Origin of the sequence: Butyricicoccus sp. AM32-19, from assembly GCF_003480365.1 — a bacterium.
Lineage (GTDB): Bacteria > Bacillota > Clostridia > Oscillospirales > Butyricicoccaceae > Agathobaculum > Agathobaculum butyriciproducens.
In genome coordinates this window covers 197,302-312,644 of sequence record NZ_QUIX01000002.1, presented here as the reverse complement: position 1 = coordinate 312,644, position 115,343 = coordinate 197,302, and the positions used below count along the sequence as shown (strand labels likewise).

Annotated in this window: 103 protein-coding genes, 3 tRNA genes, 1 other RNA gene and 1 pseudogene (1 of these 108 running past the window's edge); 71 read left to right on the top strand and 37 right to left on the bottom strand. The window is 55.2% G+C overall.

Translation table 11 applies throughout. The features are described from left to right. The 6 genes from dapF to DW806_RS03425 form a co-directional block, all read right to left on the bottom strand. Positions 1 to 702: the 5' portion of a diaminopimelate epimerase gene (gene dapF, locus DW806_RS03450; RefSeq protein ID WP_318261265.1), read on the bottom strand. Its footprint begins 144 nt before the window's first position; only the first 702 of its 846 coding nucleotides appear in the window; its start codon is at positions 700 to 702; its stop codon lies off the left edge, out of view. Between the two features lie 175 nt (positions 703 to 877). Then, complete coding sequence (locus tag DW806_RS03445) at positions 878 to 1,450, bottom strand: ANTAR domain-containing response regulator (RefSeq protein ID WP_118729102.1); 573 nt, start codon at positions 1,448 to 1,450, stop codon at positions 878 to 880. A gap of 37 nt (positions 1,451 to 1,487) precedes the next feature. Next, positions 1,488 to 2,807, bottom strand: a complete 1,320-nt coding sequence (locus DW806_RS03440; RefSeq protein ID WP_118729101.1) for a glutamine synthetase family protein — start codon at positions 2,805 to 2,807, stop codon at positions 1,488 to 1,490. Between the two features lie 433 nt (positions 2,808 to 3,240). Continuing rightward, complete coding sequence (locus DW806_RS03435) at positions 3,241 to 3,969, bottom strand: glutamate synthase (protein WP_118729100.1); 729 nt, start codon at positions 3,967 to 3,969, stop codon at positions 3,241 to 3,243. 19 nt (positions 3,970 to 3,988) lie between these two features. Continuing rightward, positions 3,989 to 5,494: a glutamate synthase-related protein gene (locus DW806_RS03430; RefSeq protein ID WP_110436144.1), complete on the bottom strand. Its 1,506-nt coding sequence runs from the start codon at positions 5,492 to 5,494 to the stop codon at positions 3,989 to 3,991. Then, complete coding sequence (locus DW806_RS03425) at positions 5,494 to 6,591, bottom strand: class II glutamine amidotransferase (RefSeq protein ID WP_110436145.1); 1,098 nt, start codon at positions 6,589 to 6,591, stop codon at positions 5,494 to 5,496. The genes DW806_RS03430 and DW806_RS03425 overlap by 1 nt, the downstream gene beginning before the upstream one ends. 475 nt (positions 6,592 to 7,066) lie before the next feature. On the opposite strand from DW806_RS03425, the gene DW806_RS03415 reads away from it, so the two are divergent. Both DW806_RS03415 and DW806_RS15870 read left to right on the top strand, forming a co-directional pair. Then, entirely contained in the window at positions 7,067 to 9,145 is a 2,079-nt protein-coding gene (locus DW806_RS03415; RefSeq protein WP_118729151.1) for a glutamine synthetase III family protein, read from the top strand. A 124-nt stretch (positions 9,146 to 9,269) separates the two neighbouring features. Beyond that, entirely contained in the window at positions 9,270 to 11,006 is a 1,737-nt protein-coding gene (locus tag DW806_RS15870; protein WP_442861139.1) for an ammonium transporter, read from the top strand. A 54-nt stretch (positions 11,007 to 11,060) separates the two neighbouring features. On the opposite strand, the gene DW806_RS03405 is transcribed toward DW806_RS15870, so the two are convergent. Further along, positions 11,061 to 12,029 (bottom strand): RluA family pseudouridine synthase, encoded by a 969-nt coding sequence (locus DW806_RS03405; RefSeq protein WP_118284962.1) that lies wholly within the window; start codon positions 12,027 to 12,029, stop codon positions 11,061 to 11,063. Between the two features lie 175 nt (positions 12,030 to 12,204). On the opposite strand from DW806_RS03405, the gene DW806_RS03400 reads away from it, so the two are divergent. From DW806_RS03400 to DW806_RS03375, 6 genes are all read left to right on the top strand, one after another. Beyond that, positions 12,205 to 12,714 carry a YceD family protein gene (locus tag DW806_RS03400; RefSeq protein WP_117751772.1) on the top strand — a complete coding sequence of 170 codons (510 nt, stop codon included), beginning with the start codon at positions 12,205 to 12,207 and terminating at the stop codon, positions 12,712 to 12,714. Positions 12,715 to 12,759: 45 nt separating this feature from the next. Continuing rightward, a complete protein-coding gene (gene rpmF / locus DW806_RS03395) occupies positions 12,760 to 12,945 on the top strand; it encodes a 50S ribosomal protein L32 (RefSeq protein WP_110436149.1) in 186 nt (61 codons plus the stop codon). A gap of 317 nt (positions 12,946 to 13,262) precedes the next feature. Continuing rightward, positions 13,263 to 14,591: a ribosome biogenesis GTPase Der gene (gene der / locus DW806_RS03390; protein ID WP_118284961.1), complete on the top strand. Its 1,329-nt coding sequence runs from the start codon at positions 13,263 to 13,265 to the stop codon at positions 14,589 to 14,591. 12 nt (positions 14,592 to 14,603) lie between these two features. After that, entirely contained in the window at positions 14,604 to 15,239 is a 636-nt protein-coding gene (gene plsY, locus DW806_RS03385) for a glycerol-3-phosphate 1-O-acyltransferase PlsY (protein ID WP_118729099.1), read from the top strand. Position 15,240: 1 nt separating this feature from the next. Further along, the gene (locus tag DW806_RS03380) at positions 15,241 to 16,254 is read left to right on the top strand and encodes an NAD(P)H-dependent glycerol-3-phosphate dehydrogenase (protein ID WP_118284960.1); all 1,014 of its coding nucleotides are present in this window, start codon (positions 15,241 to 15,243) and stop codon (positions 16,252 to 16,254) included. A 170-nt stretch (positions 16,255 to 16,424) separates the two neighbouring features. Continuing rightward, a tRNA-Gly gene (locus tag DW806_RS03375) sits at positions 16,425 to 16,500 on the top strand. 166 nt (positions 16,501 to 16,666) lie between these two features. On the opposite strand, the gene DW806_RS03370 is transcribed toward DW806_RS03375, so the two are convergent. The 4 genes from DW806_RS03370 to infC form a co-directional block, all read right to left on the bottom strand. After that, positions 16,667 to 17,926: a copper amine oxidase N-terminal domain-containing protein gene (locus DW806_RS03370; RefSeq protein ID WP_118729098.1), complete on the bottom strand. Its 1,260-nt coding sequence runs from the start codon at positions 17,924 to 17,926 to the stop codon at positions 16,667 to 16,669. A 124-nt stretch (positions 17,927 to 18,050) separates the two neighbouring features. Beyond that, a complete protein-coding gene (gene rplT / locus DW806_RS03365) occupies positions 18,051 to 18,404 on the bottom strand; it encodes a 50S ribosomal protein L20 (protein WP_110436155.1) in 354 nt (117 codons plus the stop codon). 38 nt (positions 18,405 to 18,442) lie between these two features. Beyond that, positions 18,443 to 18,646 carry a 50S ribosomal protein L35 gene (gene rpmI / locus DW806_RS03360; RefSeq protein WP_054327617.1) on the bottom strand — a complete coding sequence of 68 codons (204 nt, stop codon included), beginning with the start codon at positions 18,644 to 18,646 and terminating at the stop codon, positions 18,443 to 18,445. Positions 18,647 to 18,692: 46 nt separating this feature from the next. Then, positions 18,693 to 19,202 carry a translation initiation factor IF-3 gene (gene infC / locus DW806_RS03355; protein ID WP_118360706.1) on the bottom strand — a complete coding sequence of 170 codons (510 nt, stop codon included), beginning with the start codon at positions 19,200 to 19,202 and terminating at the stop codon, positions 18,693 to 18,695. A 395-nt stretch (positions 19,203 to 19,597) separates the two neighbouring features. Between infC and DW806_RS03350 the strand changes: the two genes are divergently transcribed. Continuing rightward, on the top strand, positions 19,598 to 19,870 hold the full coding sequence (locus DW806_RS03350) for a DUF1292 domain-containing protein (RefSeq protein ID WP_117492244.1): 273 nt from the start codon (positions 19,598 to 19,600) through the stop codon (positions 19,868 to 19,870). A gap of 74 nt (positions 19,871 to 19,944) precedes the next feature. Next, positions 19,945 to 20,139, top strand: a non-coding RNA gene (gene ssrS, locus DW806_RS03345) — 6S RNA. Between the two features lie 162 nt (positions 20,140 to 20,301). On the opposite strand, the gene DW806_RS15365 is transcribed toward ssrS, so the two are convergent. Next, positions 20,302 to 20,469 (bottom strand): hypothetical protein, encoded by a 168-nt coding sequence (locus DW806_RS15365; protein ID WP_188886020.1) that lies wholly within the window; start codon positions 20,467 to 20,469, stop codon positions 20,302 to 20,304. Between the two features lie 2 nt (positions 20,470 to 20,471). Next, positions 20,472 to 20,852, bottom strand: a complete 381-nt coding sequence (locus DW806_RS03340; protein WP_118646454.1) for a YkvA family protein — start codon at positions 20,850 to 20,852, stop codon at positions 20,472 to 20,474. A 113-nt stretch (positions 20,853 to 20,965) separates the two neighbouring features. On the opposite strand from DW806_RS03340, the gene DW806_RS03335 reads away from it, so the two are divergent. Further along, on the top strand, positions 20,966 to 21,199 hold the full coding sequence (locus DW806_RS03335; RefSeq protein WP_118284956.1) for a helix-turn-helix domain-containing protein: 234 nt from the start codon (positions 20,966 to 20,968) through the stop codon (positions 21,197 to 21,199). A 411-nt stretch (positions 21,200 to 21,610) separates the two neighbouring features. Here DW806_RS03335 and DW806_RS03330 read toward each other — a convergent pair whose 3' ends face one another. Continuing rightward, entirely contained in the window at positions 21,611 to 22,843 is a 1,233-nt protein-coding gene (locus tag DW806_RS03330) for an S-layer homology domain-containing protein (protein ID WP_118729097.1), read from the bottom strand. 131 nt (positions 22,844 to 22,974) lie between these two features. Next, positions 22,975 to 24,498 carry a YifB family Mg chelatase-like AAA ATPase gene (locus DW806_RS03325; protein ID WP_118729096.1) on the bottom strand — a complete coding sequence of 508 codons (1,524 nt, stop codon included), beginning with the start codon at positions 24,496 to 24,498 and terminating at the stop codon, positions 22,975 to 22,977. 318 nt (positions 24,499 to 24,816) lie between these two features. On the opposite strand from DW806_RS03325, the gene nifJ reads away from it, so the two are divergent. From nifJ to yfcE, 16 genes are all read left to right on the top strand, one after another. Further along, positions 24,817 to 28,377 carry a pyruvate:ferredoxin (flavodoxin) oxidoreductase gene (gene nifJ / locus DW806_RS03320; protein WP_118729095.1) on the top strand — a complete coding sequence of 1,187 codons (3,561 nt, stop codon included), beginning with the start codon at positions 24,817 to 24,819 and terminating at the stop codon, positions 28,375 to 28,377. Between the two features lie 398 nt (positions 28,378 to 28,775). Continuing rightward, positions 28,776 to 29,609: a hypothetical protein gene (locus tag DW806_RS03315; RefSeq protein WP_118360710.1), complete on the top strand. Its 834-nt coding sequence runs from the start codon at positions 28,776 to 28,778 to the stop codon at positions 29,607 to 29,609. 12 nt (positions 29,610 to 29,621) lie between these two features. After that, entirely contained in the window at positions 29,622 to 30,458 is an 837-nt protein-coding gene (locus tag DW806_RS03310) for a hypothetical protein (protein WP_118729094.1), read from the top strand. A gap of 119 nt (positions 30,459 to 30,577) precedes the next feature. Beyond that, a complete protein-coding gene (locus tag DW806_RS03305) occupies positions 30,578 to 32,200 on the top strand; it encodes an S-layer homology domain-containing protein (protein WP_118729093.1) in 1,623 nt (540 codons plus the stop codon). A 117-nt stretch (positions 32,201 to 32,317) separates the two neighbouring features. Then, positions 32,318 to 33,355 carry a M42 family metallopeptidase gene (locus tag DW806_RS03300; protein WP_118729092.1) on the top strand — a complete coding sequence of 346 codons (1,038 nt, stop codon included), beginning with the start codon at positions 32,318 to 32,320 and terminating at the stop codon, positions 33,353 to 33,355. Then, positions 33,352 to 34,374 (top strand): M42 family metallopeptidase, encoded by a 1,023-nt coding sequence (locus DW806_RS03295; protein ID WP_118729091.1) that lies wholly within the window; start codon positions 33,352 to 33,354, stop codon positions 34,372 to 34,374. Before DW806_RS03300 ends, DW806_RS03295 begins: the two co-directional genes overlap by 4 nt. Beyond that, positions 34,371 to 35,375 (top strand): M42 family metallopeptidase, encoded by a 1,005-nt coding sequence (locus DW806_RS03290; protein ID WP_118729090.1) that lies wholly within the window; start codon positions 34,371 to 34,373, stop codon positions 35,373 to 35,375. Before DW806_RS03295 ends, DW806_RS03290 begins: the two co-directional genes overlap by 4 nt. Before the next feature lie 282 nt (positions 35,376 to 35,657). Then, a complete protein-coding gene (locus tag DW806_RS03285) occupies positions 35,658 to 36,482 on the top strand; it encodes a sigma-E processing peptidase SpoIIGA (protein ID WP_118729089.1) in 825 nt (274 codons plus the stop codon). A 14-nt stretch (positions 36,483 to 36,496) separates the two neighbouring features. Further along, positions 36,497 to 37,201, top strand: coding sequence for an RNA polymerase sporulation sigma factor SigE (sigE, locus tag DW806_RS03280; protein ID WP_118729088.1), 705 nt, complete (start codon positions 36,497 to 36,499; stop codon positions 37,199 to 37,201). 453 nt (positions 37,202 to 37,654) lie between these two features. Then, positions 37,655 to 38,146, top strand: a complete 492-nt coding sequence (locus DW806_RS03275; RefSeq protein WP_118729087.1) for a GNAT family N-acetyltransferase — start codon at positions 37,655 to 37,657, stop codon at positions 38,144 to 38,146. A gap of 18 nt (positions 38,147 to 38,164) precedes the next feature. Beyond that, positions 38,165 to 39,451, top strand: a complete 1,287-nt coding sequence (locus DW806_RS03270; protein ID WP_118729086.1) for an amidohydrolase — start codon at positions 38,165 to 38,167, stop codon at positions 39,449 to 39,451. 12 nt (positions 39,452 to 39,463) lie between these two features. Then, on the top strand, positions 39,464 to 40,282 hold the full coding sequence (locus tag DW806_RS03265; protein ID WP_118729085.1) for a purine-nucleoside phosphorylase: 819 nt from the start codon (positions 39,464 to 39,466) through the stop codon (positions 40,280 to 40,282). Between the two features lie 87 nt (positions 40,283 to 40,369). Next, positions 40,370 to 40,446 (top strand) — tRNA-Pro (locus DW806_RS03260). A 26-nt stretch (positions 40,447 to 40,472) separates the two neighbouring features. Continuing rightward, a tRNA-Pro gene (locus DW806_RS03255) sits at positions 40,473 to 40,549 on the top strand. Positions 40,550 to 40,644: 95 nt separating this feature from the next. After that, positions 40,645 to 41,754: a tRNA 2-thiouridine(34) synthase MnmA gene (gene mnmA / locus DW806_RS03250; RefSeq protein ID WP_243022618.1), complete on the top strand. Its 1,110-nt coding sequence runs from the start codon at positions 40,645 to 40,647 to the stop codon at positions 41,752 to 41,754. Between the two features lie 8 nt (positions 41,755 to 41,762). After that, entirely contained in the window at positions 41,763 to 42,308 is a 546-nt protein-coding gene (gene yfcE, locus DW806_RS03245; protein WP_118729084.1) for a phosphodiesterase, read from the top strand. Between the two features lie 101 nt (positions 42,309 to 42,409). Here the strand turns inward: yfcE and DW806_RS03240 are convergent, their stop codons facing one another. Beyond that, positions 42,410 to 43,477, bottom strand: a complete 1,068-nt coding sequence (locus DW806_RS03240; protein WP_118729083.1) for a branched-chain amino acid aminotransferase — start codon at positions 43,475 to 43,477, stop codon at positions 42,410 to 42,412. A 146-nt stretch (positions 43,478 to 43,623) separates the two neighbouring features. On the opposite strand from DW806_RS03240, the gene DW806_RS03235 reads away from it, so the two are divergent. The 17 genes and pseudogenes from DW806_RS03235 (at position 43,624) to ptsP (ending at position 58,213) form a co-directional block, all read left to right on the top strand. Further along, the gene (locus DW806_RS03235) at positions 43,624 to 44,820 is read left to right on the top strand and encodes a polysaccharide deacetylase family protein (RefSeq protein WP_118729082.1); all 1,197 of its coding nucleotides are present in this window, start codon (positions 43,624 to 43,626) and stop codon (positions 44,818 to 44,820) included. A 12-nt stretch (positions 44,821 to 44,832) separates the two neighbouring features. Further along, positions 44,833 to 45,249 (top strand): hypothetical protein, encoded by a 417-nt coding sequence (locus tag DW806_RS03230; RefSeq protein ID WP_118729081.1) that lies wholly within the window; start codon positions 44,833 to 44,835, stop codon positions 45,247 to 45,249. After that, positions 45,237 to 45,914 (top strand): annotated as a pseudogene (locus DW806_RS03225) (DNA/RNA non-specific endonuclease); the annotation flags it as partial. The gene DW806_RS03230 and the pseudogene DW806_RS03225, both read left to right, overlap by 13 nt. 437 nt (positions 45,915 to 46,351) lie before the next feature. Beyond that, the gene (locus DW806_RS03220) at positions 46,352 to 47,296 is read left to right on the top strand and encodes a sugar ABC transporter substrate-binding protein (RefSeq protein WP_243022617.1); all 945 of its coding nucleotides are present in this window, start codon (positions 46,352 to 46,354) and stop codon (positions 47,294 to 47,296) included. 10 nt (positions 47,297 to 47,306) lie between these two features. Further along, positions 47,307 to 48,599, top strand: a complete 1,293-nt coding sequence (locus DW806_RS15610; RefSeq protein WP_243022616.1) for a sensor histidine kinase — start codon at positions 47,307 to 47,309, stop codon at positions 48,597 to 48,599. Continuing rightward, the gene (locus DW806_RS03210) at positions 48,592 to 49,269 is read left to right on the top strand and encodes a response regulator transcription factor (protein WP_118729078.1); all 678 of its coding nucleotides are present in this window, start codon (positions 48,592 to 48,594) and stop codon (positions 49,267 to 49,269) included. The genes DW806_RS15610 and DW806_RS03210 overlap by 8 nt, the downstream gene beginning before the upstream one ends. Continuing rightward, entirely contained in the window at positions 49,266 to 50,570 is a 1,305-nt protein-coding gene (locus tag DW806_RS03205; RefSeq protein ID WP_118729077.1) for an extracellular solute-binding protein, read from the top strand. Before DW806_RS03210 ends, DW806_RS03205 begins: the two co-directional genes overlap by 4 nt. A 206-nt stretch (positions 50,571 to 50,776) precedes the next feature. Next, the gene (locus DW806_RS03200) at positions 50,777 to 51,202 is read left to right on the top strand and encodes a PTS sugar transporter subunit IIA (RefSeq protein ID WP_118729076.1); all 426 of its coding nucleotides are present in this window, start codon (positions 50,777 to 50,779) and stop codon (positions 51,200 to 51,202) included. A gap of 38 nt (positions 51,203 to 51,240) precedes the next feature. Further along, positions 51,241 to 51,735 (top strand): PTS system mannose/fructose/N-acetylgalactosamine-transporter subunit IIB, encoded by a 495-nt coding sequence (locus DW806_RS03195; protein WP_117489526.1) that lies wholly within the window; start codon positions 51,241 to 51,243, stop codon positions 51,733 to 51,735. A 40-nt stretch (positions 51,736 to 51,775) separates the two neighbouring features. Beyond that, complete coding sequence (locus tag DW806_RS03190) at positions 51,776 to 52,630, top strand: PTS mannose/fructose/sorbose/N-acetylgalactosamine transporter subunit IIC (RefSeq protein WP_117489527.1); 855 nt, start codon at positions 51,776 to 51,778, stop codon at positions 52,628 to 52,630. Positions 52,631 to 52,632: 2 nt separating this feature from the next. Then, positions 52,633 to 53,454: a PTS system mannose/fructose/sorbose family transporter subunit IID gene (locus DW806_RS03185; protein WP_117489529.1), complete on the top strand. Its 822-nt coding sequence runs from the start codon at positions 52,633 to 52,635 to the stop codon at positions 53,452 to 53,454. 92 nt (positions 53,455 to 53,546) lie between these two features. Further along, complete coding sequence (locus DW806_RS03180; protein ID WP_117751252.1) at positions 53,547 to 53,819, top strand: hypothetical protein; 273 nt, start codon at positions 53,547 to 53,549, stop codon at positions 53,817 to 53,819. 13 nt (positions 53,820 to 53,832) lie between these two features. Then, a complete protein-coding gene (locus tag DW806_RS03175; protein WP_158578272.1) occupies positions 53,833 to 55,452 on the top strand; it encodes a Cof-type HAD-IIB family hydrolase in 1,620 nt (539 codons plus the stop codon). 19 nt (positions 55,453 to 55,471) lie between these two features. Beyond that, positions 55,472 to 55,639: a helix-turn-helix domain-containing protein gene (locus tag DW806_RS03170; RefSeq protein WP_118729074.1), complete on the top strand. Its 168-nt coding sequence runs from the start codon at positions 55,472 to 55,474 to the stop codon at positions 55,637 to 55,639. A gap of 20 nt (positions 55,640 to 55,659) precedes the next feature. Further along, the gene (locus tag DW806_RS03165; protein WP_118729073.1) at positions 55,660 to 56,307 is read left to right on the top strand and encodes a hypothetical protein; all 648 of its coding nucleotides are present in this window, start codon (positions 55,660 to 55,662) and stop codon (positions 56,305 to 56,307) included. Continuing rightward, positions 56,294 to 56,551, top strand: a complete 258-nt coding sequence (locus DW806_RS03160; protein WP_118729072.1) for an HPr family phosphocarrier protein — start codon at positions 56,294 to 56,296, stop codon at positions 56,549 to 56,551. The genes DW806_RS03165 and DW806_RS03160 overlap by 14 nt, the downstream gene beginning before the upstream one ends. A gap of 12 nt (positions 56,552 to 56,563) precedes the next feature. Then, positions 56,564 to 58,213 (top strand): phosphoenolpyruvate--protein phosphotransferase, encoded by a 1,650-nt coding sequence (gene ptsP, locus DW806_RS03155; protein WP_118729071.1) that lies wholly within the window; start codon positions 56,564 to 56,566, stop codon positions 58,211 to 58,213. 54 nt (positions 58,214 to 58,267) lie between these two features. On the opposite strand, the gene DW806_RS03150 is transcribed toward ptsP, so the two are convergent. The 6 genes from DW806_RS03150 to DW806_RS03125 all read right to left on the bottom strand — a co-directional run bounded on the left by DW806_RS03150 (position 58,268) and on the right by DW806_RS03125 (position 65,953). Further along, positions 58,268 to 59,965 (bottom strand): recombinase family protein, encoded by a 1,698-nt coding sequence (locus DW806_RS03150; protein ID WP_118729070.1) that lies wholly within the window; start codon positions 59,963 to 59,965, stop codon positions 58,268 to 58,270. A gap of 12 nt (positions 59,966 to 59,977) precedes the next feature. Beyond that, a complete protein-coding gene (locus DW806_RS15095; protein ID WP_158578271.1) occupies positions 59,978 to 60,127 on the bottom strand; it encodes a hypothetical protein in 150 nt (49 codons plus the stop codon). A gap of 99 nt (positions 60,128 to 60,226) precedes the next feature. Beyond that, positions 60,227 to 61,423 (bottom strand): RecQ family ATP-dependent DNA helicase, encoded by a 1,197-nt coding sequence (locus tag DW806_RS03145; RefSeq protein WP_118729069.1) that lies wholly within the window; start codon positions 61,421 to 61,423, stop codon positions 60,227 to 60,229. After that, positions 61,416 to 63,020: a hypothetical protein gene (locus DW806_RS03140; RefSeq protein ID WP_118729068.1), complete on the bottom strand. Its 1,605-nt coding sequence runs from the start codon at positions 63,018 to 63,020 to the stop codon at positions 61,416 to 61,418. Before DW806_RS03140 ends, DW806_RS03145 begins: the two co-directional genes overlap by 8 nt. A 318-nt stretch (positions 63,021 to 63,338) precedes the next feature. Beyond that, positions 63,339 to 64,961 carry a hypothetical protein gene (locus DW806_RS03135; protein WP_147358068.1) on the bottom strand — a complete coding sequence of 541 codons (1,623 nt, stop codon included), beginning with the start codon at positions 64,959 to 64,961 and terminating at the stop codon, positions 63,339 to 63,341. Positions 64,962 to 65,758: 797 nt separating this feature from the next. Further along, positions 65,759 to 65,953 (bottom strand): hypothetical protein, encoded by a 195-nt coding sequence (locus tag DW806_RS03125; RefSeq protein ID WP_118729065.1) that lies wholly within the window; start codon positions 65,951 to 65,953, stop codon positions 65,759 to 65,761. A gap of 250 nt (positions 65,954 to 66,203) precedes the next feature. Between DW806_RS03125 and DW806_RS03120 the strand changes: the two genes are divergently transcribed. From DW806_RS03120 to DW806_RS03105, 4 genes are all read left to right on the top strand, one after another. Continuing rightward, the gene (locus tag DW806_RS03120) at positions 66,204 to 67,256 is read left to right on the top strand and encodes a hypothetical protein (protein WP_118729064.1); all 1,053 of its coding nucleotides are present in this window, start codon (positions 66,204 to 66,206) and stop codon (positions 67,254 to 67,256) included. A gap of 194 nt (positions 67,257 to 67,450) precedes the next feature. Continuing rightward, a complete protein-coding gene (locus tag DW806_RS03115) occupies positions 67,451 to 67,660 on the top strand; it encodes an S-layer homology domain-containing protein (RefSeq protein WP_158578270.1) in 210 nt (69 codons plus the stop codon). Positions 67,661 to 67,671: 11 nt separating this feature from the next. Further along, complete coding sequence (locus DW806_RS03110; RefSeq protein ID WP_118729062.1) at positions 67,672 to 68,490, top strand: S-layer homology domain-containing protein; 819 nt, start codon at positions 67,672 to 67,674, stop codon at positions 68,488 to 68,490. A 72-nt stretch (positions 68,491 to 68,562) separates the two neighbouring features. Continuing rightward, positions 68,563 to 71,337, top strand: a complete 2,775-nt coding sequence (locus DW806_RS03105) for an MBL fold metallo-hydrolase (RefSeq protein ID WP_118729061.1) — start codon at positions 68,563 to 68,565, stop codon at positions 71,335 to 71,337. A gap of 106 nt (positions 71,338 to 71,443) precedes the next feature. On the opposite strand, the gene DW806_RS03100 is transcribed toward DW806_RS03105, so the two are convergent. The 4 genes from DW806_RS03100 to DW806_RS03085 all read right to left on the bottom strand — a co-directional run bounded on the left by DW806_RS03100 (position 71,444) and on the right by DW806_RS03085 (position 76,446). Further along, positions 71,444 to 73,075: a solute:sodium symporter family transporter gene (locus DW806_RS03100; RefSeq protein ID WP_117751237.1), complete on the bottom strand. Its 1,632-nt coding sequence runs from the start codon at positions 73,073 to 73,075 to the stop codon at positions 71,444 to 71,446. A gap of 115 nt (positions 73,076 to 73,190) precedes the next feature. Next, entirely contained in the window at positions 73,191 to 74,204 is a 1,014-nt protein-coding gene (locus tag DW806_RS03095) for a sugar ABC transporter substrate-binding protein (RefSeq protein ID WP_118729060.1), read from the bottom strand. Positions 74,205 to 74,300: 96 nt separating this feature from the next. Beyond that, on the bottom strand, positions 74,301 to 75,479 hold the full coding sequence (locus DW806_RS03090; protein WP_118729059.1) for a Gfo/Idh/MocA family protein: 1,179 nt from the start codon (positions 75,477 to 75,479) through the stop codon (positions 74,301 to 74,303). Positions 75,480 to 75,513: 34 nt separating this feature from the next. Then, a complete protein-coding gene (locus DW806_RS03085) occupies positions 75,514 to 76,446 on the bottom strand; it encodes a sugar phosphate isomerase/epimerase family protein (RefSeq protein WP_118729058.1) in 933 nt (310 codons plus the stop codon). Positions 76,447 to 76,670: 224 nt separating this feature from the next. Between DW806_RS03085 and DW806_RS03080 the strand changes: the two genes are divergently transcribed. Next, positions 76,671 to 77,525, top strand: a complete 855-nt coding sequence (locus DW806_RS03080; protein ID WP_118729057.1) for a helix-turn-helix domain-containing protein — start codon at positions 76,671 to 76,673, stop codon at positions 77,523 to 77,525. A gap of 203 nt (positions 77,526 to 77,728) precedes the next feature. On the opposite strand, the gene DW806_RS03075 is transcribed toward DW806_RS03080, so the two are convergent. The 4 genes from DW806_RS03075 to DW806_RS03060 are packed head-to-tail and all read right to left on the bottom strand — an operon-like array spanning position 77,729 to position 81,000. Beyond that, on the bottom strand, positions 77,729 to 78,421 hold the full coding sequence (locus DW806_RS03075) for a class II aldolase/adducin family protein (RefSeq protein WP_110436230.1): 693 nt from the start codon (positions 78,419 to 78,421) through the stop codon (positions 77,729 to 77,731). 12 nt (positions 78,422 to 78,433) lie between these two features. Continuing rightward, positions 78,434 to 79,093: an HAD family hydrolase gene (locus tag DW806_RS03070; protein WP_118729056.1), complete on the bottom strand. Its 660-nt coding sequence runs from the start codon at positions 79,091 to 79,093 to the stop codon at positions 78,434 to 78,436. Then, positions 79,094 to 80,080, bottom strand: coding sequence for a transketolase family protein (locus DW806_RS03065; RefSeq protein WP_118479004.1), 987 nt, complete (start codon positions 80,078 to 80,080; stop codon positions 79,094 to 79,096). A gap of 17 nt (positions 80,081 to 80,097) precedes the next feature. Beyond that, positions 80,098 to 81,000: a 1-deoxy-D-xylulose-5-phosphate synthase N-terminal domain-containing protein gene (locus tag DW806_RS03060; RefSeq protein ID WP_118284910.1), complete on the bottom strand. Its 903-nt coding sequence runs from the start codon at positions 80,998 to 81,000 to the stop codon at positions 80,098 to 80,100. Between the two features lie 308 nt (positions 81,001 to 81,308). Here DW806_RS03060 and DW806_RS03055 point away from each other — a divergent pair, with 308 nt between their 5' ends. Beyond that, positions 81,309 to 82,355, top strand: coding sequence for a zinc-binding dehydrogenase (locus tag DW806_RS03055; RefSeq protein ID WP_118729055.1), 1,047 nt, complete (start codon positions 81,309 to 81,311; stop codon positions 82,353 to 82,355). Between the two features lie 106 nt (positions 82,356 to 82,461). Here DW806_RS03055 and DW806_RS03050 read toward each other — a convergent pair whose 3' ends face one another. Then, positions 82,462 to 83,427: a sugar-binding transcriptional regulator gene (locus tag DW806_RS03050; RefSeq protein WP_118479010.1), complete on the bottom strand. Its 966-nt coding sequence runs from the start codon at positions 83,425 to 83,427 to the stop codon at positions 82,462 to 82,464. Positions 83,428 to 83,607: 180 nt separating this feature from the next. On the opposite strand from DW806_RS03050, the gene DW806_RS03045 reads away from it, so the two are divergent. The 7 genes from DW806_RS03045 to DW806_RS03015 all read left to right on the top strand — a co-directional run bounded on the left by DW806_RS03045 (position 83,608) and on the right by DW806_RS03015 (position 88,458). Continuing rightward, positions 83,608 to 83,868, top strand: coding sequence for an HPr family phosphocarrier protein (locus DW806_RS03045; RefSeq protein ID WP_118729054.1), 261 nt, complete (start codon positions 83,608 to 83,610; stop codon positions 83,866 to 83,868). A gap of 20 nt (positions 83,869 to 83,888) precedes the next feature. Next, positions 83,889 to 84,347: a PTS sugar transporter subunit IIA gene (locus DW806_RS03040; protein WP_118479014.1), complete on the top strand. Its 459-nt coding sequence runs from the start codon at positions 83,889 to 83,891 to the stop codon at positions 84,345 to 84,347. 57 nt (positions 84,348 to 84,404) lie between these two features. After that, on the top strand, positions 84,405 to 84,704 hold the full coding sequence (locus tag DW806_RS03035; RefSeq protein WP_199667385.1) for a PTS sugar transporter subunit IIB: 300 nt from the start codon (positions 84,405 to 84,407) through the stop codon (positions 84,702 to 84,704). 79 nt (positions 84,705 to 84,783) lie between these two features. Further along, positions 84,784 to 86,196: a PTS galactitol transporter subunit IIC gene (locus DW806_RS03030; protein ID WP_118729053.1), complete on the top strand. Its 1,413-nt coding sequence runs from the start codon at positions 84,784 to 84,786 to the stop codon at positions 86,194 to 86,196. Positions 86,197 to 86,286: 90 nt separating this feature from the next. Then, on the top strand, positions 86,287 to 87,372 hold the full coding sequence (locus tag DW806_RS03025; protein ID WP_158578269.1) for a 2-hydroxyacid dehydrogenase: 1,086 nt from the start codon (positions 86,287 to 86,289) through the stop codon (positions 87,370 to 87,372). Between the two features lie 12 nt (positions 87,373 to 87,384). Then, entirely contained in the window at positions 87,385 to 88,029 is a 645-nt protein-coding gene (locus tag DW806_RS03020; protein WP_118360741.1) for an L-fuculose-phosphate aldolase, read from the top strand. A 21-nt stretch (positions 88,030 to 88,050) separates the two neighbouring features. After that, positions 88,051 to 88,458: a TRASH domain-containing protein gene (locus tag DW806_RS03015; protein WP_118729051.1), complete on the top strand. Its 408-nt coding sequence runs from the start codon at positions 88,051 to 88,053 to the stop codon at positions 88,456 to 88,458. A gap of 239 nt (positions 88,459 to 88,697) precedes the next feature. Here the strand turns inward: DW806_RS03015 and DW806_RS03010 are convergent, their stop codons facing one another. The 3 genes from DW806_RS03010 to iolG form a co-directional block, all read right to left on the bottom strand. Next, positions 88,698 to 89,531, bottom strand: a complete 834-nt coding sequence (locus DW806_RS03010) for a sugar phosphate isomerase/epimerase family protein (RefSeq protein WP_243022615.1) — start codon at positions 89,529 to 89,531, stop codon at positions 88,698 to 88,700. A gap of 13 nt (positions 89,532 to 89,544) precedes the next feature. After that, complete coding sequence (locus tag DW806_RS03005) at positions 89,545 to 90,930, bottom strand: MFS transporter (protein WP_118729050.1); 1,386 nt, start codon at positions 90,928 to 90,930, stop codon at positions 89,545 to 89,547. A gap of 108 nt (positions 90,931 to 91,038) precedes the next feature. Further along, positions 91,039 to 92,058 carry an inositol 2-dehydrogenase gene (gene iolG / locus DW806_RS03000; protein ID WP_118729049.1) on the bottom strand — a complete coding sequence of 340 codons (1,020 nt, stop codon included), beginning with the start codon at positions 92,056 to 92,058 and terminating at the stop codon, positions 91,039 to 91,041. A 317-nt stretch (positions 92,059 to 92,375) separates the two neighbouring features. On the opposite strand from iolG, the gene DW806_RS02995 reads away from it, so the two are divergent. From DW806_RS02995 to DW806_RS02955, 10 genes are all read left to right on the top strand, one after another. After that, positions 92,376 to 93,251, top strand: a complete 876-nt coding sequence (locus DW806_RS02995; protein ID WP_118729048.1) for an AraC family transcriptional regulator — start codon at positions 92,376 to 92,378, stop codon at positions 93,249 to 93,251. 863 nt (positions 93,252 to 94,114) lie between these two features. After that, positions 94,115 to 96,067, top strand: a complete 1,953-nt coding sequence (gene iolD / locus DW806_RS02990; RefSeq protein ID WP_118729047.1) for a 3D-(3,5/4)-trihydroxycyclohexane-1,2-dione acylhydrolase (decyclizing) — start codon at positions 94,115 to 94,117, stop codon at positions 96,065 to 96,067. Between the two features lie 93 nt (positions 96,068 to 96,160). Continuing rightward, positions 96,161 to 96,952, top strand: coding sequence for a 5-deoxy-glucuronate isomerase (locus DW806_RS02985; RefSeq protein ID WP_118729046.1), 792 nt, complete (start codon positions 96,161 to 96,163; stop codon positions 96,950 to 96,952). 14 nt (positions 96,953 to 96,966) lie between these two features. Beyond that, the gene (locus DW806_RS02980) at positions 96,967 to 98,088 is read left to right on the top strand and encodes a 4-hydroxybutyrate dehydrogenase (protein WP_118729045.1); all 1,122 of its coding nucleotides are present in this window, start codon (positions 96,967 to 96,969) and stop codon (positions 98,086 to 98,088) included. 18 nt (positions 98,089 to 98,106) lie between these two features. Further along, positions 98,107 to 99,414 (top strand): acetyl-CoA hydrolase/transferase family protein, encoded by a 1,308-nt coding sequence (locus tag DW806_RS02975; protein ID WP_118360749.1) that lies wholly within the window; start codon positions 98,107 to 98,109, stop codon positions 99,412 to 99,414. 294 nt (positions 99,415 to 99,708) lie between these two features. Next, positions 99,709 to 101,154 carry a 4-hydroxyphenylacetate 3-hydroxylase family protein gene (locus DW806_RS02970; RefSeq protein ID WP_118479034.1) on the top strand — a complete coding sequence of 482 codons (1,446 nt, stop codon included), beginning with the start codon at positions 99,709 to 99,711 and terminating at the stop codon, positions 101,152 to 101,154. A 191-nt stretch (positions 101,155 to 101,345) separates the two neighbouring features. Continuing rightward, positions 101,346 to 102,197, top strand: a complete 852-nt coding sequence (locus DW806_RS02965; protein ID WP_118479036.1) for a transketolase — start codon at positions 101,346 to 101,348, stop codon at positions 102,195 to 102,197. Between the two features lie 14 nt (positions 102,198 to 102,211). Continuing rightward, positions 102,212 to 102,547: a hypothetical protein gene (locus tag DW806_RS15605; protein ID WP_330425273.1), complete on the top strand. Its 336-nt coding sequence runs from the start codon at positions 102,212 to 102,214 to the stop codon at positions 102,545 to 102,547. Then, complete coding sequence (locus tag DW806_RS15600) at positions 102,493 to 103,182, top strand: transketolase family protein (protein ID WP_330425272.1); 690 nt, start codon at positions 102,493 to 102,495, stop codon at positions 103,180 to 103,182. Before DW806_RS15605 ends, DW806_RS15600 begins: the two co-directional genes overlap by 55 nt. Positions 103,183 to 103,478: 296 nt before the next feature. Further along, complete coding sequence (locus tag DW806_RS02955) at positions 103,479 to 106,616, top strand: S-layer homology domain-containing protein (protein ID WP_118729044.1); 3,138 nt, start codon at positions 103,479 to 103,481, stop codon at positions 106,614 to 106,616. A 501-nt stretch (positions 106,617 to 107,117) separates the two neighbouring features. On the opposite strand, the gene DW806_RS02950 is transcribed toward DW806_RS02955, so the two are convergent. From DW806_RS02950 to DW806_RS02940, 3 genes are all read right to left on the bottom strand, one after another. Further along, complete coding sequence (locus tag DW806_RS02950) at positions 107,118 to 107,804, bottom strand: PHP domain-containing protein (RefSeq protein WP_117751218.1); 687 nt, start codon at positions 107,802 to 107,804, stop codon at positions 107,118 to 107,120. Between the two features lie 140 nt (positions 107,805 to 107,944). After that, positions 107,945 to 108,967 carry a LacI family DNA-binding transcriptional regulator gene (locus tag DW806_RS02945; protein ID WP_118284898.1) on the bottom strand — a complete coding sequence of 341 codons (1,023 nt, stop codon included), beginning with the start codon at positions 108,965 to 108,967 and terminating at the stop codon, positions 107,945 to 107,947. A gap of 133 nt (positions 108,968 to 109,100) precedes the next feature. Then, a complete protein-coding gene (locus DW806_RS02940) occupies positions 109,101 to 109,979 on the bottom strand; it encodes a PfkB family carbohydrate kinase (RefSeq protein ID WP_192924436.1) in 879 nt (292 codons plus the stop codon). Positions 109,980 to 110,247: 268 nt separating this feature from the next. Between DW806_RS02940 and DW806_RS02935 the strand changes: the two genes are divergently transcribed. The 4 genes from DW806_RS02935 to DW806_RS02920 all read left to right on the top strand — a co-directional run bounded on the left by DW806_RS02935 (position 110,248) and on the right by DW806_RS02920 (position 115,320). Then, complete coding sequence (locus DW806_RS02935) at positions 110,248 to 111,021, top strand: HAD family hydrolase (protein WP_118284896.1); 774 nt, start codon at positions 110,248 to 110,250, stop codon at positions 111,019 to 111,021. 1 nt (position 111,022) lies between these two features. Continuing rightward, positions 111,023 to 112,855 carry an ABC transporter permease gene (locus tag DW806_RS02930; protein ID WP_118729043.1) on the top strand — a complete coding sequence of 611 codons (1,833 nt, stop codon included), beginning with the start codon at positions 111,023 to 111,025 and terminating at the stop codon, positions 112,853 to 112,855. 36 nt (positions 112,856 to 112,891) lie between these two features. Further along, on the top strand, positions 112,892 to 114,019 hold the full coding sequence (locus DW806_RS02925) for an ABC transporter ATP-binding protein (protein WP_110436250.1): 1,128 nt from the start codon (positions 112,892 to 112,894) through the stop codon (positions 114,017 to 114,019). A 65-nt stretch (positions 114,020 to 114,084) separates the two neighbouring features. Then, complete coding sequence (locus tag DW806_RS02920; RefSeq protein WP_118729042.1) at positions 114,085 to 115,320, top strand: ABC transporter substrate-binding protein; 1,236 nt, start codon at positions 114,085 to 114,087, stop codon at positions 115,318 to 115,320. Positions 115,321 to 115,343: the final 23 nt, after the last annotated feature.

Genomic DNA, 115,343 nt, shown 5'->3' with positions numbered 1-115,343 from the left:
TGCCACGCCGGTTGCACAGGAACCGGTGCCGCACGCCCATGTCTCACCGGAGCCGCGCTCCCAGACGCGCATTTTCAGGCTGCCGTCCGGCAGGACGTTGACAAACTCGGTGTTGACACGCTCCGGAAACAGCGGATGATGCTCGAACTTGGGTCCGATGCGCGTAAGGTCGAGGTCGTCCACATCCTCCTTCTGGAAAATAACGCAGTGCGGGTTGCCCATGGAAACGCAGGTCATGTGGTAGACCTTTTCATCCACAACGATGGGTGCGCTGATGACATTCTCGCCGTCCATATCAACGGGAATCTCCCGCGGAGCAAGAATGGCTGCACCCATGTCCACGCGGGCGGACTGCATTTTGCCGTCCTTGACGGTCAGCTCAAGCGTTTTTACGCCGGAAAGCGTGTCAATGGTGATGGTGGTGCGGCCATCGGTCATGCCGTTGTCGTACAGGTACTTGCCCACGCAGCGGATGCCGTTGCCGCACATTTTTCCCTCCGAGCCGTCGGCGTTGAAGATGCGCATCTGCGCATCCGCCTTGTCGGAAGGAGAAATAAGGATAATGCCGTCGCCGCCGATACCGAAGTGCGGTTCACTGAGCTTGATCGAAAGCGACTCGGGATCGGGCACAGTCTGGTCGAAGCAATTAAAATAGATATAATTGTTGCCGCAGCCGTGCATCTTGGTGAAAGCCAGCTTCACACGGATTCCCTCCTTAGAAAATAACAAAATGGCATATAGGCAGGGAAAGACAGAGCTTCTCTGCTCATACACCATTTAGTATATCATAATCTGTCGGGAATTTCTCTATAAAATCGAAAAAACCGAAAAAATTTTCGCGTGAGATATGAGATGTTTTTAAGCGGTATCGCACAAATCACGGCGTTTTTTCGCCGATGATGTCCTCGGCGATGTCTCGCTTGGAGCGGCGCTGGTTCATAGCCTGCTGCTCGATGTAGGAATGCGCCTCCGGCTCGGTCATGCCGCAGCACTCGATGAGCAGACACTTGGCGCGGTCTACCTGACGGATATCCTCAATGCGCTTTTGCAGACGGCGGTTTTCGCTCTGCAGGCCGGTCAGGCGGCTGCGCGCGGCGCGCGTCATGCGGAGCGCCTGCATGAACAGCACGCGCGAGAGCGGCTTGGGTACGACGAACACGCCGTCGTCCTCGACCTTTTCGGCAACACTGTCCGCAATCTCGGCCTTAGCGAGCAGGATCACGCCGGAAAGCGTATCATTTGCAGCCTGCTGTGCCATATCATGCCCGAATTCATCGGGCAGCGGCGTGTTAACGAGAATTAGATCAAACGAGCCGTCCACCAGCATGCGCCGGGCCTCCGCACCGGAGGAAGCAGGTGCAAGCTGAGCCTGTACGCCGCAGGACGTTAAAAACTGAGAAAGCATGGTGCGGGATTTTTCGGTTGCAGAAACGAGAAGAATGCGTTCCATGCGGTGTGCTCCTCCTTTCAAACGGTATTATGCGGGATTAGTAGCGTTCAAAATAGAGGGAGCGTTCGGCAGCCGTGCGGTCGTCGGCAAGTACGATGCGGTCGTGCTCGGCCTGCTTGGCGGCGAAAAAGGCTGTGCGTGCCTTTTCGGGAAGGTACTTGGTGATAAAGTCGCTGTCCTTGGCGATGCGGATCGCGTCGCACAGGGCGCCGGGCAGTGCTTCGTACCTGGCACGCACTTCATTGGAAGCGGTGAACAGGTTTTCGTCGCAGGCGGGCGGCAGGGGCAGTCCCTGCTCGATACCGTCAAGACCGGCGTGGATGAGCAGGGCAAATACGATGTACGGGTTAATGCAGCCGTCGAACGCACGCAGCTTCATGCGGTTGGCGGAGTGATCACCGGTCAGCGGCACGGTGATGAGTGGACAGCGGTTCTGGTGCGACCATGTGATGTACTTCGGCGCTTCAAACTCACCCAGACGCTGGAACGAGTTGGTGAGCGGATTACAGAAGATGGTCATCTCGGCGGCACGCTGCAGAATGCCCGCCACAAAGCTCTGGCCCTCGGCAGATTCTTCAAACGAGGGCTGGAACAGGTTCTTGCCGTTTTTGTTTATCGAAACAGACAGATGCAGTCCGCTGCCCGGCGCATGCGGGAGCGGCTTGGGCAGGAAGGACGCAAACAGGCCGCTTGAGGATGCCATGGACTTGACGACCCACTTGAAGGTGACGAAATTGTCGGCCGCTTCAAGGGCTTCGGCGTAGCGGAAGTCAACCTCGTTCTGACCGGGACCCTGCTCGTGGTGCGAGGACTCCGGCTGGATGTTCATCTCCTCAAGCGTCAGGCAGATCTGGCGGCGCACGTTTTCCGCCTTGTCGAGCGGCGCTACATCGAAATACTCGCCGTGATCGTGCGGAATGGTGGTTGGATGGCCGTTTTCATCCAGCTCGAACAGGTAAAACTCGCTTGCCGTGCCCATGGTCAGCGAGTAGCCTGCGCGGCGCGCACGGCGGTTGGCCTCACGCAGCAAATGACGGCCGTCGCCCTCGAACGGCGTGCCGTCCGGATAGCGAATGTCGCAGTAAAAGCGCACTACACGGCCCTGAGCCGGCCGCCACGGCAGAACGGAAAGCGTTGCCGGATCGGGGAACAGCAGCAGGTCGGAGGCATCCACGTTGAGGAAGCCGCGCAGTGCCGCCGCGTTGAAGTGAATGCCCTGCTCGAAGGCGCGTTCCAGCTCGGTCGGCATGATGGCGATGTTCTTCTGGTTGCCGAAAATATCGCAAAACGCAAGACGAATGAACTTTACGTCGTTCTCCTGAATAAATTGTACGACTTCGCTCATGGTGGTGTCCATAGGGCAAGCCTCCTTTTCATAATGTATCTTGAGGAATAAATTTTTTGCTAAAGAATGCGGAATGGGTGCCAAACCTTGGCTGGGGCACCAAAAGGATAGACACCAAGGTTTCTATCCTCTTGGGACTCCAGTTTCCTTTATTTCATAGTCTGGCGAAAATCAGAGAGCGGCGACCGCTCCGAAAAGGGGAACGGCAGAGGATTTTTTCTACCGCAGGGGAGCACAGTGTACTCCCCTGTCGAAACCCATACACAGTGTCAGATACCGTTCTGCTACACATACGGTTAAATCAACGCAGGTGCGACAGAACAGTGTCGCACAATTCGTTTGCGTGTTGTTACGGACGGCACCTGCGAGTTACACCTATCAGGTAACTCCCATCTCCTCATTTCCAACTCCTGCCTTGCAGGAGTTTTTCACTCTGAGAGCAAAATCAAGCCTCAAAGGTATAAAGCTGCTTATACCCAGCCTCCGGGTTCGGCGTGAGGACGAAATACTTCTGCGAAAGCAGATTCTCCGCGTCTGCATCGAACAGCTGCGCGTATTCCTTGATATACGGTGCAAATTCGGTCATATCGTCCGCGGAGACCTCGCTCACGAGGACCTGACGCGGCAGATCGGTCGGTGCTTTATCACATCTTAACACAATTTTGCCGCCGTGCATACCGGTTCCGCAGAAATTGTTGACCGGGTACGCGCCGTTCTGGCCGATGCCGAGCACAAGGATGAGACCGCCGGCGAGATACTCGCCGAGGAACGAACCCGCCTTGCCGCCGACTACCATAACAGGGAAGTGCTGCTGGTAGGCTTTCATGTGAATACCGGCGCGGTAGCCGCAGTCGCCCTTGATATAGATCTTGCCGCCGCGCATCGCGTAGCCGCAGGCGTCGCCGACGTTGCCGTGCACAACGATCTCACCGGCGTTCATGGTGTCGCCGACGGCCTCCTGCGCGTTGCCGAAGACCTCAATGGTGGAGCCGTTCAGATACTGGCCGAGACCGTTGCCTGCCGTGCCGTGCACGGTGATCTTGCGGTCGGTGGAGCCGCAGCCGATGTAGCGCTGGCCGATCACGTTCTCAACCGTGATCTCGCTGTCCTGCGCTGCGCGGATCTGCTCGTTTACTTGTTTATAATAGGTAAGTCCTGCCTGTACAGTTGTCATTTTCGCGCACCTCCTGTGCTTATTCGCCTGCGTGCTTGATGCCGAGGATGTTCAGCTCACGGTCGGTCAGGCCGATGCCGCGCAGCATAAGACGGTTGCCGCGCAGTGCCTCGATGGAGTTGATGCCCATGCCGCCCATCATTTCCTTGAGCTCGTGATCCCATGCAGTGAGCAGGTTGATGAGACGCTGGGAGCCGATATCCGGATTCAAGCGCTTGACCAGCTCCGGACGCTGGGTTGCAATGCCCCAGTTGCACTTGCCGGTCTGGCAGGTGCGGCACAGGTGGCAGCCCATTGCCAGCAGAGCCGCGGTGCCGATGTAGCATGCGTCCGCGCCGAGCGCGATGGCCTTGAGCAGATCGGCGGAGTTGCGGATGGAGCCGCCGACAACGACCGAAACCTCATCACGGATGCCCTCATCGCGCAGACGCTGATCGACAGCGGCGAGCGCCAGCTCGATCGGGATGCCGACGTTGTCGCGGATGCGGGTCGGAGCCGCACCGGTGCCGCCGCGGTAGCCGTCGATGCAGATGATGTCTGCACCCGAGCGGGCCACGCCGGAAGCGACTGCTGCTACATTATTTACGGCTGCAATCTTGACCATAACCGGCTTCTTATATTCGGTAGCCTCCTTCAGCGAGTAAACCAGCTGACGCAGGTCCTCGATGGAGTAGATATCATGATGCGGCGCCGGAGAGATCGCGTCCGTGCCCTCCGGGATCATACGGGTCTTGGAGATATCCGGGCCGACCTTGAGTCCGGGCAGATGGCCGCCGATACCCGGCTTTGCGCCCTGACCCATCTTGATTTCAATGGCAGCACCGGCTTCGAGGTAATCCTTATGTACGCCGAAACGGCCGGATGCAACCTGCACGATGGTGTGCGGGCCGTACTGGTAGAAGTCCTGATGCAGACCACCCTCACCGGTATTATAATAGGTGCCGAGCGCGCTTGCAGCGCGTGCGAGTGCGGCATGTGCGTTGTAGGAGATCGAGCCGTAGCTCATTGCGGAGAACATGATCGGCAGGTTGAGCTCCAGCTGCGGCGCCAGATTGGGAACCAGATTGCCGTTCTCGTCACGCTCAATCTTGCCCGGCTTTTTGCCGAGGAAGGTCTTGGTCTCCATCGGCTCGCGCAGCGGGTCGATGGACGGATTGGTAACCTGCGAAGCGTTGATGAGAATTTTATCCCAGTAGATGGGGTGCGGGTCCGGGTTGCCCATCGAGGACAGCAGCACGCCGCCCGAGCCTGCCTGACGGTAAACCTCGGAGATCGCCTTGCCGGTCCAGTTGGCGTTCTCGCGGAACGTGTGGTCGGTCTTTACGATTTTAAGGGCACGGGTCGGGCACAGCGCTACGCAGCGGTGGCAGGCTACGCACTTGGACTCGTCCGCCTGCATGCGGTTGTTGTCGGCGTCCCAAAAGTGTACTTCGTTCGCGCACTGACGCTCACAGGCGCGGCAGTTGATGCAGCGGTCGTTGTTGCGGACGACCTCATACTGCGGATATAAGAAATCGATAGCCATTACTGGTTCCCTCCGTTCTTCAGATTAACGATGACCGGCTCGCCGCCCTTGGGCGCCCACAGCTTATCTAGCTCAGGCTGGATGACGCGGATCGCGCATTCCTCGGAGGCGATGTATACGGTGTCGTCCTTTTCGCCGACAACCATGCTGCGCAGCTTGAGTCGGTCGTTGAGCGCCATCAGGCCGCCGGTGTAGCCGACCAGAATGGAGAACGGACCGGTAACCATCAGGGAAGCGAAGGCATTGCGTAGATAGGTGAGACGCTCGCGCTCCTTCGGCTCCTGCTTTTCAATGGTGGACCAGAACGGAGCCGCAATGACATTTGCAATCTCGCTGTACGTCAGGCCCAGCTTGCGGCCGAGGTAATCAATAATGTAGGTGATGACCTCGGTGTCGGTCAGCAGGTCGCAGGAGTAGCCGAACATCTCAATGAAGCGGCGGTTTGCATCATAAGAGGAAATCTCGCCGTTGTGAACGACCGTGGTGTCGAGCAGTGCAAACGGGTGCGCGCCGCCCCACCAGCCCGGTGTGTTGGTCGGATAACGGCCATGGCAGGTCCAGGAGTAGGCCTCGTAGTTTTCCAGCATATAGTACTCGCCAACGTCCTCGGGAAAGCCGTTTGCCTTGAAAACGCCCATGTTCTTGCCGGAGGAGAAGATGTAAGCGCCGTTCAGCGTGTGATTGATGCGGATGACAAAGCGGGAGGTGAACTCACGCTCCTCGAGCTGGCTGGCTGCCAGCTTGGTCGGCAGGGGCGTGACGAAGTAGCGCCAGATCATCGGGGCATCCGTGATGCGCGGATGACGTCGGGTCGGGATCTTGGACAGGTTTACAATGTCAAAGTGACGCTCGATCTCGCGCTCGCACTCTTCCTTGGCTGCCTGCGTATCATAGAATACATGGAACGCATAGTAATCGGCGTATTCAGGGTAGATGCCGTAGCCGGCGAAGCCGCCGCCCAGGCCGTTGGAACGATCGTGCATGGTGCGGATGGAGTCGATAATGCGGGTGCCGTTCTCACGGGTGCCGTCCTTGTGGAAGATACCGGAGATCGCGCAGCCTGCGGGGATGCGGACTTGCCCTTCTTTTTGTAACATGGTGCTTCCTCCTTATATATTGCGCTGAAATTACGGATTCAGAGAAGCAGGCTTCGGCGGGTGCTTTCAGATGGAAGGCGATATGTACCGGCTGCTTAACAAAATAAAAAGGTGCTCGCCGCAGCAGAGGATCAAAAGCCTTAAATCCTCAGCTATGGCGAACACCTTTGTTCGCTTAATATTCTATAGCAGAAAACCGGGAATCGTCAAGCGCAAAGAACATAAAAAAGTGAATTTTCGCATTTTGCACAGGAAGTGACGGTGCGGACAAGCGAAAATTAAGTATGTTGTAGCAAATCTTCCGAAAATGAAAAAAACACCATAATCTCCCTTGACAAAGCAAGGCAGGACGGCTATAATGCAAAGTGTAAACAGCAAAGGCGCTGTGGGCACACGACCCGCAGCGCCTGATTTGTTTTATTCAGTTTGTTTGCTATTAAAATTAACATATGTAAGGAGCGAACCATTCATGAGCATTACGAATGTTCCCGAGCTGTTCGGCAGCATGGTGTTTAACGACACTGTGATGAAAGAACGTCTTCCCAAGGACGTTTACAAGAAGCTGAAGAAGACCATGCGCGAGGGCACCGCGATCGACGCCGATGTTGCTGCTGTTGTTGCAACGGCAATGAAGGACTGGGCGATCAGCAAGGGTGCAACCCATTACACGCACTGGTTCCAGCCGATGACCGGCATCACCGCCGAAAAGCACGACTCGTTCATCACGCCGACCGATGACGGTCATGTGATGATGGAGTTCTCCGGCAAGGAGCTGATCAAGGGCGAACCGGACGCATCGTCCTTCCCGTCCGGCGGTCTGCGCGCAACCTTCGAGGCACGCGGCTACACCGCATGGGACCCGACCAGCTACGCATTTGTAAAGGATGGTTCCCTTTACATTCCGACCGCATTCTGCTCCTACACCGGTCAGATTCTCGATAAGAAAACGCCGCTGCTGCGCTCGATGGACGCCATCAGCACACAGGCGTGCCGCATCCTCAAGCTGTTCGGCAAGGATGTTAAGCGTGTAACCACCACCGTAGGCCCGGAGCAGGAATATTTCCTGATCGACCGCGAGGACTACGCAAAGCGCAAGGACCTGATCTTTACCGGCCGCACCCTGTTCGGTGCAATGCCGCCGAAGGGTCAGGAAATGGATGATCACTACTTCGGCGCACTCCGTCCGCGTGTAGCTGCTTTCATGCAGGAGCTCGACGAGGAGCTGTGGAAGCTGGGCATCCTCTCCAAGACCAAGCACAACGAGGTTGCACCGTGCCAGCACGAGATGGCGCCGGTGTTCTCTACCACCAACATCGCGACCGACCACAACCAGCTGACCATGGAGGTCATGCGTACCGTCGCGCAGAAGCATGGCTTCACCTGCCTGCTGCATGAGAAGCCGTTCGAGGGCGTAAACGGCTCCGGCAAGCACAACAACTGGTCCATTTCCACCGATCGGGGCGAGAACCTGCTCGAGCCGGGCAAGAACCCGAGCGAGAACACTCAGTTCATCCTGTTCCTGACCGCTGTTATCAAGGCTGTTGACGAGTATCAGGATCTGCTCCGCATCTCGGTTGCATCCGCAGGCAACGATCACCGTCTGGGCGCGAACGAGGCGCCTCCGGCTATCATCTCCATGTTCATCGGCGATGAGCTGCAGTCGATCCTTGATTCTATCGAGTCCGGTGCGGAGTACACCGACGTTTACAAGACCAAGATGGATCTGGGCGCTGCTGTTCTTCCGCCGATCCCGAAGGACACCACCGACCGCAACCGTACTTCTCCGTTTGCTTTCACCGGCAACAAGTTCGAGTTCCGTTCGCTGGGTTCGGCCGTCAACATCGCGTGTGCAAACGTTATGCTGAATACCGCAGTTGCCGAGGAGCTCCGCCAGTTCGCTGACGAGCTGGAGGGCGCTGAGGACTTCGAGGCTGCTGTATACGCACTCGTTAAACGCGAGATCAAGGCGCACAAGCGCATCATCTTCAACGGCAACGGCTACGACGAGTCCTGGGTTGCCGAGGCGGAGAAGCGCGGCCTGCTCAACTTCAAGAGCGCGGCAGATGCATTCCCGCACTACGTTGACCAGAAGAACCTCGACCTGTTCGCAAAGCACAACGTTTACACCGCCGAGGAGATCCATTCCCGTATGGAGACCCAGCTTGAGGAGTACAACAAGATCCTGCACATCGAGGCTATGACCATGAGCGATATGGTACGCGAGGAGATCACTCCGGCGTGCATCGCATTTGAGAACGAGCTGGCAGGCACCGTCAATGCCAAGAAGGCAGCAGGCGTTACCGGCGGCATGGAGGCAGGTCTGCTGGGCAAGATTTCCGAGCTGACCGAGGAGCTGTACACCAAGAGCGCAGCACTCGACGAGGCTGTTGCAGCCGTTCCGACCGATGATAGCCAGAAGGCAGCACATTACTACCACGATGTTGTCATCTCCGCAATGGATGCGGTTCGCGTACCGGCTGATAAGCTGGAGGGTCTGGTAGGCAAGAAGTTCTGGCCGTTCCCGACCTACTCCGACATTCTGTTCTACGTTTAATAGAGCAGACATCAATTACATTCGTTAGAAAATATATTTCTATACACAATGGCGTGTATTTCCACTGTTCCTTCGGGAATGGTGGAGATATACGCCATTTCTATTTCCAAGGGGGTTATTAAAAATGGATATCATGGAACTTGCTGCGTCGATGGACGTAGGCTGGACGCTTGTTGCGGCGGCACTGGTATTCTTTATGCAGGCGGGCTTCGCAATGGTTGAGACCGGCTTCACCAGAGCAAAGAATGCCGGCAACATCATTATGAAGAACCTGATGGACTTCTCGCTCGGCACGCCGATCTTCTGGATCCTTGGCTTCGGCATCATGTTCGGTGCGGCAAGCCCGTTCTTCGGCGGCTTTGATTTCTTCGCGGACGGCGTTGTCGGTGAGGGCTACGACTGGACGACCCTGATCTTCCAGACCGTATTCTGTGCAACTGCTGCGACCATTGTTTCCGGTTCGATGGCAGAGCGCACCAAATTCTCTGCATACTGCATTTACTCGATGATTATTTCTGCGGTTATCTATCCGGTTTCCGGTCACTGGATCTGGGGCGGCGGCTGGCTCGCGGAGCTTGGCTTCCACGACTTCGCAGGTTCCACGGCGGTACATATGGTTGGCGGCGTTGCCGCTCTGGTCGGTGCTGCAATCCTCGGTCCCCGTATCGGCAAGTACACCAAGGATGGCAAGGCTCGTGCAATCCCGGGTCACTCCCTGACGCTCGGCGCTCTCGGCTGCTTTATCCTGTGGTTCTGCTGGTTCGGCTTTAACGGCGGCTCTACCGTTGCACTGTCGGGCGGCGGTGCTGAGGTTGCATCCCGTGTATTTGTAACCACCAACATGGCGGCTGCTGTTGCAACCGTTACCGTTATGTGCATCACCTGGATCCGCTACAAGAAGCCTGATGTTTCCATGACGCTGAACGGCTCTCTGGCAGGTCTGGTAGCCATCACTGCAGGCTGCGATGTGGTTACTCCGTTCGGTTCGGTTATCATCGGTATCTGCGCAGGCTTTGCTGTTGTATTCGGTATCGAATTTGTCGATCAGAAGCTCAAGGTCGATGATCCGGTCGGCGCTGTCGGCGTTCACTGCATCAACGGTGCACTGGGCACGATTCTTACCGGCCTGTTCGCTTACTATAATGGCACCGAAGTTGAGCCTCTCGGCGTATTCTACGGCGGCGGCTTCCACTTCTTCGGCATTCAGGTTCTCGGTGTCGTTGCAGTCATTGCATGGGTTGCAATCACCATGACCATCGTATTCAATGTTATCAAGCACACCATCGGCCTGCGTGTAAGCGAGGCTGAGGAGATCATGGGTCTGGATAAGCCTGAGCATGGCCTGTCCTCCGCATACGCAGATTTTATGCCGGTCGTTCCTACTGTTCTGGGCACCAAGGCTGGCGAAACCGCTGCAAAGATCAAGGATACCATCCCGGTAGCAGTCGAAAAGGCTGTTCCGGTGACCAAGGTTACCACAGAGGGCACGGCTGCTGCCGGCGGCCACAAGCTGAGCAAGATCGTTATCATTGCAAAGCAGTCCAAGTTTGAGGTTCTGAAGGAAGCACTGGCATCCATCGGCGTATCCGGTATGACCGTGACCAACGTAGTCGGCTGCGGCGTACAGAAGGGCGCTCCCGAGTATTACCGCGGCGCTGAGGTTGACGTAACCCTGCTGCCCAAGATGAAGATGGAGGTTGTTGTATCCAAGGTTCCGGTTGAAACCGTTGTTGAGACGGTCAAGAAGGTTCTGTATACCGGTCATATCGGTGACGGCAAGATCTTCGTTTACGATGTGGAGAACGTCGTAAAGGTTCGTACCGGCGCAGAAGGCTTTGATGCCCTGCAGGACGATAACTAAATCGCATAAAGGAAAACGCTGAGCCACGGCTCAGCGTTTTCCATTTTCAATTACTCATGGCTTGAAGTTCGGAAAATACTTCTTCACAAACGGAATGTCCTTGACTGTGAAGGTTTTTCCGTTAAGGTACTGCAAGGCTCCCGCGTCCTGCGCGAATCGGAAGGTGAGGGAATAGGCATAGAGCGCCTGACCGGTTTCGCCGTAGGGACGGTTGAGTTCGTTCGTGCCGTATTTGCCGTCGCCGAGCAGCGGGCAGCCGATGGACGCCATATGTGCACGGATCTGGTGCGTACGGCCGGTCAGCAGTTCACACTCCACGAGCGACAGTCTGCCGTGCGACGTGAGCGTGCGGTAGCGCGTGCGTGCGGTTTTGGCACCCGGCACGCGGGTCCTGTGCAGCGTGACCTGCTTGCGCTTTTCATCACGACGGAGATAGTTCTCGATCAGCCCCTCGGGCGGCTTGGGTCTGCCGTGCACGATGCACAGATACCGCTTTTCCATCTCGCGGTCCTTGATCTTATCATTTAATATGCGCAGCGCTTCAGCGGTCTTTGCCGCGATGACAATGCCGCCGGTGTTGCGGTCGATGCGGTTGCAGAGGGCTGGTGCAAATGACGCGGCATCATCCGGATTCCACGCGCCGGACTGAAACAGGTACGCCTGAATGTGCGCGATGAGCGTATCTGTGTCGCCGTGCTCGTCTGCGTGAACGACCATGCCCGGCGCCTTATCCGCTAGCAGGATGTGCTCGTCCTCGTACACGACGCGCACGCGCGGCGTTTTGATGCGGCGGAAGGCTTCTTCCTCCTTGGGCGCGTCAAAGTATTCGTCGTTGAGGTAAAGCTGCACGGAATCGCCCTCGGCGAGCTTGTAGGCAGCTTCAGTGCGCTTGTTATTGACCTTGATGCGCTTTAATCGCAGGTATTTGTGCATCATGCCGCCGGATAAAAGCGGCACGGCTTTTTCTAAAAATTTATTCAGACGTTGTCCACTGTCGTTTTTTGTGATATAATATTCTCTCAAGGCAGGGTATCCTTTTCCGTTAATTTGCCCGTTTGGGTGAAACCAGTATACCGCATTTTCCGAAAAAAGAAAAGTGCGGGCGGACAGTTCGGAAAAATACCGTGTTTTGTAGATTTTTTGGTTGACAAAGACCGATTGTTTGTAGTATACTATCTTAGTACCATGTGAGGTTGACATGAAGATTGACTTAAAAAAGCTGAATGCGTCTGCACATGCGTCGATTCCGTTCGATGAAACGATCGACCTGACGGACGAAAAGCTCTATGGCGCGAAGCCGTTTCAAAGCCCTGTCCACATCAAAGGCGTGGTTTCCAATGAAAGCGGTGTTGTGAGACTGGCGGGTTCGATCGAAACGATCTACTCCACCGAATGCGCACGCTGCCTGAAACCGCTCGAGATTCCGCTCTCAGCCGAAGCTGATATGATGCTCTCGGATGACCCCGAGGCGGAGGAAGAGGACGATCTTTTTGTGCTGACCAGCGACAGCGTGGATCCTGCGGACGTATTGGTGCCGGCATTGATCCTGCAGGTACAGATGACCTATCTGTGCAAAGAGGACTGCAAAGGCCTCTGTCCGCACTGCGGCGCCGACCGCAATGTGACCGACTGCGATTGCGATAAAAAGCAGATCGATCCGCGATTTGCCGCGCTGCGCGCCCTGCTCGATTCCGACAAGGGCGAATGAGTTCGTATTGAAAAATAAGACGATAGAGTAGGAGGTGTATCCAACATGGCAGTACCTAAGGGTAAAATTTCTAAGGCACGCCGCGACAAGCGTCGTAACTCCCACTGGAAGCTCTCTCTGCCCGGCATGGCTAAGTGCCCGAAGTGCGGCGAGATGAAGCTGGCGCACAGAATGTGCAAGGCCTGCGGCTATTACAACGGTCGTGAGGTTAAGTCCGTTAAGGAAGCGTAAGCCTTAAAACAGAACAGGAAAAATGGAGAAGGCCGGATAGCTTTCTCCATTTTTTTTCAGGTTTCGATGAAAAGGCTCGCCTTTGCATCGAGAGGGACGTACCGAGCGCGGCTCGGATATGTCCCGGGCGCAAATCAGCGCGTCCTTGCGGCGCACTGATTTGTGTTCTTGCATAAAAAGTCACATACATGCTGCGGCTTTTTATGGATTTGCGAAGCAAATTCGATTGAATGCGCGCTGACGCGCGACTTTTAACGAATTTCTTGCTTGTAATTTGTTTGCAAATGTCTTAAACTGACCTTAAAGGAGGGGAATTTATGGCAAAGCCTATTGTTGCGATCGTCGGTCGTCCGAATGTCGGCAAGTCGCAGCTGTTCAACCGCTTGGCGGGCAAGCGGCTTTCCATCGTTGAGGATACGCCGGGCGTTACCCGCGACCGCCTGTACGCTGACAGCGACTGGCGCGGTCGTGATTTCACCGTCATCGACACCGGCGGCATTGAGCCGTCGAACGATAACGAGATTCTGCAGTTCATGCGCTTTCAGGCAGAGACTGCGATCTCGCATGCGGATGTCATTATCCTGATCACCGATCTGCGCACCGGCATTACTGCCGCCGATCAGGACGTTGCGTCCATGCTGCTGCGCTCGGGCAAGCCGCTCGTGCTGGCTGTCAACAAGTGCGACAAGCCGGGTGATCCTCCGGCGGAGTTTTATGAGTTCTACAACCTCGGTTTGGGCGAGCCGTACGGTATTTCTGCGCTGCATGGCTATGGTGTCGGTGAGCTGCTGGATGCGGCTTACGAATACTTCCCGCCGGCAGACGAGGAAGAGGAGGACGCGGACCGCATTCGTGTGGCCCTCATCGGCAAGCCGAACGTCGGCAAGTCCAGCCTGCTCAACCGCGTGCTCGGCGAGGAACGTGTTATCGTTTCCAATATCGCCGGTACGACCCGCGACAGCGTAGACGCCGATGTGGACAACGCCCACGGTAAGTTTACGTTCATCGACACCGCCGGTATCCGTAAGAAGAGCAAGGTGGACGAGAAGATCGAGAAATTCTCGGTTATGCGTTCGCTGCTGGCGGTAGAGCGCGCCGATGTATGCGTTATCATGATTGACGCGACCGAAGGCGTTACCGAGCAGGACACCAAGGTGGCCGGAGAGGCGCACAACGCCGGTAAGGCGTGCATCATCGTGGTAAACAAGTGGGATCTGGTTGAGAAGGACGGCTCCACCATGAAGGAGTACACGCTGCGTGTCCGTGAGGGTCTGGCATACATGCCGTACGCACCGGTGCTGTTCATTTCCGCGCAGACCGGTCAGCGCGTGGACAAGCTGTTCTCGCTCATCCATGAGGTATATGAGCAGAACCATATGCGCATTCCGACCGGCCGACTCAACGCCATTCTCGCAGAGGCAACCGCACGTGTGCAGCCGCCTACGGACAAGGGCCGCCGTCTGCGTATCTTCTATATGACGCAGGCCTCTACCTGCCCGCCGACATTCGTCTGCTTCTGCAATGACGCGCGTCTGTTCCATTTCTCCTATCAGCGTTATCTGGAAAACCAGATCCGTGAGGTGTTCGGTCTGACCGGTACGCCGGTACGCATGGTCATCCGCGAGCGCAGCGACAAGTCGCAGTAAGGAGAGGGCAACATGACACTTACGCATTTTGCGATCATTGCCGTGTGCGCGTATCTGCTCGGCTCGCTCAGCTTTGCGATCATTGTCAGCAAGGTGACGCTTGGCAAGGATATCCGCAACTACGGCAGCGGAAACGCCGGCCTGACGAACGCGTACCGCACGATGGGTGCGAAAAAGACGCTGTTCGTTCTGCTTGGTGACATTGCCAAGGGTGCCGCAGCGGTTTCGGTCGGCTGGGCGCTCGGCGGTCCGGTCGGCAAGCTGACAGCGGGTATTTTTGTTATCCTCGGCCACATGTTCCCGCTGTATTTCGGCTTTAAGGGCGGTAAGGGTGTGCTGGTCGGCGCGGTTATGCTCGCGTTTTTTGACTGGCGCGTGTTCGCCATTGCATTCGCGCTGTTCATTCTGTCGGTCGTGCTGACAAAGTGGATCTCGCTCGGTTCGATCCTCGGCGCGGTCAGCTTTCCGATCACGACATGGCTGTTCTATCGCGATCCGGTGCTGACGGCGATGGCGTTCGGCATGGCGGCGGCAGTCGTTTTCATGCATCGCTCGAATATCGGACGCATCCTGCACGGCACGGAAAATAAATTCTCTTTTAAGAGCAAAAAGACGATCGAAGCATCGCCTGACGGAGAGGAGAAGTAACATGAAGGTTTTTGTACTGGGTACCGGTGGCTGGGGCATCGCACTGGCGATGCTGCTGCACCAGAACGGACATGAAGTAACCTCGTGGACCTATCTGCAGGAGGAGTGTGACCTGCTGCACCGCGAGCGCTGCAACGAGAAGCTGCTGCCGGGTGTTGTCATTCCGGAGGGCATTGAGATTACGACTGACATGTCCGGCGCTGCCAAGGCGGATCTGGTCGTGCTGGCGGTGCCGTCCTTCGCGGTAGCGAGCACGGCGGAGCAGCTGGCGAAGATCGTGCCGCCGCATACGGTTATCGTCAACGTCGGCAAGGGTCTGGACTCCAAGCACGGCTACTGCCGGTTCTCCGAGACCATCTCGAACGCGATGAACGGCAGCAATCCGGTCGTTGCGCTGACCGGTCCGACGCACGCCGAGGAGGTTGCACGCGGCATTCCGACGGCTATCGTAGCCGCTTCGGAGAGTCGTGCGGCGGCTGAGCTGACGCAGGCGGCGTTCATGAACGATACCAATTTCCGCGTGTACACCTCGTCTGATATCATTGGCTGTGAGCTGGGCGGTGCGTTCAAGAACATTATCGCACTCGGCGCCGGTATTTCGGATGGTCTGGGTCTGGGCGACAACTCCAAGGCGGCGTTCATGACCCGTGGTCTGACCGAGATTGCGCGTCTGGGCGTCAAGCTGGGCGCCAAGCAGGAGACATTTGCGGGCCTGTCCGGTGTGGGCGATCTGATCGTAACCTGCTGCTCCATGCACTCGCGCAACCGCCGTGCCGGTATCCTGATCGGCAAGGGCGCGACTGCGCAGGAGGCGATGAAGGAGGTCGGTGCAACGGTCGAGGGCTATTACGCGACCGAGGCGGGCTATCACCTTGCACAGCAGCAGGGCGTGTCCATGCCGATCACCGAAGCGATGTATGCCGTGCTGTACGGCGGCATGCCTGCACAGGAGGCGATTCGGCATCTGCTCAATCGTCCGCGCCGCGGCGAGCACGAAGAGGTCTGGGTGCACTGAGAAGCTGAAAAGGAAAAGAGAAAGAGAAAACCGACGGTGTGTGCCGTCGGTTTTCTGTATTTCGGAAAAATTTGCGAAAAAAGAAAGAAAAGTGTTGACAGGGGACACATCACCTGATATAATAAATCTTGCTTTGAGGCGGTAAGCCAAAAGCGAGATGAAAGGAATATGCGGCTGTAGCTCATCTGGTAGAGCGCCACCTTGCCAAGGTGGAGGTAGCGAGTTCGAGCCTCGTCAGCCGCTCCAGTTAGTCCACTTGCGAAAGCAAGTGGATTTTTGTTTTTTGTTGGTTGCTAAAGAAGCCGGAGCGGGTGCTAACTCTTAGCTGGGAAACCAAAAGGATAGACACCAAGGTTTCTATCCTTTGATAATGAACAAATGAAAAATGATACCGTCGCGTAATTCCCCATTTTCAATTCTCAATTTGCAGAATCTCCTCCGCAAACTGTTCCCGAACACCTTCTTTATCTGAGAGAAAATCATTCCACCGGAACAACCCTGTATGCGGATTCTCCGACAGCTTCCCATAAACCGAATAGGGCAGCAGATGCACCTGATACCTTGCACTCCAGCGCGGATACCGCTGCATAAAGCGTTCTGCAAGCCGATACGCCTGACAGTTCTTATCCGCATCACTCGCGGGATTGAGCGCGCTGAGCTGCACGCCGCCGCCTTTACAATCGGTTTTACTGGGCGAGGGCGTAGAGTGCGCGATGACAATGCTGCCGTCTCGGCAGGGACCGATGCACAGCCACATATGACCGTCCATGCTGAAGATATCGCCGGGATGGAGCGAGGACGGCTCCTGCAGGCCGTTGCCGCAGTCCTGACGGGAAAGGGTACCCCAGGCTCTTTGGGCAAGCGTATGGGCAAACTCGGCGGCGGGCGTGACATAGCCGTCACAGTCGGAGACAGACGCACTCTCGGTATGTAGGGTATTGTACAGCGTCCAGCCGAGATAGCCCGAGCAATCCAGACCGGCATAGCCGTACTGGTTCCAGCCGCCGGTCGGGTAGTAGCTGTGCGCGGGATTGCTGTCACTGCGGTAGGTATAGCAGGCGTTCTGACAGTCGAAGAAGTCAATCCAGCTTTGCGGCAGGCCAATGTGCATGGCGGTATTGCCGGAGCCGGTATCCTGCCAGTTCCAGCCGCCGCCGTAGACGTACAGCGCGGTGCCGACGGGCATCAAGGCGGTTCGGAGCAGGTTCTGCATCGTGCGCCGACCGGGAATGCCGTGAACCGGCGGATGGTACATCCGCGGAGCAGGCCGGATATACGCAGCACCGCCGAACACCTGTGCATAACTTCCGACGATCCGGCCAGTGAGAAAGCACGGCAGAACGACAGCGCCGCCGGCTCGTGTGCGGATTTCAAACACAGCGCGGCAGGGAAGGTGCATGCCGTCTACTGTGATGGAATTGCCGCTGACGGCATGGATTACGCCTTGTGCGTCCGGACGGCTGAGAATGGCCTGTATTACCGTTCCCTGCCGGATGGTCAAATGATACGCATGACCTTCCTGCAGGCGATTTTGGATGGCGTATCGGCCTTTATCGCACACGGCATAGCAGCATACGCTGTCGGCCTGCCGAAACCGATGCGCAAACCGATCTTTATCCTCGGCACAGGCGCAGCCGTAGCCTTGTACCCCTAAGTAAATGGACGGACCCATTTCATCACACTCCTTACCATCACAGTATAGGGCAGAGGAACGCGGAATATGAAAACAGCGTCCCGAGCGGAACGCTGAATGCAAAAAACGAGCCTGCTTTCACAGACTCGTTTTTGTTATGCAATTAAAGTGCAGCCTTAGCCTTCTCAGCCAGTGCAGCGAATGCAGCCTGGTCGTTTACAGCCAGGTCAGCCAGCATCTTGCGGTTCAGGTCGATACCAGCCTTCTTCAGACCGTTCATGAAACGGCTGTAGTTGATATCGCAGGTCTTGCAAGCTGCAGAGATGCGGGTGATCCACAGACGACGGAAGTCACGCTTCTTGTGCTTACGGCCGATGTAAGCGTACTTCAGGCTCTTCATTACAGCCTGGTTGGCTACACGGTAGTGGGTAGACTTGGAACCCCAGTAACCCTTAGCACGCTTCAGGATCTTCTTTCTTCTTTTACGGGTCATCATTGCGCCCTTAACTCTTGCCATTGTGTTTGCCTCCTATATGAAAGATGTTGTTTTCTAACTTACTTGTACGGCAGCAGACGCTTCAGCTGTGCTACGTTGGTAGAATCTGCGAAGCCTTCCTTGCGGAGGTGGCGCTTCAGCTTAGTGGTCTTGCCATGGCCGTTGAGCAGGTGGCGCTTGCCAACGTGACCGCGCTTGAACTTACCGTTCTTGGTAACGGAAAATCTCTTTTTTGCACCGCTGTGCGTTTTGATCTTAGGCATAAGGTTTTGCTCCTCTCTGAATTTGCGCTATATCTGCGCGTTGGTTTTACTTGTCCTTTGCGGGCGCCAGAAACATCAGCATCTGGCGGCCTTCGAGCTTGGGCTGCTTTTCTACCGTGCTGCACTCCGAGCACAGCTCCGCGAAGCGATGGAGCAGATCCTGACCAAGCGACGCGTGCGTGACCTCACGGCCACGGAAGCGAACCGAAACCTTGACCTTGTTGCCGTCCTGCAGGAAGCGGCAAGCGTTCTTTACCTTGGTGTTCAGGTCGCCGATGTCGATATTAGGCGTCAGGCGAATCTCTTTGATCTCCACGACACGCTGATTCTTTCGCGCTTCCTTCTCGCGCTTTGCCTGCTCGAAGCGGAATTTACCGTAATCCATGATCTTGCAGACAGGCGGCTTAGCCTGCGGCGCGATTTTGACCAGATCCATGCCCTTTTCTACGGCGATATCCTGTGCCTGCTGAATAGGCAGAATGCCGAGCTGTTCGCCGTCGTCACCGATCAGACGAACTTCCTTGTCGCGGATCTCTTCATTGATTTGATGTTCCATGCTGCTGATTGGTAAGCACCTCCAAACGAAATCGGTTTAAGACAAAAAGAAAAAGGACTGATCATTCAGACCGTCCTCCAAATAAAATCGCAGAGCGCGCAAAGCGGCTTCTGTGCTTTATTGACCCGTTTGCTTCGCTGCGGGTGAGGACATGCCTTCTTCCTTGTTACCTCAACTACTATACCAGAATTAATTTGCAAAGTCAAGGCTTTATTTCATGTTTTTTAACTGGTATGATTATTACAGCAACAGACATACTATGATCGTGTAAAGCGTAGTGCTGAATGCACAACATAAGGCTTTACAAATACGTCATAATTTGTTATGCTTAATACAAGGGACAGGAAACACCTGATTGCTCCCCTTTACTATGAATTTAAGGAGGTGCCGGACCCATGAGCGAGGAATACGGCAATGATTTTGTAACCCTGATCGACGAGGACGGCAACGAGGTCGAGTTTGAGCATATCGACACCGTGGAATATAATGGCGTGACCTATCTGGCGTTTATCCCTGCAGAGATCTCCATCGAGGAGGATGCAGAGGTCGTTATCATGCAGATCGTTGAGGAGAACGGCGAAGAGCTGCTCGAGGCGGTCGAGGATGACGAGATCGCAGATGCAGTGTTCAACATCGTTATGGAACGCGCCGAGGCAGAGGAGGAGTAATTCTCCGGCCGATGGCATAAAATAAGAATAAACAGCGCAGCTTCGTTATCGGAAGCAAAGCATTTTATTTCGGTAAGATCCTGCCCTGTTCGACAGCAGTCCTTTTTTAACCCACATTTTTAGTACGGGACTTCGGAAAGTTTTGATACTGAGCAGCAGGCCTCCCGGGTATACACGGAAGTTGGAAGCGCAGAGGTATCAAACAGAGGACCCACCTGCATGAGTCGTGCAGGTTACTAATTGGACTGCATCGGCAGGGTGGGGTTTTATTTTACCTATTTAATGTAATTAAAATTGATATTTTGGGTGGAGAGTTGAGAATGAAGAGATTGTGTAAGGTAGAAGTTAGGAGTGAGGAGGTAGGAGTGGGTTAAGAGGAAACGGCCGTAAATTGCATAATAAAAACCACCACGGAAACGTGGTGGTTTTTATTATTTCTTATTCTTTTTGGCATTTGCAAAATCTTTGCGCAGATTTCCTATTTTCTTATCCGCTCTTGCATCTTTGCCGTTTGGATTACGAATCGCTCCGGACGGTAAACCATGCTTCTTTTCAAACGCTCCTACTGTGCAATCACTTCTTGTTTTTCTTGTTGCCATAATTACATTCCTTTCCACTCTCTATAGGCTTGCAAATCATTATCCACTGCCTTAATCGCAATTCCAATAACTGCCGCATCGTCCAACAACCCAATCCCCGGAATACAATCCGGAATCAAATCAACCGGACTGAAAAAATAAATCAATGCTGCAATAATGCCAATCACGCTTGCTAACGGAATTTCGGTATACTCTCCTTTAACATAATCGACAACGATCATGCACAACAGCGGAATATCTCCCAGCAACGAGCCTACAACTGGAATTGTATCCAGCTTTTTCAAGACTTTGCTGATGAATTCCAGTAGCTTATCTTCGTCGTGCAGCATTTCCTCTGCTTCAGATTTCTTACTCTCAAATGCAGCTTCAAAATCATACCACATACTTTTTCCTCCCGTCGTATATATTCCACCACCTTACATACACTATATCTCGAAACGAGATAAAAGTCAATATCATGTTTCGAGATAAGTTAAGGTAAATGCGAGGTGGTCATATGGAGCACAACCGCATAAAAGAATTGCGCGAAGACAGGGATATCAAACAGCGTGAAATTGCCGCATATCTAAAGGTAGCGCAGAACACATACAGCAATTATGAAAACGGTGTGCGTGAATTTCCGTTGGAGATTCTGATTCTACTTTCTCGTTTCTATCAGGTCAATCTGGAATATTTGCTTGGATTGACCGATATACCGACACCGTTACCGCCATCGAAACGACCAAAATAAAACACCCGAGGCATTAAAAATGCTTCGGGTGTTACGTTTTTGTCCGTGACGCGGGACTGGATGATTCCATTTTTATATGTTTCCTTTCAAAAACAGGTATAAAAAAACCACGCGGCTGCTGTTTCTCTGCAAGCCCTGCGTGGAACCGATCAAAAAGTGCGGTTACTTTTCGCTCTGCGTCTTATGGTCATCACCAAAGATCAGATCGTCGATGTCCGGACGGTCGGGCTTCTGCGGAATAGAAAGTCTTCTCATGATGTCATGCCTCCTTACTAATGTACTCTATATATTATTATAGCATGTTATTCTAAAAATGCAAATTAAATTCCTGTAAAGTTACACAAATTTCACAAAAGATAAGGGGCGGCTAACGATAAGCCGTCCCTTCTTTTGCCATTTCGTATGTAGTGCTTAGCGGCCGAAGTAGCTGAAGTGCATGTAGTCGCGCTTGGTGCGCCAGCCGTTGCCGCCCCAGGTAAAGCCGTACTTGGTGAAGGCATTGTAAACATCGCCGCCCTCGGGGATGGAGTACGGATCAATATACGGCGTCCAGTGGGTGCCGCAGGTCGGAGACAGGGAACCGTCCGAGTTGATGGTAGCTTCCATGTTCTCGTCCGGGTTGATATCAACTGCGGTGCCCTGCGAGTGCTCGCCGGTGCGCCACGAGTAGCAGCCTACATCATAGATCGGGAACTTCTCGGAGCCGTTGAAGATCTCCTCGAAGATTGCCTGATAGATGGAAGCCAGCGAAGCGTTTACCTGCAGATAAGCCTTGGAGGCCACCTTGGTGCCGTTGGACTGCAGATGCCATACCGGAACCACGATCTCTACCATGTGAGCCTCAGCCTCAGCTGCGGACTGGTACTTGCCGTTGCCTGCGCCGTAAACGTAGGTCATCTTCTCGGCCTCGGTCTTCGGCAGACCGGCGATAGTGGTTGCGGCAGAGGTGGAAGAACCGGCGGTGGTCGGCAGGTTAGTGGAGCCGTCAACCGCTGCAATCGGCGTCTTATCCGGCTTGAAGGCGGTGCAGAAGCGGTTTGCCATGATCAGCGCCTGCTCACGGGTGGTGGTGCCGGACGGAGCCAGAATGGTGGTGTCCGTGCTGGTATCGGTGATGCCGTTGATGACCGAATGATCGACCATGATAACGACCGGCTGCATTGCGTAATCGCTGATCATGCTTACATCGGGGTAATCCTCGATGCAGGCATCACCGGCGATCTCAGTGGCTTCGATATCGGCAGCGGCGAGGATGTTGTCGAGCATGGTGCACATTTCCTCGCGGCTGATCTTGGCATCCGGATCAAAGTTGCCGTTGGTGCGGCCTTTTACAATGCCGAGCAGGTAAGCTGCGGTGACATTGGGGTCTGAGCAGTCCTCGAACGGCTTTTTGCCCGAAACATAGACAGCCTTGCCGCTGACAGCCTTGTAGGCGTTCAGCGCAACGGCACAGAACTCTGCGCGGGTGATAGAGCCGGAAGCGGCACTGTTGGACAGGGACGAAGGTGCCAGACCGGCATTCTGCGCAGCGGCAACGCCTTCCTGCGCCCAGTTGGACACATCGGATAATGCTCCCGCGCTCGGCATGAGCATTGCGGCAGTCAGCGCAAGCATACCGGCACGGCGAGCGATAGGATGAGACATTGAATTTTCCTCCTGACTGGTTGTTGGTTTGCCGATAAAACAAACCAGTATGTCAATAAATGGTCGAATTTAGGTGAAATTACAGTAATTGTAAATTTATACACATAGTCCACAGACTTTTCCACAAGCTGTCAAGAACCCGCGGCTCTGTCGAGTGAACGGTACTGCAGAGCCTCGGCGAGATGCTCAGCCTCGATGACACTGCTGTCTGCCAGATCGGCGATCGTGCGGGCAACACGCAGTACGCGGTCATGCGCACGGGCGGTCAGCCCCAGTCGCTGAAATGCGGCCGCAAACATACGAGACGCATTCGCGCTCAGCGGGCAGTGCTCGGCAAGCTGCGGCGGCGGAATAGCGGCGTTGCACACGTCGGCGCCCTGTCGGGCATACTGCCGCTCGCGCGCGGCGAGCACGCGGGCACGAATGTCGGCGGAGTGTTCCTCGCTGGCCTGACCTCGTGCGGCAAGCGCGGCGTATTCAACCGGCTGCACAGCAACCTGCAGGTCGATTCGGTCGAGCAGCGGACCGGACAGACGGTGCAGATACTGCTGAACGGCAGCCTTGGTGCAGGTGCAGCGTTCCGTGCCGTACCAGCCGCATTTGCAGGGATTCATCGCGGCAATGAGCTGAAACCGTGCCGGATACGTCACCTGACCGGCGACACGCGAGATGGTAACTCTGCCGTCCTCAAGCGGCTGGCGCAGGGTTTCGAGCACATCGCGGCGGAATTCCGGAAATTCATCCAGAAACAGCACACCGCGGTGCGCGAGCGTGATCTCGCCGGGGACGGGCAGCCGCCCTGCGGCACCCGAACCGCCAGCCATCGCGTTGGCCGAGGAATTATGGTGCGGTGCACGGAACGGCCGTTCGGCACGCTCGACCGCCTCCTGTCCTCTGCCGATGGCGGACCAGACACGGATAACCTCCAGCCGTTCGCTGTCAGACAGCGGCGGCAGGATGGTGGAAAAGCGCTTTGCAGCCATGCTCTTGCCCGAACCGGGCGGTCCGGAAAGAAGCACGTTGTGTCCGCCTGCAGCCGCGATCTCGAGCGCGCGTTTGACCGCGTGCTGACCGAGCACATGCGCAAAATCCAGCGCATCGTCCTGCGGTTCGGGCCTGGGCGGAGGAGCACACGGCGTGAGCGGCTTTCTGCCGTTCAAATGTCCGAGCAGCTCATTTAATGTATGGATCGGAAACACCGTCACACCGGAAGCATAGGATGCTTCAGCGGCATTCATCGCGGGAACGAACACGGTTTTGAAACCGGCATCACGCGCGGCAAGCGCCATGGAAAGCGCACCGCAGACAGGCCGCAGCTCTCCGGTGAGGGAAAGCTCCCCGAAGAAGAGAGCGTTGTCGGGCGGTGCATCGATCTCGCCCGCTGCCGCCAGAATGGAAAGCAGAATGGGTAGATCATATGCTGTTCCTGCCTTTTTGGTGTCGGCAGGTGCGAGGTTGACGGTCAGTCGGGATACGGGCCAGTCAAAGGCACAGGCCTTTGCGGCGGCACGGACGCGCTCTCCGGCTTCGGATACCGCGCCGGTCGGCAGACCGACGACATCCAGCCGGGGAAGACCGCCGGAGAGGAAGCACTCGACGGTGACAATGTAGCCGTCAATGCCGCTCAGTCCTGCGGAGAATACGCGAGATACCATGCCGATCCCTCCGATACTTATGGCATAACCATATAACTATACATCTAATACTATACTATGTGTCATCAGATTACGCAATAAAAAACACGGAAAAAACACAGAAACTCCATGATAAAAAGTTTGCATGCGTTTTATAATACGGAACAGCTTATCAAAATTTGAAAAATAGTGCGGAAAATAGTACATTTACTGTTTACAACTTTGTGCGTGAGTGCTACAATGAAGGGGCAGGTAAGGCTTAGTTTAGGTTAAAATACACCAAAACGAGGGCTTTTAATTCCAATTGAGAATTATAATTTTTTATAGGAGGACATCAACATGGCAAGAAAGATGAAGTCCATGGACGGCAACACTGCGGCCGCGCACGTATCGTACGCGTTTACCGAAGTTGCGGGTATCTATCCGATCACCCCGTCCAGCCCCATGGCAGACAGCGTTGACCAGTGGGCTGCCGCAGGTCAGAAGAACATTTTCGGTACTACCGTTAAGGTAATCGAAATGCAGTCCGAGGCAGGTGCGGCGGGTACCGTACACGGCTCTCTGGCAGCAGGTGCGCTCACTACCACCTACACTGCTTCTCAGGGTCTTCTGCTGATGATCCCGAATATGTACAAGATCGCAGGCGAGCTGCTTCCGTGTGTATTCCACGTTTCCGCTCGTACCGTTGCATCTCATGCACTGAACATCTTCGGTGACCATTCCGACGTTATGGCTTGCCGCCAGACCGGTTTCGCTATGCTGGCTGAGACCAACCCGCAGGAGGTTATGGACCTTTCTGCAGTAGCACATCTGGCTACCATCAAGTCCCGCGTTCCGTTCATCAACTTCTTCGACGGCTTCCGTACCTCCCACGAGATCCAGAAGATCCAGGTTTGGGATTACGAGGATCTGAAGGAAATGTGCGACATGGATGCTGTTGAAGCATTCCGCAAGCGCGCACTGAACCCGGAGCACGCTATGATGCGCGGCTCTCACGAGAACGGCGACGTGTTCTTCCAGCACCGCGAGGCTGCCAACAAGTACTACGAAGCTGTTCCGGGCATCGTTGAGGAGTACATGGGCAAGGTAAATGCCAAGCTCGGCACCAACTACCAGCTGTTCAACTACTACGGCGCTGCTGACGCTGACCGCGTTATCATCGCTATGGGCTCCATCTGCGACGTTGCAGAGGAAGTTATCGATTACCTGAACGCACACGGCGAGAAGGTCGGCCTGGTTAAGGTTCGTCTGTACCGTCCGTTCCGTGCTGACAAGCTGATCGCAGCTATCCCGGAGACCGCTAAGAAGATCGCAGTCCTCGACCGCACCAAGGAGCCGGGCTCTCAGGGCGAGCCGCTTTACATGGACGTTGTTACCGCTCTGGCTGATGCAGGCATCACCGATAAGGTAGTAACCGGCGGCCGTTACGGTCTGGGTTCCAAGGATACGCCCCCGTCCTCCGTATTCGCTGTATACGAGGAGCTGGCTAAGGCAGAGCCGAAGAAGATGTTCACTCTGGGCATCAACGACGACGTTACCTACCTGTCCCTCGAGGAGAAGCCGGCACCGAACACCGCAGCAGAAGGCACGACCGAGTGCAAGTTCTGGGGTCTCGGCGGCGATGGTACCGTTGGTGCGAACAAGAACTCCATCAAGATCATCGGCGACCACACCGACAAGTTCGTACAGGCTTACTTCCAGTACGACTCCAAGAAGACCGGCGGCGTAACCGTTTCGCATCTGCGTTTTGGCGACAAGCCGATCCGTTCTCCTTACTACATCAACAAGGCTGACTTCGTAGCATGCCACAACCCGTCCTACATCACCAAGCACTTCCCGATCGTGCGTGACGTTAAGCCGGGCGGCGTATTCCTCATCAACTGCCAGTGGTCTCCGGAAGAGCTGAGCAAGCATCTGGCAGCTTCCGAGAAGCGCTACATTGCTAAGAACAACGTTCAGCTTTACACCATCAACGCGATCGACCTCGCTATCGAGATCGGCATGGGCAAGCGCACCAACACCATTCTGCAGTCTGCATTCTTCGCACTGGCTAAGGTAATGCCGAGCGAGCAGGCTATCCAGTTCATGAAGGACGCTGCTACCAAGTCCTATCTGAAGAAGGGCCAGGACATCGTTGATATGAACCACAAGGCTATCGACATTGGCGCTACCGCATACCAGAAGATCGACGTACCGGCTGACTGGGCTGACGCACAGGACGAGGCTGATACCCGCGATCTGCAGGGCCGTCCGGAAGTTGTCAAGATGGTCAAGGACGTTATGGAGCCGATCGGCCGCATGGACGGCGACTCCCTGCCGGTATCCGCATTCGCAGGCGAGCATGTTGACGGCTCCTTCGAGCACGGCGCAGCTGCTTACGAGAAGCGCGGCGTAGCAGTTACCGTTCCGCAGTGGAACGAGGCTACCTGTGTTCAGTGTAACCAGTGTGCTTACGTCTGCCCGCACGCTACCATTCGTCCGTTTGCACTGACCGAAGAAGAGGCTGCTGCTGCACCGGCTTCCACCAAGCTGGTTGACATCAAGGCAGGCAAGGGCAAGGGCGTTTACAAGTACACCATGGCTGTATCTCCGCTGGACTGCATGGGCTGCGGCGTATGTATCGGCGTCTGCCCGACCAAGTCCCTCAAGATGGTACCGCAGGCAGAGGAAGCTGCTCAGCAGGATGCATTCGATTACTGCGTAGCAAAGGTTTCCGAGAAGGCCGACATGATCTCCACGAACTCCGTAAAGGATTCGCAGTTCAAGAAGCCGCTGCTTGAGTTCTCCGGTTCCTGCGCAGGCTGTGCAGAGACCTCTTACGCCCGCCTGATCACTCAGGTTTGCGGCGACCGTATGTACATCTCCAACGCTACTGGCTGTTCGTCCATTTGGGGCGGCCCGGCTGCTACCTCCCCGTACACCGTTGATGCAAACGGCCACGGTCCGGCATGGGCTAACTCCCTGTTCGAGGATAACGCAGAGCACGGCCTTGGCATGTACTACGGCCAGGAAGCTCTCCGTGAGCGCCTGATCTCCAAGCTCGAGGTTATGGCTGGCTCTGAGAACGCTACCGACGACTTCAAGAACGCTGTCAACACCTTCATGGATACCAAGGACAACGGCGCTGCTAACGCTGAGCCGGCAAAGGCACTGGTTGCAGAGCTCGAAAAGGGCGCAGCAGCAGGCTGCCCGGACTGCAAGGATGTTCTGGCTCACAAGGAATACCTCGCTAAGAAGTCCGTTTGGATCTTCGGCGGCGACGGCTGGGCATATGATATCGGCTTCGGCGGTCTGGATCACGTTCTGGCATCCGGCAAGGACGTAAACGTTATGGTATTCGATACCGAGGTTTACTCCAACACCGGCGGACAGGCTTCCAAGGCTACCAACATCGGCGCTGTTGCACAGTTCGCAGCTTCCGGTAAGACCACCAAGAAGAAGAGCCTTGCTGAGATCGCTATGAGCTACGGCTACGTTTACGTTGCACAGGTAGCTATGGGCGCTAACCCGGCTCAGACCCTGAAGGCCATCGCTGAGGCTGAGGCTTATCCGGGCCCGTCGCTGGTAATCGGCTATGCTCCGTGTGAGATGCACTCCATCAAGGGCGGCATGACCAACTGCCAGGCTGAGATGAAGAAGGCTGTTGACTGCGGTTACTGGAACCTGTTCCGCTTCAACCCGCAGCTGGCTGACGAGGGCAAGAACCCGTTCATTCTGGAGTCCAAGGAGCCTAAGACCGAGGATTACCGCAAGTTCATGATGAACGAGGCTCGTTACTCCGCACTGACCCGTGCATTCCCGGATCGTGCAGAGGGCCTGTTCGAGCGTTCCGAGGTAGAGTCTACCAAGCGTTACGCTCACCTGAAGCGCCTGCAGGATCTGTACGCTCCCGAGGCGTAAGATCGCGCAAAGCGCTTGCTGAAATAGCATAATAAATCCCGCAGAGGTTTTCTCTGCGGGATTTTTTTGCGTTTATTTCATAACATACGCGAATTATATCCGATGTTAGACTTTACCATAGGGTGCGGCAAGGTGAATTGCCCGTCAGGGCAAGAGAAGGTGCCCTGGGGTGCGACCTTTCGGCTCACCGCCTGTAAATTCATCTGCACACGCGCAATCGTAGGGGAGTACAGTGCGCTCTCGCATCACCGACAACCAGACGCGGACAAACGATTTTGCCGCTGCATGATACATTTCTGTTTCAAAATACAAAGAGATATATCCTTCCGGAAAAATTTATGCTATACTGAAACCAGATAAGACAGGCAGGACAATTAGATAGAGAAAGGCGGATGTTTATGAACAGAGATCTGCTCAAACGTGTGGGAATGTTGACGGCGGCAACTGCCGCCTGTACAGCCGGTGTTTTCGGGGCGCTGGCGGTGAATGGCTTACGCTACATGAGGCCAACGGCAGATAACTGGTGGCTGCTGCCGTGGGTCGCACCGGCGGAACGCATCGAGCAGTGCGTTATGGACTTCGGTGAGGGCGACCCGACCTACACTGTCACCGGATACGATGCACAGAACCGCGAGATTTGGTCGCGCACGACATTCGGCAAGCTGGCATCGGTCGGCAGCAGCCGTGATGTGTACATCGGCAATATATCGGCGCGGTATTTCTTCGGTCAGGGCGGAAAAGCGGACTCGGTTTGCCAGTATGATGAACAGGGACGGCTTATCCGTATGGAAACCGACTATGGCGGCATATCGACGTATTACTACCACGGCGATGCGACTGAAACGTATCTGGAGGAAACGCACAACGCGCAGGGCGCGTTGACCGGCCGCAAGATCACCGAAACCGACCCGCAAACAGGCAGTACCGTCACCAATATGGACATATACGAAGACGATGGTACCTATCTTGCCTCGCAGTACTGCATACTGGATTCGCATGGCAACATCGTAAAGCAAGTGCATGTCAGCGCGGGCGGACAGATGAGAACCTGTGACTATCAGTGGACGTATGACGATGCCGCGCGCACGGCCACCTGTGTGGACGAGGCGGAGGGCACGACCGAGAAATACTGGTATGACGAACAGGGACGCTGGATAAAAAATGCATATAGCTTTTCGGAGGATGGTTTTTCGCGTGAGATTACAACAACATACACCGATGTAACCCGCTGAGGAGGTGTTTGGGTGAAGCTGAACATTCTTAAACGAGCCGGAATGCTGGCGGCGAGCACTGCGGTCTGCTGCGGTGCTGTTTTCGGCGGCTTATCGCTGAACGGACTGCGGTATGTCCGTCCGACAGCGGAAAACTGGACACTTCTGGCGTATATGCAGCCTGCTGCTCGGATTGAACAGCAAAAGATAACGCGCGTGATACCGGATGAGAAGGAATGGTCCTATCTCAAGATCACCGGCTACGATGCGCAGAACCGCGAGATCTGGTCGCTGAATTGCAAGCGTCCGTTCGGTGTGAGTTCCAGTGAACGCAAGGTTTACAACGGCAGCAAAATGACATGGTATTCCACAACCTGCGGTGTGAAAACGGTTTCTTACACAGAGTATGACGAGCAGGGTCGTATCGTTCGCACGGAGGATGAGGACGGAATAGAGACTTACACCTATCGCGGAGACGAGAAAGAACCGTATCTGAAGCGGAGTTACGACACGGCAGGCAACATGCAGTCACAGACAGTGTCGGAATACAATCCCAAAACCGGAGAAACGACCAGAACCCGTACGGTTTTTGAGGGTGTGCTGACCGGTACATGGATCACGGTGAAGGATGCACGCGGCTCCACGCTGCACATGGAAAATGATGTGCATGATCCGAATTACGAAATGATGCAGGACAACGAGTGGACGTATGACGACGCTGAGCGCACCGCAGTCTGCGTCAGCAGGGACGGCGTAACCGAGAAAATATGGTATGACGAGCAGCAGCGTGTCCTGCGGGATGAATACTACACGCCGGACGGTATTCTGCAGACCTGCACCGTCAATGATTTTTTTGACATTACCAGATAAATATGGGAACCTTTTGCAGATACTAACGTCATATACAATATAGCGATCAGAAAACAGCGCGCGATACCGGGAACAAAGAAAATACATCACTGACCGCTGAATTAAAAGGAGGATTTTCTATGAAACGAACGATTGCAGCGATTTTATCTGCGGCTATGCTGGTAACGGCAGCTGCGGCAGCGGAAGCGCCGAGCAGTTGGGCCAAGTCGGCGGTGGATACCGCGCGGAACGCGGGCATTGTGCCGGAGCAGGTTGATCAGGCGTACACGCAGAGCATCACCCGTGCGGATTTCTGCGCGCTGGCGGCAGCGGTTTATCGTACTTGGGAAAAGAGCGGCAACGTAAAATCCGTCGATAAAGCCACGGTTTCCTTCTCGGATACCAAGGACGAGGACGTGCTGCTCTGTGCGTCTTTGGGCGTGGTAAACGGCGTTGGCAATGGCAAATTTGCACCGCAGCAGCAGCTGACCCGTCAGCAGGCGGCAAGCATGCTGCACCGTCTGGGCAATCTGCGCAAGAATGCCAAGGACAATGTAAAGGACCGTATGCCGCACGTTTTTGCGGACGGTGCGGATATTCAGTCGTGGGCACGGAATGATGTGTACTGGGTCTACAATCAGGGCGTAATGAACGGCGTCAGCGGCAATCGTTTTGCACCGAATAACAGCTATACACGCGAGCAGTCCATCGCGACCATGCTGCGGCTGTATGATACCAAGTATGCCGAGGTGCCGAGCAAGACCGCGGCTAAGTATACTGTTGTTGTTGACAGTGATGACGGTTTTAATGTACAGATGCACCTTGAGGATGCCAAGGGTAACAAGCTATTAACCAATTACAAGAAATACAATGGTGAATTCACCGCTATTACGGTATTTGGCGAGTGGGTCTATCTATATCGAGAGGACAGTCGGGAATACACTGTATACAATATGAAAACCGGTGAAACTCTGGAAAATTATGCACTTGCTACGGTGGACGGTGAGCAGGCAGGCTGGGCGATTCCGATGAATATTGACAGTATAACGTACGGCAAGGATTATATGATTTTCACGGACGGTACCAAGGCTAACCAAACGTATGACCACCTGACCGTCTTCAAGGACGGCAAAGCAGTTGTTCGCGTGGACAGCAAGACCATTCGTGCTATTGATACTGCGGGCAAAACTGTGTGGAGTATGAATTTTGCGCTCGATCACAAGAAAATGTATATTTCGGATAACATAGGTGATCGCTTCGTTGCAACAATGGATGATAATACCTCGTACACGATTATCGCAGGCGGCAAGCGCATTGCATCCAGCTCTCATGCGCTGGATGTAAGTCAGTACAGCGATACCTACATCGCCGCAGAATCGACCGGTTATTACGCACTCTACAACTTCAAGGGCAAAAAGCTGACAAAGACCTATCAGAATGCGTTCAATGAGGTCGGTCAGAATATTTACAGCCGCTGGATCAGCAATACCGAATACGAGTACATCCGCTGTGATGCGGACGGCACGAACAAGGTTCTGTTCCGCGTAAAGTGCCCGAACGGCCGTCCGGGCACACTGCCGACCGACGGTGCAGGCGTGTATGCGCTCCGCACGGATGAGCACACTATTACCTGCTTTGACCGCTTCGGCACGACGCTCGGCACCATCAAGAACGATGGTGCAATGACGCAGGAAATCACCTTTGAAAACGGCTGTGTCCGCGTAATGGATAAGCTGTACCTCCCGACCGGTGAAGAAATCTGATAAACACGAAAAAGGCACCGACTCGGTGCCTTTTTCATTTGCTGTACCTTGTAACCGAGCAATGAAACGGTTATAATAGAACCTGTACGATAAACGACGAAAAAAGGAGGAATTTCCTTGCAGTTAGAACAAACGCTGCGAACGCTGTGTGCACTGCCGGCGGTCAGCGGCTTTGAGATGCAGGCGGCACACACCGTCGCGGAGCTGTTCCGCCCGTACTGCGACACCGTGGATGTGGATAAGAACGGCAATGTGATCGGCAGCTTGTCCTGCGGTAAAGAGGGCGCGAAAACCGTCCTTCTGGACGCGCATCTTGACCAGATCGGCTTTCTTGTCACCGAGGTACTGGACGGCGGCTTTCTGCGGTTTGCGCCGGTCGGCGGCGTGGACCCGCGCATGCTGCTCGGCGGCGAGGTGACCATTCTCGCGGACGAGCCGCTGTACGGCGTGGTATCCTGCATGCCGCCGCACCTGCTCAAAGCAGGTGAGCAGAACAAGGCCGTACCCATCGACCAGATGGCGATTGACACCGGTCTGCTCGATGCCAAAAGCCGCATTCGCGTGGGTACGCCCATCGTGTTCGCGCAGCAGCCGATTAAGCTGGCGGGCGGTCAGCTTTGCAGCAAGTGCCTTGACGACCGAGCGGGCGTTGCCGCCATCCTGCTGGCGATGGAGAAGCTGCACGCGGCAAAGGATAAGCTGAAGTGCAATGTCGCGGTGCTCATCAGCACGCAGGAGGAGGTCACCGAGCTGGGTGCGCAGACCGGCGCGTTTACGGTTCAGCCGGAGTACGCCATCGCGGTGGACGTGACCCACGGCAGAACGCCGGACGGTCCGTCGGACGGTGTGTTCGACCTCGGCAGCGGCGTGGCAGTCGGCATGGGACCGAACCTGCACCGCGGCTTTACCAAGGCGCTCATCAAGACCGCCAAGGCGAACGACATCGACTATATGCTTGAAATTATGGAGGGCAACACCGGCACGAATGCGTGGACGATGCAGATCGTCGGCCGCGGCATCGCAATGGGTCTGCTGTCCATTCCGGAAAAATACATGCATACGCCGGTCGAGGTTGTGAAGCTGTCTGACGTGCAGGCGGTTGCTGACCTGATGGCGGAATTTCTGCGCGAATTTGACGGGGAGGTGGGCGCATGATCGAACTGATGAAGCAGCTGTGCGCACTGCCGGGGCCGTCCGGCTGTGAGGATGCGGTGCGCGAGTTTGTGCTCGAGAAGGTAAAGCCGTTCGCGGACGAGATCAAGACCGATGCCATCGGCAACATTATGGTGTTCCGAAAGGGCAAAAAGGCGCTCGAGCGTCCGGTCGTTGTGTGCGCACACATGGACGAGGTCGGCGTTATCATCAAGCAGATTACGGACGACGGCATGCTGAAGTTCGGCTTTGTCGGCGGCGTGGACCCGCGCGTGGTCATCGGCCGACCGGTTCGCTTCGGTGATGTGCAGGGCGTGATCGGCATCAAGGCGGTTCATCTGACAACTGCCGCAGAGCGCCGCACTATGCCCAAGACTAAGGATCTGTATATCGACATCGGTGCAGCGAGCAAAGCTGCCGCTGAGGACAAGGTTTCGCTTGGCGATTATGGCGTGTTTGACTCGGCGGTTGTCGAGTTCGGCGACGGTCTTATCAAGGCTAAGGCGATCGACGACCGTGTCGGCTGTGCCGCGCTCCTCAAGCTCATCGAGGATGAGCCGCCGATCGACACCTGGTTCTGCTTTACTGTGCAGGAGGAAGTCGGTCTGCGCGGTGCGGCAAGCATGGCGTATGCGCTCGACCCGGGATTCGCAATGGTGCTCGAGGGCACGACAGCCGCTGATCTCGCAGAGGTGGAAGGCGGCAAAGCTGTTTGCCGTGTACGCGGCGGTGTGGTTCTGCCGTTCATGGATGGCGCGACTATCTATGACGCGGAATTGTTCGAATTATTGCGCAATGCCTGCGACAAGCGTGGCATCCGCTGGCAGACGAAAACGCGCGTAGCCGGCGGCACGGACGCAGGCCGCATCCACAAGAGCCGTGCAGGCGTGCGCGTGTGCGCGGCTGCGGCTCCGGTACGCTATATTCACTCGCCGTCCTCGGTGGCGGCAGTAGCCGACTGCGAAGCGGTGCTTTCCGCCGCACGCGCATTTCTGGAAGAACTCGGAGGGGACGACGAATGAGCAAGATTTTTGATTTATGGAACACGGTCGCGGGTGCATTCGGCCCTTCCGGCCGTGAGGATGCGGTCCGCGAAACCATCGCGGAGATTGCAGGCGCGTATATCGACGATGTGACGACGGATGCGCTCGGCAATCTTATCTGCCGTAAAAAGGGTGCAAAGAATGGAAAAAAACTGCTGTTTGCCGCGCATATGGACTCCATCGGCGTGGTTGCCACCTATATTGAGGACAAGGGTTTCATCCGTTTTTCGCAGATCGGCGGCCTGTATGTCGGTGACCTGCTGAATATTCAGGTGAAGTTTGCCAACGGCACGCGCGGCGTGATCTCGTACGAGGAAAAGACACCGCTCAAGGATTTGACGCTGGATAATCTGTTTATCGACATCGGTGCAAAAAACGCCGAGGAAGCGCGCAAACTGGTGCAGATCGGCGATTTTGCCGTGTACGAAGCACCGCGGTTCGAGCAGAACGGCGTGCTGTGCGGTCCGTATCTGGACAACCGTATCGGCTGTGTGACGCTCCTGCTGATGATGGAGCAGCTGGCGGACAAGGAAATCGAGAACGACCTGTACTTCGTGTTTACGGCACAGGAGGAGGTTGGCCTGCGCGGCGCAGGCGCGGCAGCGTTCGCAGTTGAGCCGGATGCGGCTATCGCGGTGGACGTGACCGATACCGGCGACCTGCCGGAGATGAAGTCCGCGATGGCGGTCGAGCTGGGCAAGGGACCGGCAGTCAAGGTGATGGACCGCTCGGTTATCTGCACACCGGCGGTTGTGGATGCGCTCGAGCAGGCGGCGAAGGACTGCGGTGTATCCGCGCAGCGCGAAATCCTGCTGTGCGGCGGCACGGATACCTCGGTGCTGCAGAAGGCGCGCGCGGGCGTGCAGGCAGGCGCGGTCTCTATCCCGACTCGCTATATCCATTCTCCGAGCGAGCTGTGTGCGGTTTCCGACGTCGAGGACGCAGCAAAGCTGCTGGCACAGTATGCACTCCGAAAATAACCGATAGAGTTACTGGGAATGTTGTAAAAAACGACAGGTGACAAGCTGCCGATTTTGCAGTATGATAAAGACACAGCAAGGGGGCTGATACCGATAAAAGGTGCAGGACTCTTGCTGTTTTTTTATACCCTTTCTCATTTCGACCACATCTTACTTACATACTACTCTTTGCCTGAAGCTGTTCTACCTTATGGTAGAGCGGCTTCGGGCATTTTACGCTCTTTATTCGGCAAAACGTGCACGTTGTCCGTGCTATACTGAATCTTGTTCGGGAGGTGAGGTATGGTCGTCTATCTGGATGTGCTGTTTGCCGTCAACGCGCTGATGGATGGCGCAACGCTGCTTGCGGCGGCTCGCTTAGGCGGCGTGCAGGTGCGGAAAATGCGGCTGATTTTCTCAGCAGTACTCGGCGGCGGCTATGCCGTGCTGGGTGCGGTCTGGCCGGTGCTGACACTCGCGCCGCTGCGCCTTCTTGCAGGACTGGGCCTGTGCATGGTCGCTTTCGGCAGAGAGCGGCACCTTGCGCGGCTGTGTGCACTGTACGGCGTGGTCGCGGCCTCGTTCGCCGGACTGGCGGCGGCACTGAGTGCCGCAAGCGGCAGGAGGCTGCTGCTCTCGTGCGGGTACTACTTTGCGGTGCCGATACAGGTGCTCGTGCTGGCGGCAGCTGTCGGCTACGCGGCAAGCGGGATACTCCTGTGCGGAGATGCGAAGCACGGCGCGCTGCACCGCGAAACGGAAACGCTGACCATCCGGTTCGGCAATCGGCAGACCGTCGTGCGTGTGCTGCACGACACGGGCAACGACCTAATCGAACCGGTTTCCGGAAAGCCGGTCGTGGTGATCGAGCGCAAGGCCGCCGAGTGCCTGCTGGACACGCAACTGCCGTTCGGCAGTGTGTCCGCGCAGCTGACGGCTCTGCCGGAAAATCTGGCTGCACGCTGCGGTCTGCTGCCGTTTCACGCGGTCGGCACGGATGGCGGTCTGCTGCTGTATTTCCGGCCGGACAGCGTGCTGAGGGCAGACGGCACAGCACTTGACTGTGTGTGTGCAGTCAGTGCGGTCTCCATCGGTCAGGGCGCGTACGAGGGACTTATCGGGGTGTGAAAGGGAGAGCAAAAATGAAAATTCTGCAGTGGTTAAAGACGATTTTACGGCGGTTTCGAGCGCAAGGTGTACATTATATCGGCGGCAGCGATGTTCTGCCGCCGCCGTTGTCTCCGGAGGAGGAGGCCGCCGCCGTGGAGGCGAACAGCGGGGGCGATGTTGCGGCGCGCAACCGTCTTATCGAGCACAATCTGCGGCTGGTGGTGTTCCTGGCGCGCAAGTTTGAGTCGAGCGGTGTGGGAACAGAAGATTTAATTTCTATTGGAACAATCGGACTCATCAAGGCGGTGAGCACCTATCGGAGCGACAAAAACGTCAAGCTGGCGACGTATGCGTCGCGGTGTATCGAGAACGAGATCCTCATGCACCTGCGCAAGATCGCCGGACGGCGGAGCGAGGTTTCCATCGACGAGCCGCTGTCCTCGGACTGGGACGGCAACGAGCTGCTGCTGAGTGATATTCTCGGCACCGAGCCGGACAGCGTCATGCGGCCGCTCGAGGATGATGTGGACAAAATGCTGCTGCATCGGGCACTGGGCCATCTGCCGCCGAGAGAGCGGCAGATCATCTCGCTGCGGTTTGGCATCGGCACGCCGAAGGCGCTGACGCAGAAGGAGGTTGCGGATTTGCTGGGTATCTCGCAAAGCTACATTTCAAGGCTGGAAAAGCGGATTATCGCGCGAATGCGAAAAGATATTTTGAAGTATTCGGCGTTTTAAGAAAGAGTGAGGAGAACGCAATGGGTTATCATTCTGTGGGCGGCCAATGGCCGCCCCTGCGTTTTAGCAAGGAGCAGATGGTTTAGATACGGTGCGCCGAGGTCGCACCCCAGGGCACCTTCTCTTGCCCTGACGGGCAATTCACCTTGTGTCGCGCCTGCGGAAAGAACCCGTATGTGTAGCAGTAAGGTATCTGTGAACTGCGAATAGGTTGCGAAAGACACGCAAGAGTAACCCGACTGCCGTTCTCCTTTTCGGAGCGGTCGCCGGTCTCTGGTCTGCGTCAGGCTAACGAGCAAAGGAAGCGGGATTCAAAAGGGTGGAAACCTTGGTGTCCATCCTTTTGCCCACCGCCGTGGGTACGGCGCGTTCCTCCGGTTTGCAGCCGATGCAACAGTTTTCTTTTCTCCTGCACTATGCTATAATAAGAGAAAACCCAAGGGATGAGATACCATGCAGATCGAAATTCGGCAGTACGAGCAGCGTGATGCTGCACAGGCAGCAGAAATTTGGAACGAGGTCGTTGAGGACGGTAAAGCCTTTCCGCAGATGGAAAAGCTGGACGAGGTGACCGGTCATGCCTTTTTCACTGAGCAGACCTATACCGGCGTAGCGTACGACGCGGCAACCGGCGAGCTGGTCGGTCTGTATATTCTGCACCCGAACAATGTGGGCCGCTGCGGTCATATCTGCAACGCCAGCTACGCCGTCAAAAAGACCGTGCGCGGACAGCATATCGGTGAAAAACTGGTAAAGCACTGCATTGCACAGGGGAAAACGTGCGGATTCCGCGTGCTGCAGTTCAACGCAGTCGTCAAGAGCAACAAGGGCGCACTTGCGCTGTACAAAAAGCTGGGATTCACACAGCTTGGTGTGATTCCGGGCGGATTTTTGAACAAGGACGGCGAATACGAGGATATTATCCCGCATTACCATGTTCTGTAAAGAGAAAAGGAGAATACCATGCTTTTTTGCAACATTGATCTGTTGGATGAGAATTTTGCGCTCAAACGCGGGCAGTACGTCGGCGTGAAGGACGGCAAGATCGCCTATATCGGTGACACCGAGCCGCAGGAGGACTACGGCGAACGCTACGATGGCAGACACCGTCTGCTGATGAGCGGCTTCTACAATGTCCACAGCCACGCGCCGATGACGCTGCTGCGCGGCTACGCGGAAAATCTGCCGCTGCAGCGCTGGCTGGGTGAGAAGGTATTTCCGTTTGAGGACAAGATCGACGACGAGGCGGCGTACTACGGCACGCAGCTTTCCATCGCGGAAATGCTGGCGAGCGGTACGGTTTCATTCTCGGATATGTATTTCTTCTTTGACGGCATGATGCCCGCGATACGCGAGAGCGGCATCAAGTGCAACCTCAGCCGCGGTCTGACCGTATTTGACGACAGCGACTACGAGAGCCTTGCCGCCTACAAGGACAATCTGCGCCTGCTGAACGAGTGGAACGGCGAGCTGGACGGCCGTCTGATCGGTGATCTGTGTATCCACGGCGAGTATACCTCGACACCCAAGGTGGTCGAGGCGGTAGCCGCTCACGCGAAGGACGCGGGTGCGCGTATCCACATCCACCTGTCCGAGACGCAGACCGAGCACGAGGAGTGCAAGCAGCGTCATGGCCTGACGCCGGCAGCGTACATGGAGGCGCACGGCATTTTCGATTCCCCGACCACGGCGGCGCACTGTGTCTGGCTGGAGGACAAGGATTTCGATATTCTCAAGAAGCACAATGTTTCAGTCGCCTGCTGTCCGGCGAGTAATCTCAAGCTGGCATCCGGCTACGCGAACATTCCGAAAATGCTGGAGAAGGGCATCAATATCGCGCTCGGCACGGACGGCGCAGCCTCCAACAACAACTTGAATATTCTGCAGGATATTTACCTGTTCGGTGTGGTTTACAAGGGTTTCTATCACGATTCTACGCTGCTGACGCCTGCACAGGTGCTGCACACGGCAACGCGCGCCGGTGCGCTTTCGCAGGGACGCACGGACTGCGGCAAGCTGGCGGTTGGATATAAGGCTGACCTGTGCGTCATCGACACCGATACGCCGCAGTTTACGCCGATGACCGATGCTGCCTGCAACGTGGTCTATGCGGCTCAGGGTGCGGACGTTCGCCTGACCATGGTGGACGGCGAGGTGCTGTACCGCGATGGTGAATTCAAGACCATCGACATTGAAAAGGTAAAGGCGGAAACGCAGAAGCGCACGGACGCTATCCTGCACCGGCTGTAAGGAGGGAGACCTATGCTGACAAAAGCAAATGTAGCGGAATCTGCAGCATATCTTAAAGAAAAGCTGCCGTTTGTGCCCGAAATCGCACTGGTGCTCGGCTCGGGCATCGGCCCGCTGGCTGATGAGGTGGAGAACCCGACGTATGTGCCGTACGGCGAGATTCCGCACTTCAAGGTATCCACCGCGCCTGACCACGCAGGACGCATGGTATGCGGCACGCTGGCCGGACGCCGTGTTATCTGCATGCAGGGCCGTCTGCACGGCTACGAGGGCTACGCGCCGGACGAGGTGGCGTATCCGGTTTATGTGATGAAGGCGCTGGGCGTGAAGGCGCTTGTCGTGACGAATGCGTCCGGCGGCATCAATACCGGCTATCATGCGGGTGATTTTATGCTGATCACTGACCACATCAACATGACAGGCAAAAGTCCGCTGACCGGCAAAAATGATCCCGAACTCGGTACTCGTTTTCCGGATATGACGTTCGCCTACAGCCATGAGCTCGGTGAAAAAGCCCTGCAGGCCGCTGCGGACTGCGGTCTTAAGCTGCATCAGGGTGTATACTGCGGCGTAAACGGCCCGCAGTTTGAGACACCGGCGGAGATCCGCATGTTCCGCACGCTCGGTGCGGATGCGGTCGGCATGTCCACCGTGTTCGAGGTCATTGCAGCCGCGCACTGCGGTCTGCCGCTCGTCGGTATTGCCATGATCACCAATATGGCGGCGGGCGTGCTTATGCAGCCGCTCTCGGGCGCTGAGGTCAACGAGACTGCCGAGCGCCGCGGCGCAGAGCTGCGCCGTCTGGTGGCAAAGCTGCTCGAGAAAATTTAAGGAAAATTTCAAAAAAAGTGTTGACAGAAAGCGATTTCTGCGATATACTAATAAAGCTGTCACGGAAAAGCGTTGGCAGCTTGATTTCGAGGTGTGGCTCAGCTTGGTAGAGCGCTTCGTTCGGGACGAAGAGGCCGCAGGTTCAAATCCTGTCACCTCGACCACTTTTTTAAATCAAATAACAACATTTCGAGGTGTGGCTCAGCTTGGTAGAGCGCTTCGTTCGGGACGAAGAGGCCGCAGGTTCAAATCCTGTCACCTCGACCACAAAAACTCTGAAAACCACATGGTTTTCGGAGTTTTTTGCTATCTGATGAAAATTATACTTACCACTTAATATATCGAAAGAGAGGACGGCATTGATGCAGAACGCAGAACAGAAGACCGCACTCATAGCGATGAGCGGCGGCGTAGACAGCTCGATCGCGGCTTACCTGATGCGGCAGGCGGACTTCCGCTGCATGGGCACGACCATGCGGCTGTACCGCAACGAGGATCTCGGTGCATGTAATTTCCGCACCTGCTGTTCGGAAAAGGATATCGAGGACGCAAGTGAGGTTGCATTTCAGCTGGATATTCCGTATGAGGTACTGGATTTTACACTGGATTTTCAGGAGAAGATCATCGGCAAGTTTGTCCGCACCTATGAGGCAGGCGGCACGCCCAATCCCTGCATTGACTGCAACCGCTTTATGAAGTTCGACAAGCTGCTGGATTTTGCCGAGCAGCACGGCCTGTATTACGTTGTCACCGGTCACTACGCCCGCATTGAGCAGGACGAACAGACCGGACGCTGGCTGCTCAAAAAGGGCGTGGACGCGGGCAAGGACCAGAGCTATGTGCTGTACACAATGACGCAGCGGCAGCTGGCGCACACCAAATTTCCTCTGGGCGACCGCAATAAGCCGGAGATCCGCGAGCTGGCGGAGCAGCTCAGCTTCTGCAACGCACGCAAGCACGACAGCCAGGATATTTGCTTTGTGCCGGACGGCGATTACGTCAAGTTCATGGAGCAGTACACGGGCAAGCACTATCCGGCAGGCGATTTCCTCGATTTGGACGGCAAGCCGGTGGGAAAGCACAAGGGTGCTGTCCGCTATACCGTCGGTCAGAGACGCGGCCTCGGTCTTGCGATGGGTGAGCCGGTGTACGTCTGCGGCAAGGATATGGAGAAGAACACGGTTTCGGTCGGACCGAAGGCGGCGCTGTTCTCGGACACTGTGATCGTAGATGACATGAACTGGATTTCGATTCCGGAACTGACCGAGCCAATCCACATCAAGGCGAAGATTCGCTACCGCCATCCGGAGCAGCCGGTGACGGTTTCGCCAATGGGGGACGGCCGCGTCAAGCTGGTGTTTGATGAGCCGCAGAGAGCCGCAGCAATTGGTCAGGCGGCGGTGCTGTACGACGGCGATGTAGTTGTAGGCGGCGGCACCATCGTGGATGTGCCAAAGCAGGCGGGCAGGTGAGGCGCGGCATGAAATTTCTCATTGCATCCGATATTCACGGCTCGGCATACTACTGTGAACAGCTGCTGCAGGCATTCGAGCGCGAGCAGGCTGCGCGTCTGCTGCTACTCGGCGATATTCTTTACCACGGTCCGAGAAACGATCTGCCGCGCGATTACGCGCCAAAGAAGGTGATTGCCATGCTGAACGGCATGGCGGATACAATCCTATGTGTGCGCGGCAACTGCGACACCGAGGTGGACCAGATGGTGCTCGCGTTCCCAATCCTCGCGGACTATGCCGTCCTGTCGGCAGGGGAGCGGCTGGTGTATGTCACGCACGGACATCAATTCAACACGAAAACACCGCCTCCGCTGTGTCAGGGCGATGTGCTGCTGCACGGACATACGCATATTCCGGCATGGGAGCCGTTTGGCAGGGAAAACCTGTATCTGAACCCGGGTTCAGTGTCCATCCCGAAAAATGATACCGCACATGGCTATATGACACTCGAAAACGGCGTTTTTACGTGGAAAACGCTGAGCGGCGAACCATATCACACGCTTGCATTGTAAAAAAAGAGGCTGACAGTTCACAGCTGTCAGCCTCTTTTTTTATTGAATGTCGGTTTGCTTGCAAACCGCGTCCGCTAAAAGGCTTTGCCTTTTAATCGAAATTAGTCTACCTTCACGGTCCAGCCCAGCTCATCCGGCAGCTTGCCCCACTGGATGCCGGTCAGGGTGTTGTACAGCTTGTGGGTAACTTCGCCGATCTCACCGTTGTTGATGTGAGCAACATCGCCCTCGTAACGCAGCTCGCCAACCGGAGAGATAACTGCAGCGGTACCGGTGCCAAATACCTCTTCCAGCTTGCCGTCGTGGGAAGCCTTCATAACGTCAGCGATCGGCAGGCGCTCCTCGGATACCGGAATGCCCCAGTGCTTGAGCAGCTCGATGCAGCTCATACGGGTAACGCCCGGCAGAACGGTGCCAACAGTCGGAGCGGTGTAAACGGTGCCGTCGATCTTGAAGAAGCAGTTCATGGAGCCGACTTCCTCAACGTACTTGTGCTCAACGCCGTCCAGCCACAGGGTCTGCTCGTAGCCCAGCTCGTGTGCCTTTACCTGAGAGATCAGGGATGCAGCGTAGTTGCCGCCGCACTTGGTGAAGCCGGTGCCGCCCGGGCAGGCACGGGTGTACTCATCCTCGACGAAGATCTTAACCGGATTGATGCCGGTGGAGTAGTATGCGCCGACCGGAGAGCATACGATGATGAACTTGTGAGTGCGGGAGGTACGAACGCCCAGATGCGGCTCGGTAGCGATTACAAACGGACGGATGTACAGGCTGGTGCCCTCAGCGTGCGGAACCCAGTCCTGATCGAAGGAAACAATGGCCTTGACAGCCTGAACAAAATCCTCTACCGGCAGGCTCGGCAGGCACATACGATGGTTGGTGTTGATCATGCGCTGTGCATTCTTGTCCGGGCGGAACAGCTGAATGGAGCCGTCCGGGGTGCGGTAAGCCTTCAGACCCTCAAAGGACTCCATTGCGTAATGGAAAACCATCGCTGCCGGATCAAGCTCAAGCGGCTGATACGGTACGATGCGGGCATCGTGCCAGCCCTGTTCCTCATCGTGGTCAATGATCAGCATGTGATCGGTATAATGAACACCAAAGCCGAGGCTGCTTTCGTCCGGCTTTGCCTTAGGGGTAGTGGTGCGCTGTGTTGTGATCTGCAGCATGGTTGATTCACTCTTTCTTTATAAGAATTTGTACTCTTTTATTATAGCACTCGATTCTCACAACGCAAGGTGTTTTTCGGCAGAAAGGGTGACAAACCCGCTGTGCTTTGGTATAATATGTTCGTACGAATTGCTGAAAGGAGTGAGTGCGTATCAAAAAAATCATCAGCTGTGTGCTGTGTGCCGCGCTGCTGCTGACGTTTCTGCCTGCACCGGCGCATGCGGTGACGCTGACAGCGGTAAACGACTCCATCCTGCCGCTCGACGAGAGCACCATGCCCGCGCGTCTCGGCGGCGAAACCTATGTGCCGTACAGTGTGTTTACCACGCTCGGTGTGTCTGCCTCGGAGAATGACGGCGTGCTCGATCTTTCCGCAAACGACGAAACGCTCAGCTTTTCGACTGCGGAAGGCTATGTGTACGATCAGAATCTGAACAGTTATTCCACACCCGCGTATGAGATGAACGGAACGGTTTATGTACCGGTCAAGCTGTGTTGTGCGAAGTTTGGCTTTACCTATTCTTCACTGACCCTGCAGGGGGAAAATGTGCTGCGTGTCGCGGACGGCTCGGCACAGAGCGATTCGGCGTTTATTGCGGCGCATACCAAGGTGATTGAGAACACGATCGACAACTACAAGGGCAGCACTTCCGGGTCGGACCGCAGCAATAACACGAATACCAATCCCGCACCGGCAAAGCCGGTGGACAACGATACCATCGAAATACCGAAGGTAGAGGAAAAGCCGGCGAAGAAGCCGGTCCGCGTGTATCTTGCCTATTACGGCGCGCCGAACGAAAACACGGCGGCTGTTCTGGACAATCTGCATGACGCAGGCAGGCAGGCGGCGTTCTTCCTGCCGACGGATACCTCCGAATGGGATGATGATCTGGTTCGCCGAATCGCAGCGGAAGGACATACGGTAGCCTTTCTGCTGCAGGCGGACAGCAAAACCACAGGAGCAGACATGCTGGCCGACCTTGCCGCTGCGAACGAGCGCCTGACACTGCTGACCGGTGTTGCAGCCCGCATAGCCGCCAACCAGAGCGGCAGCGACGCACTCACCGAAGCACAGCGCAGCGTGCTCATCGGCGCAGGCTACCGCCTGTGGGATGCCGGTCTGGACAGCGGCGATGCCGAGAAAAATGCGGCGGAAGCGTATACGCAGACCGTACAGTATTTCGCCTCCACGTCCGGCGTGGTAGTCGTGCGGCTGCATCACAGCAAGGCAACCCCGAGACTGACCGAAGCACTGTGCTCGTATATCGGACGGCAGGGTATTTCGGCGGGACGCATTACATACAGCGTTACGCCGGTCAACAGTGCATCCGATACCCGATGAAGGGAGGACTCTATGAAGCTGATCTTATGTGTGGATGATAAAGGCGGCCTGGCCTTTAACCATCGCCGCCAGAGCCGCGATCGTGTGCTGAATGAGCACATTCTTATGCACTGCGGTATGCACAGGCTGTGGATAAGTCCGTACACCGCAAAGCTGTTCGGAGCGGATACGGCAGTACGGCTTTGCATCGCTGAGGATTGCCTCGAGCGGGCGGCAGAGGACGATTACTGCTTCGCTGAGGTGCACGATCCTGCACCCTACTTAAACAGGGTGCAGCAGGTGATAGTATATCACTGGAATCGTGTCTATCCCGCCGACCGGTATTTCACCCTGCCGGAAACCGGATGGACGAAGCAAAGCGAGACCGAATTTGCCGGTTCCTCGCATGAGAAAATAACAGAGGAAGTATTTGTTAAATGCGAAAATTGACCCGCGCGTTTGCGCCGATTGTATTCGTGCTCAGCCTGCTGCTTTCCGGCTGTGCACTGCCCATGCCGTCGAGCAGTATGGTTTCGATGGACGATCTGCCCGCCTACTCGGATTCTGCTTATGTCGAGATCGACGGCAACCAGCCATTCTTCACCGACGCAGACAAACAGGAGACCGGATCGTTTGAGGAATATTCGGATTTGGATTATCTCGGACGGTGCGGCACGGCATACGCCAATGTCGGACAGGATCTGATGCCCGCAGATGGAGAAAAACGCGGTTCGATCGGTCAGGTCAAGCCAACCGGATGGCATACCGTCAAGTATGACTGTGTGGACGGCAAATACCTGTATAACCGCTGTCACCTGATCGGCTGGCAGCTTACCGCCGAGAATGCCAACAAGCAGAATCTGATCACCGGCACGCGATACCTCAATATTGAGGGGATGCTGCCGTTTGAGAATATGGTCGCTGACTATGTGAAGGAAACCGGCAACCATGTGCTCTATCGGGTCACGCCGGTGTTTGAGGGCAGCAATCTTGTTGCCTCGGGCGTGCAGATGGAGGCGTGGTCGGTCGAGGACGACGGCGAAGGCATTTGCTTCAACGTGTACTGCTATAACGTCCAGCCGGGCGTGGAAATTGATTATGCCACCGGCGAAAGTCAGGCAGCGTAAAGAAAAACAGCAAGTTCAGTCGGACTTGCTGTTTTTTCTTTCATTGAGAATGGAGAATTGAAAATTGAGAATTTCGGTAACGCGCAAAGCGCGTTTATTCAATAACCGGCCTTCGGGCGGTTTCCTTCATTCTCCATCCGCAATTTGTTAAATTTGCTTGCGGATATGCTCCAGTGCGCCCTTCTCCAATCGGGATACCTGCGCCTGTGAGATGTGTATCTCGTCAAACGAAAGGATGTGATTTTCAGGATGATTTCTGCGCTTATCGTACGGTAAAAGTGCGGATTTGTCAAGATGGACAGGGACAATCAAGTGATTGACCAATAGAGAAGAAAAGCCGCAAGAAACCCATCACATCCGTCTTTTTCACCGGAAAAATTTATGCTATAATGGTATCAACTACTAAGGGGAAAGGCGGGATACCGTTGCGCACAAGACCAATCCTTGCGGCAGCGGCGCTGCTGCTGGCGGCCGGACTTGCCGCCGTGACGTATCAGGCCGTATCGCAGACGGACGAGCCGCTCCGCATTGGCACGACGTACATGACGATGAACAACCCGTTTTACAGCGTCATTGACGAGGAACTGCGGTTGGTGATCGAAAGCCGCGGCGATATTCTGCTGACGCGTGATCCGGCGCTCGATCAGGAGCGGCAGAACGAGGAGATACGCGATCTGCTGCACGAAAATATCGACCTGCTGGTGCTCAATCCGGTGGACTACCGCGAGATCGAGCCAGCACTGCGGGAGGCACAGAAGGCGGGCGTACCGGTCGTGGTTATCGACTCGCAGGTCGGCAACCCGGATTTGGTAGCGTGCACGATTGCGTCCGACAACTACGGTGCGGGTGTGCTCTGCGCGGAGCACCTGATGAACACGCGTGATTCCGCGAAGGTCGTGCTGCTTGAGCACGCATCTACCAAGTCCGGCCGAGACCGTATCCAGGGCTTTTGCGATACGCTGGCATCCGACGCCAACTATCAAATCATCGGTCGCGCGGACAGCGCCGGTCAGCTTGAAGTCGCCATGCCGGAGATGGACAAGCTGCTTGAACAGGGCATTGTGCCGGACGCCGTGATGTCACTTAACGACCCGAGCGCACTCGGCGCGATGGCGGCTCTGCAGGAGCATGGCATGCTGCAGGATACGGCGGTTTACGGCGTGGATGGTGCTCCCGAAGCGAAAAGCATGATCAGCGAGGGTGCTATGACGGCGACAGCGGCCCAGTCCCCCATTCGGCTGGGGCAGATTACCGCGCAGACGGTCTACGCCATCTTAAACGGTGAGGACTACGAAAAGGAAATCACGGTTCCGGTAGCACTGGTGACCAGGGACAACGTAAACAGCTACGACATGGACGGCTGGCAGTAGGGGGGACGGTATGGCACAGAGTTTGCAGTTTTTTCGCCGGATTATGCTGCTGCTGAATATCACCGTGTGCGTATTCCTCGCATGGGTGTTCGGCATGACGCCGGTGCTGGCGGCGCGGCAGTCGGACGGTGTGGCGTTCACGCAGAATTTAAGCGCGCTGCCGGCCAAGCCGTGGACGCTGACCGTAGCGATTCTCAGCATGGCGGCGCTCATTGTGGTTGGTGTACTGCGCAGACGCAGCTATCATTTCGTCGGCTGGACCGAGCCGTTATTCGCGCTGTGCGTGATTTTTGCGCTGCATCTGGACTACAACGGCCTGCTGCTGTATGTGGTTGTGGATTTGATCGACGGCCTGCACGGCAGAACGCGCCGCCGGTTTCTCGGCGTCATGACGGCGCTGTTCCTGCTGACCGGTTTGGGTGCCTTGCAGGGAGCGCTGCACACGGTTCCGTTTTCGGAATATCTGCTGTATTTTGATATGCACACGCGGCAGCTTTTGCAGAGCACGGTGGATTTGCTGGGCGCACTGCACCTTATCCTGTTCGTGGTGTACATGGTGGTGCTCATCGGGCAGAGGACCGAGGAAAATTCGGCAATACGCCGTCTCAACGGCGAACTGGAACAGGCGAACGATCGGCTTTCGGTTATGAACGAGCAGCTCAAGGCCTACGCCGCCGAGAGCGAACGCATGGCGGAAACGCGCGAGCGCAACCGCCTTGCGCGGGAGATTCACGACACGCTCGGCCACGCACTGACCGGCATTACCGCCGGTGCAGACGCATGTCTGCAAATGCTTGAAATCTCGCCGGAGATGGCGAAAAAGCAGATGGAACGCATCGCGTCCACCGCGCGCGAGGGCATGAACGAGGTTCGGCGTTCGGTGCGGGCACTGCGGCCGGATGCGCTCGAGCGCATGCAATTAACAGACGCGATAGCGAAGCTGTGCAGCGAAATGCAGACGACCTCGCAGGCGGAGATCACGCTCGATTTGCAGGCCGAGGATCTGCGGCTGTCGCCGGACGAGGAGGACGCGGTGTACCGCATCGTGCAGGAGAGCATCACGAATGCTATCCGGCACGGACACGCAACCGCGGTGCGTGTCCGCATTGTAGCGGAGGAGCGCCGGCTCGGCATTACGGTAACGGACAACGGCTGCGGCTGCACGAAAATTGAGCCGGGATTTGGTCTGCGGCACATGCGCGAGCGGCTTAAGCTGTTAAATGGCACATTAAAGGTAAAGAGCGAAAAAGGATTTGAACTGCACGCGGAAATTCCGCTGCGATGGGGTGATGTATATGATTAAAGTGCTGCTGGCAGACGATCAGGAGCTGATTCGGGAAAGTCTGGGCTTTGTTCTGGGAGCGCAGGGCGATATTACGGTAGTCGGCATGGCGAAGAACGGCCGCGAGGCTATCGAACTGGTGCGGAGCGAAAAGCCGGATGTCGTGCTGATGGACATCCGCATGCCCGAGGTGGACGGCGTGGAGTGCACGCGCCTTATCAAGTCGGCATACCCGAATATCAAGGTCATCGTGCTGACGACGTTCGACGATGACGAGTATGTGTTCAACGCGCTGCGGTTCGGCGCGTCTGGCTATCTGCTCAAGGGCGTATCTGTCGCGGATTTGACCAATGCGGTGCGCGAGGTCGTGCGCGGCGGCTCCATTATCGCGCCGGACGTGGCAAGCAAAGCCTTGCAGATGTTCGCGCGGATGGCCAAGGGCAACCTCACCATCGGTGTGGACGAAAAGCAGACTGAGGATTTGCAGGATAACGAATGGCGCATCATCCGTGAGGTCGGTGCCGGACTGTCTAACAAGGAAATCGCGGCCGCGCTCTGCCTGTCCGAAGGCACGGTGCGCAACTATCTGAGCAGCATTCTCAGCAAGCTGGATCTGCGCGACCGCACGCAGCTTGCCATCTGGGCGGTGCAGACCGGCGTAGCAGGCCGTCCGTTTGGAGGTCCGCAATGAAGGGGCTGACGAAGCGTCTGACAGCGATCATCGTGCTGACAGCGGTGTGCCTGACGATGGTCGCTTACAGCCGCACACGTCCAGTCGAACTGCGACTCGGCTTTATGGCGGGCAGCTACTGGGATGCGCCAAACGGCAACTGCTACGCTGTCATCGACGCGGCGATCGAGCGGTTCGAGCGGGAGCACCCGAATGTACACGTCACCTACACAAGCGGCATCCTCAAACGGGATTACTCGGAATGGCTTATCGACCAGTACCTGCTCGGCAGTGAGCCGGATGTGTTCCTCGTGCTGCCGGAGGATTTCGGTGAGCTGTGCGAACTCGGTGCACTCGCGCCGCTGGACGGCTATCTTGCGCAGGACGAGGCGGTGTCCGACACGGATTTTTATCCGGCGGCGCTGCAGAGCGGCGCGGAGAACGGCGTGCAGTACGCGCTGCCGTATGAGTGCGTACCGACGCTGATGTGTGTCAACAAGACGCTGCTCGAAAGCGAAGGCATTGCTGTGCCGTCCGGTGACTGGACGTGGGAGAATTTTTACAACATCTGCGCCAAGGTTACGCGCGACACGGACGGTGACGGCGAAACCGATCAGTTTGGCTGCTACGGCTACACCTGGCAGGATGCGCTGACCGCGAACGGTGCATCGCTGTTCACCGAGGACGGCAGCAGCTGCTTGATTTCCGAACCGAAGGCGGTGCAGGCGGTGGCGTTTGCACAACGGCTCGGCAAGCTCACGGCAGAGACCACGCCTTCTGCGCGGGACTTCGATGAGGGAAAAGTAGCGTTCCGACCGTTCCTGTTCTCGGATTACCGGACCTATCAGCCGTATCCGTGGCGCATCAAGCGGTACTCGGATTTCTTGTGGGACTGCATTCCCATGCCGCATGGTCCGGCAGGCGGCAACAGCTCGGAGCTGAGCACCGTGCTCGCAGGTATCAGCAGCCGCTCGGCGCATACAACGCTTGCGTGGCAGTTTCTGCGCGAGCTGACCGCCAATGCGGATAATCAGTCTATGCTGTTTACGGATTCGCACAGCGTGTCCGCGCTGCGGAGCGTGACCGACTCGGACGAAACCCGCCGGATTCTCCGGCAGGACACGCCCGGCGAAAGCCAGTCCGGCGTGGAAATGCTGTCGGATGTCATGGAGCAGGCGGTTGCCGCGCCGCGCTTCCGCAATTACGATCAGGCACTGCTGTTCACCGAAGGATTGGTGCAGAATGCGATGGAGGACGAGCATAATCTGTCACTCCAGCTTCAAAGAGTCCAGCATCAGGTGCAGGAATATTTACAGGAATAAGCAGCGAAAAACGCAGGCGTTCAGCGCTCTGTTTGTGTGATATGCACAGACAGGGCGCTTTTTCTTTGCGTATTTTGATAATCGGCATGACATTTGTCATAGAAAAACAGGACGATTATCACAAGCGAGTCATGACAAAATGCAGATTTCATACAGGATAAAATCCGGTATACTATGCTCAACAAACAGGAAAGAGGGAACGGAAAATGAGATACCTGATTTTAGTCAGCCACGGCACCTTTGCACCGGGTTTGCACAACGCGCTCGGCATGATGGCAGGCAGCGACCGCGAGGACATCCGCTCGACCAGCCTGCTCGACGGCATGGACGTTGACACCTTCCGCGCAAACTTCACAGAGCTGGTGGGGGACATCACCGCCGAGGACGAGATCATCCTCACCGCGGACATCATCGGCGGCTCGCCGCTGACCACCGCACTCGATGTGCTCACCGAAAAGGGTCTGCTGGGCAAAACGCTTGCCATCGGCGGCATGAACCTGCCGCTCGTGCTGACCGCCGCATTTGCGGATGCGGATACGCCGCTCGAGGAGCTGGAACAGGAGCTGACCGGCGAGGCCAAGGACCAGATCAAGCGGTTTGACCTCGGCGGCGATGAAGACGACGATATTTAATAAAAATAGTAAAGAGCAGTATTAAGGAGGAAAAAGTTATGTCAATCTCTTTCATTCGTGTTGACGACCGTATGATCCACGGTCAGACCTGCACGCGCTGGGCGCTCGAGTATCCGTGCGACGGCCTCATTGCCGTAAACGACAAGGCGGCTACCACGCCGGTGCTCAAGGCTGCGTACAAGAACGCCAGCGACAAAAAGACCTTCGTGTGGACGCTCGACGAGTGGCGCGCAAAGTGCGGCAAGGTGCTTGCCAGCAAGGATCGCTACTTCCTCATCACCAAGGACCCGATCACGATGAAGAGCATCCTCGTGGACGACGGCTTTGATCCCGGTGAGGTAAAGACGGTTATCATCGGACCGTGCAACGACCGCCCGGGCGCGACCAAGCTGGGCAACAATCAGGCGATCACCCAGCCGGAGGCGGACGCACTCGAGGCCATTATGCAGAAGGGCTACGAAGTAGAGTTCGCGCTCATCAAGGAGGCTGCCATCGGCAACTGGAAGAAGTTCCGCGGTCAGTTCGGCTACTAAATTCTATTTCACAAAATAAAAAAGAAAAGAGGGAGAACTTATGCAAGTTCAAGTTTGGCAGGCTGCATTGTTCGGATTGCTCGCATGTCTGGCATCCATGCCCGGTCTGGGCGGTACGGTGCTCGGCAACTACACGCTGGGCCGTCCGCTGGTAGCGGGTCTGATCGTCGGCCTCATCATGGGCGACGTGCAGACGGGCATTTATCTCGGCGCGGCCATTCAGGTCGTATACATCGCGCTCGTAACGCCGGGCGGCACGGTTTCCGCTGACGTTCGCGCGATCTCTTACATCGGCATTCCGCTTTCCATGGTTGCCGTGCATTCCATGGGTCTCAATCCCGCATCCGCTGAGGGACAGGCAATGGCGGTAACGCTCGGTTCGGCTGTCGGCACCATCGGCACCGTGCTGTTTTACGGAACAGCTACCGTAAACCTCGTTTGGCAGCATATGGGCTGGCGCGCACTCGAAAAGGGCGATCTGCGCAAGCTGTATGTGGTCGATATGGGTCTCCCGTGGATTTCTCACATCCTGTGCTCGTTTATTCCGACGTTTATCATCACCAAGGTCGGCACCAGCATGGTAGATCTGATGAAGGCCTACCTGCCGATGGACGGCGTTGCAATGAAAACACTGTTCACCGTCGGCTCGCTGCTTCCGGCAGTCGGTATCGCCATCCTGCTCAAGCAGGTTGCGACCAAGCCGGTTGATATTCTGGTATTCGTATTCGGCTTCACGCTGGCCGCTTGCATGGGCCTCAACCTGATTGCGGCATCTATCGTCGGCGGTTTCTTTGCGGTCATCAACTACCGCATCAAGATCCTTGCTTTGCAGAAAGCCGCTCCCGCAGCTGCAGCCTCTGCAGCAGAGTTTGACGACGATGAGGAGGAGATTTGATCATGGCAGAAAAGAAACTTTCCAAGAAAGCGCTGAACAAATCGTTCCGCAACTGGTTTTACGGCCATCTGACCTGCTTCTCGCAGGAGCATATGCAGACGTTCGGCTACCTGTGCGCCATGCTGCCGCTGGTAGAGGAGCTGTACGACACCAAGGAGGAGCAGACCGAAGCCCTCAAGACTTATTCCGCATTCTTCAACACCGAGCCGCAGCTGGGCACCGTCATCGTCGGCATGACCGCCGGTCTGGAAGAAGCCAAGGCCAACGGCGAGGACATCGACGGTGAGATGATCAACGGCATTCGCGCCGGTCTGATGGGACCGGTGGCCGGTATCGGTGACAGCCTGCTGGTTGGCACGCTGATTCCGATTCTGCTGGGCGTTGCGCTCGGCTTATCCTCTGGCGGCTCGCCGCTCGGCGCGATCTTTTACATCATCGCGTACAATGTCATTCTGACGCTCGGCATGCGCCTGCTGTATTTCAAGGGCTATGAGCTCGGCGGCAAGGCGGTTGAAATGATCGTCGGTGAAAAGGCGAACGCCATCCGCGAGAGCATCATCATGCTCGGCACGGTCGTTATCGGCGCGGTTGCCGCAAGCTGGATTTCGATCACAACGCCGCTTGTCCTGCCCGGTGACATTTCTCTCCAAAAGGATGTGCTGGATACCATATTCCCCAAGATGCTGCCGCTGGCTACCGTTATGCTCTGTTACTGGCTGATGAGTAAGAAGAAAATGGCACCGACGACCGTTATGCTCGTGCTGGTCGGCATTGCGCTGGTCGGCGTGCTGGTTGGATTCTTTGATCCGCAGCTTGCATACTAAAATCGTTTCACTCAGACTATATCACACTTTCACCCCTCTGGCCGCTGAACGAAATCGTTCAGCGGCCGCCGTACAGGAAAGGAGTTTTCTCAATGAACAAGACCGCATTACTGCACGAGGCCAAACAGCAGCAGCAGGCCCTTCGGCAGCTTTCCCTCTGGAAGCGAATCGCTATGCTGCTCTCCTCCTGCGCGGCGGTGCTGGCATGGTGGGGCATCGCGGGCAGCGGATTGCGCTTTGCGGGCGGCGTATGCGGCGTGATTATTGCGCTGGTGTGCGCGGTCTGCGCGGCTGTGATCGGACTGGGCATCCGCAACGGAAACCGCAATGTCGCCAACATTTTGTCGGCGGCAGAGCAGGCATAAAGGAAGAAATGCAATGAATCAACAACAATATCGGTTGCTGTGCATGGATATTGACGGCACGCTTCTGAATTCGGCGCACAAGCTGCCGCTCGCCAACCGCGAGGCTGTGCAGTTTGCGGCGAAGAACGGCGTGACCATCTGCCTGATGAGCGCACGACCGCCGCGGGCGGTGTTCCCGATTCGGGATGCGCTCGGCGTGGATGGACCGCTGGTGTGCTGCGGCGGAGGACTTATTCTCTCGGGCGAAAACCGGCTGGCGGACAGCCGCCTGACCCGTGCATGTGCGCAGGCTGTCCGGCAGGAAACGCAGGCGAGAGGTATCCACTTGAGCGTTTACCGCGACCTCGACTGGCTCATTGCCGCCGAGGACGAGTGGAGCCGCGCCGAGGCGCAGATAACCGGCGTACAGCCGACCGTCGCGCCGTTGGAGACGCTGTTTGCAGACTGGGGCGACGCAGGCGCGCACAAACTGCTCTGCATAGGCGAGAAATCGCAGATTGACGAAATGATTCCGGTACTGGAGGCAAAGCACCTGCCGATGACGCTCGTGCGCTCCAAGGACGAATATCTTGAAGTCGTACCGGCAGGCGCGGGCAAGGACACGGCCATGCATGTGCTGTGCGATTCGCTGCACATCTCGCCCAATGAGGTGATGGCACTCGGCGATCACGACATTGACGCGCCGCTGCTCCGCGCTGCCGGACTGGGCATTGCAGTGGGCAACGCTTCTCCGATTGCACGGGCAGCCGCCGACGAAGTGACCGCTTCGTGCGACGAGGACGGCGTGGCGTGCGCCATTTATCGCCATATCGGAGGAGGTGCAGGCATGAAATACCGTTTACTCGCGCTCGACCTTGACGGCACACTGCTGAACTCCCGCAAGGAGGTAACGCCTGAGGTCAAACAGGCGCTCGAGTGGGTCAAGGAACGCGGCGTACACGTTGTGCTCTCGACCGGACGCATTGTCGGCGAAGCGGCGGAGTTCGCCCGTGAGCTGCCCTGCGAGGATTTGATGGTCACGGCGGGCGGCACGGCGATTGCCACTGCATCGGATGAGCGCATTCTGCAAAGCTGGGACATGCCGTGCGAAATCGGCGCAAAGGTGGTTGAGGCGGTGCAGAGCCGGCCGGTGCGCGTGATGATCTACGTCGGCAGCAAAATCTATATCAACGAATATTCCAACCGCGATTTTGTCGCAAATTACCGCGTAGAGGGCTTTCATGCGAATAAAATCGTCGTGGAGGACATCGCCGGTGAGATTCGGAAAAACCATCTGAACGTCACCAAGGTGTACGCACTAGGTGAACGCGAGGTGCTCGAACAGGCGCTTGTGGAGATTCGGCCGCTGCCGGGTCTAACGATCACAAGCTCAGGCTCGGACAACTTTGAGATTCTGCCTGCCGGTGCGGACAAGGGACGCGCGCTCACCCGCCTAGGCGAGATGCTCGGCATCACGCCGGACGAAATGGTCGCCATCGGTGACAGCGACAACGATGCGGAAATGCTCCGTGCAGTCGGGATGCCGGTGGCGATGGGCAACGCGGATGCAGCGCTCAAGGATCTGGCAAAATACATCACCGCAGACTGCGACCATGACGGCGTAGCACAGGCGGTCTATCACCTATTCCAATAACACAAGAGGAGGAAGAGACATGCCGTTTATGACCATTCCGGAAGCTGCGGTTTTATGGCACATTTCCGCCGCCGAACTGCGGCAGCTTTGCGAAAACCATGCGATTCTCGGCGCGATACGCGTGCATCAGCGCTGGTTTATCCCGGAGGACGCGGCCTGTCCTTCCGAAATCCTTCCCGTATCCTGAACCTTGTCGGAGGTCTTTCCATGGCACAAACCGATCTGCAAATCCACAGCAGCCTGACTGCAGGCGGGGAGCTTTCACCGCGTGCACTGGCCGAACGCTGCTGTGAGGAACGGCTGACGCTGGCGGCTTTGACCGACCGGCGGGCGGTCAGCGGTGTGCCGGAATGTATCTGGCGCGGCGCACAGCTCGGTGTGCGCATTTTGCCCGGCATTGAACTCGACTGCCGCTGGCGGGAACAGGATTTTCTCACGCTCGGCATCGGCATTGACATCACCTGTCCGGCGCTGCTCGAGATTGAGCGGACGCGGAACGATTCGGTGCAGTCATTTGCAGCCGAGCAGGCGATTCACACGATTCACGAAGCAGGCGGACTGGCCGTGCTCGTGCCGCCGAATGAGATGGACGACACCTTTCCGGTGGCGGCATTCGACGGCATTGCAGCATACGTCAGTCACAGCCAAGCAGATACCGCGCGGTATCACACACTGGCACGCAGACACGGTTTGATCGTCACCGGCGGCAGCGGATTTCTCAGCGAGAACAAGCCGCCGTATCGACCGGGTGCAGTGGACTTTTATGGACACGAACCGCAGGTTGCAGCGACATTTCTCGCCGCAATCCACCATTTGAATGAAGAAAAAAGGAGTTTTCATCATGACAGCATTTGAGTACACCATTACGGATTCCATTGGCATTCATGCACGTCCGGCAAGCCTGCTGGCGAAGGAGGCCGCGAAGTTCAAGAGCAAGGTTTTCCTGCATTTCGGCGATAAAAAAGCGGATGCACGCCGTCTGATCGCCATCATGGGCATGGGCATCAAGCACGGCAACACCGTTCGCGTGGAAGTGGAAGGCGAGGACGAAGCGGAAGCGGCAGCGCAGATTGAGGTATTTTTCAAGGCGAACCTGTAAGGAGTGAGCGAGATGGAGCAGATTTTCGGCAAAGGCGTATCCAAAGGCGTAGCGGCAGGCCCGATCAGCTTTTACCGCAGAGCAAGCGGCGTCATTCCGCGCCATGAGGTGAGCGACACTGCGGCAGAGCTGGAGCGATTCCGCGCAGCGCGGGAGACGGCGAAGGAGCAGCTCGCAAAGCTGTATGACAAGGCACTTGCTGAGGCCGGTGAGGACGCGGCAATGTTGTTCGAGGCGCACCAGATGATGCTGGACGATCTGGATTTCGTGGAGAGCATCGAGGGTATGATTGAGAACGACCGTGTAAACGCCGAGGCCGCCGTCAGCGACACCGGTGTACAGTTCGCGGAAATGTTTGCTGCGATGGATGACAGCTACATGCAGGCGCGTGCAGCGGATATCCGCGATATTTCCGCGCGGGTGATCGGTATTCTGACCGGCGAGGGTGAAAGCGGCATCGTGTCCGATGTGCCGTGCATCGTGGCGGCAGATGATCTTGCGCCGAGCGAGACCGTGCAGCTGGATAAGGCTCTTATTCTGGGATTCATCACGGCAGGCGGCTCGGCGAACTCACACACGGCGATTCTGGCCCGCACGATGGGCATTCCGGCCATTATCGGTGCAGGAGATGCGCTGCAGCCGGAAATGGAGGGCAAGTACGCCATCATTGACGGCCAGACCGGCGAGGCGGTTATCGAGCCGGATGATGCCGAGCGTGAGCGTCTGCTCAAAAAGCAGGCCAAGGAGAAGGCGCTGAAAGAACTGCTCGATCAACTCAAGGGCAAGCCGAATGTGACCAAGGACGGCCGGAATGTGATGGTCTACTGCAATATTGGCTCCCCGGCAGATATTGATGCGGTTCTGCAGAATGACGGCGGCGGCATCGGCCTGTTCCGCTCGGAATTTCTGTACCTGCAGGGCAGCGACTATCCGACCGAGGACGAGCAGTTCAAGGCTTATAAGACGGTCGCGGAGCGCATGGGCGGCAGGCGCGTTATCATCCGCACGCTGGACATCGGCGCGGACAAGCAGGCGGACTATTTCCACCTCGATAAAGAAGAAAACCCTGCCATGGGTCTGCGTGCCATCCGCATCTGTCTGACCCGTCCGGAGGTGTTCCGCACACAGCTGCGGGCGTTGTACCGCGCATCGGCGTACGGCAAAATCGCTATCATGTTCCCGATGATCACCTCGGTCTGGGAGGTGCAGGAGATCAAGCGTATCTGCCGCAACATCCGTGCGGAACTCGCGGAAGAAGGTGTACCGATGGCGGACAAGGTCGAGCTCGGCATTATGATCGAGACACCGGCCGCCGTCATGATGAGCGCAGAGCTGGCGCGTGAGGTGGACTTTTTCTCGGTCGGCACGAACGATCTGACGCAGTACACGCTGGCGGTTGACCGGCAGGGTGTGGGTCTCGACCGTTTTTTTGACGCGCACCATCCGGCGGTGCTGCGTATGCTCCGCATGGCAGCCGAGAACGCGCACAAGGCCGGAATCTGGATCGGCATTTGTGGCGAACTCGGCGCAGACGCGGAACTGATCGAAACCTTCCTGTCGATGGGTATCGACGAGCTTTCGGTTTCGCCGTCGGCGGTGCTGCCGCTGCGGTCGGCGATTCGCTCGATTGATACGACAACACTGGCTCCGCTGGAATTGTAAAAAAGGATAAAAGCAGTGATGCGCTTCATTTTTGAAGGCAGCATCACTGCTTTTTTATTCCAAATGCCAGCGCACGAGATACGTCACCGTATACTCACCCTGATAACCGGATCGCGCCCGCTGAAAGCTCATTTGCAGCTGTGAGTTAGAGGTTTGCATCTCAGATACGATCGGCTCTGCACCGGTGGTGAGGAAAATATCGAGCGAGATATGGGTTTTGCTCTCGTCCGAGTCCACGATGATATGGTCAACGAGCGCCTTGGACATCTCGCGCGAGAACCCGCAGCTCATCTGCCACCGTTCCTCGATAATGCGGCGCAGATTTTCCACCCGTCGGATACGTTCTTCCAGTGTCTTGTTCGCATTCTGTAGTTCTGTTCGCTGCTGCTCGAGGGCGGCAAGCTGCTCGTTGCAGGTCTCATTGCGCTGCTTGAACTCGTCGTTGGAGAGCGCACCCGCAAGCGCGAGGTCGAGCAGCTTGTCCTTGCGGCGGGTGACCGTTTCGATTTCCTGCTCGACTTGAGCAAGCGCAGGGGCGTTATCCTGCTGTGCGGCAAAGGCGCGCAGATTGTCGATGTACTCCTGCACAGCGGCTGAGCGCTCGTCCGTTATCTGCTCGAACACACGCTCTAAAATGCGGTCCAGCTCGCGGCTGTAAACCGTCGGGGAATTGCAGCCGCCGGTTTTGCCCTTTTCACGGTACAGCCTACAGTTCCAGCACTCCGCCTCGCCGCGGCTTTTGCTTTTATACACATGCCTGTGGAAAGTTGTGCTGTGCTTCGCGCAGATGAGCTTGCCGCTGTAGGCGTAGCGGTTCTGGGATGCCTGCGCGTGCGCCTTCATGGTCTTGCCGCGCGAGGCAAGCAGACGGTTAGCCCGCTCCCACAGCGCTTCGGGCACGATGGCAGGCACACGGTCGTCCTTATGCACGAGCCATTTGTCTGCACTCAGGCGGTAGCTGCGTTTGTCGCGGTAGTCGCGCGAGGCGTACCGCCGACCGGCATAGCAGCCCTTGTATTTCGGGTTGCGGATCATGCCGTACAGCGTGGAGTAGGTGAGTGGCTTGCCCTGCCGCCCGCGTACACCGCGGCTGTCCAGGTCGTTGGCAATGGCGCGGAGACCGAGGTCTCCGGCAGCGTAGCGCTCGAACACCTCACGGACGACGGCGGCTTCCGGCTCGACAATCTCCAATCGCCCGTCAACCTTGTTGTACCCGAACAGATTGTTCTGACCGAGCAGCACACTGTTCTCCTGCGCACGCTTAAAGCCGAAGCGCGTGCGTTCGGATAGCTTGCGTACCTCGTCCTGTGCGATAGAGGACATGATGGTGAGCCGCAGTTCGGCATCCTTGTCAAAGGTGTTGATGTTGTCGTTCTGAAAGTACACGCCCACGCCGCAGCGCAGCAGCTCGCGCGTGTAGCGCAGGCTGTCGAGTGTATTTCTGGCGAAACGGCTGATCTCCTTGGTGACGATGAGGTCAAAGCGGCCGCGTTTCGCGTCCTCGATCATCTTGAGAAACTGTTCACGTCCCTCGACAGACGTGCCGCTGATGCCCTCATCGACGTAGCCGCCGGCAAATCTCCAGTGCGGATTTGCGGCGATGTAGTCCTCAAAATAGCGTTTCTGGTTGCCGAGACTGTTGATCTGCTCGTCTTTGTCGGTCGAAACGCGGGCATAGTACGCCACAGCAAGCTCGGTATCGAAGATGCTGCGGCCCTGCGCCTGCATTTCGTCCAGTCTGCGGACGTCCATCAGGCGGCCTCCTTACGGCGTGCTGTGCAGCCGGGTTAGCTTGTCCGTCTGCACATGGCGGACAAAATCGTGCTCGTCGCGGGTGATGCAGCCGCTCTTCAGCATTTCGTCGTTGAGTGCGAGAATCTGGTAGATCTGCGCACACAGGAAATTGTTGGTCATGAAAATTCCTCCTTCTGGTAGTTAGGATTGCCGTGATGCGGGCGGTTTAATCATTCATACATATAAATATTATATCAATGACAGGCGTGGTTGATACGCTTATCGAAAGTACTTCGTGATACCCTTCCACACCTTGTTCGGCTCGCGCAGAACCTTTTTTAGCGCCTTCAGACGCTTTTTGCCGCTGGAAACGGTTTCGGGGTCGCGGCTGCTGTGGATAAGGTTTTTCACCACATACTCGTCCGACGGCGCGTAGAGCAGTACGGCGCGAGCTTTCTTTCCGTCGCGTCCGGCGCGGCCGATTTCCTGCGTGTACGCGTCAATGCCGATGGGCAGTCCGGCGTGCACGACCAGACGCACGTCGGGACGGTCAATGCCCAGACCGAAGGCGTTCGTAGCTACGATGATCGGACGCTTTTTCGTCAGAAAGTAGTCCTGCACGTGGGCGCGTTTGCGGCGTTTCATTTTGCCGTGATAAGCCTTCACTGGATAGTCACGAGAACGCAGCCATTTGGTGGTGCGCTTGACATCCTTGACGCGTGGGCAGTAGATGATCGTGGCACCGTGCTTGCGGTACTTGCGAAGTACATCGTCCAGCAGTCTGAGCCGTGCGTTCTGCAGCTTGCGGGTCTTTCCGGTCTTATCGCGGATGGTAATCTTCTTGACATAGATTTTGATATTTTTCCGACGAATCGGAAACAGCAGGCGCTTGGGGTCGTGCATGCACAGCCGCTCGGCGATGTAGTTGAGGTCGGAGCACGTGGCGGTCGCGGTGAACGCCAGCACCTGCGGGTGCTTGGGCAGCGACTCGATGAACGGCCCGATACGGCGGTAATCCTTGCGAAAGGCGTGCTCGACCTGCGGCAAAATATGCGCCTCGTCAACGACCACGCGGCGCACATGCGCGGCGACAAGTGCGGTGCGCACGTCCTCACGGCGGAGCTGCTCCGGCGCAAGGTAGAGAAGGCCGCCGTTTGCGGCAAAGTCTCGCAGAATATCAGCGTGCATGGACGTGCTGAGGTCGGAGTTCAGCAGGGCGGCGTGCACGCCTCTGCGCTCGAGTGCCTGTACTTGATCGCGCTGCAGCGCGCGCAAGGGCGAGAAAACAAGCGTGAGCGAACCCGGCTCATCGAGCAGTGCAGGCAGCTGGTACAGTAATGACTTTCCGCCGCCGGTTCGCAGCCGAACGAGGACATCACGTCCGGCAAGAATCGGCGTCAGTGCACGTTCCTGTTCATCGCGCAGATGTTCGATACCGAATGTCTGCAGTGCAGGATATATATCCCTATTATACATTATTGTCCTCCTCGTTGCCCGCCGGAATGGATGGAATGCTGGAATTTATGAACTTTTTCGTTGGGATTGCAAGATAGCGTCTGCCAGCCCCCTCAGTGTTGATTTTGACCTTTTCAGACGTGCAGAGCGAACGGTCCTTCAATGCCTGTACAACATCTTCGACAAGCTCGGGACCGACTCCGGCACGCTGCAGCAGACCAGCGAAGCGGTCGGGATGATAGACTAGCAGCGGCTCGTTCTGATACGTGTATTCGAACGCCGTTGTCTCAGCAAGTTCCTCGAGTGACTGCGGCCGCGGATGGATCGCGTCCTTGTAACGCTCCGGCTCGAGCAGGAAGGCAACACCCTTATCGATTGTTTCTGCGCGGGAAAGCTGTGCCTCTTTTGCGACGCGCTCAGCCTCGCCGGAGATGCGGTCGAATGCAGCACGGCTGTTTTCATTGGTCAGCAGAGCGTGGCGGATAAACTGCCGTGCAATGGTAATCCAGCGCTCCGGAAGATTCAGCCGGTAGGCGTGTGGATTGCCGGCAAGATCATCAATGGCCTCGTTGAGCGTGCCTGCTGCTCCAGAAATGCAGCACAGCAGCTTGGCAGCCGCCAGGCGAAGGCAGTCTGCGTCGGACTCGCGCGGAGCGTGTACCTGTTTGGGCACAGTGACGGTGTACGCATACGCCGCCGGAAAGGTATGCGTGGAGATGACGATGGGGAACGCGGCAAACGGGCGTGCCTCGGCGTTGCTGGTAAGCAGCCGAATGCGCGAATGCTGTTCGATCGTGTCGATCAGCAGCTTGCGCGGTGCGTCTCCGATCGGCTCGAGCAGAACGAGCCGCCCGCTCGCAGCGGGGCTGTACACCGGAGGCTGACTGTTTTCGAGGCGCAGCGTAAGTGGGCGCTCGAACGGCGCAGAGGGAGAGCGGAGCAGGTCAACCGTATGGAAGTGTTCTTCGAGGTTTTCGCGAACCGAAAGGGCCTGCGCGTTCGGCAGTGCGAAAACCATAAGGAAATTCGGGACGCTTTCCAGTGTCGATTCGCTCCATACGCTTGCGAGCAGTACGGCCTCGAGAACCGGCAGGACAAGCGGGTCATTCTGCAGCAGTTCGATGAATCGGGATTCGTCGAAAGCACCGAGCGACTTGACAGCCTGCGTATTGCTGAGAATGTCGGAAAAAAGTGCCGTTTCTGTAGAAAAATCTTTCTCGACGTACGCACGATTGCGGGATAAGGTGTCGCACATCTCGTATACAAGGTCAACCTCTCGGTCGCTGAGGTCAAGTCCAGGAAAGCGCGGTTTCTTGTCCCATGCGGTCGTGCGGACGGCATAGGTGAGGCGAATGTCTGATTGATAAATTACTACAATTTTCCAACGCGTATGCACATCGGCGGACGAAATGCCGACCGCACCGACCTGCTCGGCGAGAAACGGCACGCGCAGGTCGCTGGCAATCACAGCACCGCGGTTCGTGATGAAGTAATCGCTCGCATCGACACGATCGCAGAGCTTGGCGGGAAATGCGTCGTCGGGCCAGATTTTTTCAAGCAGGACGACAGCGTCAGCCGCATGCGCGGCAAGGGTACGGATAAGCTCTTCTTCGTTCATAATTTTGCTCCTTTTTGTGGGGGTGATGATTTGAAAAACGTTTTTCGCTGTTTGTGATTTTATTATACATAATGAAAGAACTCCAATCGAGTTAACGTGCTCACAGCAGGGGAAATGTAACAGCTAGTTTTGAAAAAAAGTAAAAATAGATATAATACGATTTTAAATAGAAATATTGTTCGGGAAATGTAATGTGTAATGATATGAGCAGGGAGAAAAGAAGATGTGTGCTCACAGCAGGGTAAATTTATGTTATGAAAAAAAACGACCGTCTGCACGAGACAGACGGTCGCAGTGAAAAATAGGAAATGGGAATGTTTAAGCATTCGCAAAAGGATCTTGATTCTGGCGAATGGAGTTCCAGTAATCAGCACCTTTTGAAAGATGGTCTTCAGCGCGTGAGATAAGCTGATCAGACGGCAACAAGAACCAACATGAATCAAGCAGTTTGTCTTCTGTGGAAAGCAATATATCGTACATCAGGTTAGTTAGAGTATCTTCTGGATAGAACCATTGGATTGTATGGGTCAGTAATGGAAAATCGGTACCGGACATCTTCAGCGGCAGTTTGTGAGGTACTTGTGCTGCATGTCCTTCATAGTTATCCACATACTGGGGATAAGATTGCGCGGTTTTCAAAAAGTTCTGTGCCCACAGCCAGAGATTTGTAACTTCAGATTCTTCATCTTCGTCCAGAAAAGAATCCCCCGGAAAGTAAACTTCATCAAGTGCAGGTGATGGAGCAGAGACCATCTGCTGTTCCAGAAGATGCGCTGTTACAAAAGCACCGATGAAATAGTCCGCGGTGGAGTAAGATGTGTTTGGATCAGAAGATGCCTTTGGCCAAATGATACGATGAAGACGGGTAAAAAACATCTTGGTACAGGGTCCGGTCACATAGTCATTCGGTTCAAGCAGTATCGGAACAGATGGAGGATCCCCTTCAAGCATATCGAGGGCATGTGGCTCACATTGAAACCAGAAGGGGTGGGTATATCCATACGAGTGATGTTGTTTCTTGTGCTCCAGAGACAGCTCGAGTGCGTCAGCGGTAAAATCATTTAGTGCTGCAACAAAAGAGGCAACAGCGGAGGGAAGCTCTTTTCTGGCTGCCTGTGCCTGTTTGCGGTATTTGCTGATTTCTTTGTTCAATGTTTTGTTATCCATCAGTTTTGATGGAATTGGCGGTATTTTAAATGATTTCGAATCCGAGAACAATGCACTTAGCGTACAGAAGATATCATCATACTGATGGCTGCGTTTTGCAGATTCCAATGCGGTCTGCAGTTTTTGCAAATAAACATGCAGATTGGTATCGGTATCTTTATTGGAATCCGAGGATACTTTTTTTAAGCTGGCTTCATTTAAAGTATAGGCCAATCGTCGCGTGATCTCTGGGGAACAAACCAGTTCACGGAATTGGCGTAATGCGGAGAATTGAGGATTTTCTACGAATTCAAGAGTGGAAAAGCAAAGGTAAAATAGTTTGCTGATATTGGTAGGAATATCGTTTTTATGTAGTTGCTTTTTTAAGCTGCAAAGAATCTTGTATCGATCCTCATCATAGCTTGTACAGAAAAAAGAATAATAGAGTTGCTTGTCCCAGTCGGGAGAGAGTGAATGACCACGCTTTTTGAGAAGATTAACGGCAAAGCGGTAATGCTTAAGTCGTTCTTTTGTAGTAAAGCAGTTGTATATCAATGGATCGATTGCGACAGCATCATCGGCGTTTTGAAAGCGGAGAAGTGAATTGCTGTTGCCTTCATCTTGAAATGCGAAACTGTAATACCGATTGGAAAATAGTCGGAGCCATTCTCGCAGCAGCTGAACAAGTTGGAAAAGCGAATAATAGTAATCACGGGTTGCATCTTTGAGATCGTATGAAGTTTCTGTTTGAAGGGCTTCATATAAATCTGTGATATCGTCATAAGAGGTTGGCAAATCCTCGCATACGACCGGAAAATCGTTATAATAGGCCAGAAGATTTTCGTAAGAAGTAGAGAAGTCTTGATGAGCAGTCTGAAGATTATCGTATAAATCAAAGTCATCATAGCGTAGCTGATTTTTTTACATACAATGGAGAAATCCTCATAGTAAGATAGAAGATCCGTATATGAAACGCAGACAGACCTATAGAAGGCTTGCAAGTAATTGTAAATATGTGGAGAATGATCATAATCATCATACAGAGAACGAATAAGTTCGTCACATGTAGAAAGAGAGAAATCATTTCGCTTGCAATGTGCCTGGTAATAACCAAAATATTTTTCAAGTGAATAGACGAAATAGGGGTGCTGTTTCATCAGAGGCAGGAAACAGGCAGGTGATAACATATAGCGCAGATCGCCTTTACGCAGATAGTTGTTATACAGAACGGTTATTGCTTGGAGAAATTCCATGTCCAGCGTTCGCGGCAGGAACGAATTGTCGTCTGTGTCGTTATAATAGCTGTGCAGCGGTTTGCGCCGGAGATTTGACATTTTGATGCTGTCGGATAGGTTGGGGAACAGCCAATCAAAATAGGCTTTGGATTCCAGAATATGGTTATTCGGGGGGTCCTTTTCAGTAGTTTGCGGGTGCAGGACAGTGCGAAATTCTTTTATACGGTACTGCTTTTCATATTTTTGAAGCGCAGCCATGATCCAGTCTGTGATGACACAGCTGATCAAAATGTCGTATAAGGATTGTTGTGTTCCGTTAAAAGTTGAGGTTTGTGTGTGCAGAAAAGATAGGAAATTTTATGTATGTTTCTGCAGATACGGAAATTTTTTTAGTTTTTTATCAAGCCAATTTGGCAGAGTCTTAGCGTTAGATTTAGATGGTTTCCAAGCAAAGAAAAACCGCAGATCATCTTCGACCTCTTGAATATTTTTTCGGAGTTTAAACGATTCGGAAGGGGATAGAAATTGAGGAGTTTCTTTAAATGTAATCATAAGAGTATCACCTCTATATATAAAGTACATTTATTCCAATCCTATAGGATATAAATGATCTATCCATAGGATATTTTCAATTCTCAGTTATAGTATAAACTGACAGGATAGTAATTGCTATATATTTCTATCTTGTATAACAAATATCGTTCTTGAATGATTACTGTTTATTACTGTATTGTTCGGACGATATAACTTTTTATCTGTGCACAACAGTCTGATAAAATTATAAAAGAAGAAGGTATATGAGATGGACATTTATCATTCTATACATACAATCACGTTACAGCGGAAGATTCCGCTTGAGGAAGTAAGCAGCTATCGCAGTCTGCTGTATGGCTTGTCTGACAGATATGGAACAGGCAGCTATCGAAAATCAGAAAATGAATACTATTTTTACATGTACGCACCGCAGGGCGTGATGATAAGCCTGCGGGCCGCGCGAAACTGCGGTTTTATCAAATTAACAATCAATCTCAATTCGCTGCTCTATATGGAGATACAGAGAGTAGCATTATTCAGCCCGTGCCGAGATTATATGAGAACACTGGACTGCAATCTGCGCGATATCCTGCGTGATGCACAGCTCGGCACACCGGAGACCTTCACATTTGCACGGGTAGACTTCAGCGTGAACGCAAAAACACCGGACCCGCTTGCGTATATTGCGTTGGCGCACAAGGGCGGTGTGCCGAACGGCTTTAAACAGACCTATCCGCGGTTTGACAACAAAAAGCGGAATAGACTCATTCGATACGCGTATTCCTACGATTTAACGTACAGCATAGAGGAGTATGCCATCTCGCTGTACTCCAAAGCGGATCAGCTGCGGGACGATTACAGCGCACAGCTGACCGACTATCAGCAGGCACAGGGTATACTCCGGCTGGAGGCGAAATACGGCGCCGCCATGCTGCAAAAGCACTTCGGCATAACCGATCTGTCGTATTCACCGGAATTGCTGTACCGGTTCCTGCAGGAATCATCGTGTATCCTGTGCAAAGCTATGCAGGACTGCTTTCCGGCGGGAACATATTACTCGCTTGCGGCGGTGCAGGAGCAGCTTGCCCAAGCGGGAAAATCCGTGCAGAGGGAGCGGCTGGGCACATGGATTGCGCAGACCTCACGCATGAGCAGCGCCTGCAAGGCACGCCGTGCGCTTTGCGCGGAACTTTCCGGCTCGCAGTATGCCGCACTGATGGTCTATCAGCGCACGAGCGGGATCAACCCGGTGACGATCGGTCGTGCATGGAAACGGAAGGCGCTGCCGAGTCTGCAGAGCGTGTTCGGCTTTGCCGAATAACCGGGGGATCTAACAATCGGACAACGAATCCCATAGGAATCGTACAACACAGAACGCAGGCAGGCGAAACTCCTGCGTATCGTGCAACAATTCTGGCTTTTCTTCATTTTCGCTTTGGTACGAACACGGTACAATAATGCCAGTAGGGAAAACGATGAAATTCAGCCGACACGAGTAAAGAAGGGAGAATGAAAATGAAACGCAAACGGATATGTGCATGGTTTATCACTGTGGCAATGCTGCTGACGATGCTGCCGTCAGCTTTTGCCGTATCATTTGCGGACACCCGCGGACACTGGGCGAAAGACGAGATCAACCGCTGGAGCGACCGCGGTGTCATTCAGGGCCACGACGGCGATTTTGAGCCGAACAGCCCGATAACAAGAGCAGATATGCGGTTATAATAGACCGCGTAATGGACTACCAGACTAAGGCGGAGAACAACTTCGCTGATCTGGGTACGGCGTACTACACCGACCCGATCCTGCGTGTAGCGCAGGCGGGCATTATGCAGGGTGACGGCAAAAATGTCCGCCCGAAGGACAAGATCACCCGTGAAGAGGCGGTCAGCATGCTGGCACGTGCACTGTCGGTAACAGTGGGCGGCAGCTCGACGAATTTTGCGGATAACAGCCGCATTTCCTCGTGGGCAATGTCAAACGTGGCAGCGTTTGCGGAGAATGGCTACATCGCAGGCCGCAGTGGAAACCGCTTTGAGCCGAAGGCGAATATCACCCGCGCAGAGGTCGTCAAGCTGTTAGATAACATGATTTCGGATTATATCACCGAATCTGGCACGGTAACACCCAAGGGCACCGATATTGTCATCGTCAAGACGTCTGGCGTTACACTGAACAAGACTAAGCTGAGCGGTACGGTTGTTCTCGGCGGCAAGGCCGGCGAAGTGAAGGCGACCGACTGCGAGATTACCGGCAAGGTTGTTAAGATTCACAACTCCACGCTGGTAACCAGCGGCAGCACGAGCACGGGCGGCTCGACCGGCGGTTCCTCGGGCGGTGGCTCGTCTGCACCGGCAGCACCGAGCGCGTACCCGCGCACCAAGGGGCAGGAGACCTCCAAGAGTCTGGGCGTATTCAACTATGACATGACCTATTTTGTCACGCTGACCGCACAGGACGGTGCAGACATTTACTACGAGATCGCGGAAGGCGCGGACAAGGCAGCCGTTCCGACCACGGCAAGCAAAAAGTTTGAAACCTACCAGTATCGTTAGATCGAGATCACCCAGCCGACCGCAAGTGCGGATGATCCGGTCACCAAGACCTATAACGTCAAGGCGATCGCGGTGAAGAACGGCAGAACCAGCAGTGTTGCAAACTGGAACTACGATGTTACCAGCATTCCGCACCACGAGCTGAAGGTAGGCGCACCCAAGGACTGGAACGGCAATGATGTTCCGGATGTAACGCTCATTCAAGATTACGATAGCGACAAGATGTATCTGGTGCAGGGTGCCAAGCGCGCAATGGTTCTGGATGCCGGCTACTTTGACGCAGACGACGCGGCCAATCTGTACGAGACCGCACGAGAGATCGTCGGCGAAGGCAAGCCGATCGACCTTATCATCGGCCACCCGCACCCCGATCATGTGCAGATGACGCACCAGTTCCTGTGCGAAGAAAACAAGAATCTGGGCGCTAAGGTTTATGTCAACGAGCGCGGTATCGACGTGCTGCGCGAGTACGTGGAGCAGTTCGGCGTAGCCTCCGGCATGTTCGCGGATAAGGACGCAGCAGACGCGGCCTACGCTGCACAGCTGAAAACGCTGAAAAACGGCGACGTTTACGACATGGGCGGCACCAAGTTCAACGTAATCGAGCTGCCGGGCCATCAGGTAGCAGGCATTATGCTGTTTGATACCGCGACCGGCAATCTGTTCACGACCGATCAGGTCGGCAACAACCGTGCACACATCACGGATTCGTTCTGGATGCAGTTCGCAAACCTGTCTTCGACGTTCTTCGCGGACTCGATGGACGTGTATCTGTCCTCTCTGCAGATCGCGCTGGAGCGCGTAGACAGCCTCGGCACAGTAAAACGCATTCTCACCGGCCATAACGACGTAGTGCTGGACGGCACAGCAAGCTATCTGGATAACCTGCAGACAGCGGTGCAGAAGGTCGTTGACGAGGGCGAGGATGCTATGACGCCGACGCTGCGCACGCTTGACAGCTTTAATGGATACCTCGAAAACACCAAGACTGTTGTAGTCGGTGACCGTCTGAAGGATATCAACTGGGTCGGCATCAACGTCAACCTGCAGAATTATCTGTCCGACGGCTACCGCAACGGCAACGAAGATAAGATTGCAGATCTGTCCAATCTGTCCGTACACAAGCAGGGCGAGAAGGGCAATCTGCTGTGGAACGACCCGAATTTCGGCATCAATGTAAACTGGCAGTACCCGACGGACGGCACCAAGCCGACCCGCAAGACCACGACCAGCTTTACCGCTGAGGCGGATGCTGACGCGACCTCGATCGAGATTGTTCCGACCGCGGCGTCCTCCGGCGCGAAAATTACGGTGAATGGCAAGACGGTAGAATCGGGCAAGGCGTATCAGGGCGCGCTCACCGGCGGTACTACGCGCTTCGTGATCAAGGTAACGGCAAAGAACGGTTCGGACAGCAAGACCTATACGCTGAACGTCAGCAAGAAGAACAGCAATCAGGTTGCAGCACCGTACACCTATACGGATTATGACAGCTATACCGACCCGTACTATCCGGATACGCCGGGTACCTTCACGGTAACGCAGTACATAGCGCTGTTCTCGGATACCGAGGGTGCTGAGATCAAGTATACGGTGGATGGTTCTGACCCCAAGACTTCGACTACGGCAAAGGTGTTCGACCAGACCAAGTTCAAGGCGGCTTCCGACGTCGGCGGTGCAGAAGTGAAGGAACTCATCACCATCGGCGCAGATACGGACAACTGGGACGGCAGTGCAAAGCAGACCAAGGTGGAACTAAAAGCCTATGCCTCCAAGGCAGGCATGGAGGACAGTGAAGTCGTAACCTTTACTTACACGATCGACCGCATGTCCAAGATGGAGCACAAGAGCCGTCTGATGTACGATATGGACAGCATGAAGGTTTGGAGCGTCATTGATTACGACAGCGATAAAATGTATCTGATCAAAGGCTCTAAGGGCGCACTGCTGATCGACGCAGGCATGGCACCGGCAGGCGCAAACAACCTGTATGAATACTGTAAGCAGTTGGCAGGTACGGATAATATTGATGTTTACATTTCGCATGGTCATCCGGATCATATCACGCAGCTGGGCGATTTCGTTCAGGCAGGCCGCAAGGTCTACATCAACGAAAAGGATATCCCGATGGCGCTGCAGTATGTGAACGACAAGACCGTAACGGCAGGCGACTTTACCTGCATCAGCGAAGGCTATCAGTTTGACCTCGGCGGCGTTGTGCTGGATAACTACGACATTCCGGGACATACGCCGGGCTGCATGATGCTGCTCGACAAGGCACACAACATTCTTTATTCGTCCGATCAGCTGGGCTGTAACCGCCGCAGCGTTGCAGATTCGCTGACTCTGATAAATAATGACGTTCGCGTACTGCTTTCAAGCCTGCGCATCTTCCGCGATAAGGTAACTGCACTGGCGGAAGCGGGCGAGATCGACCTCGACAAGCTGGTCGTCTGGAGCGGCCATGATGACTACGAGATTCACGATCTGCTCGGTCATCTGGATACGCTGATCACCGCCGCACAGAACATCGTGGACTACGGTCCGGCAACCGCGATGCGCGTTTCGGTACGCAATACCGGCGGCTCGGACGGCGCTTCTTTCGCGGGCGACCGTTATGCAAACGGCGGCACCGGACACTTCATCTGCATGAACGGCAGCAAGGCGAACGTTCTGGCAGGCGAGGATTACACCGCAGTAGACGAACTGGACAAGAAATACCGTTCGGACTATTCGGGCGGCATGTCCGGTGCAAGCCGCGCGGTGCAGGGCATATGTGTCCGTGCGCTGGCCATGAGCGGCGATACGCTGTTCCGGTTCTTTGAGCGGTTTGATCAGCTGGTGTGAGCAATAACAAAAGGCTCCTGTGTCACAAGACACAGGAGCCTTTTGCACCACTGCGGAGGGACACAGCGGCGCTGTCTAATGGCAGCAGTGCACGGGGAGTCGGACGTTATGCACCAATGCCGAGAGGCGAAAAGATAAGGTACATGATCGCAACAACTGCCGCACCGGCAATCGCCCAGACTTTGCCGCTCTTCCAGGGGGTCATATCCATGACCTTGGCATCCGGCATCTCCCACGCCAGCTGACGCGGACTTACCTTGATGCAGATTGCATAGATGATGCACTCGAGGACGAACAGCGCGAATACAACGTACAGATAGTGGAACCGGCTGAAGAACGGGATGACCTTGGTCAGACCGTACAGCACGATGTGGACCGGAATAACAATCTTTGGGGCGATGGCAGGCGCCTTTTTGCTCAGCAGACCGAACAGAACAGCGGTCAGCAGCGGCATGGAGAAGAAGCCCCAGCACTCATTGATGAAGTTCATAATGCCGGTGCCGAAGAACATGACGAACGGTGCAATGGCGATGGAAACCACGCCGACAACCGTACCGAAGATCTGGCCGACCTTAACGACCTTGTTGTTGGAGGCCTGCTTGCCCCAGATGGGCTGCCAAACGTTCAGCGTGAAGATAGTGGATGCGGAGTTCAGCACCGAGTTGAACGAGGACAGGATCGCGCCGAACATAACGGCTGCAAAGAAGCCCATCAGCGGCTTGGGCAGCACTTTCATAACGAGAAGCGGGTACGCCTGGTCAGCCGCCATGCCGACCGAGGTGTCCATCTGGCCGTTTGCAGCCAGCAGCTGGAACGCGATGATGCCCGGCAGAACGATGACAAATACGTCAAGGCACTTGAAGAAGCCGGCCCAGATCGCGCCCTTCTGGCTCTCAGCGAGGTTTTTGCCGCCGAGCGAACGCTGGATGATGGACTGGTTGGTCGCCCAGTAGAACAGGTTGTTGACGAACATACCGGTCAGCAGCAGCGGCCACGGTACTTCCGGCGGAAGTGCATTCGGCGCGGACCATGCGTTCATCTTTTCCGGCGTTGCGGAGATGAGGTGATCCAGACCGGCCATGAAGCCGCCGCCGTCCAGCTTGCCGAGGGCAAGAATGCCGAGGATCGGGATAGCGAAGCCGCCGATGATCAAACCGACGCCATTGATGGTATCCGAGTAGGCAACGGCTTTCAGGCCGCCGAATACCGCATAACACATACCGATGATGCCGGTGCCGATGCAGATGATGGTGATGGCGCTGAAATAGCTGATGCCGAACATACTCTCGAGGTCGAAAATCTTAACCAGTGCGACCGCACCCGAATACAGGATGGTCGGCAGCATAGTAACGACATACGCGATCAGGAACAGCAGCGAGAACAGGCGCATGGTGAAGGTATCGTAGCGCATCTCGAAGAACTCCGGGATGGTTGCGATGCCGCCGCGCAGCAGCTTGGGCAGGAAAACGAACGCCAGCACGATCAGCGCGAATGCCGAGGTGGCCTCCCATGCCATCGTACTCATGTTGCCCGCAAAAGCCTGTCCGTTCGTGCCGACAAGCTGTTCTGCGGAAAGGTTGGTCATCATCAGAGAACCGGCGATAACGATGCCGGGCAGTCCGCGTCCTGCGAGGAAGTAGCCTTCCTTGGTGGACAGGTCGTCATCGCGTGTTTTCCACCACGAGAGCACCGCGACAAGCACGGTGAACGCGATAAAGGTTGCGACAGTAAATGCCATTTTGTTGTTTTCCCCCTTGTTTTTTTTACTGTGTGGGCTGATTTTTGGGCGCGGAAAACCGCCTCCCCCTTTTGAAGAGGCGGTTTTCCGCGGTATTTCGTTGGTGCGAGTTTGATTAAGAGGTTCCCAGGCGCTTTTCTACCTCAGCGCGGCGTTCTGCGGCGTTGTCAGCCGTTACAACGGTAGCATCAGTTGCAATGAACTCATCCAGCTTTTTGCCGTTGAGCGCATCGACTGCGGCCTGCACGCCGAGATAACCAACATCGTAGCCGTCAACGGCGACGGTCATGGTCTCCTGACCGGCAAGAATAGCATCAATGCCCGCCAGATTGCCGCCGACGCCGACAAAGATGGTGTTCTTGTACGCCGGAAATGCGGCTGCTGCACGAGCGGCACCGGCTGCCATATCATCGTTGTTCGCTACGATGATGGATACGCCCTCCGGATGTGCCTGAATGATGGCCTCCATGCAGGTAACGGCCTTGTCCGCTACGCTGTCTGCGTACTGCGTTTCCGCAGAGAGATACTCGCCGCCAGCTTCTGCAATGCCCTGCTTAAAGCCTGCAATGCGTGCCTCCGAGGTGGAGTCGCCCTGCACACCCATGATGCCGATGGCGGTAATCTTATCCCAGCCCTTATCCTTTGCTGCCTCAACAGCGGACTTGCCGCCCATTGCGGCCAGCTCCTCATTGTTGAAGCCGACAAAGCTGAGCACCTTGTCCGAGTCGATGGCGGTATCAATCGCCACGATTGGCAGGTCGGTATTTGCAATTTGTGTTGCAACGGTTTCCGCCTGAAGCGGCGCAACCACCATTGCATCACAGTCATTCGCGCTGAGCGTGGTTTCGATCATGGAAAGCTGCTCGTCATATGCGGTCTCCGAGCTTGCACCCAGAACATCAACAGTTACGCCCAAATCCTTGCCGGCCTGCTTGCAGCCGTTGCCGACATACTGCCAGTACTCGGATGCGAGCGTTTTCAGAATGACCTTGATATGGTAATCCTGCTGTGTGGTCTGGTCGGCCGTGTCACCGCCGTTATTTGTCTTTGCGGTGCTGCCGCCGCAGCCTGCGAGTGCGCTCATCAGCATTGCACTGGACATCAATACAGCAAGTAATCTCTTTTTCATAATCTTTTCCTCCAAAATCAGTTCTTTATCTTTTTTCTTTACTTTTGAGAGAGTTGCCGGAGAGAAGAGAGAGGTGCTGAGAAAACAGCGTTGGTTTTATTCGTAATCGACCCAAGCAGAGCCGTTATTTGCGGATTCTACGCACTTTTCAATCCACTTGATACCCTGTGCGCCGGCCTTGACATCCGGATACCAGAAGTCGCCGTAAGCGCCCTTGTCCGCGTCAGCCATAGCGATTGCGAAACGTGCATACAGGTTGCTCCACGCCTCGAACAGACCCTCGGCATGGCCGCCGCCGATACGATCCTCGACACGCGCCTCGTCGGTCAGGTAGCCTGCGCCGCGCTCGAGCACGCGGGACGGCTCGCCTTCTACCTCGTACAGCATCTGGTTCGGACGCTCGTCATCCCACTCGAGAGATGCCTTGGAGCCGACTACGCGGATTTTATGGTAGTGGCGTGCGCCGCTGTTGATCGAGCTTGCCCAGCAGTAGATCTGAGCGCCTGCCTGTACGTTTTCGCTGCCCTTGAGGTTCATGATAACGAAGGCGTTGTCCTCCAGCTCACGACCCTCAACGAAGGAACGCTTGGTGCACATCAGGTTGTCGATCTTCATATCCGGGATCATCGCCTCGATGATGAACAGCGGGTGCGTGCCGACATCACCGAGTGCGAACGACGGACCTGCCTTGGACGGGTCAAAGCGCCACTTTGCGGACGGAACCTTGTCCTCGATCTTGAAGTTGTAGCCGCCGAACGCGAAACTCATGTTGATAACGCGGATCTCACCGAGATCGCCGTTTTTGATCATCTGGCGCGCCTGCTGGATCAGCTGATGGCCGGAGTAGCCGTAGGTCACGCCGACAACGCGGTGCTTTTCTTCCGACAGCTTGACCAGCTCGTCTGCCTGCTCGGAAGTGAAGCACAGCGGCTTTTCGCAGACAACGTGCAGACCGGCCTCGAGAGCAGCCTTGCAGACTTCGTAATGCATGCCGTTCGGCGTTGCGATGGACACCGCCTGTACACCGTCCGGACGCTTGGCCTCCTCAGCGAACATGGTCTTGTAATCCGGATAGCAGCGGTCTGGGTCAACGTGCAGCTGCTTGCCGAAGTCCTTGCCGCGCTCCGGATCAATGTCGAACGCGCCGGCAACCAGTTCAAAGTTGAAGTCGCGCAGTGCAGCCGAGCGATGGATGTAGCCGATCTGGCTGCCACGACCGCCGCCGACCATGCCCCAGCGAATGGGATTTTCTACTCGTTTTTCACCGTAATACATCGAAGAAACCTCCTGTAATTATATCATATTCTTGTTAAATCTCGTAGCCGACCGACTTGAGATAATCAACGCTTGCCTTTACATCACGCAGGCTGGTATCCGAGTTGCGCGGATCGCGCTCCTGCTCGATGGTGATGTAGCCGGCGTAGCCGATGTCGCTCAGTGCCTGCTTGATGGCCGGATAGTCGAGCGAACCTGTGCCGATGGGACACATGGCACCCTTGCCGCAGCCGTCGAAGAAGCGGATGCGCTCGCCGAGCACCTGACGGTAAACGGTTTCGTTTACGTCTTTGAAGTGGACGTAATCCAGCTTATCGGCGTACTTTTTGAGGTACTCCACCGGGTCCATGTGCGAGTAATACAGATGGCCGGTATCCAGACACAGACCGGCGACCTCATACGGGATATCGCGCACGACCTTTGCAATCTCGTCGGAAAATTCAATGTAGCCGCCCGCGTGCGGATGGATGACTGGGCGTACACCCCATTTGTTCGCGCGTTCACATACAGCGCGGACGTTGCCCATGAATCGCGCCCATTCCTCATCGGAAAGACGCGGCGCGGTGTCCGGATGGCCTGCGGCGTAGTCGCGCTCGTCATGTCCCCAGTCCATAACGGTCATGTACGGCGTGGGGAACTTCTGGCCGTCGTGGGTCTTGAGCACCGGCAGCTTGGGATCGGTGATTAGACGGCAGATGTCGTCAACCGCGTGCAGCACGCTCTCCTGATTGTCCGCGTCGAGCAAATCGTGGAAAATGGTGCCTGCCACGATGGCAAGACCGTTCTTGCGAAGCTCGTTGGCTACCAGCTCTGCGTCAATCGGCAGGTAGCCGTAGGGGCCAAGCTCGATGGCGCTGTAACCGGCTTTACCGGCTTCCTCCAGTACGCGCGTCCAGGGCGGTAAATACGGATTCTTGGGGTCATCCACACCCCAGCAACAGGGTGCGCCACAGATTTGAATGCTCATAATTGAAAACTCCTTTCGCTGTTTCCGTGAAGTTTTTGTTCTTTTTGATGATTTTATTATACTATTCCGGCGAATATGGTGTTTCTTTGTTCTTGCGTTTTGTTTTGTGAAAACTCTCGAAATATTGCACAAAAAGCAGGGGTATCAATTTGGTTTATACGGATTCTTGCGGTCTGCACCAAAATACGATATACTATACCTATATTCGCACAGGGGGAAAGAGCATGGCGGAAGAAGTACGTTTTGTATCCGGTCAGATGCCGAGTCTGCTGTACGCCACCAAGCAGATCGTAGCGGCATCGACTATCACACGCGCCATCCATCGGCATGAGCGGTTCACGGAAATGCTGTATGTCTATCAGGGGGCGGGTCAGTACATCGCGGGCGGCTACAGCTATCCGATCCGCACGGGGGATATCTTACTATATAATCAAGGCGATCTGCATGAAGTCACCTCGTCCCTGCAACACGAGATCGGTACGTTCTGCTTTGGCATTTCCGGTCTGCAGCTGTGCGGACTGCCGGAAGGGCATTTCACCAAGGCAGAAAACGGATTTGTGCGTCCGGCGATGGACGAGATTGACCACATGCAGTCGCTCAGCGAACTGATTTACGAGCACGCGGAACGGAGAACGTCCTACTCGGATGAAATCGTCGCACAGCTGCTGCCTGCGCTGGTGCTCCTGTCGGCCAATCTGCCGCCGGATGCGCGCGCCGCCGATCAGCCGCATAATCTGGTGCTGGCGAACCGTATCCGGCAGTACATCGGCACGCATTTCACCGAGCAGCTGACACTCGAGGATATTGGAGAGGCGATGTCCATGTCGCCGTATCATCTGGCGCATATTTTCAAGGAGATCACGGGTATGTCGCCCATCCATTATATGATACGCTGTCGTGTCGGTGAGGCGCAGAACCTGCTCATTTCCACCGATTACAGCGCAACGCAGATTGCCGCCATCGTCGGCTACACCAACGTAAACCACTTCAACGCCATTTTTGCGAAGCTGGTCGGTCTGCCGCCGATTCGGTATCGCAGGAAGTATCTGGAGAATATGCAGGGCAGCAGACTGCAGTAAAAGAACCTCGTCAAAGAATGCAGCGGATTCTCTGACGAGGTTTTAGATATTCTACAGGAATTTTATAATGGTGCGGACGATGCCCGCTAAAAAATCAGGACGGAAGGCTCGAGAGACCTTCCGTCCTGATTTTATTAGAGGGGTGTTGTCTTAAGGTTTGGTTTGGAAATTTCTATCTGAGTGAATAGGTAGACTGTGTGAGTTTAGTCGATTCGCTTTACCAGATCCTCCGGAATCTTGGCAGTGCCCTGACCGTAATACTGGAATACGTCAACCATCTGCTGAATCTGCGCGTCGCTCATCTGCTTGATCTCGCCGTTGACGCAGGCTGCGCGGGCAGCCAGATAGCATTTTGCGGCTTCTTCGAGGTAGACCGCAGCGTACAGCGCCTGATTGAGGTCCTTGCCGACCGTCATAACGCCGTGCTGAGACAGGATAACGGCATGACCGTTGCCGACGTACTTGACGGTATCGATGCCCATATCGATCGAGCCGGCAGCCGAATACGGCGTGATCGGCACATTGCCGCCGGCGGCATTGGCCAGTGCGGTGATGCATACGCGGAACTCGGTCAGGCCCGGAATGAGCGAAACCGCAGTCGCATACGGCTGGTGGGTGTGGATAACGGCGTTGATATCCGGACGCTCGCGGAAGATATGCAGGATAGCCGGTGTGTCGGACGAGGGCTTGCGGGTGCCTTCGATGACATTGCCGTCGATATCCATGACGATCATATCATCCTCGACCATCTTCTCATACATCATGCCGGACGGCGTAACGAGAATCTCGCCGGTCGGCATGCGTACGCTCAGGTTGCCGCAGGTCAGCGATACCAGCTCATAACGGTCGAGCAGGATACCGGCTTCGATGATTTCTTTTTTCATTTCCGAAAACATGGTGAATTCCTCCTAAAAAATCGTGAGCAGCTGTTCCGGTTTGCGGACGATGAATTCCGGATGGTAGGGCAGCAGCATTTCGAGCGGCTGATAGCCCCATGCGGCAGCAGCGGCTGCCGTTTGCGTGTTGCGTGCGGTCTGCATGTCCACATCGGTGTCACCGACATAGAGTATCTGCTCACGTGGTATGCCCAGCTGATCAAGCACAGGGTCCATCGAGTGCGGATCGGGTTTGGAGATGGTCTCTGGCGTCTGTCCGACGCACAGCTCCATCGCATCTCCGAAAAATCGGTCGATGAGCGCACAGGCAACGGCGTTGGGTTTATTCGTCAGAACGGCGTTCTTGATGCCGCGGCGGTTCAGCTCCGCAAGCGTTTCACACACCCCTGCATACGGCTGGGTGAGATAGGTGAAATCGCTGAGGTACGCGGCGCAGTCGTAATCGCGTATCGCGGGCTGAAGTGCGGCAACCCGATCAGGCGGGCAGCCGCCGAGCTTCAGCAGCTTATGGTAAAACTCCGCGATAGAAAGGCGGCACAGGTCACGGCATTCGTCGAGTGTAATGTCGTGAAAGCCGAAATGACGAAGGGACTGGTTACAGTAATGGTGAATGGTCGGCAGGGTATAGAGCAGCGTGCCGTCCAAATCCCAGACGCAGGCGCGAAAGCCCATTTATACCTCCAGGAAGTCTACAAAGCGAACGGCTTCCAGATCGGACTCTGCAACGCCGAGCTTCTTGCCGGTCAGGTCCTCGACAGCGGATACGAGGTGCATGGCATCAATGCCGTACTTCTTCATCAGATACATCTTGGACGCACCGTGCGGATAGCCCGGCAGGCCGATCTTGACCAGACGCTTGCCCAGTCCGTTCTCTGCGATAACATCAGCAACAGCGGAGCCGAGACCGCCGATATCCAGATGGTTTTCGATGGTAACAACGCCGTACTTGCTCTTATTGATGGCCTCAACGATGGTCGGGTCGGTGAACGGCTTGAGGGTGGAAACGTGCATATGCTGTACGGAAACGCCCTTTTCCTTCAGAACTGCGGTAGCGCGCATTGCTTCCTCGGTGCAGATGGAGGAGGACAGCAGAACGATGTCATCGCCTTCGCTCAGCACGCGGGCACGGTTGAACTGCATCGGCTCGTTTGCCGGGAACAGGCGCGGAACTTCCTTGCGAAGCATGCGGATGTAAACCGGACCGTTGTAGTTGTATGCCAGATCGAGCACGCCTTCGATTTCGGTCGCATCACCGATGTCGAAGATGGCCATGTTCGGCACCGTGCGAAGTACGCCGATGTCGTTGATGGACTGGTGGGTAACACCGCCCGGCGTGGTAATGCCCGGCACAAAGCCGACGAATACAACCGGCAGATTCGGATAAGCAACACTCATTTCCAGCTGATCGAGGATGCGGCGATACAGGAATACCGCAAAGGTGTGCAGGAACGGACGGTAGCCTTCACGGCACATGCCGGCTGCCCAAGAGCACATGTTCTGCTCAGCGATACCCATGGTCAGATAGCGGTCCGGGTAGGTCTGGCGGAACTTTTTTACTTCGCAGGAGGAGCCGAGGTCGGCCGACATAACCAGAACCTCCGGATGCTCGGCTGCGAAGCGAATCATATTTTTTTCATGTGTATTAACTTCGATCTTCATTTTGAACTCCTTCCTTCTCACATCTCGTCATAGATCTTCTGGAATTCATCACGCTCGTCAGCGCCGATGCGGATAAAGTGCATCGAACGCGGCTTTTCGAGCGGCTTAACACCGGTCCAGCCGTGCGTGCGTGCGATAACAACGAGCGGCTTGCCCTCATGCGGAGTCTCGCATGCCTTGCAGAAGTCCTCAATGTCGTGGCCGTTTGCCTCAACGCAGACCGCGCCGAACGAGGTGAAGCGGTCAATCAGCGGCTCCTCGGTCATCTGATCCTCAATCCTGCCCTCAACCTGCTGGTCGTTTGCATCGATTACAACGATGAAATTATCCAGCTTGTAGTAACCGGCTGCCTGAATGCACTCCCAGGTCTGACCTTCCTGCAGCTCACCGTCACCGAGCAGAACATAGCACTTGCCGGTGTCGCCGCGGCGCTTGCGGGCATGAGCCGTGCCGCCTGCGATCGAGATGGTCTGGCCGAGCGAGCCTGCGGTATTCTCAAATCCGGGGGAGTGCTCCGCACCGATCATTTCCATGTTCCAGCCGTCTACATTGAATTTGTCCATGCAGTCCGGGCTGATGCGGCCGGTCTCTGCCAGTGCGGCGTAGATAACCGAAGCATAGTGGCAGCAGGATACGAAGAAACGGTCCTTATCCGGTGCGGGAGCGCCGTTGTAAGAGGAGCCTCGCTGATAATCCATATTATCCGGCCCCGGAACGCCGGGGAACGGAATCGGCTCCCAGCTGCCGACGGACGGACCGAGGTTCATCACACGGGTGTACAGGGAGGCAATGATTTCTGCCGACGAGCACGCCTGTGCCAGATAGCAGCCGCCGGTTTTCAGTGCAACGCCGAGAATCTGCTTGCGGATTCCGTTAGCGACCGCCTGAATATCGGCGGTGGAATAATTTTTTTCACTCATAAGAGCATGACTCCTTTCTGAATCCAATACCTATACGAACAGCCGGTGCTGTGGGTTGTGGTGTCGATCTCTTAAAAACATTATTTCATATGCGAGCACAAATGTCAATGATAGAAAACTTGTCATTTGTGCCAAAAACGAGTTAATGAAATTGGTTAAATAGTGAGAAATGACGATTAAAGCGCGGAAATGGCTTGACGAGACTGTTTATGTTGCCTATAATGAGATAAAAGGAATTTAGAAAACGGTTCACAACAATGAACAAAATTTCAAACATTCCCGCGAGTTCCATGAAAGGAAGATGAATTATGAAAGCTGTTGTGAAAACGGAGACCGGTTTTGATCATATGCAGTATACAGATATTCCGGAACCCAAAGCGACCGGAGATCTGGTAAAGATCAAGATCGCATACTCCGGTATCTGCGGCACTGATCTTCATGCGTTCAAGGGCACCTACGCGAGCACTAAGCCGCCGGTTGTACTCGGCCATGAGTTCTCTGGTGTAGTCACCGAGATCGGTCCGGACGTAAAGAATGTTAAGGTGGGAGATCGCGTTACCAGCGAGACCACCTTCAAGACCTGCGGCGTATGCCCGATGTGCAAATCCAAGGATTACAATCTGTGCGGCAACCGGCAGGGTATTGGCACCCAGATTAACGGCTCGATGGCTGAGTATCTGGTCAGCAGAGAGGAAAGCGTTCACGTCCTGCCGGATAACGTATCGCTGCTGAGTGCCGCGCTCACTGAACCGCTTGCGTGCGGCGTACATGCTGCTATCGAGAAGGGCAATGTACAGCCTGGCGATATCTGCGTGGTATTCGGTGTCGGCGCAATCGGCCAGATGGTTATGCAGGTGGCAAAGAGTCAGGGCGCGACCGTTATCGTTGCCGGACTGAGCCACGATGCGGAACGCTTTGAGATTGCAAAGAGTGCAGGCGCGGACCGCTGTGTTGATCAGCAGACCGAGAACATCAAGGATATCGTGATGGAGATGACGAACGGTGTCGGCGCGGACAAGTGCTTTGAGTGCTCGGGTGCGGTTCCGGCAGCCAACAAGGCGCTTGAACTGGTACGCCGCAAGGGCACAGTTGTACAGATGGGCGTGTTCCCGCAATCGCATGAGAGTATCTGGACCGACCTGATCCTGCATCACGAGATCAACTATGTTGGCTCCCGCAGCCAGAAGCCGTCCTCGTGGGTCAAGGCTCTGGAGCTTTTGGCGGCAGGCACAGTTGTACCGGAAAAGATCGTCACCTCGATTGATCCGCTGGAGAAATGGCGCGACGGCTTTGACAAGATGATCCGAGGCGAAGGCGCCAAGGGTGTTATCGTGCTCGATGACAGTCTGCAATAAGCAATCCCACGATGGATAAAGAATGAACTGATTATGATAAAGAAATGAGAGAAAAGAAAAAACCAATACCGCTTTTGCGGTATTGGTTGATTCTAAAAAGGGGTGCTTATTCGGGAACGGCAACGCCTTCCATTTCCAGCATGCGGCGGGCGAGTGCCTCGTCCGCGACCAGTACGTTGATGTACTTTCCGCGCACGGCGGCAAGCGTGCACTCTGCCTTTTCGGCACTGGCGTTGATGCCGATCGACCACGCCGGAGTGCGCATTGCCTCCAACGGAGCGGAGATGACGTAGCGGCTGTCCAGCTGAACCTCGTTGCCGTTGATGTCAAACATGCGGCCGAGCAGACTGGAAACCGCACCGCGGCGCATCAGCTCCTTGCGCTCCTCGGCGTTGTAGCAGCCGGATTTATAAAGTGAGCCGTTAGCGTCATTCAGCGAACCGATGCCGGTGAGGATGATATCTACCGAACCTGCCTTCTTGAGTGTTGCTTCAATCTGCGGCTCGGCGGTGAGATAGGAGTAAACCAACTCGCTGTCCACATAGACCGGTGCATAGATGTTGGAATAGGTGCCGTGCACCTTTTTGGAAAGCCGGAGCGCAAGCTCGAGGCCGTCCACACGCGGATTGCCGGTGCCGAGGCAGCCGACCATCTGCACAACAGTTACATTATAGTAGTCGGAATAATCGGTCGGTTCGAGGACATCGCACAGTGCTTCCAGTGCACGGCCCCACGAAATGCCGATAGACATGTTGTTTTCCAGTACGGTCGAAAGAAAATCTACTGCACAGTGTGCACAGCGTGTCAGGGACTGGTCGAATTCATAATCTCCGGCAACGATGACCGCATCGCGTAAACCGAAGGTTGTACGAACAAGGTGCGAAAGCTGCGGATTTTTGTTGATCGGACTATGAACGATGATTTCAACCACGCCGGTCTCCTTCGCTTCATCGAGAAGGCGGGAGATGGTGGGACGGGAAATGCCGGTGATTTTGCTGATATCCTGCTGGCTGAGATTCTGCTGATAATAAAGCTCGGAGATTCGTACGAGCAAATCGGTACGGCTGCTCATAATAGGCCTCCTTAAAAATTTGAAAAGTTAGATGAACATTTGTTCACAACACAAAGTATAGTGTTTTTCGTATAGAATGTCAATAAACGTATTGACAAAAAGCGAAAAATCCAATATGATATTGCCCGTAGGAATTGTGATAATATTCCATAGGAATAGTAGGAGATAGGAGAAGCATCCATGTTCACCAGTGAATTTGTTGTAAAAAATCCAACCGGTCTGCACGCACGTCCGGCCAGCCAGATGGCCAAGCTGTGCAAGGATATTCCGGATGATATTCGTCTGATCTGCGAAAAAGGCACGATCAATCCCAAAAATGTAATTGGAATTTTGACCGCAGGCCTGAAAAAAGGTTCAGCAATCAAAATCGAGGTAGAAGGCGCCAGCGAGCAGGAATCCGGTGCAAAGATCATGGAATTCCTGGAAGGCTTGACCGACTGAGAAGAAAAGGAGAAATGAAGATGGAACAGGCAACCTTTCGCAATCTGATCCTGCGGGATGTGGAAGCGGCAAACGCCGAGGAGGCAATCCGCAAGGTCGGTCAGCGTTTTTACGATGAAGGCTTCGTAAAGGACACCTATATTGATGCAGTTGTTGCGCGTGAGAAGAATTACGCGACCGGTCTGCAGCTGGCGGATATCGCGGTAGCTATGCCGCACACCGATCCGCAGCATGTTAACCGCCCGGGCGTGTGCATCGCACAGCTTAAGCACCCGGTCGAGTTTGAACATATGGGCGATCCGGATACCAAGGTGCAGGCGGAAATGCTGTTCATGATGGCCATCAAGAATCCGGATGAGCAGGTCGAGCTGCTGCAGAAGGTGCTCGGCGTATTCCAGCAGCCGGAGGTCGTTGCTGCATTCCGCGCAGCAAAAAATGAAGACGAGCTGTTCGAGGCGGCTCAGAAGTACATTGGTTGATTACAGGACTGCGGTTCTGTTCAAAACACGGTTAAATCTAATTTATTGGAGGGTCAAATGATGAAAACTTGTAACATTCTGTGTGTATGCGGTTCGGGTACCGTAAGTTCCGCAATGGTAGCAGGCAAGCTCAAGGAGCGCCTGAAGGAAAAGGGCTGGGATGCTGCCATGGTGGAAGCAAGCCCGAACAGCATTTCGACCGAGATCACCGGCAAGAAGTTTGATCTGATTGCATGTGTAAGCCCGGTTTACGAGGACTTCGGCATCCCGAAGGTAAAGGCAGTCGGCATGCTGACCGGTCTGTCCGAGGACAAGGTAGTCGATGACTGCCTGAAGATCCTGGAGGCAAATGCGTAAAGGGTAAGGCGCATTTTCTCATAGTCATCCATAGCAAAGAGTAAAGGCAAAAGGGTAAAAAAGAAAGGTGGTTCCAAGCATGGCAAGTTTCTTTCAAACATTAAGTGATGTGTTCAGTGCATTCGGTGCTGCAGTATTCGTACCGGTTATTCTGTTTATCATTGCAAAGTGTATGGGTGTTACCGGTAAGAAGGCATTTAACACGGCACTGCTGTGTGCAGTCGGCTTGACGGGCTTCAACCTCGTTATCAACAGCTATTCCGCGATTATCGCACCGGTTGTTAACCAGATGGTTACGAACGCAGGCGTAAACCTGCCGACGCTCGATACCGGCTGGCAGTCCACGTCGGTTATCGCATATTCGACCAAGGTTGGCCTGATCTTCATCGGCGTTGCAATCATTCTGCAGCTTGTGCTGTTCTTCACCAAGTGGACAAACGTATTTATGGCATCCGATCTGTGGAACAACTACTCCTTCATGGTTTGGGGCTCCATGCTGTATGCTCTGACCGACAACATGATGCTCTCCATGGCTCTGATGGTCGTTCAGCTGCTGTACATCCTGTTGTTCTCTGAGGCTTGCGCAAAGCGCTGGTCTACCTATTATGATTACGATAACTGCTGCATGACCGCTCCTCATCATCTGGAGAGCCTGCCGTTTGCGGTATTCATGAACTGGTTCCTCGGCAAGATCGGCTTTGACAAGATCAAGCTGAATGCACAGACCCTGCAGAAGAAGCTCGGCATCCTCGGTGAGCCTATGTTCATCGGCCTGGTTGTCGGCGCTCTGATCGGCATCATCGGCAACTTTAACGCTCTGGTCGGCGAGGGTGCGCTGACGGCCTGGGGTACGGTATCCTCTGCGGCTGTTTCCACCGCAGCGATCATGGCAGTATTCCCGAAGGTAGCCGGTATCTTCGCAAGCGCATTTACCACTCTGACTGATGCGTACAAGTCCAAGGCTGCCAAGTCCGGCGAAGGCCGTGAATGGTATCTCTCTGTTAACGATGCATGCGGTTACGGCGAGCCGAATACACTGGTTACCGGCATCCTGCTGATCCCGATCATGCTGGTTGTAGCATTTGTTCTTCCGGGCAACACCATCCTGCCGATGGCTGACCTGTGCGCTCTGCCGTACATGGTTGAGGTATTTGTTTGCGTATCCAACGGCAATATCGCAAAGAGCGTTGTTTCCGGTGCGATCTGGTTCTCTCTGGGCCTGGTTGTTGCGTCCGTTCTCGCGCCGACCTTTACGCAGGTCGCTGTTGACGCCGGCTTCCAGCTGGCACAGGAAGGCGTATTCATCATCAGCTTCGGTATTATGTGCCACCCGCTGATCGCCGGTCTGTTCTATGCATTCTGGTCTCAGAATCCGATCATCATCGGTGCGGTTGTCATTGCATACTTCGTACTGTACTTCCTGTTCAAGAAGAACAAGGAGCGTTTCGTTGGCTATCTGGAGAACGCTGCTGCTGCTTACTCGGCATACTAAGCGATTGCTTCTAAACTGAAAACAGCCGGCTGCTGCTGCAAACAAATGCAGCGCAGCCGGCTGTTGTTTTATTCCGAAGAGGAGGAAAAGATGAAGGAACTGACACAAAAGCCGCAGAATATCGTACTGGTCGGCGATGCTTTTGTTTCGCCGGACACGATGGAGCAGGCGGTGCAGCAAAGCACACTCTGCTGCGGCAGGATCACTAAGCTGATGTGGGGCGGCTCCGACAAGCAGGAATTCACCTCGCGGCAGCTTAAACTCGAGCGGAACGGTCCGGAAGCCGTACCGTATGCGGACGGTCTGGACGAGGTGATCGGCGAGGCAGAGGTTCTGCTCGTGCATTTCAATCCGGTGCCGCGTGCGCTGATTGAGAAAGCGCCTAACCTCAAGGTCATCCTGACCTGCCGCGGCGGCATGGAGCACATTGACCTTGCAGCTGCAAGTGAGCGCAATATTCCGGTGCTCAACGTTATCCGCAATGCAGAGCCGGTCGCGGACTTTGCCCTCGGCATGATGCTTGATCTGACGCGCGATATCGCGCTATCGCACCGCAAAATGCGCGAAGGTGTATGGATGAAGAGCTTTTACAACTCGGACCATTTGATGACGCTTTCCAGCCATACGGTGGCGCTGGCCGGTATCGGCAACGTCGGCAGCGCGCTGGCGCGCCGTCTGCTGGCACTCGGCGTGCCGGTGATCGCGTATGACGCATACACCAGTCCGGAAAAGCTGGAAAAGGCCGGTCTCGGTGCAATCAAGCTGGTCGATTCACTTGAAACCCTGTTTGAACAGGGCGATATTGTATCGCTGCACCTGCGGCTGACACCGGATACCGAGCATATGATCGGTATGCAGTATTTTTCCCGCATGAAAAAAACGGCGTACTTTATCAATACCGCGCGCGGCGGTCTGGTCGATCAGCCGGCACTGGTCGAGGCGCTGCAGCAGGGCTGCATGGCAGGCGCGGCGCTGGATGTGTACGACAGCGAGCCGCTCGCCGTGGACGATTCGCTGCTGCAGATGGACAACGTGCTGCTAACGCCGCACATTGCGGGCACCACGGTAGACGCGATCCCACGGGCGCCGTTTTTGCTTATGCGTGAGGTTGATCGGTTTCTGGCTGACGGAGTGACCGATCGGGTGGTAAATCATGTGTCCATCACACTGGAGTAAGGAGGAAACGCAATGCTTTTGCAGGAAGAAAGAGAGAAAATCGTTGTATACGGACAGGAAATGCTCAAGCGCGGTCTGACCGCAGGCACCTTCGGCAACCTGAGCATTTACAACGAAAAGGAGAACCTGTTTGCCATCAGTCCGAGCGGCATGGACTATTTTAAGACCGACGCAAGCGATGTGGTCGTTATGACGCTCGACGGCGAAAAGGCGGACGGCGACCGCAAGCCATCTTCCGAGGTGGACATGCACCGTATTTTCTACCAGAAGCGCCCGGGCATCAAGTCGGTCGTGCACACGCATCCGCGCTACGCTACTACGCTGGCGTGTCTCGGCTGGAGCATTCCGCCGCTGCACTATCTGGTGGCGTATTCGGGCAGAGAGGTGCCGTGCATTCCGTATGTGCCGTTCGGCACTTATGAACTGGCACAGGCGGCGCTGGACGGCATGGGCGATAATTACGCCTGCATTCTCGGAAATCACGGTCTGCTGTGCGTCGGCGGCAATATCAGCTACACGCTGGATGTGTCCGAGCAGATCGAATTCTGCGCACAGCTCTATTATAATTGTAAGGCAGCCGGTCAGGAGCCGAAGCTGTTGAATGACGAGCAGATCAACTCGGTGCTGGAGGCATTCCAGACCTACCGACAGAAATAAATTTTGCAGGAGGGGACCATTATGGAGGAAAAATGCGTATACTGCGGCGGTGATCTGCCGGAAAAGCCGACTAAGGTAAAGGTGCGCACGCGCTCGTTCGATGTGTGCTGCGCGGATTGTGCGGCAAAGACCGAACAGTATATCAAGCTGGATAAGCGATTCAAGACCGCACTGTATCTTCTGGTCTTTCTGGGCGGCATCGGATTTGTTATCAGTGCATTTTTCGGCGGTGACAGTCCGCTGCGCATGATCGGTGCGTATGCCGGTCAGCTTGTTGCGGGACTGGCGTTTATCGCGTTTCCGTATCCGGTCACCTCGTTTGAGAGCTTTCACGCGATGAGCATCCGCGGCGTAACGCGGCTGACGCACATTATCGGTCTTGTGCTGAGCGTGTCGGCGGTCGTGCTGATGGTGCTCACGCTGCGGTAAAGACAAGTGCGATCGGTCTGGCGAAAGTCAGGTCTTTCCATACCCCCAAAGGGCGCTCGAAGGAGCGCCCTTTGGGGTTTTGCAGGATTGTCTGATGTGATGGAAAGCAAAAGGACGGAAGGGTCCAAGTACCTTCCGTCCTTTTGTGGAGAAAATTATATTTGTATTCTGTTTGGAGACTTGAATATAAATAAGAGAGAATAAATTGAATGTGGAATTTGATCTGCGATTCGGGAAAATTAACCGAGGAACGGACGGGTGGTTTCCGCACCCATGCGGATCACATCCTCAGCAGGCATTCTCCAGTATTCCGGACGGAACAGCTCAAGGCACGCAGGGCCGTCGTAGCCGACTGCCTGTACCGCATCAGCAACCTCCTGCACCGGAATGGCACCCAGACCGGGCATCAGACGGTGGCAGTGGTCGAGGATGCCGAGCGGCAGGTCCTCGCAGTCGTTGATGTGGAACACGAACAGCTTCTCCTTGGGAATTTTGCGGATGAAATCAACGTCCGCGCACTTGTCGTGCAGGTAAACATTGATGCAGTCCACGGTCAGGCCAACACTGTCGCGGTTGACGGCGTTTACGATCTCAAGCGCCTGACGAACGCTATTGACGCACCATTTCTTGTCACCGATCGGCTCGAAGGACAGCTTGACGCCGTATGGTTCAGCAATGTCGGCGAGTTTGTTCAGCACCTTCACCGAGTCGTCGAAGATCTCCTTCTCGTTCCTGGTGCAGATCTCGTTGGTAACAGTCGGCACAACAATAATGTACGGATTGCCGATCTGCTGGGCCACCTTGCAGCCGAAGGTGAACAGCTCTACAAGCTTTTCCCACTCCTCCGGCGTGCAGAAGTTGATGTTTTCAATGGAGTTGAATGCAAACGGCTTGATATGGCTCTTTGCAAAAAACGCCTTGAGATCGTCTGTGGTGTGGGTCTTGAGGTAGTCCTGCAGCATATCGAGACGCAGCTCGATATAGTCATAGCCGTACTTTTCACACAGCAGCAGGTCGTTTTCAACCGTGGAATTTTCCTTGCAGGTTGCTTCGTTATATCCGAGTTTCAGCATAAGACAGTCTCCTTTACATTTCACCGCGTGCTTCACGCTCGGTGAGTTCCTTCATAATAGTGGGGTAAATCTTATCCAGCTTGTAGAACAGCAGGACGATAATGGCAACGATCCAGACCAGAATCGGACCGAACTTAAAGATAGAGGAAATCATTTGCTGGGCGGAAGCCGGCTGCATAGCACCGCCGGTAACCGAGCTGAGGAAGCCTGCGCCCTCGAGCATGGCAGTCATAACCGCACTGGTGATACCGGTGCCGATCTTAAAGCCGAGCGAACCGCCGCCGAAGATCAGGCTTTCCTGACGCAGATGGCTCTTCCACTGACCGTACTCTACAACGTCGCCCATCATGCCGAATACCAGAGAGGTCAGCGGAGCCTGACCGAGCGAGCGGATGATGGTCATTACCAGAATCCACCGGAAGCTCATCGGGTTTACCATAATGAGTGCATGGGCGATAACAACTACGATACAGCCGGCGAGCGACAGGTTGCGCTTGTTGAATTTCTGCAGCAGTATTGGACACAGCAGCGCGCCAACGATCAGTGCGACGATCTCGGAGGTGTAAATGACGCTGTAATACCATTCATCGTTGCCGAGAACATATTTGCAGTAATACGGCAGATCGGTGCCGATGATGGTGGTATGTACGCAGGTGACGGTCCACAGAACGAGCGTTGCCCAGAAATACGGGTTGCCCAGCAGCGCTTTAATCGCACGGGAAGCGGGAACCTTGGGCTGCTCCTGCTGCGCGGCCTCGAAATTGACGGTTTCCTTGCAGCGAACAAAGCAGATGACAAGCAGAGCAAGTGCGATGGCGCACCAGATGCTCATGGTCTTGATCCAGGCGGCCTGATCGTTGCCGAACAGCTTGATGACCGGCATGGTGAAGGTTACGGCAATGATCTTGCCAATCGGAGACAGTGACATACGCACAACGGACAGCAGGTCGCGCTCGTGCGAGGAGCGGGTCATCATGGTGGACAGGGTGCCGTAGGGCACGTTGATTGCGGTGTAGCATACGGTGGTGCACAGGTTATAAGTAACAAAAATGTACCAGAATTGAACGGTCGTGCTGCTGCTGTGCGGCACACAGAACATCGCAACCGCGCACAGAACATACGGTACGCTCATCCACAAGATCCACGGACGGGCCTTGCCCCATTTGGATTTGGTCTTGCTTACGATGATGCCCATGATAACGTCGGACGAGCCATCAAAAATACGCGAGATCAGCATGACCAGACCGACGGTAACGACCGGAATACCGCAGTAATCCGTATAGAACAGGGTGAGCAGCGCGGTGATCATACCGAACACAATGTTGCAGGCGGTATCGCCTAAACCATAGGAGATACGGGTTCCCCAGCCAAGGGAGGCAGTGTTGTTCTTTTCACTCATAAGGAGCAACCCCTCTTTCTTTTCTCAAAAAACGGAAGCCGCCGCCGAGTGCGGCGGCTTGCCGAATAACTCTTTTTCTTCTCTTTTCCTGTGATATGCGGGGATAAATTACTCGATTTCGCTCAGCTTGACCGGACGGCCTTCCTTCATGGACAGGTTTGCTGCCATTGCGATCTTGACCGGCTGCAGACCGTCAAAGCCGGTAACCAGCGTGTCGGTGTCGTTCAGAACGGCATCGGTGAACGCCTTTGCCTCTGCGATGAATGCGTTGTTGTAGCGCTCGAGGAAGAACCAGGTCGGCTTTGCAACCTCGACGCCTGCGGCGGAGGAGATCATGGCGGTGTTGTTCAGATCGTTTGCAACCTGCACGCAGCCCTGGTCGCAGTGCACCTCGGTGCGCTGGTCATAGCCATAGTGAGCGGCACGGGAGTTGTCGATCACGCCGAGTGCGCCGTTCTCGAACTTCATCATTACAATGGCGGTGTCCACATCGCCGTACTCCTCGTAGCCGGCGCCGGAGAGCGCTGCACCGTAAGCGGTAACCTCGGTAACCTCGCTGCCTGCCAGATAGCGGACCATGTCGAAATCGTGAATGGTCATGTCCATGAAGATACCGCCGGAAACCTTGATATAGCTCATCGGCTGGTGATCGGGATCACGGGAGGTGACCTTGATGAGATTGGGCTTGCCCAGCTTGCCGGAAGCGACCGTATCGCGGACGGCCTTGTGGTTGTGGTCAAAGCGGCGCACGAAGCCGACCTGCAGCTTAACGCCTGCCTTCTTTACCGCAGCGAGTGCTTCCTCGATCTTTGCCAGCTTGGTGTCGATCGGCTTCTCGCAGAAGATGTGCTTGCCGGTCTGCGCAGCGCGCATGATGAAGTCTGCATGCGTTGCGGTGGAGGAGCAGATGAACACAGCCTCGATGGTCGGATCGCCAAAGATCATCTCGGGATCATCGTAGCACTTCTCGATACCCATGTCCGCTGCCCATGCACGGGTCGCATCGTTCATGAACGGATCAGCCACTGCGTAGAGGTCTGCGTTCGGCACTGCATGTGCCAGATTTTCGCCGTGAAGCTTGCCGATTCTGCCTGCACCCAGCAGACCGATTCTTACCTTGTTTGCCATTTTTTCTTGCACTCCTTTTTTACTCTGAAACCTGAATTGACGCGTTTGCTCAAAAAGCAGTATGTTAGAAGTTTTTTTCTGTGCTTCTATGATATAATAATTGCACACAGAGAAGAACAACATTGAAATATCGAATATAACAACGATATAAACTGCTGTTTTTGAATCATTTACGCTTTTCTTGTGATTATTATACAAACAAAGTCCGTGAGAGCGTTATCGTGTTCTTGTGGAAAAAACAGCAGGATTTTCCGAGGGGAAGAAAGAAAATCGAGGGAAGGCTTTCGTAATCTTGTGATTCTTGGGAGGGAGCATACATGGGAAACAAGCCTTGTAAACTGAGCGGAACATTCTTCAACTGCATTTCGATCGACCGCAATTACAACAACCAGCAGTCTATACTTCCGCATATGCACGACAACCGTCTGGAGCTGTTCTATGTGTGCAGCGGACAAGGACAGTACATGGTGGATAACCGGTATTATCCGATTGGAGAGGGCGACATTGTTATCTGCAATCAGGGTGTGCTGCACGGCGAGGAACCCGATCAGGTGCGGCAGATCCGGTCGTACAGCGTCGCAATTACTGATGTCAATGTAGAAGGTCTGCCGCCCAACTGCCTGATCGCAGAAGGGGAGTGTCCGGTCGTATCGTGCGGACAGCTTGCCAGGCAGGTAGGCGAGACCATGCACCTGCTGTATCTGCTCAGCGCCGATGCGGGAAACCTGCATGCCGTGTGCTGCAGTCTGGCAGAGGCAATGCTGAATCTGACCGATTCCCTGCTCCGCAGTCGTATCCACCAGCAGGAGCAGCAGCGTGAAATGCCGTCTGTGCTGGCGCACCGCGTGCGGCGCTATCTGGATGCACACCACTGTGAGCCGATCACGCTGCGTATGGTGGCGGAGCGACTGCGCGTGAGCGAGTATTATCTGGCGCATGTGTTTAAGCAGGAGTTCGGCGTGCCGCCTATGCAGTATGTGATGAAGCGCCGGATTGGTGAGGCGCAGGGTTTTCTGATGAATACCGGCATCCCGATCGCCGAGATTGCGGATACACTCGGCTTCAGCAGTATCTGTCACTTCAACACCATGTTTAAGAAGTACACCGGCACACCGCCCGGTAAGTTCCGGCAGTCGTTCAAGCAGAGCATCACGCACAGCGAAAAAGGAAAAAGTGAAGAAGAGGAATCGTAAAACGGAAAACACCGTGCAGAGCAGTAACGCTTGGCACGGTGTTTTTCTATCTTACTTACAAATAGAAGAATGGCGCAGCCGAGAGAGAGCGGCTGCGCCGGTGAAATGGAGATGTGTGTGAAATTAGAGAGTGTGTGTGATGATCGTTTGCCGGAGCGTAATTATCTTATTGATACAGCACGGTCTGCGGAATGACCATGTTTGCAAGGATAACTACTACAGAAAAATGGTGAATAACATATTTATTCCTCCGTTATCCGTTCTTTCGCCGTTTGCGTTCGGCTTTCCTTTGATGATTCTATTGTAGTCCCTTGGACGCGGTTTTTCTTCTAACTTCTTGTATTTCATAGAGTTGAGCAAGAATCTATAATTTGACCGGCACAGACGGTCAGCATACGCGGAAAACGGCAGCAACAACCTATAAAAAGTGGTGAAAATGCAGCCTGTGAGTGAAAAATAAAGGCGGGAGAAAGATTGCGTATTTTTATAAAATATTGAGATATATGCTTTTTTGCTTGTTGTTTAGGACGGAAAATGCGAAATTCTGTAATGACAGTATGCCGCGTTTTCCGCACGATAGCGAGATATTAAAAAAACAGGTGCAAAACGCAGGCCGCAGGCGGGAACGGCAGACACGGAAAACAATGCGGTAGGGGAGAGAAAAGTTCTGAATTCTATAATAAAATGTGAAAATATTCGTATGTAACGTAAAAATATAAGAAAAAAGGCGATTTCTCAAGATGTTAGAAGAAAAGCAAACGCTCAAATGCTAAACTTAAATCATCAAAAGAGAACACCGCCGGGAGCGAAAAGAAAGAGCCTCGGCAGGGAAAAAGAGTAAAGCATTTGAGGAGGAAAACACAATGAGCAAAACCAGAATGACAGTCGGTCAGGCAATCGTAAAGTTCCTGAATCAGCAGTACATTGAGATGGACGGCAAAGAGGAACCCTTCGTAGACGGCATGTTCACGATCTTCGGTCACGGTATGGTAGTCGGTCTCGGTCAGGCACTGGAGGAGGATCCGGGCCACCTGAGAGTTTACCAGGGCCGCAACGAGCAGGGCATGGCACACGCCGCCATCAGCTACGCAAAGCAGCACAACCGCCGCAAGATCATCGCCTGCACCTCGTCTATCGGCGTTGGCGCAGCGAACATGGTAACCGCAGCACTGACCGCTACCATCAATAATATCCCGCTGCTGCTGTTCCCGTCCGATTACTTTGCAACCCGTCAGCCGGATCCGGTTCTCCAGCAGCTCGAGGTTCCGAACGACCTGTCCATGTCCGCTTCGGACTGCTTCAAGCCGGTTGCCAAGTACTGGGACCGCATTTCTCGTCCGGAGCAGCTGATGAGCGCGATGGTCAACGCAATGCGTGTCCTGACCGACACCGCAAACTGCGGCACCGCTGTTATCTCGCTTCCGCAGGATGTACAGGGTGAGAGCTTCGACTTCCCGGATTACTTCTTCCAGAAGCGCGTACATCACGTTGCACGCCGCGTAGCGGATGACTACGATATCGAGAAGGCAGTTGAGATGATCAAGGCTTCCAAGAAGCCGATGTTCATTGCAGGCGGCGGCGTTCGTTACTCCGAGGCCGGTCAGACCGCAATGGACTTCTGCAAGGCGTTCAATATTCCGGTTTCTCAGACACAGGCCGGCCACTCCTGCCTGCCGGATTCGTTTGAACTGGCGGTCGGCGGCATCGGCGTAACCGGCGGTCTGGCGGCGAACGCACTCTGCAAGGACTGCGACCTCGTTATCGGTGTCGGCACTCGCTTCAACGACTTCGTTACCGGCTCCAAGTGGGTGCTGTTCCGCAACCCGGATATTAAGGTTCTCGCTATCAACACCTCTGAGTTCCACGCGGAAAAGCTGGACGCAACCCGCTGCATCGGTGACGCAAAGGTAACGCTCGAGGCTATCATGGAAAAACTCAAGGCAGACGGCTATAAGTCCGGCTACACCACCGAAATTCAGGATATCCGCAAGGTTTGGGAAGAGGAGCGTCTGCGTGTTCTGGGCGTTCAGTACAAGGGCGAAGGCTTCGGCGAGGGCAAGTTCGTGCCGTGCGTTCCCAGCTGGACCGAGAAGATCATGAACGATTTTGTTGACCAGATCGGCGGCACCATCACTGAGTCCAATGCGGTCGGCATTCTCCGCGAGGAGGCAGACGACGACGCAATCGTGGTTGCAGCAGCAGGCTCGCTGCCGGCAGACCTCGAGCGTCTGTGGGTCACCGACGCACCGAACTCCTACAACATGGAATACGGCGCTTCCTGCATGGGCTACGAGATTGCCGGTGCGTTCGGCGCCAAGCTGGCTGAGCCGGATAAGGAAGTATACGCACTCGTTGGCGATGGCTCGTTTATGATGCTCAACTCCGAGATCCCGACCGCAATGCAGGAGAACGCGAAGATCACCGTTGTTGTATTCGACAACTGCGCGTTTGGCTGCATCAACAACCTGCAGATGGGCAACGGCGTTGGCTCTCTGGCGACCGAAATGCGTCACCGCAACGAGACCACCGGCAAGCTGGACGGCGATTACTGCTACACCGACTTCGGCAAGATCGGTGAAGGCTTCGGCATGAAGGCGTTCTACGCCAAGACCCCGGACGAATTCCGCAAGGCCGTTCAGGACGCCAAGAAGGAAAGTGTTTCCTGCATCATCGACGCAAAGGTTCTGCCCAAGACCATGGCTGAGGGCTACGAGTCCTGGTGGCACATCGGCGTAGCGTCCACCTCCAAGTCTGACGAGGTAAAGGCTGCACGCAAGCGCATCGACGATCATCTGGCAGAAGCACGCATGTACTAATTAAACGCAGATTCAATATGAGCCGCCCGTTTTCGGACGGGCGGCTTCGCTTATATAATAAGGTATCGAGCAAAGAAAAGAGGAGCAAGAATTATGAAATATACGCACAAGGCCCCCTTCGATAAGGGCTACAACGGCATGGTCTCCGCAGTCGAGAACCCGGAAATGATGGGCATGGAGTTCGGTGTTGTCAAGATGGCAGCGGGCGACGTGATGCACTTCGACTACGCGCAGGAGGTCGTTTACGACCTGATGAGCGGCAGCGTGACCTTCGAGTGGAACGGCAAGTCTGAGACCGTTACCCGCCGTGACGTGTTCCACGAGGGTGCGATCCTGCTGCACGTTCCGCAGAACACCAAGGTGACAATTTCTGCCGAAAACGACGTGGAAATCGCCGTTTCCCGCACGGAAAACAAGCGTGATTTCGCAGCTCGTCTGCTGCGTCCGGAGGACTGCCTGTGCGCGAATGAGGAGCGCGGCGCCGGTCAGATGAACGAGTGCTCGACCCGTCTGGTACGCACCTTCTTTGACCGCTCCAACTGCCCGGAGACTAACTTTTTCATCGGTGAAGTGGTGCATTTCCCCGGCAAGTGGTCCTCTTATCCACCGCATCAGCACGTTGAGCCGGAGCTGTACTACTACAAGTTCCTGCCGGAAAACGGCTACGGTCTGGCGGAATATGGCGACGATGCCTTTAAGGTAAAGAACAACGACCTGACCGGCATGCCGGAAAACGTGACCCATTCTCAGGCTGCGGCTCCCGGCTACGCGGAGTATTACCTGTGGTGCATCCGCCTGCAGGACGACAAGAACATCGTGACGACCGTTGTGCCCGAGTATGAGTGGGTAACTAAGGCCGACGCGAAGTATTTTCCGGATATTTAAGGCGGTGAAATAACGTGAAAGCCTTCAAAATCGTACCTTCTATTACGGAATACGTCGATTTTCGCACGCTGGCGAAGGAATTAAGCCTCGGCGCGAAAGACCTGATTCTGACAAATGAATATATTTACAATCCGACAATCGCGGCGCTGAATCTCGGCTGCCACACCTGCTTTCAGGAAAAGTTCGGCGGCGGTGAGCCGACCGACGTCATGGTTGACGCCATCCTCGACGACCTGCGCGGCAAGGAGTTTGACCGCATTATCGCGGTCGGCGGCGGTACAGTAATCGACATCGCCAAGGTGCTGACCGTTGCCAAGTCCACCGACCGTGTGGACGATCTGTACGACCGCATGGCAAACCTTGAGAAGGAGCATGAGCTGATCATCGTGCCGACTACCTGTGGCACCGGCTCTGAGGTTACCAACATTTCCATCATCAACCGTACGACTAAGGGCGTCAAGGTTGGTCTGGTGTCTCCGGCGATGTTTGCGGACGAGGCGGCGCTCGTGCCGGGCATGCTGCTCAGCCTGCCGTATCCGGTTTTTGCAACTTCTTCCATTGACGCCATGGTCCACGCGGTCGAAAGCTACCTTTCTCCGAACGCCTGCGCACTGAGCGAGCTGTTCTCCGAAAAGGCACTGCACCTGATCCTGTCCTGCTGGAAGGACGCGGTAGCAAGCGGCGGCAAGGATGCGTGGAAGAAGCATGCACTTGAGTTCCTGCGCGCCTCCAACTATGCAGGCATCGCGTTTGGTCACGCGGGCTGTGCGGCTGTTCACGCGATGGCGTATCCGCTCGGCGGCGTGCACCACATTCCGCACGGTCAGGCAAATCAGCTGATGTTCGCGGACGTAATGCGCAAGTATCAGGAAAAGAAGCCCATCGGCAAGTTGAATCAGCTGGAAGAACTTCTGAGCGCAGAACTGGATGTTGAACCGGTATTTGCACTCGAAAATCTGTACGAATTGATGGACGAGGTACTGAAAAAGGATCCCCTGCACGAACACGGGGTAACCGCTGATGAATTGCCGGTCTTTGCAAAGAATGTCATCGAAACCCAGCAGCGCCTGCTCGGCAACAACTATGTGGAGCTGTCAGAAGACGATCTGCTCGACATCTACCGCAAGGCATTTTGAGCGCGGGAGGGACGAGAAATGGATTGGAGAGCATACTATAAAGAGCACACGATGACGCCTGAGCAGGCGGTTGGTGTGATCCATGACGGCGACCGCGTTGTGTTCGGTCACGCGGTTGGCGAACCCATTGTATTCCAGCGCACAATGGCGCGAATGGCAGAGCAGTTCCATAACGTGGAAGTTGCACACATGGTATACCTTGGCTCGGGCGAGTATCTGCAGCCGGGCATGGAAAGTCATTTCCGCCACAACGCGTTGTTTGTCGGCGGTCCGGCCCGCAAGCCGATCGCGGAAAACCGTGCAGACTACACCCCGGCGTTTTTCTCGGACGTGCCGCGCATGTTCCGCGACAACACGCTGCCGGTTGATGTTTTTGCGTTTACCTGCTCGCCTCCGGACGAGCGCGGCTATGTGTCGCTCGGTCTGTCCTGCGACTACGGCGCACAGGCGGTCAAATCCGCGAAAACGGTCATTGCCGAGGTCAACCCGAACATGCCGCGCACCTATGGCGAGAGCTTCGTTCATGTATCCGAGATTGACGGCTTCCTGTGCTCGTGGGAGCCGCTGCCGGAGTCCGCGCCGCCGAAAATCGGCGAGGAAGACCGTGCAATCGGCAAATATATCGCTGAACTCGTGCGTGATGGTGACTGCCTGCAGCTGGGCATCGGTGCGGTGCCGGATGCGGTCTGCTCGTTCCTCGGCGACAAGCACGACCTTGGTCTGCATACCGAGATGATTTCGGACGGCGTGCTGCCGCTGCTTGAAAATGGAAACATCAACGGCAAGCGCAAGCAGCGCGACGTCGGAAAGGTGAGCGTAACCTTCCTGATGGGCACGCGCAAGTTGTATGATTTTGTGGATAACAACCCAATTATCAACATGCTTCCGGTGGATGTTTGCAACAATCCGGCGGTTATCGCGGAGAACGACAACGTGGTTTCCATTAACTCGTGCGTTGAGGTGGATCTGCAGGGTCAGGTCTGCGCCGAGGCAATCGGTCTGCGCCAGATTTCCGGTATTGGCGGCCAGATGGACTTTGTGCGCGGCGCAAACTTGTCCAAGGGCGGTCGCTCCATCATTGCGCTGCACTCAACCACCAAGGACGAGTCTGCGTCTAAGATTGTTACAACCATCACCACCGGCGGCCCGGTTACCACCAGCCGCTGCGATGTCAATTACATTGTCACCGAGTACGGCGTGGCGCAGCTTCGCGGTCAAACACTCCGCGAGCGCGCAAAGCGTCTGATTGCCATTGCGCATCCAAAATTCCGCGAAGAACTTGCCGAGGAATTCGAGAAGCGCTTCGGTGAAAAACTCAAGGTGTAACCAATTATAATTCAACATACAGCAGGAGGTCATAACGATGAAAAAGACATTCTCTCGTTTTCAAATCATCTATATTCATGTGATTTTGCTGCTGCTGATCGTGCTCTCCGGCTGCTGTGTTTATCTCACACATCTGCTCATGGACGTATAAATTCTGTGGATATGCGCCGAGAAACCGAACTTTTCCATTACAAAGACTATTCCCTTCATGTCTCCTCAAATATGTTATCAAAATCGGTGAATCGGCGCTTTTTCCTATTGAAAAGAAAGAAAAAGGACAAGGAAGATGATATCATGATGACAAAAGACCAGTACATCGAATCCCTGCGAAAGCTGCACCTCAATCTGTACAGCTTCGGCAAGAAGGTCGAGAACGTCGTGGACAACCCGATCGTTCGTCCGTCGCTTAACTCGTTTGCGGCAACGTACGAGCTGGCAGAGGACCCGCAGTACGAAGATCTGATGACGGCAACGTCCAATCTGACCGGCAAAAAGGTAAACCGTTTTACCCATCTGCATCAGTCCACCGATGACCTGATCAAAAAGGTAAAAATGCAGCGTCTGCTCGGTCAGAAGACCGCAGCCTGCTTCCAGCGCTGTGTCGGCATGGACGCGGCAAACGCCGTTTATTCGACTACGTTCGAGACCGACGAGGCTTGCGGCACCAAGTACCACGAGAATTTCGTCAAGTTCTGGACCGATGTACAGAACAATGACTGGGGTGTTGACGGCGCTATGACCGACGTCAAGGGCGACCGCGGTCTGTCTCCGTCCAAGCAGGCGGATCCCGACCTGTTCCTGCACGTTGTCGAGCGCACCGCTGACGGCGTTTACGTTACCGGCGCGAAGGCGCACCAAACCGGCTATCTGAACAGCCACTACGTTCTCGTCATGCCGACCATTTCCATGCGTGAAGGCGACGAAGATTACGCGATTTCCTTCGCATGCCCGACCGATGCGGAAGGCATCACCCTGATTCTGGGCCGTCAGTCCTGCGACACTCGCAAGACCGAGGAATACAACGACATTGATGTCGGCAACAAGGTTTACGGCGGTCACGAGGTTCTGGTTATTTTCGACCGTGTATTTATCCCGAATGACATGATTTTCCTCAACGGCGAGACCCAGTTCGCAGGCATGATGGTAGAGCGCTTTGCAGGCTATCACCGTCAGTCCTATGGCGGCTGCAAGGTCGGCGTCGGTGATGTGCTCATCGGCGCGACCGCACTTGCCGGTGAAATGGCAGGCTCTGCGAAGGCGTCCCACGTCAAGGACAAGCTGATCGAGATGACGCACCTGAACGAGACCCTGTACTGCTGCGGTATTGCGTGCTCCTCTCAGGGCACCAAGACCAAGAGCGGCAACTACCTCATTGATCTGCTGCTGGCAAACGTCTGCAAGCAGAATGTCACCCGCTTCCCGTATGAGATCGCTCGTCTGGCACAGGATCTGGCCGGCGGCATCATGGTTACTCAGCCGTCCGAGGCAGATTACCGCAACCCGGCAACCCACGATTACATCGAGAAGTACCTCAAGGGTGTGGCTTCCGTTCCGACCGAGGACCGCATGCGTCTGCTGCGCCTGATCGAGAACATGACCATGGGCACGGCTGCTGTCGGCTACCTGCCCGAGTCCATGCACGGCGCAGGCTCGCCGCAGGCACAGCGCATCATGATCGCTCGTCAGTCCAACATGGAAATGAAGAAGGAACTGGCGAAGAAGATCGCTCGCATCGGCTAAAACATAAAGTAAATTCTGTGAGAACTGCGGTATAAGGAAGGTCTGACGGTTCCATGTCAAAATGGAGTATGTCTAACCGGCAGACCGGTACGAAAGCGGCAATATCACCGATAAAAACTAACAAGACCCGTCCTTTTTATTGCGGAAGGGCGGGTTTTGTTCTGCAAACCGTAATTTCAAGGAGGAAAGCAATGGATAAGCAAAAACTGCACGAGCTGCGCGTGTTTGCGGCGGAAATCCGTCTGGAAACGCTCAAGGTGATCGCGTCGCGCGGCTTCGGCCATGTGGGCGGCTCGATGTCGATGGCGGATGCTATGGCGGTGCTGTATGGCGAGGTTATGCATATCGACCCGAAGAATCCCCGCTGGGAGGACCGCGACTGGTTCGTTCTGTCCAAGGGACACGGCGGCCCGGTCATGTATGCGACGCTCGGTCTCAAGGGATATTACCCGATGGAGAGCGCGTACACGCTCAACCAGCCGAACACGAATTTCCCGTCGCATACCGACCGCAGCAAGACCATCGGCGTTGACCTGACGACCGGTTCGCTCGGTCAGGGCATGAGCGAAGCCATCGGCGCGGCGCTCGGCAATCGTGCGCAGAATCGTCCGAGCCGTGTTTACGTTGCCGTAGGCGACGGCGAGTGTGACGAGGGCCAGATCTGGGAAGGTGCGCAGTTTGCCGCACACTACAAGCTGGATAACCTCGTTTGTCTCGTGGACAACAACGGCCGCCAGCTGGACGGCGCGGTTGCCGACGTTATGAGCCACGGCAAGGGTATCGGCGCCAAGTTTGACGCATTCGGCTGGAATGTTATTGACGTAGCCGACGGCAACGATGTTGAGCAGATCTATAACGCGCTCGAGCAGGCGAAGGCATGCAAGGGCAAGCCGACCTGCCTGATCCTGAACACGGTAAAGGGCAAGGGCGCAACCTTTGCCGAGCCGTCCGGCGCACATTCTTCGCAGCCGACCAAGGAGCAGTGGGATGAAGCGATCGCCGCATCCGAAGCCGCTCTGACTGCAGTGAAAAACGAAAAGTAAGGGAGGGGAACACAATGAGTTTTGCTTTGATCGGCAAGCATGAAAAGGACAGCCGCGCCAACCGCGACGGCTATGTAGAAGCCATGCTCGAAATGATGGCGGAAAATCCCAAGCTGATGCACGTTGACTGCGACCTGATGGGCTGCATCAACACCGGAAAGCTGCTGAAGGCGTTCCCGGCCCAGACCTTTAACGCAGGCATCGCGGAGCAGAACGCCATGGGCGTTGCCTCCGGCATGGCCGCCACCGGCCTGACCGTATTCGCGCACTCGTTCGGCTGCTTTGCTGCCCGCGCATGTTCGATCAGGCATTTCTGGCAGCAGGCTACTCTGAGCTGCCGGTGCATGTGATCGGTTCCGACCCGGGTGTCTGCGCAGCGTTCAACGGCGCAACCCACATGCCGTTTGAGGACTGTGCGCTGTACATGAACATTCCGAACGCGGTCGTTATCGACTCGTGCGACTTTGCACAGACCAAGGCACTGACCAGGAAGCTGGCTGCCTGCGGCAGTCCGTCCTACATGCGCCTGATCCGCAAGGGCTTCACCACGGTTTACGCGGATGGCTCGGATTTTGAGATCGGCAAGGGTGTTACGCTGCGCGACGGCAAGGACGTAACCATTATTGCCTCCGGCATTCTGGTAGACGAGGCACTCAAGGCAGAGGAGCAGCTGGCAGCACAGGGCATTTCCGCCCGCGTGATCGACATGCACACCTGGAAGCCGCTTGACGAGGAGCTGGTGCTCCGTGCGGCTGCAGAGACCGGCTGCATCGTCACCGCAGAGAACCATCAGGTCGGCACCGGTCTCGGCTCTGCCATCACCAACCTGACGAGCGCAAAGAATCCGGTTCCGGTGGAGCGTATCGGCATCCAGAACCGCTTCGGTCAGGTAGGCCCGCAGGATTTCCTTATGCAGCAGTATAACCTCACTGCAGAGGATATTGCGGCGGCAGCTCTGCGTGCCATTGCCCGCAAGCAGGGATAATTACAGAAAAGCTCCCGTTGGAACGGTTGATCGGTTCCGGCGGGAGCTTTTCTGCGCGCAGCAGCGGACACGCGTTGAGGAAGAAATGCATAATTTTTGCTTGAAAAGATTGGTGAGAAGTGAGATTGCTTTTCTGACGGAACAGGGATAGAATTATAAGTACAAGTTACGCAAACGTTTGCGAGAAAGAAAACGGAATGCATAACCACACGAATCTGTTGCACGGGGAGGAGGAATGAGATTTCGCTGCAGAATCGAGAAAGAAACAAAATTTTAAGAAAGAGGGTCCGAGATACATGAAAAAACGCATACTCAGTTTGGCGCTGTCTGCTGCAATGGCTTTGACGATGCTCCCGACGGGAGCCTTTGCTGCCAGCGACAAGGGAAAGCCGCCGGTATATAATAAGGCAACAGGCTGCTATGAAATCTCTACCCCGGACCAGCTGCTCTATCTGTCCGGCAGCTGGAGGGACGGCGCTCCCCGCGATGGACATTATGTTTTGACTGCCGATATTGATATGACCGGCGTCAAAGGATTTAAGCCGATTGCTTCCAAAAAGGATCAGGGCTTTACCGGCACATTTGACGGTCAGTTCCATGCGATCAAGGGACTGCGCGTAGAATATGAAAAGAAATATGCCGGTCTGTTCGGCTATGTCGGCAATCAGGACGATCAGGCATATATCAAGGATGTTGCCCTGCTCGACTGCTATGTAACCGGTCAGCAGAATGTCGGCGCGCTGGCAGGCGTAAACTACGGTACGATTACCGGCTGTGTTGTCACCGGTGAGGTAAAGTGCCTGGATCTGTCCAACTCGCACACCGCAGGCGGTATCTGCGGCAAGCTGAAGGAGGGCGAAGGCCCGATCGTCGGTCATGTTGAGGACTGCTATGTCAACGCAGACGTTTCCGCTCCGTATGATGCGGGCGGCGTTGCCGGCATTCAGGACGGCGGCGGCTATCTGGCACGCTGCTTTGCAGCCGGTACGGTCGATACCATCGCAAAGAGCGGCACGGTAGGTCATGCGGGCGGTATTGCAGGCTCGTTCAACGCCGGTGAAACGCTCAAGGACAGCGTTTCTGCACAGACCGTTATCAACGGCGTTGCGGACGTGGATAAGATCGTCGGTCAGCTCGACGACGAGGCAGCTACCAACATCACCGGCAATATTGCATGGGAGGGCACGCTGCTGTCCGGCAACGAGCCGACCGAGCAGCCGATTAAGTGGGAGGATGTTTCCGCCGCAAAAATGCAGGATAAGTCCACCTATGAAGCACTCGGCTGGGATATGAGCAAGGTTTGGGACTGGAGTGCCTCCGGCAAGCAGCCTGTTCTGCGCGGCTATGATGCCTCTATCTTCCCGGCAGTGGATTACACCGTCAGCGGCACGCGCATCATCTCCCGCGCGCTGAACACCGCACCGCATAAAGGCAAGGCCGAGGTCTCTGCCCGCATCGTCACCAGCGACAAGGTACAGAGCGCGACCCTGTACTACGGCTATGATTCTTCCAAGGTCGATACCGCTGTTGCCATGAAGGAATCGAATGGCACCTACACCGCTTCTCTGCCGACCGATAAGACCGGCGATATGTTCTACTATATCGAGGTTAAGACCAACAAGGAAACCGTAACCAAGCCGTACACCAAGTCCGAGCCGATCGTGCTGAATATTGATGACGGCAAGGTAAAGGGCGAACCCGATCAGATCACCATTACGCCGGATACCAAGCAGGGCGGCCTGCGCTTCAGCTGGCTGACTGATCCCGCTGTCACCAAGACCGTTATCCAGTACAAGGTCAAGGGCACTTCCAAGTGGGAGAGCAAGTCCGGCACCTCTTATGTAGAATCCGTAACCGCAGGCTATAAGGAAAAAGCCGCACATCGTGTGGAAATCACCGGCCTGAAACCGTCTGCCGAGTATGTATACCGCGTAGGCGACGGCGGCAGCTTCATGAGCGAGGAAAAGTCGTTCACCGCACCGAAGTCCGCTTCGGATAAGAATTTCAGCGTTATCTTCTACTCTGACCCGCAGTCTGAGTCCGTAGAGAACTACATGAGCTTCAAGTACTCCATCGATCAGGCACTCAAGATCTGCCCGAACCCGGATCTGATGATCTCCGCAGGCGACACCACCCAGAACGGCTACAAGTCCACCGAATGGGAGGCCTGCTTTGAGGTTATGGGCGATTACTACGCCAAGTATCCGACCGTTACCGTTGCGGGCAACCACGAGATGAAGGGCGACTGGAATTTCGTATCGTTCGCACAGCGCTTCAATATGTCGGGCGCAAAGACCGGCTATCCGCAGTTCGACCGCACGATGGGCTACTTCGAATATGGCGATGCTATCTTCGTTATCCTGAACGGCGAAGTCACTCCGGCGGATCAGAAGGCAGAGATCATGAAGAAAGAGCTCCAGTGGTGCAAGAGCGTGCTGGATGCTTCCGACAAGAAATGGCGCATCGTTATGACGCACGCAGGCCCGTATACCTCCAACCATGATCCGATGGACGTTCGAGATTACTACATCAACGACAGCGAGTATTCGCTCGACGCAATGGGCGTTGACCTGTTCCTCAACGGCCATGACCACATCTATATCCGTTCTACCGTGAAGAACGACATTAAGGTCAATACCGGCGACGGCACGACCTATCTGACCGGCGGTACGGTAGGCAACAAGTTCTACGAGTACATTCCGGCTCGTTCGGACTACTCCACCGATTTCTACACCGATGAAGAGGATAAGCAGGTATTCTCCATCATCGAGTTCAGCGAGAATTCCATCAAGGGCACCGCTTACCAGAAGCAGGATGAGGACAACTGGAACAGCTTCAAGGCAGTGGACAGCTACGAGATTCGCAACACCCTGCGCGAAGGCAAGGACGCAGAGGACTTTACCGATATTCCGGCAGGCGCATGGTACTATGATGCGGCGCAGTATGTCACCAAAAACGGTCTGCTCTCCGGTGATAAGGCTTACGAGTTCGGCGCGAACAAGGCGCTGACCCGTGCACAGGTCGCACAGGCACTGTACAATCTGGCAGGCCAGCCCAAGACCAAGCTGACTGACAGCTTCAGCGATGTTCCGGTAACGCATCAGGCTCGCACCGCGATTGCATGGGCAGAAAAGACCGGTATCATGCAGGGTGTCGGCGGCGGCAAATTCTCGCCCGACCGCAGTGTGACCCGTCAGGAGGCGGCAACGCTTCTGACTCGTCAGCGCAAGCTGAGCGGTGAGGATACCGCGGCAGACAGCAGCATCGTCAAGCAGTTTACCGACGGCAGCACGATTGCCGACTGGGCAGCAGCAGGCGTAGCCTACTGTGCAAAGACCGGTCTGGTGCAGGGCAAGCCGGGCAAGGTATTTGCGCCGAAGTCTACCATCACCCGTGCGGAGATGGCGACCATCATGCAGCGCATTGTAGCATGATCCTTTGAAAGATAAACCATAAACGGGGGCGCAGCCGGCGGCTGTCGCTGCCCGGAACAGAAAAAACTCCGCAAGCGTTTTCGCTTGCGGAGTTTGTGTTTTCTGAGGAGCAGCTTACTTGCGGCTGGTGCGGTGTGCAGTGAACAGCTTAGTGGTGCCGGGATCGCAGGACAGCTCAAACATAGCGGTGTTCATCAGAAACTTGGAAAAATTCTTACGCATTACAATTACCTCAATTCAGTCTTGTTTTTTTTACTGATGATATTCTACCAGATTACTTTGTGCAAAACAAGCGCAAACGTATACGGAATATACAATGAAATAAAAATACTTTTATGCAGAATAAACAATAGAAAAGGCAAACTGCATGAAACAAGAAGAATAAAAGGTGAAATACAAACGGAAAACGTTTGCGGTGCATCGGGAATAAAGCGTGATGTACGACAAAAAAACTGCTGTTGCGTTGGGGCAACAGCAGCTTTTACATGGTATCGTTTTGTCTCAATCCTCGGTGCATTCGGGACGGATGATGGTATAGTTGCCCGAACGCAGCAGATCTGCAAGACCGAAGCTGTCTTCGGGGAGGGTGTCGGACAGAATACCGGTCGTACCCTGATCACCGGGACGGTGGCAGTCCGATCCGGCCGTCATGATGAGATGATGCTCCTTGGCATAGGCCAGCGCAAGATCGTTATGGCTGTCATGGCGGGGGTTGAGGTTGAGCACCTCGACGCCGTCCAGATATTCAGCCGGAGCGGGGGTGCATTTTTTGCGGAACGGGTGTGCCTGCACGAGCAGTGCGCCGTCTGCGCGGTATTGCGGGGCAAAGGCCGCCAGACCCTCGCGCATGACGCGATCCGGATCGGCCAGCAGGGCATCGTGAAAGCCGTACAGCAGGTAATCGTTGTCCGATTCGTCAAAACGCAGTTCAGCACCCGCATACACGCGGATATTGTATTTTTCGGACACTTTTTTCAGCCGGTGATAGCCCTGCAGGAAGGCCTGCGTTTTACTGCCGGGGGTGGTCAGATCAATTTCGGCATAGTCGAAGCATTCGCGGTTGTAGTGGTCGGTGACGCAGATCGCGTCATAGCCGCACGCGGTATAATACTTCATAATGGCCTCTGCGCCAAGCCAGCCGCAGCGGGAGATGTAGGTGGTATGCAGATGGGTTTCAATGCGGTACATAAGATCCTCCTTTTGGTGTATGAGAATGCCGCAGAATCCTGCGGCATTCTCAATCAGCAGCGCTGCGGTTGACCTGTTGGTGTATTGTGTGTGATAAAAGGGTTAAGAGAGAAAGGCGGTCGGTGCGCAGTGCTGTGGATTTATTTTTTTGATGCGCGGCATGAGCTGCGCGAAACCAGTGTCGGACGGATCATGCGGTGCGTGAACTCGTCCTGCTCATCCGAATCAATGATGCGCGTGAGCAGATCAACGGTGGCTTCTGCAAGAAGCTGCTTGCGCTGATCGATGGTGGAAAGCTCGATCTTTGGCAGTGCGGAATAAATGATGTTGTCAAAGCCGAGCAGGGAAATATCCTCGGGGATAGAGATGCCGTATTCGTCTGCTGCCTGCAATACGCCGAGCGCCATGGAATCGGTCGAGGCGAAGATCGCAGTGGCGGAACAGCCGTTTGCGAACAGCTTCCGGCTGAGTGCACAGCCGATGTCGATCGAGGAGCAACCATGCGGATTGTCGATGACCTGCGGGGTGATACCTGCTTTTTCCATCATTTCGGTAAAGCCGCGCAGACGAAGCTGGTGCGTCAGGCTGTTGGGGCGGTTGCCCAGATAGACAATGTCACGGTGGCCGAGTTCCAGCAGATGCTCTGCTGCCAGACGGCCGCCTGCCAGATTATCAATGCAGACCGAGTTGACCTCATCGCCGCTGACGAGTGCCGGCGTTCCGAGCAGAACGGTAGGCAGTCGTGGAGCGAAATTCTGGATCATGGTTCCTGCATCCTGCTGTGAGCTGGCAAGGATGATGCCGTCAACCTGATGACTGATCAGGAAACCGAACAGCTCTTCGGTCACTTTGGGATCATTCTGCCCATTGCACAGGATCATGTTGTAGCCGAGGCTGCGTGCGTGCGTTTCGATGCCGAGAGAGAGTTCGGCATAGAACGGATTGGTCACCTCGGGAACGATCAGGCCGATGACGTTGGTTTTGTTGCAGATCAGACTGCGTGCGAGTGCATTGACACGGTAGCCCTCCTGTCGGCAGATTTCCAGGATCCGCTGGCGGGTTTGCTCGCTCAGTTCAGGCGAATTGCTGAGTGCGCGGGAGACGGTAGAAGTCGAAACACCGGCAATGCGGGCGATATCTTTGATGGTAATGTGCTGTCGCATAGATGCCGCTTCCTTCCCATAGTAGTTTTAATAAGAATATAATACCGTATTTGCCGGGGAAAGACAAGGATAACGGCAGAAGGCGGGAAAAATATCAGATATGTTCCGGGTGCCGAAGCGGTTCCGGATGGACTCAGGCGTAAAATTCCTTGATATAGTCGAGGACAGCCTGTTCGGGACCCTGCAGCGGACCGGGGGTTTCCATTTTGAGCGAAACGGCTGCGGTAGCGAACAGCAGCGCATCCGGGATGGAAACGCCCATCATGCGCTTGGCAAGATAAGCACCGAAGGTGGTATCACCGCGTCCGGTACGGCCGGACAGATTGCGTGCCTTGACCGGGCAGGTATAATAGTCCTTGCCGTCATAGACCAGCATTTCGCTGTTGTGCGAGATCAGGATCTCCTTTGCGCCCCATTCATAAAGCTGCTTGGCAGCAGCGCGGCGGTCGGTCAGACCGGTGAGGATCTCGGCTTCTGCCGCATCGGTTTTGAGAAAGTCAAAATAGGGGAGATAGGTCAGCTTGTCTTTCCAGTCGTGGAAGTTCATCAGGCCGTTTTCGTTGTGCCGGAGAAATCCCTGAATATCTGCGGATACCTTGCCTTTTTTGGAAAGCGCGGGGATCAGCTCGTTGGGGAAATCGCCGTACAGCAGACCGGCCAGATGATACAGGCCGCAGTCCACATCGGGGATCTGATCGGGAGTGATGGCATCCGACTGTGCCAGGCATTCGGCCTTGCGGCGTTCACGGTCGGCGGTGAAGTAGGTGTTCTGCATCAGGGTGGTGCATTGGGCGGGCAGCACGGCGATATGGTCGCTGTCCAGATGAAATGCATCCAGTACATCGGTATCGTCCGGATGGATCTTGACTGAAGCGAAAAGGTTTGCGGAAGCGGCTGCGGCAGCGTATGCACAGAAGAATACAGCGCCGCCGATTTCGCGGACTTCCTGACCGGTATAGTCGATATTGATGTCCCGCGTGGCGGGTCCGATCAGCATAAGATCATATTTCATACGAATCCTTCTTTCTCATTTCTACGGAAACGTTTGCGTTGATTACAGTATACGGGAATGTGGAGAGAAAAGCAACTGTGCATAATTAACGAAAACACCTGGATGTAAATTGTGAATATCATAAAACTTTGATAGGAGAATGTGATTTTTTATTGACATAGCCGGGAGATAGTGGTACGGTTGAATCAGGAAATGAAAACGTTTGCGTAAAACGTGATGCAAATGAAAATGCAGGAGTAAAGAAAAAAGGGAAGAGAGAGGAGTTGTTATGATACAAGCTGTTTTCTTCGATATTGGAGGAACCGTACATACACAGGACGCTACCCCGGAGAGTGACCGCGATTATATCCGCCGACTGTGGTGCTTCCTTCATATGAATCATATTTACACAGCAGAAACGCCGGAGCAGCTTCTGGAGCACATCAATGCAGGCGCCAAAGCATACAAGGCCTATACCGAACAGGAACTGATCGAGCTGCCGCCGGATGTGATCTGGCAGAAGTTCTTCCTGAAGGACTTTGACATTCCGGCAGAAAAACTTGCGGGACTGGGCGAGGAGCTCTGCTACATGTTCGACCGATACCGCAAGCACATCGTCAAACGCGAGGGGCTGAAGGAAACGCTGGAGGCTCTCAGGCAGCGCGGGTATCGGCTGGGTGTAATCTCCAACATTATGAGCACGACCTTCGTACCGCGCATTCTGGAGGAACACGGCATAGCGCAGTATTTTGAAACGATTACGATGAGCAGCGTCTGCGGTATCCGCAAGCCGCGGCCGGAGATTTTCGAGATCGCGCTGAACGAAATGAGAATCGGGAAAGAACAGGCGGCCTACGTCGGAGATACCATCTCTCGCGATGTGCGCGGCGTGCGGAACGCCGGATGGCCGCTGATGATTCAGATCGATAACCCTCGCATTTATCACAAAGACGAAAAGTACCGCGGCATGGGGTATGAGCCGGATGTCAAGATCGGCTCGCTGCCCGAAGTGGTAACCGCGGTGGAACAATACAATCGGAATTTGAAGGAGGGGCAAAACTGAAATGAAACCAAAAGATCAGAACTACTCCAAATCCAGAAGGTTAAAGAACCAGATCAAGGCGGTTGTCACCAACCCATATAACCTGATCGTGCTGATCGCGATTGTGCTGCTGACCTACTTGATCGTTCTTCCTCTGCTGGATATGATTTCGACCTCGTTTACGCTGGCACAGAAGGATGCACGACTGGCGGGCGGCACAGCGGGATCGTTCACATTGTATTACTGGCAGCGCCTGCTCGGCAGCGCACTGACCAAGCAGATGCTGCTCCAGCCGCTGTTCAATTCGCTGCTGATCGGTGTCTGCGTATCGTTCTTCGCCATCCTGATCGGATCGGTTCTTGCATGGCTGATGGTCCGCACGGATCTTCCCTTCAAGCCGTTCTTCTCGCTGGCAGTTATCATTCCTTATATGATCCCGAGCTGGTGTAAATCGCAGGCATGGCTGACCATGTTCAAGACCGAACGCATCGGCGGTTCGCCAGGCTTCCTGATGAGTCTCGGCATCAATGTTCCCGACTGGCTGGCATACGGCCCGGTCGCGATCATCACCGTGCTTTCGCTTCATTATTACGCATATGCGTATCTGCTGGTTTCCGCAGCACTGAACTCCATCAACTCCGAGCTGGAGGAGATGGGCGAGATCCAGGGTGCCGGCAAGGCGACCATTCTCCGCAAGATCACCTTCCCGCTGGTACTGCCGGCTATGCTTTCCGCCGTTATCCTGACCTTCTCCAAGGCGATCGGCACCTTCGGCGTTATCAACTACTTGGGCTCTAAGGTCAATTTCGTGACCCTGTCCAGCCAGCTGTACATGAACAGCAAGTCCCAGAATACCCAGACCGCGTTTGCCATGGCACTCATCATGATCTGCATCGCTTCGATCTCGGTATTCGTCAACCAGAAGCTGATCGGCTCGCGCAAGTCCTACGCCACCATCGGCGGCAAGGGCGGCCGTTCCACCCCGATCCGTCTGGGCAAGCATAAGCTGCTGATCACGGCCGTGCTGTTCCTGTTCTTTGTTTTCGGCATCATCATGCCGATCGCACTGCTGATCCTCGAGTCCTTTATGCTCCGGCAGGGCGACTACTCACTGTCCAACCTGACGCTGCACTACTGGATCGGCGATCCGATCGCAACGGTAATGGAAGGCCAGCCGGGTATCTTCAAGAATGCTAACTTTATCAATTCGCTGATCAATTCCCTCAAGCTGACGTTTGTAAACGGTGTATTCGGCACCATCTTCGGTCAGATCATCGGTTATATCTGCGCCAAGGGCCGCGGCAAGCTGCACGGCAAGGTCGTAGAGCAGCTGGTATTTATTCCGTATCTGATCCCGTCCATCGCATTCGGCGGTATCTTCCTGTCGATGTTCTCCCGTCCGCAGCAGCTGTTCGGTGTAACACTGGTTCCGTCCCTGTACGGCACGTTCGCCCTGCTGACCATTACCTCGGTCGTCAAGCATCTGCCGTTCGCTTCCCGCGCCGGCACCTCCAATATGCTGCAGATCGGCGGCGAGCTGGAGGAAGCAGCCGAGATTGCAGGCGCAGGCTTCTTCAAGCGCTTTATTCGCATTGTATTCCCGCTTTCCAAGGGCGGCTTCATTTCGGGCTTCATGCTGATCTTCGTTTCCATTATGAAGGAACTCGATCTGATCATCCTGCTGATGACCCCGAAAACCTCCACGCTGCCGTATTTGGCATTCCAGTATCAGAACAGTAACTCTCCGCAGGCTTCTGACTGCGTGGCAATCGTCATGTTCTCCATCGTATTCTTGGTATACGCACTGGCGAATATCTTTGGCGACGCAGATCTGGCGAAGAGCATGGGCGGTTGATCCGCATGGTATAACCGGAAAAAAGGAGTTTGGAAAATGAGCAAAATTGAACTGAAGCATATTGATAAATTCTACGGTAAGAACCACATTCTGAAGGATGTAAACCTCACGATTGAAGACGGTGACTTTATGACGCTGCTCGGCCCGTCCGGCTGCGGCAAAACTACCACGCTGCGTGTAGTATCCGGCTTGGAGAAGCCGCAGAACGGCACCATTCACATGGACGGCAAGGAAATCGTCAACGCTGCGGAGGCTCATTTCGCGCCTCCGAGCGAACGTGACCTCAACCTGGTATTCCAGTCCTACGCATTGTGGCCGCATATGACGGTGCGCGAGAACATCGCGTTCGGTCTGAATATCCAGAAGCTGCCCAAGGATGAGGTAGATCGCCGCATCAAGGATGCCCTGGGACGAATGCAGATCGGCCAGTATGTAGACCGTTATCCGTCCGAGCTGTCCGGCGGCCAGCAGCAGCGTGTTGCAATCGCCCGCGCTATCGCTTCCGAGCCGCATCTGCTGCTGATGGATGAGCCGCTGTCCAACCTGGATGCAAAGCTCCGCGTGGATATGCGCAGCGAGCTCAAGCGTCTGCACACCGAAACCGGCACGACGATGATCTACGTTACCCACGATCAGGTCGAGGCGCTGACCATGTCCACCAAGATCGCGATTTTCCGCGAAGGCATCATCATTCAGGTGGCACATCCGCTGGAGCTGTACAACAACCCCGCCAATCTGTATGTGGCAGACTTTATCGGCAACCCGCGCATCAACTTTGTTGACGGCAAGGCAGAGGTTTCCGCTTCCGGTCTGACAGTAAACAGCGTGCTGGGTCGGATGACATTCCCGGCTGATCATCTCAAGGACGAGAATATGCCGCAGGAAGCATCGTTCGATGCCGTGCTCGGCATTCGTCCGGAGCAGATTGCCATCAACACCTCGCGTCAGTCCCCGTCCGACATCGAAGCGCATATTTACACCTCGATGCCTGCCGGCTCCGAGACTCTGGTCACCGTCAAGGTCGGCGGCGTGAGCATGGTCATCAAGGCACTCGGCATTACGCATTACAACCCGGATCAGGTGGTCTATCTGTCGATCGACACCACCAAGATCAACGTATTTGATAAGAAAACCGAAAACCTCATCAAGTATTCGGTTGAATAAGCACCATACCATCCATTCGCACTTTCACAAGAAAAAAAGAGAGGAAACTGAAGGAGGAAAAACAAATGTTACAGCACAAGCGCACTTTAGCAGGTATTCTGGCAGCAACAATGATGTTCTCGCTGACCGCGTGCGGCGGAGGCGGAGCGACGAAGGACCCGGGCAGTGATGCCGCGCAGGATCCGAATGAGGCAGCGGCAGCGGGCACGCTCCAGCTGAGCGAGTGGGAAGAGTCCTCCGGTATCTTCAACACGGATGAGACCGATGAGGAACTGTACGAGAAGGCGAAGGAAGAGGGCAAGGTAACCATCTATTCGATTTCCTCCCGTATCACCAAGGTCGCCAATGCCTTTATGGAGAAGTATCCCGGCGTTGAAGTAGAGCCGTTCGATATTTCCACCAACGAGCTGCTGGAAAAGGTTACCCGTGAGTATGATGCCGGTCAGCACGTTGCCGACGTGGTGCATATCAAGGATCAGGACGGTACGCTGTACAACGAGTATATTCTGCCGCGCAAGTTCTATAACTACAAGCCGGCAGATATCCTGTCGCACATTGATGAAAAGTACACCAAGACGCAGACCCCGATGTATGTCGAGCTGACGCAGCTGTTCTACAACAGTGAAGCTTATCCGGACGGTTCTCCGGTGACGAATATCTGGCAGCTGACCGAGCCGGACTGGAAGGGCCGTGTCATGATGCAGAACCCGCTGGATAATCTGGCATGGGGCTCCTGGATCACCGGTTTCTGCGTAGGCGATGTTCCGGATGAGCTGGCTGCTTCCTACAAGGAGTTGTACGGTAAAGAGCTGACGCTGTCCGACGGCTGCGAGAACGCAGGCTATGAGTTCCTCAAGCGTCTGCATGACAACGAACCCATCTTCACCTCTTCTTCTGACGAGATCGCGGAAGCTGTAGGTACCAAGGGTCAGACCAATCCGCCGATCGGCTTCTGCGCTTCCTCCAAGCTGCGTAAGAACGAGGATAACAACTGGTGCCTCGCTCCGGTAAACCTCGAGCCGACCACTGGTATCCCGCAGATTAACACCCTGTACGTTGTCGGCGAGTGCGAGCATCCGAATGCTGCCAAGCTGCTGGTCCGCTTCATGATGGGCGGCGCAGACGGTGATGTATCCGGCTACAAGTACTTCAATACGCTGGGCGGCTGGCCGGTACGCGATGATATCGAACCGGCTGAGGGTTCCACCCCGTACAGCGAGCTGCATGTTTCTGATTTCAACGTTACCGATATCTATGAGAACATCAACCCGGTTCGTGATTTCTGGACGCTGCTTGGCTAAGACGTAATCAAAAGAGAAAACGA

Coding starts and splice junctions, on each gene's coding strand:
- DW806_RS02970 (WP_118479034.1), top strand. CDS start 99,709: ATGATGACAAAAGACCAGTACATCGAATCCCTGCGAAAGCTGCACCTC.
- DW806_RS03005 (WP_118729050.1), bottom strand. CDS start 90,930: ATGAGTGAAAAGAACAACACTGCCTCCCTTGGCTGGGGAACCCGTATC.
- DW806_RS03180 (WP_117751252.1), top strand. CDS start 53,547: ATGAACAAGACCGCATTACTGCACGAGGCCAAACAGCAGCAGCAGGCC.
- DW806_RS02965 (WP_118479036.1), top strand. CDS start 101,346: ATGGATAAGCAAAAACTGCACGAGCTGCGCGTGTTTGCGGCGGAAATC.
- DW806_RS03210 (WP_118729078.1), top strand. CDS start 48,592: ATGATTAAAGTGCTGCTGGCAGACGATCAGGAGCTGATTCGGGAAAGT.
- DW806_RS02955 (WP_118729044.1), top strand. CDS start 103,479: ATGAAAAAACGCATACTCAGTTTGGCGCTGTCTGCTGCAATGGCTTTG.
- DW806_RS03305 (WP_118729093.1), top strand. CDS start 30,578: ATGAAACGAACGATTGCAGCGATTTTATCTGCGGCTATGCTGGTAACG.
- DW806_RS03020 (WP_118360741.1), top strand. CDS start 87,385: ATGCTTTTGCAGGAAGAAAGAGAGAAAATCGTTGTATACGGACAGGAA.
- DW806_RS03285 (WP_118729089.1), top strand. CDS start 35,658: ATGGTCGTCTATCTGGATGTGCTGTTTGCCGTCAACGCGCTGATGGAT.
- DW806_RS02935 (WP_118284896.1), top strand. CDS start 110,248: ATGATACAAGCTGTTTTCTTCGATATTGGAGGAACCGTACATACACAG.
- iolG (WP_118729049.1), bottom strand. CDS start 92,058: ATGGCAAACAAGGTAAGAATCGGTCTGCTGGGTGCAGGCAGAATCGGC.
- DW806_RS02920 (WP_118729042.1), top strand. CDS start 114,085: ATGTTACAGCACAAGCGCACTTTAGCAGGTATTCTGGCAGCAACAATG.
- DW806_RS03080 (WP_118729057.1), top strand. CDS start 76,671: ATGGCGGAAGAAGTACGTTTTGTATCCGGTCAGATGCCGAGTCTGCTG.
- DW806_RS03040 (WP_118479014.1), top strand. CDS start 83,889: ATGGAACAGGCAACCTTTCGCAATCTGATCCTGCGGGATGTGGAAGCG.
- DW806_RS15605 (WP_330425273.1), top strand. CDS start 102,212: ATGAGTTTTGCTTTGATCGGCAAGCATGAAAAGGACAGCCGCGCCAAC.
- DW806_RS03060 (WP_118284910.1), bottom strand. CDS start 81,000: ATGAGTGAAAAAAATTATTCCACCGCCGATATTCAGGCGGTCGCTAAC.
- plsY (WP_118729099.1), top strand. CDS start 14,604: ATGACACTTACGCATTTTGCGATCATTGCCGTGTGCGCGTATCTGCTC.
- DW806_RS03190 (WP_117489527.1), top strand. CDS start 51,776: ATGCAAGTTCAAGTTTGGCAGGCTGCATTGTTCGGATTGCTCGCATGT.
- DW806_RS03035 (WP_199667385.1), top strand. CDS start 84,405: ATGATGAAAACTTGTAACATTCTGTGTGTATGCGGTTCGGGTACCGTA.
- DW806_RS03290 (WP_118729090.1), top strand. CDS start 34,371: ATGAGCAAGATTTTTGATTTATGGAACACGGTCGCGGGTGCATTCGGC.
- DW806_RS03240 (WP_118729083.1), bottom strand. CDS start 43,477: ATGCTGCAGATCACAACACAGCGCACCACTACCCCTAAGGCAAAGCCG.
- DW806_RS15365 (WP_188886020.1), bottom strand. CDS start 20,469: ATGGCAACAAGAAAAACAAGAAGTGATTGCACAGTAGGAGCGTTTGAA.
- DW806_RS03065 (WP_118479004.1), bottom strand. CDS start 80,080: ATGAAGATCGAAGTTAATACACATGAAAAAAATATGATTCGCTTCGCA.
- der (WP_118284961.1), top strand. CDS start 13,263: ATGGCAAAGCCTATTGTTGCGATCGTCGGTCGTCCGAATGTCGGCAAG.
- sigE (WP_118729088.1), top strand. CDS start 36,497: ATGAAAATTCTGCAGTGGTTAAAGACGATTTTACGGCGGTTTCGAGCG.
- DW806_RS03230 (WP_118729081.1), top strand. CDS start 44,833: ATGAAGCTGATCTTATGTGTGGATGATAAAGGCGGCCTGGCCTTTAAC.
- DW806_RS03175 (WP_158578272.1), top strand. CDS start 53,833: ATGAATCAACAACAATATCGGTTGCTGTGCATGGATATTGACGGCACG.
- iolD (WP_118729047.1), top strand. CDS start 94,115: ATGAGCAAAACCAGAATGACAGTCGGTCAGGCAATCGTAAAGTTCCTG.
- DW806_RS03170 (WP_118729074.1), top strand. CDS start 55,472: ATGCCGTTTATGACCATTCCGGAAGCTGCGGTTTTATGGCACATTTCC.
- DW806_RS02940 (WP_192924436.1), bottom strand. CDS start 109,979: ATGAAATATGATCTTATGCTGATCGGACCCGCCACGCGGGACATCAAT.
- rpmI (WP_054327617.1), bottom strand. CDS start 18,646: ATGCCTAAGATCAAAACGCACAGCGGTGCAAAAAAGAGATTTTCCGTT.
- DW806_RS03200 (WP_118729076.1), top strand. CDS start 50,777: ATGAGATACCTGATTTTAGTCAGCCACGGCACCTTTGCACCGGGTTTG.
- DW806_RS03185 (WP_117489529.1), top strand. CDS start 52,633: ATGGCAGAAAAGAAACTTTCCAAGAAAGCGCTGAACAAATCGTTCCGC.
- DW806_RS03110 (WP_118729062.1), top strand. CDS start 67,672: ATGGACTACCAGACTAAGGCGGAGAACAACTTCGCTGATCTGGGTACG.
- infC (WP_118360706.1), bottom strand. CDS start 19,202: ATGGAACATCAAATCAATGAAGAGATCCGCGACAAGGAAGTTCGTCTG.
- DW806_RS03435 (WP_118729100.1), bottom strand. CDS start 3,969: ATGACAACTGTACAGGCAGGACTTACCTATTATAAACAAGTAAACGAG.
- DW806_RS03045 (WP_118729054.1), top strand. CDS start 83,608: ATGTTCACCAGTGAATTTGTTGTAAAAAATCCAACCGGTCTGCACGCA.
- ptsP (WP_118729071.1), top strand. CDS start 56,564: ATGGAGCAGATTTTCGGCAAAGGCGTATCCAAAGGCGTAGCGGCAGGC.
- DW806_RS03095 (WP_118729060.1), bottom strand. CDS start 74,204: ATGAAAAAGAGATTACTTGCTGTATTGATGTCCAGTGCAATGCTGATG.
- DW806_RS15600 (WP_330425272.1), top strand. CDS start 102,493: ATGTTCGATCAGGCATTTCTGGCAGCAGGCTACTCTGAGCTGCCGGTG.
- DW806_RS03380 (WP_118284960.1), top strand. CDS start 15,241: ATGAAGGTTTTTGTACTGGGTACCGGTGGCTGGGGCATCGCACTGGCG.
- DW806_RS03350 (WP_117492244.1), top strand. CDS start 19,598: ATGAGCGAGGAATACGGCAATGATTTTGTAACCCTGATCGACGAGGAC.
- yfcE (WP_118729084.1), top strand. CDS start 41,763: ATGAAATTTCTCATTGCATCCGATATTCACGGCTCGGCATACTACTGT.
- DW806_RS03370 (WP_118729098.1), bottom strand. CDS start 17,926: ATGGGTCCGTCCATTTACTTAGGGGTACAAGGCTACGGCTGCGCCTGT.
- DW806_RS03120 (WP_118729064.1), top strand. CDS start 66,204: ATGGACATTTATCATTCTATACATACAATCACGTTACAGCGGAAGATT.
- DW806_RS03145 (WP_118729069.1), bottom strand. CDS start 61,423: ATGTATAATAGGGATATATATCCTGCACTGCAGACATTCGGTATCGAA.
- DW806_RS03050 (WP_118479010.1), bottom strand. CDS start 83,427: ATGAGCAGCCGTACCGATTTGCTCGTACGAATCTCCGAGCTTTATTAT.
- DW806_RS03070 (WP_118729056.1), bottom strand. CDS start 79,093: ATGGGCTTTCGCGCCTGCGTCTGGGATTTGGACGGCACGCTGCTCTAT.
- DW806_RS03295 (WP_118729091.1), top strand. CDS start 33,352: ATGATCGAACTGATGAAGCAGCTGTGCGCACTGCCGGGGCCGTCCGGC.
- DW806_RS03265 (WP_118729085.1), top strand. CDS start 39,464: ATGCTGACAAAAGCAAATGTAGCGGAATCTGCAGCATATCTTAAAGAA.
- mnmA (WP_243022618.1), top strand. CDS start 40,645: ATGCAGAACGCAGAACAGAAGACCGCACTCATAGCGATGAGCGGCGGC.
- DW806_RS02925 (WP_110436250.1), top strand. CDS start 112,892: ATGAGCAAAATTGAACTGAAGCATATTGATAAATTCTACGGTAAGAAC.
- rpmF (WP_110436149.1), top strand. CDS start 12,760: ATGGCAGTACCTAAGGGTAAAATTTCTAAGGCACGCCGCGACAAGCGT.
- DW806_RS03270 (WP_118729086.1), top strand. CDS start 38,165: ATGCTTTTTTGCAACATTGATCTGTTGGATGAGAATTTTGCGCTCAAA.
- DW806_RS03010 (WP_243022615.1), bottom strand. CDS start 89,531: ATGCTGAAACTCGGATATAACGAAGCAACCTGCAAGGAAAATTCCACG.
- DW806_RS15610 (WP_243022616.1), top strand. CDS start 47,307: ATGGCACAGAGTTTGCAGTTTTTTCGCCGGATTATGCTGCTGCTGAAT.
- DW806_RS03030 (WP_118729053.1), top strand. CDS start 84,784: ATGGCAAGTTTCTTTCAAACATTAAGTGATGTGTTCAGTGCATTCGGT.
- DW806_RS03150 (WP_118729070.1), bottom strand. CDS start 59,965: ATGGACGTCCGCAGACTGGACGAAATGCAGGCGCAGGGCCGCAGCATC.
- DW806_RS03055 (WP_118729055.1), top strand. CDS start 81,309: ATGAAAGCTGTTGTGAAAACGGAGACCGGTTTTGATCATATGCAGTAT.
- DW806_RS03140 (WP_118729068.1), bottom strand. CDS start 63,020: ATGAACGAAGAAGAGCTTATCCGTACCCTTGCCGCGCATGCGGCTGAC.
- DW806_RS03400 (WP_117751772.1), top strand. CDS start 12,205: ATGAAGATTGACTTAAAAAAGCTGAATGCGTCTGCACATGCGTCGATT.
- DW806_RS03445 (WP_118729102.1), bottom strand. CDS start 1,450: ATGGAACGCATTCTTCTCGTTTCTGCAACCGAAAAATCCCGCACCATG.
- DW806_RS03330 (WP_118729097.1), bottom strand. CDS start 22,843: ATGTCTCATCCTATCGCTCGCCGTGCCGGTATGCTTGCGCTGACTGCC.
- DW806_RS15095 (WP_158578271.1), bottom strand. CDS start 60,127: ATGACCAACAATTTCCTGTGTGCGCAGATCTACCAGATTCTCGCACTC.
- DW806_RS03275 (WP_118729087.1), top strand. CDS start 37,655: ATGCAGATCGAAATTCGGCAGTACGAGCAGCGTGATGCTGCACAGGCA.
- DW806_RS03160 (WP_118729072.1), top strand. CDS start 56,294: ATGACAGCATTTGAGTACACCATTACGGATTCCATTGGCATTCATGCA.
- DW806_RS02945 (WP_118284898.1), bottom strand. CDS start 108,967: ATGCGACAGCACATTACCATCAAAGATATCGCCCGCATTGCCGGTGTT.
- DW806_RS02995 (WP_118729048.1), top strand. CDS start 92,376: ATGGGAAACAAGCCTTGTAAACTGAGCGGAACATTCTTCAACTGCATT.
- DW806_RS03115 (WP_158578270.1), top strand. CDS start 67,451: ATGAAACGCAAACGGATATGTGCATGGTTTATCACTGTGGCAATGCTG.
- DW806_RS02950 (WP_117751218.1), bottom strand. CDS start 107,804: ATGTACCGCATTGAAACCCATCTGCATACCACCTACATCTCCCGCTGC.
- DW806_RS03025 (WP_158578269.1), top strand. CDS start 86,287: ATGAAGGAACTGACACAAAAGCCGCAGAATATCGTACTGGTCGGCGAT.
- DW806_RS15870 (WP_442861139.1), top strand. CDS start 9,270: ATGGATATCATGGAACTTGCTGCGTCGATGGACGTAGGCTGGACGCTT.
- DW806_RS03315 (WP_118360710.1), top strand. CDS start 28,776: ATGAACAGAGATCTGCTCAAACGTGTGGGAATGTTGACGGCGGCAACT.
- DW806_RS03125 (WP_118729065.1), bottom strand. CDS start 65,953: ATGATTACATTTAAAGAAACTCCTCAATTTCTATCCCCTTCCGAATCG.
- DW806_RS03205 (WP_118729077.1), top strand. CDS start 49,266: ATGAAGGGGCTGACGAAGCGTCTGACAGCGATCATCGTGCTGACAGCG.
- DW806_RS03075 (WP_110436230.1), bottom strand. CDS start 78,421: ATGTTTTCGGAAATGAAAAAAGAAATCATCGAAGCCGGTATCCTGCTC.
- DW806_RS03440 (WP_118729101.1), bottom strand. CDS start 2,807: ATGGACACCACCATGAGCGAAGTCGTACAATTTATTCAGGAGAACGAC.
- DW806_RS03425 (WP_110436145.1), bottom strand. CDS start 6,591: ATGTTACAAAAAGAAGGGCAAGTCCGCATCCCCGCAGGCTGCGCGATC.
- DW806_RS03335 (WP_118284956.1), top strand. CDS start 20,966: ATGGAGCACAACCGCATAAAAGAATTGCGCGAAGACAGGGATATCAAA.
- DW806_RS03100 (WP_117751237.1), bottom strand. CDS start 73,075: ATGGCATTTACTGTCGCAACCTTTATCGCGTTCACCGTGCTTGTCGCG.
- DW806_RS03165 (WP_118729073.1), top strand. CDS start 55,660: ATGGCACAAACCGATCTGCAAATCCACAGCAGCCTGACTGCAGGCGGG.
- DW806_RS03430 (WP_110436144.1), bottom strand. CDS start 5,494: ATGGCTATCGATTTCTTATATCCGCAGTATGAGGTCGTCCGCAACAAC.
- DW806_RS02975 (WP_118360749.1), top strand. CDS start 98,107: ATGGATTGGAGAGCATACTATAAAGAGCACACGATGACGCCTGAGCAG.
- DW806_RS03085 (WP_118729058.1), bottom strand. CDS start 76,446: ATGAGCATTCAAATCTGTGGCGCACCCTGTTGCTGGGGTGTGGATGAC.
- DW806_RS03340 (WP_118646454.1), bottom strand. CDS start 20,852: ATGTGGTATGATTTTGAAGCTGCATTTGAGAGTAAGAAATCTGAAGCA.
- DW806_RS03195 (WP_117489526.1), top strand. CDS start 51,241: ATGTCAATCTCTTTCATTCGTGTTGACGACCGTATGATCCACGGTCAG.
- nifJ (WP_118729095.1), top strand. CDS start 24,817: ATGGCAAGAAAGATGAAGTCCATGGACGGCAACACTGCGGCCGCGCAC.
- rplT (WP_110436155.1), bottom strand. CDS start 18,404: ATGGCAAGAGTTAAGGGCGCAATGATGACCCGTAAAAGAAGAAAGAAG.
- DW806_RS02930 (WP_118729043.1), top strand. CDS start 111,023: ATGAAACCAAAAGATCAGAACTACTCCAAATCCAGAAGGTTAAAGAAC.
- DW806_RS03015 (WP_118729051.1), top strand. CDS start 88,051: ATGGAGGAAAAATGCGTATACTGCGGCGGTGATCTGCCGGAAAAGCCG.
- DW806_RS03325 (WP_118729096.1), bottom strand. CDS start 24,498: ATGGTATCTCGCGTATTCTCCGCAGGACTGAGCGGCATTGACGGCTAC.
- DW806_RS02985 (WP_118729046.1), top strand. CDS start 96,161: ATGAAATATACGCACAAGGCCCCCTTCGATAAGGGCTACAACGGCATG.
- DW806_RS03090 (WP_118729059.1), bottom strand. CDS start 75,479: ATGTATTACGGTGAAAAACGAGTAGAAAATCCCATTCGCTGGGGCATG.